Below are 115,343 nucleotides of genomic sequence, written 5' to 3' on the forward strand. Positions count from 1 at the left end.
AATTTATATATGATATTTTTTAAATTAAGGAATGATTATAATTATGAAAAAAATTTTAACATTAATGGGTACTATTGCTTTTGGTAGTGGAATAGTAACGCCAGTTTTAGCTTGTTCTGATCAACAACAAGATAGTATTTTAAAAGCAATTACTAATGGTAATGGTAATTATAATGGTTGAGAATCAACTTTATCAAAAGTTGGTATTAAAAAACCAGTGGGTGTTCCTATTGATGGTCAAAGACCTGAAAAAGAACAAGTTATTGAAAATAAAGCATTAGAAAGCAGTCTTGCACAATCACTTGCCAAATTAATTTTAGATAAAGCAAATATTAAAGAACCAACTTGATTTGATAGTCAATTAGAAGTAGGTACTAAATGTTATTATTTTACGATTGATAATGGTAAAATAGATGAATCAACAAAAGCAAGAACTTGAAATGTTGATACTTCAACCGGTAGAATTAGTATTAATATTACTTATCAAGTTGGAGTAGTAAATAATGATAAAAGTTTTAAAGTTGAACAATACATAAAAAAAACTTTTAATATAAAATGTTCTTATACACAAAGCGATTACATAGTTTATAGTTGTGTTAGTGATGTTACTAAATTATCAGAACAAATAGTACCAATTAGTGTTGATGATGAAACTAAACCTGATATTGATAAAACATATGCTGATTTTTCTCAAAAAACTAAAACTTTAGTTCAAGAAGGAATAAGTTTAGCATTAAATAATAATCCTTATGTTAATTCTGTTAATATTAATATCAAAGGAATTGATGGTCAAAAAGTTACAAGCTCTGGTCCTAATAAATTAGAACTTAAAGTTAATTTTGTGATTAGTTTTCAAGATTCATTAATTGACATGTCTTTACCTTCGCCTTATGATGATAGTAATTATGTTCCAACAATACTTCAATTTAATAGTTAAAAAGGAGTTTAATATGTCCAATAATTCAGAAGCAAAAAATAAAGATAAAGAGCCACCGTTAATTGTTGATGCCTTTACTTTTAAAAATATTGGTGTTAAACAAGAGATCCATTCTTCATGAAAAAATTTTAATTGAAAAATAACTTCCAAAAATTTATTATTAATTTTTATTGGTGCTTTTTTAACAACTGTTTCCTTTTTTTATTTTATTAATCGTGCTGGTTTATATACTAATGGTTTATCAGCTTTTGCACAATTAATAGCTAAATTTATTGCCTTATCTTATAATGGCAGTATTACTGAACAAGAAACAACGCAAGCATTTTGATTTTATCCAGTATATTTTCTTATTAATGGTCCTATCATTATTTGAGGATTATTCAAGGTTGGATTTCGTTTTACTCTTTATACTATCATTTATTTGTTATTTCAAAATGGAATTAACTTTTTGTTAACAGCAATTGATGCTCTTAAAAATTTTCAAGTTTTAGGTAATGAGCCATTAAAAGGTACTACAGATTATTGGCACTTAGTTTTACCACGTACTTTTATTTTTGCTGCTTTAGGTGGATTAATTTATGGTGCTGGTATTGGTATTTTATTTAAAACTGGTGGATCTAGTGGTGGTATGGATTTTATTAGTACTTATATTTCTATGAAACGTAAATATTCAATTGCTACTATTATTAGAAATACTAATATTATTATTGTTGTTATTGTTTTAATTCTTGATGGAACTTTTTTACAGAAAACTAGTCTTGTTGATAATTTTTTAGTTAGGCCTTATTTTATGTCAACGCTTGTTTATATTTATGTAGCAGCTTTTGTTATGAATAGAGTTTATCCAAAATATATGTTGATGAGTGTATTTATTATTTCTAATGAATTAGAGCAAATCCGTAATGATATTTATCGAAATAATTATTTACGTGGTGGTAATGTTTGAAATGTGAAAGGTTTGTATTCAGGTAATGAATATAAAATGATGATGACAACAATGTCATTATTAGAATATAATTTTTTTAAAACAAAAATAGTTCGAATCGATCCTAAAGTTTTTATGGTAGCAGTTCCTGCAAAATATATGCATGGTGGTAATGCAGGTAAACCTCCACAAAATGCACCTGTTAATATTACTGAAATTAATGATTTTTTAGAAAAAAACTAATAATATATATGTTATAATGTAATTAGTTTTATAATAGTAGGTTTTTAGACTTCTAAATAGATTATTACATCTATAGTTAGTCTTTTTCTATTTTTTTATAAAACAAAATTAATTATAAGCTATATTAAGAATTAAAAAAGAATGGAATAATTATGAAACATAATTTATCGCCAAAGGTTGTAAATGAGATTGTTAATAATATTCATACTGACTATAATAATAGTAGTAATCATTGATGAATTAAATTAATAAATAATCGTTTATGAATTATTACTACCATTATTGCTCTAATTGCTATTGGTGCTAGTATTGGTATTAACAAATCATCATTTATTAAAAAACCATTTACCATTATTAGTATTATTGGATTCATTGTTGGATGCTTTTTATTAGTGCAGAGTTTTGTATTAAAAACTAAAATTCATGAAAAATTAATAGAAGAATTACCAATTATTAACTATTATCAATGAGTTATTAAAGATAATAATTCACAAATGAATTTAACAACTATTAGTGATTATTGAACAATTGAACCACAAGGTAATTTACCTTTAGATGAACAACCTAATTATTATAATTATTGCGAACAAATAATGATAGGAAGTATTAATGGTCAAAATTTTAACTATGGAAGTATCATTAACCAAAAAGTTATGTATGAGACAAGTTCTGGATATAATAGTGCTGCTCAAGTTATTGAAACAGAAAAAATTACTTGTTATTATGCACGTTTTGTTTATTATACAACTATTATTAGGAATAATAATTTTACAATGACATTAACACCACGTAATATATTTTCAAAAAAATTTCGTAGTAAAAAGAAAGTTCAATTAGAATCACATTTATTTGAAGATTTATTTGAAGTAAAATGTGATAATCAAATTAAATTAAGATTAATTTTAGAACCAAAAGTAATGAATTTACTTAATGAATTTGCTTATAGTTTAGGAAATAAGGATTTACCAGTTATTCACATAGAAAATGAACAATTAACATTAAGTTGAAAATATGAATTAGGAAAAAATCCTTATAATGATGGAAAAGGCAAATTGATGGTTTTACCCACCACTACTAATCTTGAAAAGTTTATTAATAAATTATTAGCAATGATTAGTAAAGATATTTTAAATTTAACGCAAGCACAAATGTGAGTTAATAACTTACAATTATTATAATAATAATTTATATAAATTACTTTACAATAATTTAAAAATAAGGTAGATAAAATTATGAATAACTATCAATTATTAAAATCAAGCTGAAAATGATTTAACAATAAATATTTGATGCAAACAATTTTATGAATGTTATTAACAATTTGTTTGATTATTTGTGCAATTTTATGAGAAGTTAAAAGTAGTATTTTTAATAAAATTTTAACATTTGATTTTTTTAATAATGCTAGTATTACTGATGAAACTATTATTACTTTAAAAACTTATTTATATATTGCTATTTTTAGTAGTTGTATTGCAAGTAATACTTTAATATTTATTCAAATCAGATGTTGAATGAAAAAATATATTGAAAATAAATATAAGGTAATTTCAAATTTTGAAAATAATTTTTTTATTTTTAAAGCTTTATTAGTATTAAATGTTGCTAGAAACATTACTTATATTTTTTGTTTTACTAATGTTTTTACCACATTATTTGTTTTAACTTATTGATTTTGTTATTTTATTATTTATATTATTTTAGAAAAAATATTAGAAGAAAAAAATCAGATTCTTGGTAATCCTTGATGAAAAGATATAGAAAAACGATCATTATTTATTATTTTAGGTTTTGAAGTTTTATATTTAATTGTAAAAAATTCAATTTTAAATTTTACTAAGGGTACTATTAACATTGATCAAGTTTTAAAGTACTTTATTCCCGCTAGTTCTTTAGCATTAATATTAGCAGTCTTCATTCAAAGTTTAGTTAAAAATGATGTTAAAACTATTTTAAATAATATTAAAAATGTTAAAACCAAAGTTGATGATTTTAAAATATTTTATAATTGAGATTATAAAAATATCATTAGTGATTTTCTATTTGTTAAAGAAGCACCATTAATTATTCGAAATGAATTAAAACAAAAAGTATTAACTAATGAAGAAAAAAATAAAATATTTGAACTTTTACATGAAATTTATCAATTTCTAATATTTGTTGAAAAACAAAATATTAAAGTTAGTGAGTTGAAATATATTTATTATCATTTATTTTATGAAATAACAAACCGTGATGAAATTTCACAAATTAAAAATAGAATTATTAATACAAAAAAGAAAAATTTGAAGATAATACTAAAAAAGTAGTGATTATCTAAGGAAGTTTATTATGAAAAAAATATTAAAAATTATAAGTGTTTTTGCATTTACTAGTATTACTAGTATTAATATTAGTGCATGTGATGTTTTTCACAATTCATCAGTTGATTATCAGCAATTATTAGAAGATGCTGCAAATTTAATTGCTAATAATACTTATCCCAATTTTAATAATTTTTTAAAACCCGAAAATAAAAATCATGTTTTTGATTTTAAAAAATTAATTGAAGACAATATTAGTAACTTGTTTAATACTGCTCCAGAAGATTTTAGTAATATTACTTATGAAATTACTAATGGTCAAGATGAAATAAAAAAAATTAGTACTACTAATATTAAAATTCATTTAGCTGTTTATAATAATTCTACGGTAAAAGATTGTAGTTTTGATGCTAATTTTAGTCCATTACAAGATTATATAAATGAAAAATTAGAACCATTAGTTAATGGAACACAATATTTATCAATTAACAAAAAAGACAGTGGTGGATTTTATAATGACTTAGTTACTGCTGGTGCTACTTTTAAAAGGGAAGAAAAAAATCAAAAAGAACAATATTTAAGAAATAATTCAGATAAAGCTAAAAATTTTTGAAAATTATTTCAAGAGTGAATTCCTTCTGAAGAAGTGAAAAACCCTTTACTTGGTAATATTTTAGTTCCATTATTAAATTTTATTCCAAAAAACCCTTTACTTGGTTAACTTTTGATAATTTTAAACCATATTTGTTAAATGCTGGCGGCTATAATAATGTTATTGCTATTACTGGCAATAAAAAATTTGGTGATAAATATTATGATTATATAAAAATTCGATTAGAGGGTAAAAATTCAAAGGATATTGCTTTTGGTAATAAATATGAAGGTTTAACTTTTATTTTTACTACTAATAGTTAATTAATAAATTTTTAGTTCCTTTTTGAAAAGATAAAAATTAATAATAAAAATTACTTTTATAACTAATTTTGTATTAAAAAAATTAAAAAAATATAGACAAGTTATAAAACACATGCTATTATTTTTTCATACCTTTTTAGGTTAAATAATATATGCGACTAAAAGAAGTAGTTTCACGTAATAATTATATACTGGATGCTACTTTTTATTTTAAAAAAGTAGCAACTTAAGAAAATTATTATTATATATGAAAGAAGTGTTTAAAATGTCTCCTTTAATTTACAGGTAATCAAAATCTTAATATTCGTAGAATGTCTGACGATAGTGCAATAAGTTTATTGGCTTCAAGTGGTGATTTTTCTAGCATATCTAATAGTAGTACAATATCTATTTTTGAAGAAACTGCTATTAGAGAAAACAAATATTTATCAAAAATAACTAAACTTTTAGGTAAAAATATTGCTTTTATTGTTGCTCTTTCTGGTAATATCACTGCTCAAATGATAATTAGTACTACTGTTGCTAAAACACCATGAAATTGACAAACTATTAAGGATAGTTTGATATTTAGTGGTATACTTATTGGTTTTGATACAGCTATTGAACCTTTTATTTTTGGTTCAATCGAAAATATTGAAAATTGAGTTATAGATAAATGAAAAAACAATGAAAATAATATTAATGTAGGAAAAGAAATAATAAAAGTTATTCCTTTCTTATTATTTTTAAGTTATTCTGGTGTAATTTTGGATAGAGCTTCTAATAATATTTTAGATAATTGAATTTCAATGGAAATTCTTGGACAGACAACTATTGAATTTACTAGTTATGTGTTAAATATGACTTTTCATGGTGCAATCATTTCTAGGATAGAAAAAGTAATAAAATTAGGTTGAGAAAAAGTTAAAAGATTATTTAATAACAATATTAATGATATAGAAAATCAACTTCTTAATAGTGAACAAAATAGTGATGAAAATAGTAATTTTTTTTATAAAAATATTTTACCATTATTTTTTATAACACCAATATCAGTGGCTATAACATGAGGTACTGAGAATTATATATCTAATCAAGAATTTACTTGAAAAAAACTGTCAACAGATGCTCCAAAAGTTATGGGTGGTATAACTCTTTCTCTAGTTTCATCTTTACTTAATTGTATGGTTAATAAAGAAGGAATACCATTTCTTCCAAAACTGAGTACTGTTATAGATACTATTAAAAGATGAACTGGTTATCAACAAAATAATGGTAATATTGAACAATCAGTAACATCATGTCAATCTTCTATTACTGATTCTTGTTTAGTAGATGTTTTTAGTGAATTAGAAAGTATTGAAGAATTTTCTAGTATTATTGGACAATTATGTAATGAAGAAGAATGAAATTTTAAAAATGATGAAAAAAAAGAAATCTTTTTTGATGCTGTTGAAGAGCAGAAAAAAGTAGATAGTAATTTTGGATCTACTACTAAACCAAGAAATAACTATGGAACATTCAATAACTATTGTGAGCCTACAAATTCTTTGGATAATGGAATTAGTAGTTCAATTCTTAAAACAGAGTTTGATGAACAATCACTTCTTTCAAAGCCACGCTCATTTACTATATAAAAACAGTATATAATAAATGTATAATAATATTTCTATATTATATAATTATATGATTATATGATTTTGAAATTTAATAAATCAGAAAAAAGTATTTTAGTAAATTAAAGTACTTTTTTTATTGTATATTTATTTTTTCAATTATAAATTTAAATTGGGATTTAATCATAATACCATATAATTCAATATTATTTTATACTTTTTTAAATTTACAATTGTTTATATTAAATAAAGTTAGAAAAATTATATTTTTGATGAATCTTAATATTGGTACAAGGAAACCACTAATATAAATTAGAACTATTCTGATATTTTTATTTTTAAATTTAATTAAAAATCAGATTATAAAAAATGTTATTTTTAACATATATAGAAGGAGAAAAAAATTAATGGATACTAGTGATGAAGAAAATATTTCTGTAGAAGATTTACAAAAGCAACTAGAAAAGATTACTCAAGAAAAAGAGGAAGTTCAATCTAAATTAGATGAAACTAGTAAGGCTAAAGAAGAAGTAGAATCTAAGTTAGAAGAAGCTAATAAAGAAATTGAAAAATTAAAAGAAGAAATTGATAATGCTAATGATAATGAAAAAATAAAAGAATTAGAAATTAAATTAGAAGAAGCTAATAAAGAAATTGAAAAATTAAAAGAAGAAATTAAAAACTGTAGTGATAATGAAAAAATAAAAGAATTAGAAATTAAATTAGAAGAAGCAAATAAAGAAATTGAAAAATTAAAAGAAGAAATTGATAATGCTAATGATAATGAAAAAATAAAAGAATTAGAAATTAAATTAGAAGAAGCTAATAAAGAAGTATCTAAATTAAAAGAAGAAATTAAAAACTGTAGTGATAATGAAAAATTACAAGAACTAAAAAATAAGTTAGAAGAAGCAAATAAAGAAATTGAAAAATTAAAAAAACAATTAAATGAAAAAGATAATAATGAAATAAAGCCTAATCATAAAATTGAATTATTAAAAGAGAAATTAGAAAGACTTGAAAAGAAATTAAAAGAAAAGGAAAAAGAAATTCAAAATATTAAAAATGATCCAGAGTCATTAGAGGACTTAGAAGCTAATATAGAAGAAAAAGAAGCTATTGAAAAACAAATCAATAGTGTTAAAAAACAATTGGAAATTTTAATAAAAGAAGAAGAAAAAAATAAGATTCATTTAATTAATTGTCAAATTTTACAAGAACAATTAAAAGAAATAAATGAAAAACTTGATAATTGTCAATCTAATGAAAAAAATGATAATAGTCAATGTTGTGAAACAATTAATAAAAAAATGGATCAACTTCTAAACTATAATAATGATAAATCTATGAAAGAAATTGAAAAATTAAAAGAAGAAATTGATAATGCTAATGATAATGAAAAAATAAAAGAATTAGAAATTAAATTAGAAGCAAAAATAAATAATAATAATACTAATAGTCAAGAAATTAAAGATAAGTTAAGTGAATTAGAAAATAATAAAAATAATTTAATTAAAGAAAAAGAACAATTTGTAAAAGATGCTGATTATGATAAAGCAGCTAAAATTGATAAAGAAATTAAAGATTTAGAACAAAAACAAAAAGATTTAGAAAAAGAACTTTTAGAAAATAATAAAAAAGAACTTGAAAAAAAGAACTTCAATAAAAAATAATTAAAATTCAATCAGAACTTGAACAAATAAAAAAAGAAAAAATAGATTTAGAAGAAAAGATAAATAATAATAATAACAATAATATTTGTTCTAAAGAAGAAGTTATTGGTGAATTTACTATTACAAAGGTAACCACAATTGAAGAATTTAATAGTACTAATAGTATTAGAGAAATGATTGCTAATAAAATAAAAAATCTTTATCCTAGCGCTGTTATTAATGAAGATTACAAAATTGAATTTGAAAATTTAAATACTAATGATATTGTACAAGGAAAAGAATTAAAAATAAAAATTAAACCAACAAAAAATAGTAAAGTAAAAGAAGAATTGAGGCTTTTTAATAATCTGTGTATCTTTGTTTTGCAAAGTACTAGTTCAGATTAATTCTATCTTCAAATTTTATCATAAAATGGAGGCTTTTATGTAATCTGTGTATCTTTGTTTTACAAAGTACTAGTTTAGATTAATTCTATCTTCAAATTTTATCATAAAATGAGCAATTGCTGTATTTCAATTTTGAATGGGCATTGTTCATTTTTTTGTTATATTTTCAATTGCTAAATAAAATATTTTAAAAACTGCCATATCATTAGGAAAAACTTTTTTATTTCTGATAATTTTTCGTAATTGACTATTTACAGATTCAATAGCATTTGTTGTATAAATCACTCTTTTAATTTCTGCAGGATAACTAATAAAAACCATTAAATTATCTCAATTTTTATATCAAGATTTAGCAATTTGAGGATAGTGTTTATTTCACTTATTTTCAAAGGATTCTAAAGCCTGCATTGCTTGTTCTTCACTACATGCAGTATAAATTGGTTTTAAATCTGCAACTAGAGATTTTCTATGCTTATATGAGACATATTTCAAACTATTTCTAATTTGATGAACTATGCATAATTGATGTTCTGTTTTAAGATAAACTGATTGTATTGCTTCTGACATGCCTGTTAAATTATCACTGCAGGCAATAAGAATATCATTTAAGCCACGATTTTTCATTTCTGTTAAATTTGCTAATCAAAATTTAGCACCTTCATTTTCACTAATTCATAAACCTAAAACATCTTTTTTACCTTCTAAATCAACTCCTAAAGCTATATAAACTGATTTGTTAATAATGCGTTTATCTTGTCGTACTTTAACTACTATACAATCAAAATAAACAATAGGATAAATGCCTTCTAATGGTCTATTTTGTCATGCTTTGACATCATCAATCACATCATCAGTAATTTGACTAATAATACTTTCACTAATATCAGCACCCTGATATAACTCTTGTAACTGCATTCTAATATCTGATAATGTCATACCTTTTGCATATAAGGAAAGAACTTGTTGATCAAAACCATCAAATCTTCTCTGTCTTTTTGGCACTATTACAGGAGTAAAATTACTATTACGATCTCGTGGTACATCAATCTCAATTTTACCTTGTTGAGTTATTAATTTTTTTGAACTTATACCATTACGAGCATTGTCACTATTACTATGTTGATTTTTTTCATATCCTAAATAATTTTGCATCTCAGAATTCAACATTTTTTCAACTAAACGTTTTGTTAATTCTTTATATAAACCCCCTTCTTTAAAAACTGTTGTTAAATCTTCAGTATTTTCTAATAATAAATCTACTGCTTTTGATATTGGATCATTATTATTAAAGTTATCTTTTTTAGCCATCTGTAACTCACTCTTTCTAGTCATTTAATTATATTTACTAGAATTAATTAAACATAGTTATTTTTGTAAGTTACACAGATTACTAAACATTACCCTCAATTTTTATATCAAGATTTAGCAATTTGAGGATAGTGTTTATTTCACTTATTTTCAAAGGATTCTAAAGCCTGCATTGCTTGTTCTTCACTACATGCAGTATAAATTGGTTTTAAATCTGCAACTAGAGATTTTCTATGCTTATATGAGACATATTTCAAACTATTTCTAATTTGATGAACTATGCATAATTGATGTTCTGTTTTAAGATAAACTGATTGTATTGCTTCTTCTGACATGCCTGTTAAATTATCACTGCAGGCAATAAGAATATCATTTAAGCCACGATTTTTCATTTCTGTTAAATTTGCTAATCAAAATTTAGCACCTTCATTTTCACTAATTCATAAACCTAAAACATCTTTTTTACCTTCTAAATCAACTCCTAAAGCTATATAAACTGATTTGTTAATAATGCGTTTATCTTGTCGTACTTTAACTACTATACAATCAAAATAAACAATAGGATAAATGCCTTCTAATGGTCTATTTTGTCATGCTTTGACATCATCAATCACATCATCAGTAATTTGACTAATAATACTTTCACTAATATCAGCACCCTGATATAACTCTTGTAACTGCATTCTAATATCTGATAATGTCATACCTTTTGCATATAAGGAAAGAACTTGTTGATCAAAACCATCAAATCTTCTCTGTCTTTTTGGCACTATTACAGGAGTAAAATTACTATTACGATCTCGTGGTACATCAATCTCAATTTTACCTTGTTGAGTTATTAATTTTTTTGAACTTATACCATTACGAGCATTGTCACTATTACTATGTTGATTTTTTTCATATCCTAAATAATTTTGCATCTCAGAATTCAACATTTTTTCAACTAAACGTTTTGTTAATTCTTTATATAAACCCCCTTCTTTAAAAACTGTTGTTAAATCTTCAGTATTTTCTAATAATAAATCTACTGCTTTTGATATTGGATCATTATTATTAAAGTTATCTTTTTTAGCCATCTGTAACTCACTCTTTCTAGTCATTTAATTATATTTACTAGAATTAATTAAACATAGTTATTTTTGTAAGTTACACAGATTACTAAACATTACCTATTTTTTATATTAAATTATGCTGATTCATAATTTCTTTAATTTTTTTGCGTGATAAATAAATTTCTTTATTTTCTAGACTGACTTTTAATCTTCTTGTTCCATAAACTTCTTTATTTTGTTTAAAAGCACTAATAACAGCTTCATCATACATATTATTTTTGATTTTATCTTCTTTTTTCTTTAAATTAAAATAATATGTTGATTTAGAAAGTTTTAAAAAACGACAAATTGGACGAATTTTATATTTAGATTTATTATTTGTAATAATCTCTACTTTCTGCCTATTATTAGTGCTGCTTGCTTTAAAATATCATTCTCCATTCTTAATTGTTTTAATTCTTTATTTGCTTGAATTAATTGTTTTTCTAAATCCGAAAGATTATCTTTAGTTTTAAAACTGCCTGAATTTGTAAATTGCTTAATTCATTTATAAGTAGCTGCTCTTGTAACGTTGTATTCTTTAGCAAGGCAAGATACTGATTTGCCATTTTGATATAAAGATACTATTTGTTTTTTAAATTCATCATTATATGAGTTAATATTGGCCATAATTATATTTCCTTTCTTTTAACTAATTTGTTCACTTGTCTACGTAATTAGTGTCCAATAAAGTGTAACCCATCCAAACAGTATAGAAAGAAAAATGAAACTAAAAAGAATTTATAATATTTACTAGAATTAATTAAACATAGTTATTTTTGTAAGTTACACAGATTACTAAACATTACCGATAATTGAAACTCATTATTTAATGTACTTAATGATCATTTAAAACCATTATTAATAGTTGTCATAGCATAAAGTCTAGCAATAGTAGATAAGATATTAAATTTATCAATTAATTTTCAACCATAATTTGGTCAAGTAAAACTATCAAGAGTATACATTGCAGCAGCAGTAACAACTACATGATTACTAAATGTTGATCAAAGATGAATTAATGATGTAATAAAGTATGAATTATTAACAGGTGAATTAGCAACACTTCTAGTTTGACAACAAGAACTAATAACCTTACGCGATCATTTAAAAATTTCACCAGTAAGAAGACTAAAAATAATATCAGCACTTGCCATCATAAGATTATGTTGTGTTTTTTCATTAGTAACGTCAAGAATATTAGTTATTCAATCATTAGATGGATGAGGTTTATTATCTGTAATATTAACTGAAAATACTCTTTGTGTAGTTCATGCAAACACAACAATAGGAATAATTCCTAATGCAGCGATAATAAAATATCAATTAATAGGTGTGTTTTTTTATTTCTGTAAAAGTACTTAAATCTAATGATTTTAAATCACTAAGGTATGCATTTTCATTTTCATATATTTTAAATTTTTGTTCAAATTGATTATTTTCATCTAAATTTGATAATTCTAAAATCAGTCTACCGTTTTTCAAACGAATAGTTTTCTGTCATTTTAAAACATTAGAAATATCAATAACATTTTCATGAATCATTATACCAGAATATACTACACCAGGTTCAAATCTCGTACGATATTTTCAACGTTCATTAATATCCAATCTTTTTTGTGTTATTCCACCATAACGACTATTAGTATCATCTATTCACTCTTCTTCATCGCTTGTTGAAAATTGATCTTGACTTTCTGTTCTTGTGTAATTAATATTGTCTTTATTTCTAACTTCTAAATTTTCTTGATGATATCCATTAACATATTCTTGACTTGTTGAAGGTTGATCTTGACTTTCTGTTCTTGTGTAATTAATATTGTCTTTATTTCTAACTTCTAAATTTTCTTGATGATATCCATTAACATGTTCTTGACTTATTGAAGGTTGATCTTGATTTTTGATTGCATTGTAATTATTGTTATTTTTATTTAATAAAGGTGTTTGTTCTGAATTCTTTTTTGTTTTCATTTTTCCCCCTTTTAATTATAAAAGTCCTGCTTTACTTTTAATAAGTAAAATAGGACTACTTAAATATACATTTCAATTGAATGACATTCTCTTTTAATACTTATAAATAAAAATTATAATTAATAAACTAGATTGTTACTAAATTATTTTTATTTTTTTACAATAAAAGAGTGTAAATAAAAATTAGAAATTTTAAAAAATTTTAATAGTAGCTAATACTAACTATGATATATTTTTTTTATGATTTAACTTTACCATATTTAATTAAAAAAAATAGAAAAATAATAATATCAGTATGGTTATTAAAATGGTTCAATATATATTTTATTAAAGAAGATTTTGTTGTGAATTTGAACAACTGTTTAAAAAGGGATTATTTAATTCTTCATCATTTGCTGATTGTTTATCAATTTTTTTTTCATCAGTTACTTTTTGATCTTGTAATAATGGCATAGTTTCCGTTGAAATTAATGGTGAATGTGGTGTTTCATTATTTTTTATCTCTAACAACAAATTTTTAATTTCAATATTTTTAGCATTTATTATTTCTTTAATTTCTTTATTTTTATTAATACATCCAAAACTAAAAACTTTAATAACAAAATTTAAAATTGGATTTATCTTTTTTTTCTCTAACTTGACAATATCACTTTTTAATTTTGTTATTTTTTCTTGTTTTAATGATAATTTATCTTCTAAATGTCTTTCTTCTTGTTTTATTTTATATTCTTCTTCAGTTATGAATATAATAAATGAAGATCCTAAACATGAGTTTATTTCATTTATTTTTTCTAATATTTGTTTTTGTTTATTAGGTGGATGAGTATCAAATTCCGCTTTTGATAAGCAAATTTGTTTTATATCACGTGCAAATAAGATTCTAGAATAAACATGAGCCTCTATATAATTTCCTTCACTTTTACCATAATTACGATGAGGAACAAATTTTTTTCCATTAGCTTTATTAATTAAACTTTTTAAACAATTATATCCAAATAAATCATTTTGACAATATCTTATCAATCTTGGGAAGTGTAAAAAAGTAGATATTTTATCTTTTAATTTCCCACCACTGAACGTAGGTGGTGAATACGTATCATAAGGACTATATGTACAATTATGTTTTACATAATCTTTTAGTATAATAAAAGATTTTCCATACATAGGAGCTCCACCCATAGGATTTTCCAAAAAATCTAATGCTGCATAGCAAGGTCTACTTGTTCACTGAAAATTAGCACTTCTTTTTGTTTGATCGCCAGTAAGGGTTGAAAAACGTCCAAATTTTTCATACTTACTATTATCAAATAATTGATTTAGATAAAATGCAACTTCCTCTATACTTGCTCGACCTACATTATAGTTAGAAATTTCATTTGGTTTTTCCTTATAAGCAAAACAGTTTAAAACCTCTGGTCATTTATTATTAATATCGTATATTTTTGAAAAATCAAAATTAATTGTTAACCTTGATGATTGTAATATTTTAGTAATCTTTTCTAATAAATCTTTTGCATTTTCTTGACTCATCTTGCATTTTTTAGATAATATTTTTAAAGCAGATTCATAATCTTCTTGTTGAGAGGATTCGCATAGTTCATAAATTTGATGTAAAATTTCACTTCTAAACAATTGACCATAAATCTCTTTTTTTAATCTTTCTTCATCTTTTGAATTATTTGATGAAGTTGAAGGCAAACCACCATTAATATGTGATAAATCAGATTGTTTGTTATATGCCATAATATTTATCTCCTCTATACTTAAGATGGACATTTGAAATCTATTTTATTGGTTTAAGCAATAGAGTATTTCTAATACACCTATTGTATTTTTTATGTTTTTTATTTATTAAATACAATAAAAACTCATTTATTTTTAAATTAAAATAATGAGTTAAAAAACCAATATTTAGTTTACACTTAGTTATTTTATTAAATTTTAGAAAAAATACAAGTTATTAATTAAAAAATGTATTTTTTTCTAAGAACCTGTTTAGAATCTTTTTAATAAAACTGAAATAAATGAAAGAACAACCATTTGTAAACTAGTATTTAGTTTTCTTTCACAATTTTTTCATAATCTTCTGTATTTTTCTAATCAAGCAAAGCTTCGTTCTACAATTCATCTTTTTGGTAATACTACAAAAGTATGTAATTCATTGCGTTTTATCACTTCAACATTTGCATTTATGATTGTTTTGATTTCAGAAGCAAATTTTTCACCAGTATAACCAGCATCTACTATTATTTTTTGAACTGCAGAAAGATTTTCTTTTTCATTTTCAATCATTATTATAGCGCTATTACGATCTGTTTTTTCTGCCGTGGTTATGTAAATTGCATGTGGTAAACCTTGAGAATCAACAACAATATGACGTTTTATGCCTGAAATCTTTTTACCAGCATCATAACCTTTATTTTCAGTAGTATCTGTATTTTTAACACTTTGCGAATCAATTATACAAAAACTAGTTTGTTCTTTGCGATTATTGTTGATACGAACTTTTTTAACTAATTTTTTTTAAAATTAATTGCAATACACTAGGTTCTTTACCATTATTTTTACTTCAAATTTGAAAATAATAATATACAGTTTGTCATTTTGGAAAATTTTTTGGTAACATTCTTCATTGACAACCACTTTTTAATACATATAAAATTGCACAAAATATTTCATATAAATCTAAACTTCTTGGTTTTGTTTTCTTTTTACTATTTTCTAAAATTGATTTTATGTTTTCAAATTGTTCTTTGGTGACATGACTTGGATAATTTTTATGCATATATACCTCTTATTTTAAAATATATAATCATTTTACATTATTTTCGAAAAGATTCTAAACAGGTTCTAAAATTATTATCACTACTATTTTTTATATTTCATCAATAAGAAATTATAAAAGATTATGCAATTACTGTAATAATGTTATATATGATTGTAAAACATTATTGATGTTGAACATATATTATTGTATATCATATAATATTTATATAAATTAATACATATAAGCATTAAGTTTAATATATAATTTTATTAATTTCTTTTTCTGTAATAAACTTATCAATCTTCCCTTGCGCTAAGATTGGGCTACCGCCACCCTTACCATTATATGTTTTTAATATTTTTTGTAAAATATTATTACTTTGATACTGTTTATTATTATGCAATTCTTTACTTGAAGCAACTAATACTAAATATTCTTGATTATTAATTTTATTAATAAAAATAATAATAATATTTTGATATTGATTACGATAATGTTCAATTATTTCTCTTAATGTTTTAATATCTAAATTTTCAAAATTTGCAATTAATAGTTTATAAATATTTTCATTTTTTGGAACTAAAGTTAAATATTTTTTCACTATCTTCTGACGATTTAATTCTTCAAAATTAATTTGTCATTTTTTAAATAAACCATGTAATTCTAGTAATAACATTTTTCCTTTTCTTCAATCAGCAGCTACCACTTTTAAATTATTAATAGCATCATATATTTTTTCAATTTCTTCTTCTTGCATACAATTATCTTTATTTTTTTGATATTGAATAAATAAACTATTGCTTTGTTCTTTAATCATCATTATTTGTTGTGTTAAGTATTCATTAATAGTTTTTAATGATGTTAAAGCATGAATTCGATAAGAACCAGATCCTTTTGACTCAACATTAGTTATTAATAATTGTTCTACTTCTTGTGAATTATAACAATGAGTACCCCCACAAAGTTCAATTGAAAAATCACCAAACTTAATTACTCGAACTTTTTCTTCATATTTTTCACCAAAAAAAGCTAAAGCTCCAATTTTGATTGCTTCTTCATATGTACAATAAATAATTTCACAAGGATATTTACCTTTAATTCATTTACTTACTTGTTGTTCTATACTTATAATTTGTTCTAAAGTTAACATTTCATAATGACTAAAATCTAATCGTAAATATTGATAATTATTAAAACTTCCAGATTGCATAACATGTAAACCTAATAATTTTCTTAAAGCAGCATGTAATAAATGAGTTCCTGAATGATTTTTTCTTGTATAAAAACGATGTGAACTATTAATTTGTGCTTCAACAATTTCTGTTTGTGTTAATTCACCTTTTACTTCCACTTGATGAATATGCTGTTTTTGTGGTCCTTGTTGTACATCAATAACAGAGGCCGTTCCATTTTCTCCTTTGATAATACCATCATCAGATGCTTGCCCCCCCTTTTCTGCATAAAAAGGTGTTTCATTTAAAATTAAATAACCTTTTTCATTTTTTAAAAATTTTACCTCATGCTCTGATTTAAACATAAAAACAATATTTGTATTTATTTGTTCTTTATCATAACCAACAAAAAAGGTTGAAGGAACTTTTAAATTAGTTAGTAATGAAGATTGAATTGTTAATGCTTGATGATTAATTCTTACCTTTCTTGTATTATCTTTACTGTTATCCAATAACTTTTGAAAACCTTTTAAATCAACAGTCGCATTTTCTTCATTTGCAATCTCTAATGTTAATTCAATAGGATAACCATAGGTATCAAATAATTTAAAAGCCGCAGTTGCATCTACTTTTTTATTATCTTTAATAACTTGTAATAATAATTGTTTTCCTGTTATCAATGTTGTTCAAAATTTTAATTCTTCGATTTTAATAATATTAGTTACTAAATCGACTTTTTTATGTAATTCTTGATAATGTTGACCCATAACTTTGATAATAATTGAAACTAACTTAAACAAAAATGGTTCATTAATATTAAGTTTTTGTCCATATACAACAGCTCTTCTAATCAATCTTCGTAATACATAACCACGATCTTTATTACTAGGAAAAACACCATCACTAATTGCAAAAACTAAGCAACGAATATGATCAGCAATAATTTTAAATGCAGTATTAATAGTTTTTTGTTTAATCTCTTGTGTAAAATAATTATTAATATCATAACGAAAATTTGTCAATTTTTCACATTCATGAATAATATTTTGAAATAAATCAGTATCAAAGTTAGTTGGCACATCTTGTAAAATTGCTACTAGTCTTTCTAATCCTGCACCAGTATCAATATTTTTTCTTGGTAAATCAGTATAATTATTTTTGCCATCATTATTAAATTGTGAAAAAACAATATTTCAAATTTCAATATAACGATCATTTTCAATATCATCTTTTAATAATTTAATACCAATATTTTTAGGATCATATTTAATACCACGATCATAATAAATTTCAGTATTAGGACCACAAGGACCTTGACCCATATCTCAAAAGTTAGTAGATCTTGTACCTTTAATAATACGTTCTTTTGGTAATTTAATAATATTTAATCATAAATTATATGTTTCTTCATCTTCATTAAAAACTGTTACATATAATAAATTAGCATCTAAATTTAATCACTTTTTACTAGTTAAAAATTCTCATCCTCAAACAATAGCTTCTTTTTTAAAATAATCACCAATTGAAAAATTACCTAACATTTCAAAAAAAGTTTGATGTCTTGCTGTAATACCAATATTTTCAATATCATTAGTTCTAATTGCTTTTTGTGAATTTGCTAATCTTTTAGCAATTGGGGTTTGTCGTCCATCAAAATATGGTTTTAATGTAGCAACTCCAGAATTAATCCACAATAGTGAAGGATCATCATTTGGAACAAGTGATGCACTTTCTAAAATGTGATGATCATAACTTTTAAAAAAATTTAATCAAGTTGTTCTAACTTTATCTGTTGTTCATTTTATTGACATAATAATTTCTCCTCAAAATAATAAAAATTCCTATCAAAATAGGAACGTTTTTTAACGCGGTACCATCCTAATTCACTTACAAAGTAAATGCACTTAATTAATGATTAAAATTGTTAAATTAGGAGCTTCTAATTAATAATGGTTAAGTGCTTACACTATTCACTCTCGCTGAAAACTAATTATTATTAATTATACTTATCTAATTTAGATTAATATAAATATTAATTTCAATTTTAATATTAACCATAAATATTAGTTATTACAAGCAAAAAGATAAAATTATGAAATATTTTTATAAATTAAAAAGAAAAAAATATTAATTATTAACTTTATAGAATAAAAATTACAAGAAAGATTTTTTCTATTTAATCAAAAATATAATTTAACTGGTATTTTTTTTATTGTATATTCATTTTTTCAGATATAAACTTTAGTTAAGATTTGCTTAGAGTAATTTTTAAAAAATAAAAATTTATTATTAAATTATATAAAATTAATTCATTTAATTCAATATTATTTACTATTTAATATAGTAACTAATTTAATATATTAATGCATTTTTTATATTTTTAAATCTATAATTTTGAACAAAAAAATATTTTAAGTAAATCTTAAATATAAAAAATAAAAATGATAATTAATTGAAATTTTACAATTAAATCTAGCATTAAAAATTTTATTAATTTATTAAAATTAATCTTTGTAAGAACAATAACTATTAAATTACTATTCATTTTTTTAAAATGAAATTTTAAACAACTGAATTTATTTATTATTTCAAAAAACAAAAAAATAATTTAATTTCTACTCTAAATTTGTGTTTTATTAACATATTACTATAAAAGGAGTCCAAAAATAAATCAAATTAATAAATAAAAAGGAGACAAATTTTATGTCAAGTAAACTAAATAATAATGAAATAAATAATACAATAAATGAATTTGAAGAAACTGAAGAGGAAGAAAAAGAAAATGTTGACACAGAATTAGAAAAAATTAAACAAGAAAAAGAAGAAATTCAATCTAAATTAAATGAAACACAAATTAAATTAGAAGAAGCTAACAAAGAAATCGAACAACTATTAGAAGAAATTGAAAACAGTAAAGATAGTGAACAACTACAAGAACTAAAAAATAAACTAGAAAATACAGAACTAGAAAAAAAGCAATTGAAAATAAATTAAATGAAATAGAATCTAAGTTAGAAGAAGCCAATAAAGAAATCGAACAACTAAAAGAAAATAAAACCGAAGATGAATTAAAAAATATTGAAAAAATAGAACAATTAGAAAAAAACTAGCAGAGACAGAACTTGAAAAAAAAGAAATAGAAAATAAATTAGAAGAAACCAATAAAGAAAAAGAAGAAATTCAATCTAAATTAAATGAAACACAAATTAAATTAGAAGAAGCTAACAAAGAAATTGAACAACTAAAAGAAGAAAACAAAAACACTAACGATAATGAAAAAATACAAGAACTAAAAAATAAACTAGAAAAAAGGTAATGTTTAGTAATCTGTGTAACTTACAAAAATAACTATGTTTAATTAATTCTAGTAAATATAATTAAATGACTAGAAAGAGTGAGTTACAGATGGCTAAAAAAGATAACTTTAATAATAATGATCCAATATCAAAAGCAGTAGATTTATTATTAGAACCGAGGCTTTTTAATAATCTGTGTATCTTTGTTTTGCAAAGTACTAGTTCAGATTAATTCTGTCTTCAAATTTTATCATAAAATGAGCAATTGCTGTATTTCAATTTTGAATGGGCATTGTTCATTTTTTTGTTATATTTTCAATTGCTAAATAAAATATTTTGAAAACTGCCATATCATTTGGAAAAACTTTTTTATTTCTGATGACTTTTCGTAATTGACTATTAACAGATTCAATAGAATTTGTAGTATAAATCACTCTTTTGATTTCTGGAGGATAACTAATAAAAATCATTAAATTATCTCAATTTTTATATCAAGATTTAGCAATTTGAGGATAGTGTTTATTTCATTTACTTTCAAATGATTCTAAAGCTTGCATTGCTTGTTCTTCACTACATGCATTATAAATTGGCTTTAAATCTGTAACTAGTGATTTTCGATGTTTGTATGAAACATATTTTAAACTATTTCTGATTTGATGAACTATACATAATTGATGTTCAGTTTTAGGATAAACTGATTGTATTGCTTCTGACATGCCTGTTAAGTTGTCACTACAAGCAATAAGAATATCATTTAAGCCACGATTTTTCATTTCTGTGAAATTTGCTAATCAAAATTTAGCGCCTTCATTTTCACTAATTCATAAACCTAAAACATCTTTTTTACCTTCTAAATCAACACCTAAAGCTATATAAACTGATTTGTTAATAATGCGTTTATCTTGTCGTACTTTAACTACTATACAATCAAAATAAACAATGGGATAAATGCCTTCTAATGGTCTATTTTGTCATGCTTTGACATCATCAATCACATCATCAGTAATTTGACTAATAACACTTTCACTAATATCAGCACCATGATATAACTCTTGTAACTGCATTCTAATATCTGATAATGTTATACCTTTTGCATATAAGGAAAGAACTTGTTGATCAAAACCATCAAATCTTCTCTGTCTTTTTGGCACTATTACAGGAGTAAAATTACTATTACGATCTCGTGGTACATCAATCTCAATTTTACCTTGTTGAGTTATTAATTTTTTTGAACTTATACCATTACGAGCATTGTCACTATTACTATGTTGATTTTTTTCATATCCTAAATAATTTTGCATCTCAGAATTCAACATTTTTTCAACTAAACGTTTTGTTAATTCTTTATATAAACCCCCTTCTTTAAAAACTGTTGTTAAATCTTCAGTATTTTCTAATAATAAATCTACTGCTTTTGATATTGGATCATTATTATTAAAGTTATCTTTTTTAGCCATCTGTAACTCACTCTTTCTAGTCATTTAATTATATTTACTAGAATTAATTAAACATAGTTATTTTTGTAAGTTACACAGATTACTAAACATTACCAAGAAAAGGTCACCCCAAGATAAAAAAAATAATATTTCATCTTAAATAAGATAACTCTTTTCTTAATATTTTACATTTGTGATGTTCTTGGTTTATTTAAGTTTATTAATGGTAGGTTTGCTGATTCATTGTTTACTTGTTGTTTATTAAAATCTTTTCCAGATGATTTTGAAAATAATGTTGGATTTGTTTTTGGTTTTTTACTACATGATTCTGATATTTTTTTTCATTTTTGACTAATTTCTATTTCAATTTTCTTATTTTTATTAATTTTTCCAAAAGTTACTAATTTAATTAAGAAATTTAAAATTTTATTTATTTTTTGTTGTTCTAAAACTTTAATTTCTTCTATTTCAGATTTTTTGATTACTTGCATTAAATTTGATTGTGTTTTTGCTGATTTTTCAAGTTCTTCTTGTTCTTCTAAATATAAACCAATTGCTTTATTATTTCTTTCCTGTCTTTTTAATGATAAAGCCTCTAATGCAATCGCTCTATCAATATCTTCTCTTTCTTTCTCAGATACTTCTTCTGATTGTAAGGATAATGGTACTGATTTTTCAAGTTCTTCTTGTTCTTCTAAATATAAACCAATTGCTTTATTATTTCTTTCCTGTCTTTTTAATGATAAAGCCTCTAATGTAATCGCTCTATCAATATCTTCTCTTTCTTTCTCAGATACTTCTTCTGATTGTAATGTTTTATAAGGTTCATCAACAACTACAAAACCAAATTCATCATCTTCATTAGTTGCTTGTAAATCTAAACTACTTTCATAAAGAGATGGTGAAATGGTTGGTTCGGAAATTATTACCTTTTCTTGATGACTATTATTTGTACCTTGAATTTGAGGTTGAATAATCTTACTTCCTTTGGGTGGATGGGTTACACTTTATTGGACACTAATTACGTAGACAAGTGAACAAATTAGTTAAAAGAAAGGAAATATAATTATGGCCAATATTAACTCATATAATGATGAATTTAAAAAACAAATAGTATCTTTATATCAAAATGGCAAATCAGTATCTTGCCTTGCTAAAGAATACAACGTTACAAGAGCAGCTACTTATAAATGAATTAAGCAATTTACAAATTCAGGCAGTTTTAAAACTAAAGATAATCTTTCGGATTTAGAAAAACAATTAATTCAAGCAAATAAAGAATTAAAACAATTAAGAATGGAGAATGATATTTTAAAGCAAGCAGCACTAATAATAGGCAGAAAGTAGAGATTATTACAAATAATAAATCTAAATATAAAATTCGTCCAATTTGTCGTTTTTTAAAACTTTCTAAATCAACATATTATTTTAATTTAAAGAAAAAAGAAGATAAAATCAAAAATAATATGTATGATGAAGCTGTTATTAGTGCTTTTAAACAAAATAAAGAAGTTTATGGAACAAGAAGATTAAAAGTCAGTCTAGAAAATAAAGAAATTTATTTATCACGCAAAAAAATTAAAGAAATTATGAATCAGCATAATTTAATATCAAAATACACTAAATTATCATTTAAAAATCATCATAACAAAGTCAATGATAGCCAAATAAGCAATCTTGTGAATAGAAACTTTAATAATAGGCTTAAAAATGAAGTTATTGTTAGTGATTTAACTTATGTTCAAGTTAATGGTAAGTGAAACTATATTTGCTTATTAATCGACCTATTTAACCGCGAAATTATTGGACATAGTGTGTAGGTAGTAGGTACTAAAAAAGATGCATCATTAGTATATCAAGCATTTATGCAATCAAATCGCTGTTTAAAAGATATTCAAATATTTCATAGTGATCGCGGTAATGAATTCAATAATAAAACTATTGATAAACTTTTATTAGCATTCAATATTACCCGTTCTTTAAGCAAAAAAGGTTGTCCTTATGATAATGCTGTTGCTGAAGCAACTTTCAAAACTTTCAAAACTGAATTTATTAATGATAAAAATTTTACATCATTAATCCAATTAAAATTAGAATTATTTGATTATATCAATTGATACAACAACATACGAATCCACAGCACTTTAAACTACCTAACTCCAGTTAAATATCATGAAAAAATGTCTACCAAAAAATAGTCCTAAAAAGGGTTGCCATTCCAACATATAAAATTGCACAAAATATTTCATATAAATCTAAACTTCTTGGTTTTGTTTTCTTTTTACTATTTTCTAAAATTGATTTTATGTTTTCAAATTGTTCTTTGGTGACATGACTTGGATAATTTTTATGCATATATACCTCTTATTTTAAAATATATAATCATTTTACATTATTTTCGAAAAGATTCTAAACAGGTTCTAACACTTTTCTTTTTTTCATATCTCAATCTCCTTTTTCTTTTTTTATTAATGCTTAAAATTATAGCATCATTAATAAAAAATGCTTTTTTGATGAAAACAAAAAGGTAGTTATGCCACTCATTCATCAATTAATAATTTTTATGCATATATACCTCTTATTTTAAAATATATAATCATTTTACATTATTTTCGAAAAGATTCTAAACAGGTTCTAACACTTTTCTTTTTTTCATATCTCAATCTCCTTTTTCTTTTTTTATTAATGCTTAAAATTATAGCATCATTAATAAAAAATGCTTTTTTGATGAAAACAAAAAGGTAGTTATGCCACTCATCAATTAATAATTTTTATAAAATTTGATAATAATAACTATTATAATATTTTTTTCTTATTATTTATGTTGAAAATAAACTCTAAAAATATTATTAATTATTTATTAAAAATTGATTTAATACTATTTTCAACCAAAATTATAAAAAAAATATTGGACAATATATTATCCAATATTTTAAGTTATTAATAATTATTTTATGACTTATTTACTATTAAATATTCATAAAATAGAGCCAAACGCCATGATAATATGTGGTAAAGCATTAATATAAGTTCATGTTGACTTATAATCTACATCTTTGCCAACAAATAAACCAATAACTATTATAACTGAAAGAAATGATATAAATAGTGCTCATAGTCTTGATCATAATCCGGGTTTAACTGAAAATGGTATTAGAATATAAATAATACCTATTATAACTAATGTAGCTCCATTTTCATTTCAGCCATAGAAACTATAAGTTATAACTCCCGCTGCATACAATAAACTAAAAACAATAATTCATACAGCACCAATTAGCATTAATATTTTAGGTAAAGTTAATAACTTAAGACTTTTCATTTTTTTCCTCCTTAAATATTTGTTTTACATTAATTGTGATTTTAGTATTTTTTTAAGATTATTAATATCATCAATTGTAACATTTTCTTTTGTCCTATTAATTAAAAACCCTTTTTCACGAATATATTTTGGAATAATATGAACATGATAATGAAATACTTCTTGAAATGCTTCGCTACCATTATTAGTTAAAATATTAAATCCTTTAATTTCGGGAATAGTTTTTATTAGCAAATTAGCAATTTTATGAGTTGTGATACTAACATCGCTCACTATTTTAGGTGTAGTATCAATAAAAGTTTCAAAATGTTGCTTTGGAATTACTAGAATGTGTCCTTTAGTTACGGGATTGATATCCATGAATGCTACTGTATTTGTATCTTCAAAAATTAAGTTATTTGTATCTTTAATAATTGTACAAAAAATGCATGCTTTATTTGTCATATATTTCACCTCAACTTACTTTATAAGTATAACTTAAAATATTAAGTATTATTATGGATAAAACTCTTTTACCTTATTTCAAAACTCTTCTTCATATATATTATTTTTTGGAATATATGTTGGAAATAAATTTTGGGCAGCGATTTTAAAGTTTTCAGCTGCTGGTGAATCTTTAGTTGCAGAATCACTAGCAGATATAGAATATAACATTTGTCAAAATATATTTCACTTTGTTTCTTGGGTAATAGTGCTTTCCTTACCATCAGCTCTTATATACTTAGAGAAATCTGTCTTAAGACTAGCATTACCACTAATGTTTCATGAATGAATTAAATTACTAATTTCTGGAACTCAGCCTTCGTTTTTATTACTTAAAAAACTAAAATCTAAATTTTGTAGAAGGTTTAGGAAATAAATAGGAGCAGAGTAAGTAAATGTAGCAATATTATTATTCGTAGTGTAATGTAATCCACCATTAGATACTCAACCTGCAGCCAATTGATTATTAGTTGCAGTACTTAAGAAACCATTAGCACCAAAATTAGGATCAATTTCACTAATAGTTGAGGCATTACCGCTTGTTAATTGAGTAAAAAAATCAGAATTTAAAGTTTTTCCTTTTCCTGAATCATCATCTTTAACAATTGACTCTCACTTTGGAGGTTCAGAAGGACTACTATTTCATTTTTTATCAATGCTTTGCGCATTTGCTAAATCAGTAGTAAAGTTTCAATTTACATTATAGTTACTCTTTTGTCAACCAGTAGTATCTTGTAATTGACTTATGTAAAGGTTATTTGTTTGGGTTGAAATTATAGGTTTACCTGCTTCATTATCTTTAATATCAACAATATTGTCTAAAATATAAGACATTGTAAATAAAGTTTGATTTAATGCTGGTAAAATTTCATATTGATAATATTGTTGATAACGAAAACGTAATCATCATTGGAAACGTTTTAAATATTTTGAATAAGTTGGAATATCAGTACCAGAAAGACTTTTTTGTGTTTTATTAATACCAGCACTACTATTTCATTTTTTAGCATCATTTGGTAATAATTTACCAATTTCATTACTATAATTGTCATCTGGATGTTTAGCAATGGCAGCTAATTGTTCATCAAAAGCAGCATCTTTATCACCATAATCTTTATATAAACTATCAGGAGTAAATATTTGATCAGGATCATTAACTTTACCAGTATCTTTATTTTTTTCTTTATAAAAATCTACATTTTGATAATTAAATTTACTTGTACCATCCTGATGTCAACTTTGATTTTGAAATAATAACTCATTATTATCTGCTGCTGATACTTTATCTAGTGAATTAGCTGTATTAATACCACTTAAGTACTTTTGAGTTAATAAACTTAATCCTAAATCATCTTTAAGTTTTATAAAAGCTTTATTGGCTTCTCCCATTATTGCAGTAGTACCATCTGCATTTTTTGTGTCTTCACTATAATGAAGTTTCTTATGAAAAAATTCATAAAATTTTTGCTGAGCAATTGTTCCTTCAACATCTTTTAAAATAAAATCAAGACCTTGTGAATAAGTATTCTTAAACTGAGCAGAAATCGTTTCATTAAAATTTACTCCTAAAAAATTAAATAATACACGATTTTTATAATCATCAGGAATTTTACCACTAGGTAAATTACTCATATCACGTTCATTATCACAAGCAACTAATAATAATACAGGACCAGATAAAAGAGTAACTGAAGTTAATAATGGTAAAATCTTTTTTATCTTTTTCATTTTTAATACCTCCCGTCTAAGAACTAATGATACTTGGATCATATCATCATAATGTTCGTTTCCCAACAACATCTAGATAATTAGCAATATTAGTATCCATACGAGCAACTGGTGCATCTTGTGTAAAGCCATCTCATGTATTATTAGTTTTTATAATATTATCCTTAAATGCTGCATTAATATTAATACCTTGTCTATTGTTTCAACGATTTTCTTTAGTTTTATCAAATCAACTTTTCATTTTTTCAACAAAGCTATTAATTTTCGTATCAGTTGGATCAAGAGGACTTGAACCAAATATATCCTGTAAATTTCAATGAATTAAACTCGAGTTATTATTAAAGTATAAATTATAATCTCATCAAGTTGCATCACCAAGGCTACCAGTACCTCCAGTAAAGGCTGTTAATGCATCATTTAAATTAAAAGTAAGAGTTGTATTTGGAGTATATTTTTGTAGTAAAAAACCAGTTTGTAAATAATCAAGATAAGGAGAATCAGATAATCCACCTGGACGCTCAGATAACGGTGCTAAGTCTTTTCACTGATAAGTATCTTTTCTATGATTTTTAAATGTTTTAATTATATTATAAGTTGATTCATCGCTTTTAGGTTTGTCTTGCTGTTGATATGTGATACCTGGCGTTTGAATAAAATGAATACCACCAGTATCAATAAAAATGCCAACTCCAGGTCCATTATTAACTGCAGCATCAGGAAGTTGTGGTCCTTTTATATCTTTCATATAAACTAAATCATTATATTGGCTAGTACCATCTTTACCTTTATCTTTAATACTATCACGGTCTATATAAGGAATTAAGTCATCTAAACCCTTTTCCTTGTCAGTTGGTGAAGTAAATTGTGTTAATTTATATGGTTGAATACCATCAACATTTTTACCAACACCTTCAGCACTAGTTACATAACGATATAAGTAATAATAAAAAGGACTATTCTCTTGTGAAGATTTAGTAATATCCATTAATCCTAAATCACCAGTTTTACTAACATCAGTAGTAGCGGCCCCTTTTTCTTCAGTGAATGTTTGATCAAAACCATTAGTTCTAATATTCTTTAAAATTTCATTAATTTTAGTTTTATTTTGAGAAAACTGAGAAGCACTAATCTTTTCTTGTAAAGGTTTAGCAGTAGAATCAAAAGGAATAACAATTTGACGAGTTCAAATTAATTCTTGATTTCTTAACATTACTTTAGCTATTTTAGATTGATTATTACTTAATAAGCCATCAATAGTATTGTATGAATCTGTTTCATAATTACTATCATTCTTATCATCACTAGTTTTTACAACAGGGAAACTAATATTAACACCAGTTCATGTTTTAGCAGCTTTAACAGCATCATCTAATTGTTTAAAATCAGTAAGATCAGGATTTAAACTATTGGCATTAGCAACAACTCAAATTTTGCTAGAATATTTACCAGCATCAGTAATACTTGTTTTACCATTAATGTATTGTTGTACACTATCATAAGTACCATTTGGATTGTTTTCACTCTTTACTTGTTCTCATAAATCCTTTAATCAAATATTAATTTCATTTTGATTGTAGTATTTATAATCCTTATAATTACTAGTAACATAACTACGTTGAATAATACCTAAAGCACTCTTTTTTAAAATATTATCAATGTAAGTATTAACATCATCATCGCCCAATACTTTCTTTCATTGTTTTTCTCATGAACGACCATATTTTGCTTGTAATGATTTTATTTTATTTTCCATCTCAGATTGAGCTGCTGTCAAAGCAGCAAGATAATCATCTTTATATTCTGGAGTATTTTTTAAAATTGAAAGATTAATATATTGATTAATATCAGTATATAATGTTTTACCTCATCCACTATTGGGATTATTTAATAAGTAATTAAAAAAGGTGTCAGTCGTAGTACTTGTATCTATAAAAGCACTATTTCAGTCGAAAACATTAGTTGTGCCTCTTTCATTTGAATTATTACAAGCTATAATAGACATAGTTGATGTTGATGATAACGTGAAAGCTGCAACTAAGGCAAGAATATTGCGCACTTTATTCACTCCTTTTAATTAAATCTATAGCAAAAAAAGATTTTTTAATTTATTTTACTAAGATATCTTAACATAAAATTTATATTTAAGGGATAGTTTTTTCTAATTAATTTTAAAATGAAATAACTAATTACCAATTATTTATTTTAAAAAATTTAAAATATTAATTGGAATGGCAACCCTTTTTAGGACTATTTTTTGGTAGACATTTTTTCATGATATTTAACTGGAGTTAGGTAGTTTAAAGTGCTGTGGATTCGTATGTTGTTGTATCAATTGATATAATCAAATAATTCTAATTTTAATTGGATTAATGATGTAAAATTTTTATCATTAATAAATTCAGTTTTGAAAGTTTTGAAAGTTGCTTCAGCAACAGCATTATCATAAGGACAACCTTTTTTGCTTAAAGAACGGGTAATATTGAATGCTAATAAAAGTTTATCAATAGTTTTATTATTGAATTCATTACCGCGATCACTATGAAATATTTGAATATCTTTTAAACAGCGATTTGATTGCATAAATGCTTGATATACTAATGATGCATCTTTTTTAGTACCTACACTATGTCCAATAATTTCGCGGTTAAATAGGTCGATTAATAAGCAAATATAGTTTCACTTACTATTAACTTGAACATAAGTTAAATCACTAACAATAACTTCATTTTTAAGCCTATTATTAAAGTTTCTATTCACAAGATTGCTTATTTGGCTATCATTGACTTTGTTATGATGATTTTTAAATGATAATTTAGTGTATTTTGATATTAAATTATGCTGATTCATAATTTCTTTAATTTTTTTGCGTGATAAATAAATTTCTTTATTTTCTAGACTGACTTTTAATCTTCTTGTTCCATAAACTTCTTTATTTTGTTTAAAAGCACTAATAACAGCTTCATCATACATATTATTTTTGATTTTATCTTCTTTTTTCTTTAAATTAAAATAATATGTTGATTTAGAAAGTTTTAAAAAACGACAAATTGGACGAATTTTATATTTAGATTTATTATTTGTAATAATCTCTACTTTCTGCCTATTATTAGTGCTGCTTGCTTTAAAATATCATTCTCCATTCTTAATTGTTTTAATTCTTTATTTGCTTGAATTAATTGTTTTTCTAAATCCGAAAGATTATCTTTAGTTTTAAAACTGCCTGAATTTGTAAATTGCTTAATTCATTTATAAGTAGCTGCTCTTGTAACGTTGTATTCTTTAGCAAGGCAAGATACTGATTTGCCATTTTGATATAAAGATACTATTTGTTTTTTAAATTCATCATTATATGAGTTAATATTGGCCATAATTATATTTCCTTTCTTTTAACTAATTTGTTCACTTGTCTACGTAATTAGTGTCCAATAAAGTGTAACCCATCCAAATTTTTTTAAATATTATTACTTTATAGTGCACAAATAATATTTTATTCATTTTTTAATTTTAAGAAAATTAGCACAAAATTAAGTGTATAATCATTAGTATAAGTATATTATATTTGGTGTAATGATATAGGAGTAAATATGAATAAAAAAATAAACATTAATGATAATACCTTTAAAACTGATTTTCCCTTTTTTAAAAATAATCCTGATTTAGTTTATTTAGATACAGCGGCTTCTTCACTAAAACCACAAATAGTTATTGATGCTGTTAGGGATTATTATGAAAAATATTGTATTAATCCACATAGTCAAGATTATCAACTTGCTGTTAAGGGAAATGATATATTTGAAGATACTAGAAAAACAATTAGTAAATTTATTAATAGTAACGAAAACGAAATAGTTTTTTGTCCTTCAGCAACTTTTGCTTATAATCAAATTGCTTTTGGCTTAGAAAAATATTTACAAGAAAATGATGAAATTTTATTAACCACTTTAGAACATAGCTCATTACTCTTACCATTTTATCGTTTGATACAAACTAAAAAAATTAAAATAAAATTTATTGAAACAAATAAACAAGGAGTCATTACTGTTGAAAATTTAAAAAAAGTTTTAACACCTAAAACTAGAATAGTTGCTTTTGCAAATATTAATAATTCTTTAGCAATAGAAAATGATACTGAAACATTAACTAATTTTATTAAAGAATATGGTAAAAAAAATGTTAAAAGTGATAATTGAATTTTTAAAAATATTTTAGTAATAATAGATGGTGCACAATCAATAGGACATATAAAAACCGATGTTAAAAATTGAAATATTGATTTTTTTGGATTTTCTGGTCATAAAGTTTTTGGTCCAACTGGAATCGGTGTCTTTTGAGGAAAAAACGAATGATTAAATATGCTAGATCCACTAATATTGGGTGGAGGCATGAATGGTGATATTTATGAAAATGGTAAATTTAACTTATTAGATAGTCCTTATCGTTTTGAGGGTGGAACACAAAATATTGCGGGTGTATTTGGGCTAGGTGCAGCTATTAAGTATTTATTAAACATTGGTATTGAAAATATTAGAAATCATGAAATTTTACTAAAAAAATACGCAATTGAACAATTAACAGCGCAGTTAGGAAATAACATTGAAATTTATAATATTGATGGCAATAGTAGTAACATAATATTTAATATTAAAAAAGTATTTGCACAAGATGTTGCTAATTTTTTAGGAACACAAAATATATGCGTACGCAGTGGAACTTATTGTGCTAAATTATTACCTAATATAATTAACGCTGAAGTAACAATTCGTCTTAGTTTTTACATATACAATTGCAAAAAAGATATTGACTTATTAGTAATAGCTTTAAAAAAAGGGATTAATGAAGGAGGAGATTTTTTAAATGAATTCTTTTAATAACAATCAAGACTATTATCGCAAACTAATTGTTGAACACTATAGTAATCCAAAAAATAAAGGTTTTAAAAATTTACCAAATAGTTTGACATATCATCAAAACAATGAATCATGTGTTGATAATTTTCATGTTGAAATTTCTATTAAAAATAAAGTTATTAATAGCGCACGCTTTACTGGAATTGGGTGTGCTATTTCAACTGCAGCAACCGATCTTTTTTGTATTTTAATTGAAGGTAAAACAATATCACAAATAAAAGAAATTATTATTAATTATCAAGCAATGTTATCAGAAAAGCAATTTAATGATAAAATAATTGAAAATATGATTGCTTTTAAAAATGTACCAAGACAACGTAATCGAATTAAATGTGCCCTTATTGGTATTAATGGTATTAATAAAATAATTGAGAAAGAATGTGAAAAAAATGGAAATGGAAATTAAGGATAAAATTAGTTTAAGAACCATTTATTTAAAAAAATTAAAAAATGTTTCTAAAAATAATTATCAAAAGTGAAATAAAATTATTTTCAATAAATTTAATGAATCACATTATTTTAAACAAAATAATGTATTTGCTCTTTATAATTCCTTACCATATGAAGTAGAAACTAAAGAAATTATTGAATTATTATGAAAAAATCTAAAACAAGTTTGTTTACCAAGAATGAATGGTGAGCATTTGGAATTTTACTTTATTAATAGTTGAAACGATATCGTATTTGATAATGATTTTAAAATTGGACAACCAAGTTTAAATTGCCAAAAAGTTATAGGAAGTCAAATTGATTGTATGTTAGTACCATTGATTGCCTTTGATAAAGATTATTATCGTATTGGTTATGGTAAAAGTTTTTACGATCGTTATTTATCTAAAAATAAATTTAACTTTAGTAAAATAGGACTTGGTTTTGCTATTCAAAAAATTCCTTATATAATTAGTCACGATAATTGAGATATACCATTAGACTATATTTTTACTAATTAATATTTTAATCTAAAAATTAAATACACTAATCAATAAATAAAAGATAGTTTAATTAATCAAATTATCTTTTTTTATTTTTATTGTATTGGATGGGTTACACTTTTTTCTTAAAATCTATTTTTTCAACTTTATTGCCAAAAACTTTATCTACCCAAGTCAAAACATCTTTATCTCTTTGAATTAAATAACCTATTTCACTAGTCCGTAAATAATACTTATGCGATAAAGCACTTAAATATACATAACGTTCATAATCTTCATATTCTTTAAAATAATCATTTACAACAGTACTTTCAATAATACCACCAATCATAACAGTATTACCGTTACTATCTCTTTGAGTTTTAAAATAAAATACATTTGTTGCTTTAAAACTTGCTTTAATTATATCTTGGATTGTAATTTTTTTAATACCACGAACTACAATAGGATTTTTACAATTACGACTAAAAGCATAATCCTTTACACCTACATCTGTTTGATTTATAGATTTAACATCATCTATTGCTTTTGTAACATACTTTCCTAAATATTTAATAACAAATTCATTTGTACCTTTTTTAACTACTTTTAAATCATTAAAACCGTGAGTTCATCATTCTGCTAGCATACTTTTATGTATCTTTCTATTAAAAATTATATGAAAATGAATAGCACCACGAGATTGATATTCATAAACATAAAAATACTTTAATTCTCCTAAATGTTCAAAACGTTTAGGGTCATTTCACCATTTCTTTAATTTAAGAAAAAATAAACGAATATCTTTTGCTTTTTTAATATCTTGTATATTATCTTTATAAGTTAAAGTAATAAATGGAATGGCAACCCTTTTTAGGACTATTTTTTGGTAGACATTTTTTCATGATATTTAACTGGAGTTAGGTAGTTTAAAGTGCTGTGGATTCGTATGTTGTTGTATCAATTGATATAATCAAATAATTCTAATTTTAATTGGATTAATGATGTAAAATTTTTATCATTAATAAATTCAGTTTTGAAAGTTTTGAAAGTTGCTTCAGCAACAGCATTATCATAAGGACAACCTTTTTTGCTTAAAGAACGGGTAATATTGAATGCTAATAAAAGTTTATCAATAGTTTTATTATTGAATTCATTACCGCGATCACTATGAAATATTTGAATATCTTTTAAACAGCGATTTGATTGCATAAATGCTTGATATACTAATGATGCATCTTTTTTAGTACACCTACACTATGTCCAATAATTTCGCGGTTAAATAGGTCGATTAATAAGCAAATATAGTTTCACTTACCATTAACTTGAACATAAGTTAAATCACTAACAATAACTTCATTTTTAAGCCTATTATTAAAGTTTCTATTCACAAGATTGCTTATTTGGCTATCATTGACTTTGTTATGATGATTTTTAAATGATAATTTAGTGTATTTTGATATTAAATTATGCTGATTCATAATTTCTTTAATTTTTTTGCGTGATAAATAAATTTCTTTATTTTCTAGACTGACTTTTAATCTTCTTGTTCCATAAACTTCTTTATTTTGTTTAAAAGCACTAATAACAGCTTCATCATACATATTATTTTTGATTTTATCTTCTTTTTTCTTTAAATTAAAATAATATGTTGATTTAGAAAGTTTTAAAAAACGACAAATTGGACGAATTTTATATTTAGATTTATTATTTGTAATAATCTCTACTTTCTGCCTATTATTAGTGCTGCTTGCTTTAAAATATCATTCTCCATTCTTAATTGTTTTAATTCTTTATTTGTTTGAATTAATTGTTTTTCTAAATCCGAAAGATTATCTTTAGTTTTAAAACTGCCTGAATTTGTAAATTGCTTAATTCATTTATAAGTAGCTGCTCTTGTAACGTTGTATTCTTTAGCAAGGCAAGATACTGATTTGCCATTTTGATATAAAGATACTATTTGTTTTTTAAATTCATCATTATATGAGTTAATATTGGCCATAATTATATTTCCTTTCTTTTAACTAATTTGTTCACTTGTCTACGTAATTAGTGTCCAATAAAGTGTAACCCATCCAAACATCAATTATGTATAGTTCATCAAATCAGAAATAGTTTAAAATATGTTTCATACAAACATCGAAAATCACTAGTTACAGATTTAAAGCCAATTTATAATGCATGTAGTGAAGAACAAGCAATGCAAGCTTTAGAATCATTTGAAAGTAAATGAAATAAACACTATCCTCAAATTGCTAAATCTTGATATAAAAATTGAGATAATTTAATGATTTTTATTAGTTATCCTCCAGAAATCAAAAGAGTGATTTATACTACAAATTCTATTGAATCTGTTAATAGTCAATTACGAAAAGTCATCAGAAATAAAAAAGTTTTTCCAAATGATATGGCAGTTTTCAAAATATTTTACTTAGCAATTGAAAATATAACAAAAAAATGAACAATGCCCATTCAAAATTGAAATACAGCAATTGCTCATTTTATGATAAAATTTGAAGACAGAATTAATCTGAACTAGTACTTTGCAAAACAAAGATACACAGATTATTAAAAAGCCTCTAAAAATTATGTAATGCTTTTTGAATTAAATTAGTTTTAGTAGGAACAGTATTATTTCTTAATTTTTGTTTATTACCAACATAACATTTACCTTTTTTATTTCCAATATTATTTAAAAAAGAAATAGGTAAAACAACATTTTTAACATAACAAGCATAAAAAATCTTTTTAACATAAAAATCTTGTTGAAAATCCATATATAAAACTCGACTATTCTAGGTTTTAAAAAAACCAATTTTATACATTTTAATAACAAACAAATCTTAACATAAAAAATTATAAAAATAAATATAAAACAAAAACGATACTTAATCATGGAAATAGTTCAAGAGTGATTATATCATATTGGCGTTCCTGAAGAAGAAATCTTTCAACTTGCTAAAAACTCATGTAATGTGGTACCAGTTTATATGCCATTTATTACTTCATACTTTATGCCAAGAGAAATTGGTGATCGTCCTTTAGTAGTTCCGGAAGGTTCAAAAAAATTTAGCGTTTATTGGTAATTTTAGTGAAACTGAAGATGATACAGTTTTTACAACCGAATATTCAGTGAGAACTGCTATGGAAGCTGTCTATAAATTATTAAAGGTTGATAGAGGAATACCAGAAGTTTTTGCTTCAGCATATGATATTAGAGTACTATTGAATTCAACTCATATTTTATGAGATAAGAAAAAAATTAATGATATACAAGTTCCTCTCATCTTAAAAATTTTCCGTAGAGGTGCATTAAAAAAAATCAAGGGAACTTTTCTAGAAGAATTACTTGAAAAATCAGGATTATTATAATAAATCCTAATATTTTTAATAATATTTATAAAATAAAATATCTATATTAACTTACCATTTTAAGTATAAAATAAAGAAAAATATTAAAAAAAATTAGTAATATTGTTACAAGTAACATTCATTTCTTTAAAAATAAAGAAATTGCTAACAAATTTAATATTTTAATAATCTTTAAATTTAAAATCAATTAATAATTTCTCATTCTAATGTTTAAAAATTCATAAAATTAATATTATTAATTTTAACTTCAAGATTAAATATAATGTTATAATATTTTTATGTATTATTAAATTATACAAAAGAAAGAGGAATTAACTTATTATGAGTACAATTATTAAAAATGAAGAAAATGAATCAAATGTTCAACAATTTCAAGTTGGTGACATTATTACCGTAACTCCAACTGGAATAAAGGAATTTGGAGTTTTTTGTAAGTGTCCAAATGGATTTTCTGGTTTAATTCACATTAGTCGTATTACTCCTAAATTTGTTAAAAATGTTAGTGATTATTTTACAATTGGTACATCAGTTAAAGCAGAAATAACAGGTATTGATCATACTAAACAACAATTAAGTTTAAGTACAAAAGAACAAGGATTAGTTGCAAAGAATAATTCTTCAATTGAAGAAAATGGTAAAGGATTTGCACCAATAAGAGAAACTGTTGATAATTGATTTAAAAAATAAGAAAATAATTAAAATACTATTTTTCTTCCAAATAATAAAAAATATTGCTATTTAATGGCAATATTTTTTATTTTTTTCTTGCAATCTAAAATTTTTACAACTATATTTTTATTATAAATATTAAATAGTATTATTACGAATTAATATTTTAATTTTAAATACTATAAGGAGGTTATAGAATAGTGATAAAAACTAATTTAAAGTTTACTAATTTAGATATGAAAGAATTATCAACTTTATATCAAGAAAAAGTAACGGTGATTAACGCTGAACTGGAAAGTAATGCTAAAAATGAAGATGGTTGATTAGGATGAATTGATTTTCCATTTGCATACCAAAAAGACATTACTTTTCAAGAGTCTTGAAAACGAATGAAAACTCTAGCATTGAAACTACAAAAAGAAATACAAGTTTTAGTAGTAATTGGTATTGGTGGATCATACTTAGGTGCTAGAGCAGGAATTGATATGGTGCAAGGTTTATTTAATAATACCGCTCCTGTTAAAGTAATTTATATGGGTAATACCATGAGTTCAACTTATGTTCACCAAGTTTTATCATATTTAAAAGATAAAGAATTTGCCATTAATGTTATTTCTAAATCAGGAACTACTACTGAACCAGCAATAGCCTTTCGTTTGTTAAAAGAACTATTAATTAAACAAAAGAAAAATAAGAATATTGTTAATAACAGAATTATCGCTACTACTGATAAAACAAGAGGAGTACTCCATGATTTGGCAAAAGAAGAAGGATATGAAAGATTTGTTATTCCCAATAATATCGGTGGTAGATACTCTGTTTTAACTCCTGTTGGTATTTTTCCGATGATGGTAGCAGGAATTAACTGTGAAGAAATTATTGCTGGTGCGCAATTAGCAACAAAAGAATGTAAAAGTGATAAAATTGATGTTAATGATGCCTATTTATATGCAGTTTCTCGCTATCATTTACATAAAACTAATAATAAAGCAGTTGAAATTTTAGTAAGCTATGAATTACAAATGCAAATGTTATGTGAATGATGAAAACAATTATTTGGTGAGTCAGAAGGTAAGGATGGCAAAGGATTATTACCAGCTAGTGTTGTTTTTTCAACTGATTTACATTCAATGGGCCAATTTATTCAAGAAGGTTCAAAAATGTTTTTTGAAACAGTAATAAAAATCAAAAAACCTAATGAAGATATCAAAATTCCACTTGATAAAGAAAACAATGATCAATTAAACTATTTAACAAAACATTCTTTACATGAAATTAATAATATTGCCTTACAAGGAACTATTGAAGCTCATAGTGATGAAATAGTAGGAAAAACACCAAATATTTTATTAGAATGGGATACAATGGATGGCAAAATGTTTGGTTATGCTAGTTATTTCTTTATGAAGGCTTGTGCTGTTAGTGCAAAATTATTAGGTGTTGACCCATTTAACCAACCTGGTGTTGAAGTATACAAAAAGAAAATGTTTACATTATTAGGTAAAAAATAATTTCCTAATAATAAATTTAATAAAACATTAAAATATAGTTATATAAAAACCATTCTGAAAAGAATGGTTTTTATATAATTTACTTAGTTGTTCTTCACTTATTAATTTACAATATTATATTATGACATTTTTTTTGTAAATAATAATCTAAATAAATGTAATTATAAGTTAAGTTGTATTTTAAATGATGGTAAATGATATATACCAGTGCTAGTTGATGGTGCATTTATAAAATCAAATTAATTTATTTCATTTACCATTTTTTGTTCTTGTTCTTTAATTAAAAAACTTTCTACTATATGCTTAGTTATTTGCTCTTGAATAGAATATTGTGCTTTTTCTTCAGAAAAACCTTGATTAATACATTCAATAAAAATGAAAGATAATTTTTCATTTATTTCATTATTCTTAATAATCTCTTGATAAACATCATTAAATTCATTATTTAATAATTTTATATTTAATATTGATAAATCTTCATAAGTCATATTTCTAAAATTTAAATTAAATTCAAATTTTTCAAAAATATTTATTATTAATTGTTGATTTTCAAGTTCTTGATACTCGCTTTCTGATTGGATTACTTTACTAGCCATCTTTTAATCTTCCTTTTCTTTAAAACTTTAATTTAATAAAACCTAATATAGAATAATTTCTATATTAGGTATAAACATTTATTAAATTATTTTATCATTTTATCATAATTTCTATTCTAAATATAAAAATTATTAATTTATTATTTATATAAATTTATTTTATTTAAAATTCTACTTTAATTAAATAACATCCTTAACAATAGTAATGCCATTTTTAAGCATTGAATATCATGCATATTGATTTAAAATATGAGCTGGATGCTCTGGTTCATCATAAGTATTTGTCATTGTCATTGGAACAATAACATTTACTTCTTTATTGTGCTGATTAAATCAAGTTTTACAACTAATAGCAAATTGATAAATACAAATATCAGTACAACAACCAACAATAATAATGTTATCCCATTGTAAATTTGGCTTAAAATCAAAAGCAAAAAAACCATTAGTACTATTTTTTTTAATAATCTTAATATTGTCAAATTTTAATTCTTCTACTAACTCTGATTCAATAGTATTTTCCAAACAATGACTAGGAAAAGTATGAAATTCGGGACTATGTTCATTATGAGCATCATTAAAAGCAATAACTTTAGTTTCATTAGTATTTACTTTTGCTAATAAATTTTTAATTGGTTTAATAATTGAATTAATATTGGGTGAAAATAAATTTCCTTTTTTAGCAAAGCCATTAACCATATCAACAATAAATATAATATTATGACCTTTTAAAGTTTTAAAATTTAAATTAACTGTTTTATCCAAAGTTTTATTTATAATTTCAATAAATGAATCATTATTTTTCATTATTCACCTCTATTTTTTAAAAATTAATCGTTTAATAATAAATCAAATTATACTACAGCCAGAACAAATTGGCATTAAGAAAATAGTAAAAATAATTCCTACTTTTAAAAAGAAAATATCTACTGTTATTCCCTGACTACTTTGATAGATTAAACTATCAATTACACCATTTATATAAATAAAATTAAATCCATTAAAAATGTTTTCTATTTTAATACTTAATAACATAATTAACCCTAATAACAAAAATATAAAACCAGAAAAAAATAAAATAGTAATTATTTTTTCATCAAGAGGTAATTTTTTTCATCAATTTTTAGTTATCATTATTATCACCTATTTTTTTTAATTATATCATTGTTATATTACTGCTATAAAATAAATAAAAAAATTCTTACTTTAATGTGAAAAATAAGAATTTTTTAAAATTAATAAATCGCTATTTTTATTTTTTTACTACTTTTAAATAACAACTGTATCCAAAAATAATAAGACTTGTAAAAAATAAGATTGGAGTAGCAATAACCGCTAAGATTACTCCTATTTGTAACTGTGCTGCTGTACCTGTTAAAGTTGCAGTTCCACCTAATGCAGCAACTGCAATTTTTAATTTATCAAAAAAATCAGTTAATGACATAGTAACACCAAAATTAGTTATACTACCCTTAATAAAATCTCCAATAGTTCAAGGATGAGAATTTCTTAAAATTCAAAACCCATCATGACTTTCAGCCGCTTTAGCTCCTAGAGGTTTAACTGTTCAAGATACTGTTCCAATTAAAATTAATCCTAAAATCATTACTATTAACATAGTTATAAATACGTAAATGCTAATTTTATCTAACTTTGATAATTTTTTTCAAATTTTTTGCATAAATTTTCCCTTTCTTTTAATATAAATATGGCTCAAAAAAATTTTAGCAAACTTTAAAAAAAATATTATATTTAAAATATATAAAACTGAAAATAGGTATAAAATAGTAATATTTAACATAAAATTATTTTTTTTGGTTTTTTCTTTTAACTTTTCTTTTAAAAAATAATTAAAAATAAAATAATTTTACATTATCTTTAAAAAATAATTGTAAATGTGAAAAATATCTATTATAATGATTAAGGTTTTTTAAGAATAAATAATTCTAATAAAACAATAAATAAGGAGTATTAGCTCAGCTGGGAGAGCAATTGCCTTACAAGCAATAGGTCGGCGGTTCAAGTCCGTCATACTCCACCATTTACCTGCTGATGTGGCTCAATCCGGCAGAGCAACGGTTTTGTAAACCGTAGGTTGCAGGTTCGATTCCTGTCATCAGCACCATTATTATTTATGGAGGGGTAGCAAAGTGGCCAACTGCACCTGGCTGTAAACCAGATCTCTTCGAGTTCGGGGGTTCGACTCCCTCCCCCTCCACCATATTACTTATTGGGGTGTAGCCAAGCGGTAAGGCAACGGCCTTTGACGCCGTCATGCGTTGGTTCAAATCCAACCACCTCAGCCATATATTTTATTAATTTGTCCTCGTAGCTCAGCGGTAGAGCACTCGGCTTTTAACCGAGGTGTCGCAAGTTCGATCCTTGCCGGGGACACCATCATTTGATGCCCAGGTGGTGAAATGGCAGACACGTCGGGCTTAAGATCCGATGACTTTTACAGGTTGTGCGAGTTCGAGTCTCGCTCTGGGCACCATTTATATATTTATTAATGACGAGGAAGTATTCCTCATTTTTTATAAGCAAGTAAACTATATTTTGCCCAGATGGCGAAATGGCAGACGCAGTAGACTCAAAATCTACCGAGAAATCATGCGGGTTCGAGTCCCGCTCTGGGCACCACTAATATTAAATTATTAGTATAAAAAGGTATTCTTTTAAAAGAATACCTTTTTATTTTTATAATATTTAATATTATTAAACTGATAATCGACGTTCTGAAGATTGTTGTTTAACAGGCAAACGTTCTTCAGAATTTAATGCTGCTGTATTAAGTGGTTTAGGATCAGCTATTTCAACAACATGAGAAGTTGACATGACTGATTGTGTTTCCTCTCCATTATTAATTTTTTCTGGATTAAAAGGTTTATTTAATAATGGATTATTATCATCACTATCTTCAGAACTTGATGATGATGGTGAAGATGTACTGCTAGAAATATTTTCATAATTATCTTCCTCATCAAAATCATTAACATCCGCACATCAATTTTCATATAATTCCATTCCAGTATTTACTAATAAACCAGTACCAACTATTGCAAGACCAGCTATTGTGTCTCAAAAAGCCGTTGATCTTTTCTAAGAACCTGTTTAGAATCTTTTTAATAAAACTGAAATAAATGAAAGAACAACCATTTGTAAACTAGTATTTAGTTTTCTTTCACAATTTTTTCATAATCTTCTGTATTTTTCTAATCAAGCAAAGCTTCGTTCTACAATTCATCTTTTTGGTAATACTACAAAAGTATGTAATTCATTGCGTTTTATCACTTCAACATTTGCATTTATGATTGTTTTGATTTCAGAAGCAAATTTTTCACCAGTATAACCAGCATCTACTATTATTTTTTGAACTGCAGAAAGATTTTCTTTTTCATTTTCAATCATTATTATAGCGCTATTACGATCTGTTTTTTCTGCCGTGGTTATGTAAATTGCATGTGGTAAACCTTGAGAATCAACAACAATATGACGTTTTATACCTGAAATCTTTTTACCAGCATCATAACCTTTATTTTCAGTAGTATCTGTATTTTTAACACTTTGCGAATCAATTATACAAAAACTAGTTTGTTCTTTGCGATTATTGTTGATACGAACTTTTTTAACTAATTTTTTTTAAAATTAATTGCAATACACTAGGTTCTTTACCATTATTTTTACTTCAAATTTGAAAATAATAATATACAGTTTGTCATTTTGGAAAATTTTTTGGTAACATTCTTCATTGACAACCACTTTTTAATACATATAAAATTGCACAAAATATTTCATATAAATCTAAACTTCTTGGTTTTGTTTTCTTTTTACTATTTTCTAAAATTGATTTTATGTTTTCAAATTGTTCTTTGGTGACATGACTTGGATAATTTTTATGCATATATACCTCTTATTTTAAAATATATAATCATTTTACATTATTTTCAAAAAGATTCTAAACAGGTTCTTATAAAATGGTTGGTCATCATCATTATTATTTGGATTACTTAATTCATGATATGCAAAAAGACTAACACCAGTAATTGCACTAGCAATAGTTATTGGTGCTAATAAACTTGCAGCTGTATTACCTATTTTTTGTCATATATTACGTTGTTGATTTATTGCATTTTCTTCATTATTAGGTGCACAACATTCTGATATTTTTTTACTAATTGTCACTATATGATTTAAACTTGAAGCTGCTGCTGCTGTAATAAAAGCATATGTAACAAACAGGTAATGTATCTGGATTGGGTGTTGGTCAGTTAAGTCAAGCTACTGCTAGTGGTAATAATGGTGCTGTTGCAAAACTCACTCCTGTTAATAAATTATTAATCCTTACATTATTAATATTTCAATATCTTAATATTAAATTAGTTAACGAAATTTTTGAATTAATTCCTCCTTCCAACATAAAAAATAATGCTGGTGCTAGTGATAATACTCCATCTTGATATAATAAATAGTTACCCCCAGTTACCATTCAATTACCAAGAGTAAGTAACACATCTCTTATAGTAGGTACTACCCTATTTCTATTATTAGTTGATATTAAATCATTTGGTAATAATTGTTCTGTAGAAGAATAACTTCTTGCTGGTGATGAATCCATATTTTTCATCCTTTCTAAAAAATAATTTAAAGTAATAAAATTAATATAAAAACACCCATATTAAGAATTACAATTCTTAAATATGAGCTAAACTCTAGTCTTTATTTATTACTTCTTGTATTATAACCCTATATTAAATAAAATAAAATTTTGATTTTCTATATATTTTCCAATACACATTATTAATAAATAACATCGCAAAATTTTATTTACTGAAATTAGTTTTAATAAAATATTTTTTTTATATATAATTAACTGTTATAAAGGAGGTCATTTATTAATATGAAAAAACAACGCTTAAATATCTCAAAATTAGGATTTTTACTTTCAGTAATGGGTTCGGCAGTAGGATTAGGTGGTATTTGAGGATTTCCAACTCAAATGTATAACCATCATGGTGCTTTTCTAATCCCTTTTTTAATATGTATGGTAATTTGTGCAATACCAGTTTTATTTATTGAAATGACAATTGGTAATAAATATCGCAAAAATCATATTGAATTTTTTAGTGAGGTTGGAGGTAAAAAGGGTGCTTTTTTCTCTTGATTGCATTCAACAACCGTTATTTTACTAAGTACTTATTATAGTGTTTTAGTAGGATGAACTTTAATTAATATTATTATTAGTTTTACTTCTAATTTAAATAAAGGTTCTTATTTTTATCATAATATTTTACAACAAACAAATGATCAAGATATTAGCAATTTAAATAGCCTAGGTAACTTAAATTGAATGATTTTACTTGCAACAATTGGTGTATGAATTATTTTGGGTATCATTCTACTAGGTGGTGTTGAAAAAGGAATTGAAAAAGCCAATAAAATTATGATTCCATTTTTATTTTTAATGATTATTATTTTAGCAATTTATACTAGTACATTATCAGGTGCTAAACTTGGATTAAATGTAATGTTTGATTTAGATGCTAAAGAATTATTAAATCCTGGATTATGAAAAGATGCTTTTGGTCAATCATTCTTTATGTTATCAACATGTACAGGAACCATTTATATTTATGCAGCTCATGCTCCTGAAAAACAAGATAGTACTAATCAAGCTTTTGTAGTAGCCTTTGGTACTAGCGTTATTGGTATATTAACAACAATTATTGTTTTTAATTCAATAGGTGCAATTGCTCAAAATCAAGGTAAAACTGATATTAAAGATGTATTTCAAACAGGACCTGCTTTGATTTTCCAAGTAATACCACAATTATTTGCTATTATTAATAATCAAGTTCCTATTTTAGGAAATATTTTAGCAATATTATTTTTTGTTACACTTTTCTTTGCGGGTATGTCCTCACTAATTGGTCAAGTTGAATCAATGGTAAATGGTCTAGAATATGAAATTCATTTAAAGCGCAAACAAGCATTAGCAATATCATTATTAGGAGCAATGGCAGTATCAGTATTATTTACCTTTAGTAATTCACCAGCGCTGTTTAATGGGCTAGCAATCTGAGTAGCACAAATTTGACTACTAATAATTGGGTTTATTTTATTAATTGGTATTAGTCCATATGGCTGAAAACTATATGATACATTAAAATTATATAATAATGAAAATTCATGAATGAAATGAACAAAAGGATATAAAATAATAATTTTAATTATCGCACCAATTTTAATTTTAATTAATATTGCTACTGGTATCTATGATTTTATTATTAATATTATCAATGCTAATTTTGTCTATGGTACAGTTGGTCTAACACTTGGTGTTGGGTTAGTTTTACTTTTAACTTTTATCTTAACTTATCATAAAAATATTCATAATGGTTTTAATAAATTATTTAAAATAAAAACAAAAACTGAAAGAGGTTAAAAAACATGGATGTTGGAGCAATTATTTTAATGGTAATTTCTTTAGTAAGTATTACTGGTCTTTTTATTTTCTTTGTCATAATGGATTTTAAGAGTCATAAAAAACAAAAAAGAAAAGAAAAAAACAAAGAATAATATTTTTTAAAATATTTTAGTATACTTATGATAAAGTATTATAATTAGGTTTTTTTGTAATCTGGCATTAAAATGCCAGATTACAAAACTTATTATTAAATGGTGAGTGAAATGGAAAAAAATAAATTAAAACAAATTTTATTAATTAGCAAAATAACTTTAACAATTGCTTCTTTATTTTTATTTTTAGTTTGACTAATGTTTATGACTAATAATTTTTTTCCTAAATCTCAAAACTCATTTGATGCCAAAATTATGAATACTTCAATTCAAATTATGATTTGACCAATTACTAGTATAATTCTATTTATTTTTATTATGCCAATATGAGTTACTAATAAAAAACAAATTTTATTAGTATTTTTAACACTGTCACTAATTATCACAATATTGTGCACAACTTTTCTTTTTAGTTTAAACATTAATAAATTCTGAATTATATGATTAATTGCTCATTTTTTTGCTATAGCTTCAATTATTTTTGTCATTGTTTCTTTTTTCTTTAAAGAAAAACTTCTTTTATTTAAAAAGAAAAAAAATAAACATATTGAAAAAAAGATTAAAAAATAATTTTTTTAACTTGTTTATCAAAAGTAGTTGACTTTAATTTTAGTAATATGATATAAATACATGGTGGTTAACATAACTGCGGGTGTCGTATAATGGTATTATTACAGCCTTCCAAGCTGAAGACGTGGGTTCGATTCCCATCACCCGCTCCATTATAAAATAAAAAAAGGCGTATTAATTACGGCTTTTATTTTTTTATAATGGTTTAGAACCTGTTTAGAATCTTTTTAATAAAACTGAAATAAATGAAAGAACAACCATTTGTAAACTAGTATTTAGTTTTCTTTCACAATTTTTTCATAATCTTCTGTATTTTTCTAATCAAGCAAAGCTTCGTTCTACAATTCATCTTTTTGGTAATACTACAAAAGTATGTAATTCATTGCGTTTTATCACTTCAACATTTGCATTTATGATTGTTTTGATTTCAGAAGCAAATTTTTCACCAGTATAACCAGCATCTACTATTATTTTTTGAACTGCAGAAAGATTTTCTTTTTCATTTTCAATCATTATTATAGCGCTATTACGATCTGTTTTTTCTGCCGTGGTTATGTAAATTGCATGTGGTAAACCTTGAGAATCAACAACAATATGACGTTTTATGCCTGAAATCTTTTTACCAGCATCATAACCTTTATTTTCAGTAGTATCTGTATTTTTAACACTTTGCGAATCAATTATACAAAAACTAGTTTGTTCTTTGCGATTATTGTTGATACGAACTTTTTTAACTAATTTTTTTTAAAATTAATTGCAATACACTAGGTTCTTTACCATTATTTTTACTTCAAATTTGAAAATAATAATATACAGTTTGTCATTTTGGAAAATTTTTTGGTAACATTCTTCATTGACAACCACTTTTTAATACATATAAAATTGCACAAAATATTTCATATAAATCTAAACTTCTTGGTTTTGTTTTCTTTTTACTATTTTCTAAAATTGATTTTATGTTTTCAAATTGTTCTTTGGTGACATGACTTGGATAATTTTTATGCATATATACCTCTTATTTTAAAATATATAATCATTTTACATTATTTTCGAAAAGATTCTAAACAGGTTCTTATATTTTAGGACCTTTTTTAGTTTGTAGTACTACTGCTGTTTTTTCATCACTACAATTACTGCAAGCACATTTATTAACTATTTCTGCTCATGAATTTACTGGATACATAACTAAAGACATTCCATTAGTTCTTTCTGGTAATGATTCTAAATATTTTATTTTATTATTTGTGCATTCTTCTAAATTAATTTTCATTAGTTATCCCCTACTTCTTTTAAAATTCGACTATTAAAAGCATCTGCTAAGAACTTATAAACTTTTACTTCAGAAATATTTTTTAAATCATAACAATTAATGATATCAGTTAATTTTAAAATCACATCATGATATTTTATAAAGTAAGTTTTATTTTCAACATTTGCTCACTTTTCTAAATTCATTGCATAATAAATTATTCCATCTCTATAAAATTGTGATTTCATATTTCTCACTCCTTTAAACGATATAATAAAACAAAAAACCTAATTTAAATACAAAAATTTAAACGAGGTCTATAAAAAAACCAAAATATTTTGTTCCAAAGTTCCTTTAAAACTTTAATACAATTGTAACTCATTTACAAGAAATTCCAAGTAAAATCAATAAAAAAAATTAATAACTTAAAATTAATATAAAGAGATAAATAAAGATTACATTTGTAATCTTTATTTATAATTGTCCTGAAATTGTTTTTAAAACAAAATTTTTTATATTCACTGATTGGAACTTCAGTTTTATTTATTAAATCACTCACTTGTTTTTGTCATTTTTTTAACTAAGCTTTTCATCTCTACATAGTCAGGTGTAACAATAGAAACAAAAATAATCATTTGTTTCATAATTTGTAACTTCAACCTCACAATGTTTCTTATTGACTAATCTGGGGTCTCAAGCATAAGCAAGAACTGTTCTATTGCTTACTGCTACTTTAATTAATTTGTTTTAGTTTTATCTTTAGGAATTTCTTTTAATCTTTTTTCCTTTTCTTTAAAACTTTAATTTAAGAACCTGTTTAAAATCTTTTAGAGAAATAGGGTAAAATGATTATATATTTTAAAATAAGAGGTATATATGCGTAAAAATTATCCTAGTAATGTTAGCAAAGAGCAATTTGAAAATATAAAATCAATTTTAGAAAATACTAAAAAGAGAACTAAACCAAGAAGCTTAGATTTATATGAAGTATTTTGTGCAGTTTTATATGTATTAAAAAGTGGTTGTCAATGAAGAATGTTACCAAAAGATTTTCCAAAATGACAAATTGTATATTATTATTTTCAAGTTTGAAGTAAAAATAATGGTAAAGAACCTAGTGTATTACAATTAGTTTTAAAAAAAATTAGTCATGGCATTTCGTATCAACAATAATCGCAAAGAACAAACTAGTTTTTGTATAATTGATTCGCAAAGTGTTAAAAATACAGATACTACTGAAAATAAAGGTTATGATGCTGGTAAAAAGATTTCAGGAATAAAGCGTCATATTGCTGTTGATTCTCAAGGTTTACCACATGCAATTTACATAACCACAGCAGAAAAAACAGATCGTAACAGTGCTATAATAATGATTGAAAATGAAAAAGAGAATCTTTCTGCAGTTCAAAAAATACTAGTAGATGCTGGTTATACTGGTGAAAAATTTGCTTCTAAAATTAAAACAATTATAAATGCAAATGTTGAAGTTATAAAACGTAATGAATTACATTCTTTTGTAGTATTACCAAAAAGATGAGTTGTAGAACGAAGTTTTTCATGATTAGAAAAATGCAGAAGATTATGAAAAAATTGTGAAAAAAAATTAAATACTAGCTTACAAATGGTTGTTCTTGCCTTTATTTCAATTTTATTGAAAAGATTTTAAACAGGTTCTAATAAAAATCCTAACATAGAGATATATCTATATTAGGACTGAACAGTTATTGAACAGTTATTAAATTATGAATATATAATAACATAAAAAATAATACTTTTGATGAAAATTATAATTAACACTTATATAAGTATTAATATTTAATTTCATATACATGTATTTTTTTATAAACAATTAAATTATAAAACTTCTAAGGAGGTAACTATTTCTAATTAAACAATAGTTATCTAATACAAAAATAAATGAAAAATATCTATATTTAATATAGATATTATGATATAATTTTCCTAAAATTAATATAAGTTTTTACCTATTTACTTTTATTTTAAAGTAAATAGGTTTTTAATTTGAAAAAGGAGATATTTAGAAGTGCTATATAGTAAAAAATCAGAAAATCTTATAACAGAAAAAGAAAAAACAACAACAAATTCAAGAAAAATTAAACCACAATTACCAATAACAACATCTCTTGCTGAAATATTACTAAATAATAATGAAAAACTTGTTGGTACTATTACTAGTGATCAGTATCTTAATAAAGATAACAAACAAGTACCATTATATAAACTAATTAAAACTTCAGAACCAAATAAAAAAATAAACATTAAAGCAATAAATTCTATTAAAAATGACAAACAACCAATAACAATTCTAAATAAAACCAATTCACAATCAATATAAAAATAAAATAAAATTATTAAAGATTGAAATTGAAATTTTTAATAATTTTATTTTTTATTATTTAATTCAAAGTTTATGTTTAGATTAACTACTAAAATTTATTTTCTTCTTATTTTATAGTATGATTTACCTATAAACTTAATTTTTTATTATAAAGGAGAAATAATAATGAATGTACTAAAAACATATGAGATTTGAAAAAAGCAAAACTTACCACAACACTTAAAAAAACAATTAACTACAATGTCTAAAAGTGAAATTGAAGATGCTTTTACTACAACTTTAGAATTTGGTACAGCTGGCATGCGTGGTATTACTGGAGTTGGTACCGGCAGAATTAATGAAATTATTATTATGAAGGCAACTGTCGCATTTATTCAATATTTAAAATCTGCCTTTTCTGAAAAAGACTTACTTCGTGGTGTTATTATTGCTCATGATAATCGTCACTTTTCAGCAGAATTTACAATGTTAACAGCAAAAACTTTAGCTAAACATAAAATTCCTGTTTTTTTATTTAAAAATAATGATTTAAGACCAACACCAGTACTTTCATATAGTATTAGAAAAGTTAATGCTCTTGCTGGAATTGTTATTACAGCCAGTCATAATCCTCCTGAATATAATGGTTATAAAATTTATGATCAATATGGCTGTCAATTTCTTCTTAATGTTACCAATATAATTAGCAATAAAATGGAACAATTGCCTGATGATTTTCAATTAACATTCGATTATGATACTAACCTAATTAAAGAAGTGCCTTCAACAGTAGAAGATAATTATCGTGACGATATTAAAAATTTACAGTTTTATCCACAAGTTAAAAATCGTAACTTTAAAATTGTATTTTCTAATCTACACGGTACTAGTCGTGAATGAGTTAAACCAATTTTAGAACAATGCGGTTATGAAATTATTTTAGTAACAGAGCAAGCTAACTATGATCCTGATTTTAAAGGTGTAGTGTCGCCCAATCCCGAAGTAAAACCAACATTTGATTTAGCAATTAAACATGCTAAAAAACATGATGCACCATTAATTATTTTAAATGATCCTGATGCTGATCGCATTGGTATTGCTGTAAAACATAATAATGATTATGTATTATTAACAGGTAATGAAACAGCACCAATTTTATTAGAATATTTATTAAGCCATTATCAACTTAATAAAACAATGCCAAAAAATCCTGTTATGTACAATACATTTGTTACTTCAAATTTATCTGATATGATTGCTAAATCATATGGATGTCAAGTTATTAAAACGTTAACTGGTTTTAAATGAATTGGTGCAGAAATGCTAAAAGAAAAAGAACGTAACATTAACTTTGTTTTTGGTTTTGAAGAAGCATATGGTTATGTTATTAAAGATATTACTCGTGACAAAGATGGTATTCAATCAGCAATAGTAGCAGCAGAAGCGGCTTGATATTATCAAAAGTCACAAAAAACATTAGTTGATGTTTTAGAAAATATTTATCAAAAATTTGGATATTATTACTGTTATACTGTTAATCTTATTTTAAAAGGCAAAACAGGACAAAATACTATTAATAATATGTTAGAAACATTAAGAACTAGTAAAATACCAACACTTAATAATATTAAAACAATTAAAGTTGAAGATTATCAAACTGGTTTACATGGAATGCCATCGCAAAATTTACTAAAATTTTACTTCAGTGATGGTTCATGATTTGCTGTTAGACCTAGTGGAACTGAGCCAAAAATTAAATTCTATTTTGTTTGTGTTGATAAAACCATTAATGATGCACAATTAAAAATGAGAAAAATGTATGAAGAATTAGCTATCAAATATCTAAATATCAAAGATATAAAATGATAGAAAGGAACTAAAAAATGACTGTAATTAAAGATATTAAACCTAATAATGTTTTAAGTTTAGTAGTAATTATTAATCGAGTAATTCAAGGTGTTGCTTCTAACAATACTAATTATTTAAACTTACAATTACAAGATAAAACTGGGACAATTTCAGCAAGAATTTGAGACGTAAGCAAAGAAACTATTGAACAATTAACAATAGGACAAGTAATTAAAATTGAAGCAAATAGCATTAATTATAATAATGAAATACAACTAAAAATTAATAATTGAACTATTATTACTAATCCTAGTGAATATTATGATTTATTACTTACACAAGCACCAATTAATATTATTGAAACATGAACTGAAATTAGTCAAACAATAAAGGAATTTAAAAATCCAATTTTAAAAAAAGTATTAATCCAATGTTTTAATAAAAAAAATATTGATGATTATAAAAAGTGACCAGCAGCAGTTAAAATGCATCATGCTGTTCAAAGCGGTTTATTATGACACTCAGTAACAATGTTAAGAATGGCAAAACAAGTAGTAGCACTTTATAATGATCGTAATATTAATAGTGAACTATTATATGCAGGAATCATTATGCATGATTATGGAAAAATGGTTGAATTAAATAATAATCCTATTAGTTCATATACACTATCAGGTAAAATGATTGGTCATATTTCATTAGGTGCAATGCAAGTTACACTTGCTTGTAAGGAATTAAATATTAACTTAGACGAAGAAATCGTAGTTTTATTACAGCATCTAATATTAGCTAGTCATGGTAAATATGAATATGGTTCACCTGTCTTACCAAAAACAATAGAAGCTGAAATTTTACATCATTTAGATAACTTAGATGCAAAGATCTATGCAATTGATGAAGCATTGGTTAATATTAATGTTGGTGAATCAACTGCTCGTATTGCAAGTATTGAAAATAGAATGTTCTATAAACATCAAAATTTAAAAGAAAAAAATAAAAAAGTTTAAATAATAAAAACTCTCTTTTAATTAAAAGAGAGTTTATTTTTTATCATAAATTTTAATAAATTAATTTATATTTATTTTTATAGGATAAAAATAACCAGTTTCTGTATTACCATAAAAAAAATGGTAATGTTTAGTAATCTGTGTAACTTACAAAAATAACTATGTTTAATTAATTCTAGTAAATATAATTAAATGACTAGAAAGAGTGAGTTACAGATGGCTAAAAAAGATAACTTTAATAATAATGATCCAATATCAAAAGCAGTAGATTTATTATTAGAAAATACTGAAGATTTAACAACAGTTTTTAAAGAAGGGGGTTTATATAAAGAATTAACAAAACGTTTAGTTGAAAAAATGTTGAATTCTGAGATGCAAAATTATTTAGGATATGAAAAAAATCAACATAGTAATAGTGACAATGCTCGTAATGGTATAAGTTCAAAAAAATTAATAACTCAACAAGGTAAAATTGAGATTGATGTACCACGAGATCGTAATAGTAATTTTACTCCTGTAATAGTGCCAAAAAGACAGAGAAGATTTGATGGTTTTGATCAACAAGTTCTTTCCTTATATGCAAAAGGTATGACATTATCAGATATTAGAATGCAGTTACAAGAGTTATATCATGGTGCTGATATTAGTGAAAGTGTTATTAGTCACAAATTACTGATGATGTGATTGATGTGATGTCAAAGCATGACAAAATAGACCATTAGAAGGCATTTATCCCATTGTTTATTTTGATTGTATAGTAGTTAAAGTACGACAAGATAAACGCATTATTAACAAATCAGTTTATATAGCTTTAGGTGTTGATTTAGAAGGTAAAAAAGATGTTTTAGGTTTATGAATTAGTGAAAATGAAGGCGCTAAATTTTGATTAGCAAATTTCACAGAAATGAAAAATCGTGGCTTAAATGATATTCTTATTGCTTGTAGTGACAACTTAACAGGCATGTCAGAAGCAATACAATCAGTTTATCCTAAAACTGAACATCAATTATGTATAGTTCATCAAATCAGAAATAGTTTAAAATATGTTTCATACAAACATCGAAAATCACTAGTTACAGATTTAAAGCCAATTTATAATGCATGTAGTGAAGAACAAGCAATGCAAGCTTTAGAATCATTTGAAAGTAAATGAAATAAACACTATCCTCAAATTGCTAAATCTTGATATAAAAATTGAGATAATTTAATGATTTTTATTAGTTATCCTCCAGAAATCAAAAGAGTGATTTATACTACAAATTCTATTGAATCTGTTAATAGTCAATTACGAAAAGTCATCAGAAATAAAAAAGTTTTTCCAAATGATATGGCAGTTTTCAAAATATTTTACTTAGCAATTGAAAATATAACAAAAAAATGAACAATGCCCATTCAAAATTGAAATACAGCAATTGCTCATTTTATGATAAAATTTGAAGACAGAATTAATCTGAACTAGTACTTTGCAAAACAAAGATACACAGATTATTAAAAAGCCTCGATTCTTTATCTTAAAATCAATCATTAGGTACTGGCTTTTCATTTTTATCATAAAATGTAAGTGATTTTATTGGTGCATTAGGATTTACTCCAATGTTACAATTAACAAAAGCATATTTAAGATTAAATTATGGTCAAATTGCAGCAGATACTGTAGCAAGTGGTCAATTATATAAACAATCAGTATTTGGTATGTTTTTATATAAACATATGTTTTTAAATAAAGATATGGTTAAAGATACTAAAACTGGTTTACATTTAGAAAAAACATTTGATTTAAAAAAAGTATTAGGAGTTTTTGTACATAGAAATGCATTTGCACAACCTAATAGTTTTCAAAAAATTGTTAATTTAATTGATAATAATACATTAAATCAAAAAACATTAGGTAAAGCACTTTATGGTATAACAACAGCAATTCGTGGTTGATTATCATTTATTATTATGGAAAAAATGCCAACAGCTGATGAAATTAAAGAAGCACAAAAACGTTGTTGAACTAATTGAATTAAATTAACTCCAGCAGAAAGAGAAAAATCACCAGTAACATTTAAAATTGCTGATTTTGATGATTTTAGAATTAGTTTAAATGATTTAATTTATTTTAAAAATTTAGGAAAAATTAAAATGGCTGGTGATACACCAACTAATGATGAATTAGAAACTGCAATAATAAATGCTGGTAATAATGGTTATGAAAAAGGTAAAGCAACATTTAGTAATATTACATCAAAAAGTGCTACTATGACTGGTAATGATAAAGATTATATTGAAGAAATAGAATTAAAATTTTCTAAAAAATAATTATGGAATATATTTATAAATATTTTGATGAAAAAGCACATATTACTATTTATTCACCAAAGCCAGAAGATTTAACTACAAGTAATGATATTAGAGCAATTTTATTAGATGAATATCCTAAATTAAGAAATGATTATTTTATAGTAAGTGATGTACATGATAGTTATGCAATATGTGTTGGAGATAATATACATTGTGAAGGTAAAGTAATAATTAAAATAGAAAAACAAACTAATGTAGAAGGAGTAAATGAAAATGCCAAATGACACCATTATACAATCAAATAATTATACTTTATTAAAGATAATTCGTTCTTCAATAAGTCCTTTAATGGCAATGATTGGTACAAGTGCTTATTATGGTCAAGTAATAGGTAATCCAGTACTAGGTTCAATTAATAGTTTATTATTTGGTAAAAAATTAGGTTTAGATATTTGAAATTTAAATCAAAGACCAAATACTAAAACTAAATTAATTAATAGTTCTAAAAAAATATTATTAGGATTAGGAACAATTGGATTATCAAATTATGCTAAATTTACTACTAATTCAATTAATCCAAATCCTAATCCATTTCCAGATGATTTATTATTAATGAAAAATAATAATAATTTAATGGATTGAGATACATTTATTAGTTTAAATTCATATGGTATATCAAATCTTATTAGTGGATTAACTGAGTTAATACCTAATAAATTTGAAACAATAAGAAAGATTTGTAATATGGCAACTGGTGGATGTTTGATTAGTAGTGGTGTTGCTTTGGGTATAAATAATGATTTTAATAATGCTTATGCAATACCTACCATAATTGCTGGTGCAAGTGAAATTATCCATAATTTACTACCTATGGAAACTACAAATCATATTGAAGAAATGCAAGAAACACTATTTAATAATGAAACTGCAAATCTTATTAATGATAGTGTAAGTGAATATGGTACTAATAGTGAATCAAATTTAAGATGAGATTATAGTCATATGAGTTTATAATGTTACCTTTAATTATTGAATGAATATATTATGCATTAGCAAGTAATGATATTAAATTAGCATTAATAAATGCTTTAAAAAATTATTATAAAAATCAATCATTAAAAGCAGTATTTGATAGTGAAAATATTAGTGAAAAAGAAATACATCAACCATATAGTGTTTTTAATCCAAATATACTTAAAAAATTAACAAGTATATTAAAACCAAGTGAATTATCTATATTACAAAATGAAATTAATAAATTTAAAAATCCAATAAATAGTTTTAAAAATTCTATTATGCCAACAGAAATTAGAACAGTTAAAAATTATGTAAATAAATTTGATAATTTATTTAAAGAAAATGAAGAAGAAATACCAGAAAATGCATGAGAAGTATTATCAAGTTCATGATTTAAAAAAGGAAGATTTATTGTTAATAATAAAAATTTAAAAATTGGAACTTTAACAACATTATTTCAAAGTGATAATGATAAAAGACAAATATGATATGGTCCATATACTTATCCAACATTTCCACAAGAAATATGAATATTAATGACACAAGCTAAAGGTAAAAATGGTTCTGGTTCTGGAACAATATTTTGAAAATTTTGAAATAGAAAATGATTACCAAGTCAACTAAGAAAATATGTTAAAAGTGAATTAGCAAAAAAAGGTAAATATTATGGTTCACAAGATACTAGTGTAATTTATCCTAATAATATTAATGTACAAAAAACTATGCATTTTATTAATAGATTAGAAAAAGGTTTTTTTAAATTAAAAGAATATAAAACTTTATCTAAAAATGAAATTGGAAGTACACAATGAAGATATGAAAGAAAACAATTATTAAAAAATTCTTTACATACAAATAAATATATAAAAATTAAAAGAAATTCTAATTTTTATAAAACATGAAAGTAGGTGGTAATTATTATTGAATTAGATAAACCAATTAAACCAATTGGTATATGAAATACTATTAATCCATTAAGTAAAGATAATAAAGAATATAAAAAATTAAATAAGATTTGATTTAATAAAAATAGTACTCATATAGATAAAATAAAAATTTTAATATCAAATATTTTAAAAATAACTAGTCATATTATTGGTATGTTAATAACATTATTTTTTACAATAACACCTTGATTAATACCTAAAATACCAATAGAAATGGGAATAGGTAATTATACTAATCAATATAATTTTACTTGACCTGACCATTTAATATTAACTTTATTTCCTATGTTTGGTCATATTGGATTAAATTTAGTAACTAAATTAGGTAATTATGGAAAATTAATTAAATATGCATTGATAACAATACCAATTATTATTACAAGTCCTTATTTAATATATCAATATAAAGAAATTAGAAAACATAAAAAAGAATGTCATTTATGTAAACAACATTCAAATAAAATACAATTGGAGGAATAAAAAATGAATTTATCTACAACAGTAATATCAGCAGTATTAAGTGGAGCAGTTGCTAGTGGAATAATTGTTACTATTGTTTTATTATTTTTATCAAAATTTATTAAAAAATCAAAACAATCAAATTTAGCAAAAGAATTAAAAAATAATAAAGAATTAGAATTTATTAAAGCAAATATTAAACAAATAAATTCTCAATTACAATTAGAAACTACATCAACTGCTAAATTACTTGATAGTTTTAATGTAGAACAAGAACAAATAGATAATTTTGTAATAGCACAAAAATCTAAAAAGAAAGAATTATCTGAAAAAGATAAGAAAAAAGTAACTAAATTTAAAATTTAAAGGGTTTAAATACCCTTTATTTTACATTAAGGAGTAAATTATTATGGCTATTAAAGACCCATTAATGTTTATTACAATTGAAGAATTTAAAAATTGAAAAGGTTTTAATAAATCATTATTTGATGAAGTTACAACACCAGATAGTGAAATTAGATATGCAATAGAAATTGCAAGTAGTAATATTGATTATTTAAGTGGTTTTACTATTTCAAAAAAATGACCAGAAATAAATCCAACAAAATTTACAGATAATATTCAAACTGCAACTACTCATTATGTTAATTTTTTATTAAGTAAAGGTGTTGAATATGCACGTGGTCAAGCAAGTATTGGTCAAGGTGGTATTACTTATTCACAAAATAATCCAGAAGACCCTTATTATATTGTTCCACAAGTATTTAATTATTTAAAAGAAATAAATGAATATCCAACTATGAAAGGTTTTAATCTTGATGTTTCACCTAAACAAAATTGATTTAAAAAATTTATGGGTACTGGTGGTGAACAAAATCCATGAGAAATTTATTTACAATCTAATAATATTAAAAGTAGTGATAATAGAACTAAAATTACTATTAGTCATCCAAAAAATATTATGGGTTCAGTAGTTGATATTGATACAAATGGTATAAAATCATTTGATAATTTAACAACAATTGAATTATTTACTAAATATTTTAGTAATGATACTATGAAATTAGTTGATGGTAAAGAAGGTCAAGAAAAGAAAGTTATTAGTGCTACTGGTGGTATTGGTGAATCATTATGAGAAGTTGATAAAGATAATCCTAATTTTATTAAACCAAAAGATGATAAAGGTATTGATGTTAATGGTAAAAGAATTATTGATGTTGGAACACCTACTTTTTTAAGTGATGCTACAACTAAAGAATATGTTGATGAAAAAATTGACAAAAAACAAGATAAAATAGATAATTTACAAGATAAAATTTTTAATAATAAAGATGATAAAGATAATACTACAAGATTAGTAAATAAAATTATTAAAACACATAGTGACGGTCAAACTTTAATTTATAGAAATAATCCAGTTGTAACTGATGATTTAGATATTCCAAATAAGAAATATATAGATGATAAAATACCTAATTTAGATAATTATTATACAAAAAAAGAAATAGATGAATTAAAAAGTGATATTGATACTATAATAAGTTTTAAACAAGAGCAAACAGATAATAAATTAGAAACTACTAATAAAACTGTTGTTGGTGGTATAAATGAATTAAAAGAAAAAATACCTAATTTAACTGATTATTATAATAAAACTGAGATAGATAAAAAATTAGAAGATTTTAAAATTATTAAATGAAAAGTAATAGGTAATAGAGTTAATGATAAGAAATGACATATACCAACTGCACCTTTTAATCAATATATTTATAGAGTATTTGTTACATGAGAAGTTACAGAAGAAAATCCTTTAAAAAAAGGTTATCAACAAGTTATATTTTTTAAATCACCTAAATTAATAGGTACTGGTATTTGAAGAATTGCTTCGGGAAAAATTGGTAATAGTGATAGTACATTAAATATTAATTTTGATAATACAGATTGAAGTTTAACTTTAAATGGTGGTAATGGTGGAGCAATTATTAGTTTAGAAGTATTAGAACAAGCAGATGATAATGTTTTTCAAATTAATAGTAAAACATTAAATATTATTTCACCTGAAAAAATTGATATAGAAAAACCTATTAAAATTAATTCATATAGTTTAGAAACTAATGAAATTAGAGAAAATGAATGAGATATTGAATTAAAAAATAATCCAACACCAAATATTCCACAATGAAAAGAAGTAGGAACAAAGAAAAATAACAAAACAATTGAATATAATTTTATTAAAAATAAAAGATATCGTATTTACTATAATTATTCTCCTACTGATGATGAAATAGAAGAATCTTGAATAATTAAAGAATTTATATATATTAATAAAACACAATATTTAAATAGTTTAATAACACAAGATAGTAATTATGTTTGATTAAAACTAAATCAAAATAGTATATTTCTAATTACAGCACCTTATCCTTTCAGTTTAGGGAAACTTTTAAAATTAGAAGAATTACAGGAATAATATTATGAATAAAGAATTTACTTATTTACATGAAATTAGTTATTGATTATTAAATAAAAGTGATTTTACTCATAGTGAATATAATTTAAGTGGAAGTCGTTATTCAAGTAAAACATATAGTATTGCAGAAGAATTAGCAATATTAATTGCTATTTCAATTAAAGTTAATAAATCAATTGCTATATATTGTTTTAGAAAATTAAATAAAGATATTAATGATTTAGTTAAAGAAATTTATAATACTTTAATAACAATTGGTTTTAATGATTATAAAGATTTTACTTTAAAATATCCAAATAAACAAGCAGATTTTAGATTTAAAGGTTCAAAATCATTTATTAGAGTTATGGGTGTATATAGTAATTCAAATGATAGAATACCTTTAAAAGGTCTTTCTCGTAGTGAAATAAAAGGATTTGATTTAGCAATTGAATGATGTGAAGAAGCAAATGAATTTACTCAAGCAGAATTTCAAGCAATTACATTTGCATTAGGTAATGCTAAAAAAAGAATAAAAATAAAAAGTTGTAATCCAGATAATATTTATCAATATTTTATTGAATATATGAATAATATAGTACCTTTTAATTTAGAAATTATGAAATCTAAAAATGAACAAATTAAATCAGTATTTGATAATAATATATTTAAATTATTTCATTATTCAAATTGAAAAGTAAATGCTCATAATTTGACATTAGATATGATTAATGATTTAGAAGAATTAAAAGTATTAGACCCTATTAAAGAAAGCACAAAGTTGATATTATGGTGTACCTAGTGTTTTACAAGGTGCTATATTTGCAAGATATCTTGATAAAGTAAATACTGAATTAGATTTTCAAGTTTCTAAAATAACTGGTGGTTTAGATATAGGTATGGCAACAAGTAGTAGTGGTCATCCAACTGCTGCTTCATTATGATTTATTGGTGAAAATCATAATGGAAGAAGAGCGCATAAAGTAAGTGAATTTTATCATAGTAATGCTAATATTAATGGTCAACCAGCAATGCATTTTAAAAATACTTATGAATTAGCAAATAGTATTATTGATTATTATTTAATTGAAGCACAAAAATATTTTGCTATGTTTAAAGGTTTTACTTGTTATGTTGATTATGGTAATGGTGGTCAAGCATTTATTGATATTTTAAATGTAGAAAAAAATAAAAGAAATATGAATTGATTAAATTTTGAACCAGTAGATAAATCAGTAATGTATTTAAAAGATAGAATTGATTTTACTACTACTGGATTAATTAAAAATATATTAAGTTATGATTGAAATAATTGCCCAGAAACTAAAAGACAATATAGTTTAATTCAATGATTATCTAAATCTAAAATAGAAAATTCAAATAATGAACCTAAAATGTTAGATTTATATGATGATACTTGAGATAGTGATTGTTATGCATTAATGAATGATATGAAATGATTAATTGAACAAATAAATAATGAATTATTAATTAATAAAACTAAATTTGAATTTGGTAAACAATATAGTTTTATTAATAATAAGGAGTGATAATATGAATTATAGTCCAACAGAATATTTTAGTATACATGAAGATACTTGAGAATTAGATATACCTAGAATTATTGCAAATAAAAGTACAATGTTATGATTAGGTAAAGGTTTATTATTTAAAAGTGAAAATAAAGAATTATTAAATTTTTTAAATAAATTAAAAGATAAAGATAAATGAAATGAAAAATTATATCAATTTGGTATTCAAAATTCATTATTAGGTAAATGTTTTTTAATATGAATGTTAACTAAAAATGGTGAATTAAGTTTAACTTTACCAAGTCCAAGTTTTATGTCACGTGTTGCTAAATTTAATGAACAAGAACAATCAGCAGAATTATTTTTTATGAATGAACAAAGTGATAATGGTAGTTTAACATGAGTAACAATAGAAAATTCAAAAGTAAAAGTTGAAATATTTAATGGTAATAGAGAAATTTTATTAGGTAGTACAAAATCAAAAATTAAACCAGAAAGTCAATTAAAAGAAAAATATGAATTAAAAAATCCATTTGGTTATTTACCAATTGTTGAAATTACAAATTTACCACAAATTCATTTTTATGGTAATAGTACACAAATGAATGCATATCCAGATTGTGCACCAGTATGAAATTTAATATGAGATTTACAACATATTATTAAACAAAAAAGAAAAGAAAGAATATTAAATTTAACTAGATTTTATGGAATTATTGATAATGAAAAATTGGTAATGTTTAGTAATCTGTGTAACTTACAAAAATAACTATGTTTAATTAATTCTAGTAAATATAATTAAATGACTAGAAAGAGTGAGTTACAGATGGCTAAAAAAGATAACTTTAATAATAATGATCCAATATCAAAAGCAGTAGATTTATTATTAGAAAATACTGAAGATTTAACAACAGTTTTTAAAGAAGGGGGTTTATATAAAGAATTAACAAAACGTTTAGTTGAAAAAATGTTGAATTCTGAGATGCAAAATTATTTAGGATATGAAAAAAATCAACATAGTAATAGTGACAATGCTCGTAATGGTATAAGTTCAAAAAAATTAATAACTCAACAAGGTAAAATTGAGATTGATGTACCACGAGATCGTAATAGTAATTTTACTCCTGTAATAGTGCCAAAAAGACAGAGAAGATTTGATGGTTTTGATCAACAAGTTCTTTCCTTATATGCAAAAGGTATGACATTATCAGATATTAGAATGCAGTTACAAGAGTTATATCAGGGTGCTGATATTAGTGAAAGTATTATTAGTCAAATTACTGATGATGTGATTGATGATGTCAAAGCATGACAAAATAGACCATTAGAAGGCATTTATCCTATTGTTTATTTTGATTGTATAGTAGTTAAAGTACGACAAGATAAACGCATTATTAACAAATCAGTTTATATAGCTTTAGGAGTTGATTTAGAAGGTAAAAAAGATGTTTTAGGTTTATGAATTAGTGAAAATGAAGGTGCTAAATTTTGATTAGCAAATTTAACAGAAATGAAAAATCGTGGCTTAAATGATATTCTTATTGCCTGCAGTGATAATTTAACAGGCATGTCAGAAGCAATACAATCAGTTTATCTTAAAACAGAACATCAATTATGCATAGTTCATCAAATTAGAAATAGTTTGAAATATGTCTCATATAAGCATAGAAAATCTCTAGTTGCAGATTTAAAACCAATTTATACTGCATGTAGTGAAGAACAAGCAATGCAGGCTTTAGAATCCTTTAAAAATAAGTGAAATAAACACTATCCTCAAATTGCTAAATCTTGATATAAAAATTGAGATAATTTAATGGTTTTTATTAGTTATCCTGCAGAAATTAAAAGAGTGATTTATACAACAAATGCTATTGAATCTGTAAATAGTCAATTACGAAAAATTATCAGAAATAAAAAAGTTTTTCCTAATGATATGGCAGTTTTTAAAATATTTTATTTAGCAATTGAAAATATAACAAAAAAATGAACAATGCCCATTCAAAATTGAAATACAGCAATTGCTCATTTTATGATAAAATTTGAAGATAGAATTAATCTAAACTAGTACTTTGTAAAACAAAGATACACAGATTACATAAAAGCCTCCTTTTCTTTTTTAATTTGTTCAAAGATTCAATTTAGTTAAAATAAAATTATATTTTTTGTCATTATTATTTATACTTTTTTAATTATTTTTAAAAAATTACCTATTTTATTAAGAATATTGTTAATATTATATTAAATAATAACTATTAAAAATTTAAGGAGAAATTATGGAAAATAAAATTAATTTAGATAAATTAACTATTAATTCAATTCGTATGTTAGGAGTACAAGCAGTTAATGCTGCTAAAAGTGGCCATCCTGGTATTGTTTTAGGTGCTTCACCAATGACTTTTTCTTTATTCAAAAATCATTTATCTTTTAATCCAAAAAATCCAAAATGATTTAATCGTGATCGATTTGTTTTATCAGCAGGTCATGGTAGTGCTTTATTATATTCAATATTACATCATGCTGGTTATAAATATACAATCAATGATATAAAACAATTCCGTCAATTAAATAGTAATACACCTGGTCATCCCGAATATCATTTAGACTATGGAGTAGAGACGGCTACTGGACCATTAGGTCAGGGTATCGCTAATGCTGTTGGAATGGCGCTTACTGAGAGTTTTCTTAGTGCTAAATATAATCAAAAAGATCTTAATATTATTGATCATTATACATATGCAATTTGTGGTGATGGTGATTTACAAGAAGGTATTGCACAAGAAGCACTTAGTTTTGCTGGACATTTTAAATTAAATAAACTAATTATTTTATATGATTCAAATGATGTTCAATTAGATTCATCTGTTAAATTAGTATATTCAGAAAATTTAAAAATGCGTCTTCAAGCATTAGAGTGAAATTATTTAAAAGTTGAAGATGGTGAAGATGATAAACTTATTTCTGAAGCTATTAAAAAGGCAAAAGTTAGTGATAAACCAACTTTAATTGAAATTAAAACTATAATTGGTTATGGGGCTAGTAAACAAGGAACACCGAGTGTTCATGGCTCTCCTTTAATGGAAGATATTAAAACAGTTGCTAAAAATTTAAACTGAGAATATCCTGAATTTACTGTTCCAAAAGAAGTAAGTACTTACTTCACACAAACAGCACTTAATCATGGTTCTAAAATAGAATTAGTTTGAAATCAAAAAGTTGAAAAATATGCAAAATTATATCCAAATTTGTATAAAGAAATTAAATCAGCATTGAAAAATGAAATTTTTAATGAAGATTATCAATTAAATAAAATTGATTGAACTTCAATTATTGGAGTAAATCCACAAGCAACAAGAGTAGACTCTGGTAATATTTTAAAACTTTTATCAGCTCATTGTCCAACATTAATTGGTGGTAGTGCTGATTTAGCTGGCTCAACTAAAGCATTAGTAACAGACAAAGACTTTCTACCTCTTGACCATTCAGGAAGACATATTCATTATGGAGTAAGAGAATTTGCAATGGGTGCTATTGTTAACGGTATGACGTCACATCAAGGCACAATTCCTTTTGGTTCTACTTTTCTTGTGTTTAGTGATTATCTAAAGCCTGCATTACGATTAGCAGCTTTAATGTCAATTCCATCTTTGTTTATTTTTAGTCATGATAGTATCGCAGTTGGCGAAGATGGTCCTACCCATGAACCAGTTGAACAACTAACAATGTTAAGAACTATTCCTAATTTTAATGTAATTCGCCCTGCTGATACAAAAGAAACAATTGGTGCATATTTAATGGCATTATCTAGTAAAACTAACCCTAGTGCTATTATTATTACTAGACAAAATTTACCACAACTTGCAAATAGTAATATTGAGGCAGTTCAAAAAGGTGCTTATATTATTAGTAAAGAGAATAGTAGTAAAGCTTTAGATTTAATTATTATTGCTACCGGTAGTGAAGTTTCATTAGCTATTGCTAGTCAAGAACAACTATGAAACGATCAAAAACTTAATGTTCGTGTAGTTTCAATGCCTTCTACTTTTATTTTTGATAAACAAGATAAAACATATCAAAATAGAATTTTACCTAATGATATTATAAAAGTTGCTATTGAAATGGGTTCTAAAGATAGTTGATATAAATATGTTGCAGGTAATGGCTTTGTTATTGGCGTAAGTACTTTTGGTATTTCTGCTCCTGATAAGGTAGTACTAGAAAAATATGGCTTTACATCAAATCAAGTGTGTGATAAAATTAATAAGTTTTTAAACAGTAAGTAAGGAGAAATTAATAATGATGGTTTGGTGAGCAGTATTAATCATTGGCATTGCTAGTGCGTTAATTGGTGGATTAGTTGGTTTTATTGTTACTAAGAAGATTTTCGAAAAACAATTACAGAAAAATCCTCCTATTAATGAAAATATGATTCGTGCAATGTATTTACAAATGGGGCGTAAACCTACTGAATCTCAAATTAAATCAGTAATGCAAGCAATGAAACGTCAACAAAGTACTACTAAAAAACGATAATTTTTATTAAATATAAATTGTAAAATAGTTACCATAAGGTAACTATTTTTATTCATTATATTTTGATAAATTTAATGTTTTATATATCCACTTGTTGATGGCTTATTTTGTGGATAATTTTCTTCTTTTAATTCTTGTTTAATTTTTTTCTGTCATTTTTTTTCTTTTTCTTGATTAATATTTAATTTATTAATGTTACATTTAAATATTTTCTTTATTTTTTGTTCAATTTTTAAAATCCTTTTCTTATCAATTTTTAATCCAATTAATATTAAATTTTCTTTTATATTTTTTACTGAATTATTTGTATTTAAATGTATTAATATATTATCTTTAATATCATGAAATAATGAGTTATTTGAAAATTCTGGTCTGTATTTAATAATTTCTACTTTTGCCTTATTTGTAATATATTCTTCATATTCTTGATAAAATATGTTTTCTAATATATTTTTTATGTTTTTATCATAAAATAAACTATTATTAATAATGATTGTCAAAGCCGTATCACCATTTTGATTTATGAAATGAATATTTGCATTATTTATTAGTAAAGTATTAACTATTTGTGCTAGTCCATTTTTAGCAGCTAAATGCAAGGCTGTATCACCATTTTGGTTTGCATGGTTGATATTAGCGCCATTTTCTATTAAAACATTAATTATACTTAAATAACCTTTTTTAGTAGATATTATTAGTGCTGTATCACCATTTTGGTTTGCATGGTTGATATTAGCGCCATTTTCTATTAAAATTTTAATGGAATCTATAAGTTGATAATAGTGACTTGCTATTATTAAAGGACTATCACCATTTTCGTTTGTATAATTTATATTAGTATTTTTTTCTATTAAATTATTGATCTTTTTTTTATTTCAGAACTAATTTTTTCTTCTTTAATTATATAATCCCAATAATTAAAATATGTAATATTTTGATATGAAGTGACAGAATTTAAAATAACTGATATTATTTTTTCACCATTAATATCTTTATCATTCATTATTTTGTTCCTCCTTTTTGAAATCAAAAACCCATTTATTTTAGTAAAAAATAAATGGGTTAGAAACATATAATAATTAATAACTATATTATAACACTTTTAGTATTAATTTTATTATTGTTTAAATCATTTGTAAATCTATTTCTATGTTTAATATTATTTAGATGTATATAAAAAAATCAGTATTAATAAGTAAATACTGATTTAATATTAGTTATCTTTTAGTGATAGTGCTGTTAATAATTTATTGTATGTAGCAACATCTTGTTTTTTAAAGTATTTTAAGAAACGTTTTCTGCTTGCTACCATTTTTAACAAACTTCGTTTTGCAGTAATATCTTTTTTTTGTACTTGTAGATGGGCTGTTAATTCTAAAATTCTTTTTGTTAAGTTAATAATTTGAACTGCAGAAGAACCAGTATCCTTGGCATTTAAGCGAAATTTTTTAATCAATTCATCTTGTTTAATTTGTTCCATATTTGACAACTCTCCTTTAAATATAATTCGGCTTAAGCAAAGCTAATATCGGAGAGAATATTAACAATGTTAAGTCAACACGGTTATAATAGTACATTAATTTTAAACATAAAACAAGTATTTTTTTAAAAAATATTTTTATTGAGTTTGTATAAAGAGATGATTTTTTATTTTTTTTCTTCATTTGCTTTTTTATTTTTTTTATCAAAAATAGTCACTTTACGTTCAGTATGATTAAGAATTCTTTTACAATTATCTCAATGACGAATAATAATTAATATTCAAATTAGAGCCATAGTTATATTAACAATATAGTATTGAGTGTCTTGTTGGGAAAGAAAAGAATGCAGTGGTATATTCGGTATTCATGATAAGATAAAAGCAAGTATCATCATTAACATTGAAGATAAAGATGACATTCTACTTAAATATAAAATAAATCATCAACTAGCAATTGTGATAACGCAATAAATAGGATTAATCATTAATAGTACTCCTAATGAAGATGCAGCTCCTTTACCACCACGAAAACCATAAAATAGTGGTCAACAGTGACCAATAATTGCAGCAAGACCAGTTGGATAAATATATGCTTGTTTAAACATTGTTTCATAATTAGGATTAGTAATATCAATAAAGGTTAAACCGTATGCAATTAAAATAGGAATAGCGGGCTTAAAACCATCAATAATTAAAATAATAGCTCCCCATTTACCACCCATAACTCGTGTTGAATTAGTAGCACCAGCATTTTTAGAGTAATAATCTCTAACATCGGTTTTAAATTTTAATTTACTAATAATAATTGAAGGTGAGATTGAGCCAATTAAATAACCAATGATAATAAAAATAAAAGTTCCTAATAGATTAATATGTGCCATTTTTTTCTCCATTCTTGTGCAAGTATTATGTTAATAAAAATTTTATTTTTTGGAAGTTAAATTGTTCTTTTTATCTTTATTATTATAATATAAATTATAAATTATTAATGTTAATAATATGATATTAATAACTGTACCAAAGGCATTTGCTGCTAGTAAGGGAATGTTTTTAATTAAACTAGCATAAATTATGAATGAAGTTAAGCCTATTTGATATATGCTATAAGAAATTAACGATAAACCTTTTGTGTTTTTAGTTTTAATTAGTTTAATAGTTTGTGGTAAAAAGGCAACTGAAATAAAAAAGGCACCTATATATCCAATAATATCAATTGCAATATTAGACATTTTTTTCCTCCTTATTTTTTTGTTTAATTAAATTGTTAACAATAATCCCAATTATTATGAAATTTAGTGTAGCAGTAATAGTTTGACAAGTAATCATGGGAATATCATTACGAAGTATGCCAAATATTAAAAAAGTAAGACCCCCCAGTTGATAGATACTATATGAAAAAATAGAAAGACCTGAAGTATTTCTTGTTTTAATTAGTTTAATAGTTTGTGGTAAGAATGCCAAAGGAATACAAATGGCTGCAAGATACCCCAATATTTCTATAAAAATGTTCATTTTTTCTCCTTTTAATTAATTTAATTTATCATAATAATTATAATAAAATATTGTGAAAATAGTTATTTTATTTTAAATAATAAAAAATGTGTTTTGCTAAACACATCATTAATTTATTTTTCTTCTTCTTTAATGAAACATTTTTTACATAAAGATTTTCCTTCTTTTATATCAAGAATGTCAAAAGGTTCAAACATCATTCCGCAATCAAAACATTTTACAGTTTTTGTTAAAGATTCATCATCAGTTTTTTTGTTTTTTTTATTGAATCATTTCATTATATCCTTCCTTTCTAAATATATTAAATAAGTGTGTTAATGACACACTTATTTAATATATTTATTTAGCACAATCTTTACACAAACATTTACCATCTGCTGCTTTAGTACATTCAGATGAATTTTTCATTTTCCCACAACCATCACATTTTTTTTGATCTTTTGCTTCTCCAGTTTTATCCTTTTTTTTAAATGGTCACATGTATATAACTTCCTTTCCTCATATCATAATTACTCTACTCAATTATAACAAATTTTATTATTTTCTATGGTATTAACTATTTTTAAAACTTTTTTTGTTAAATTTTGATTAATTATTTTTTTCTATTTTAAGAATATTATTTTTGATTTCTTCAATTTCTTCAATATCAGTTATTCTATTAAATAAGTGAAAAAGCATATAGTTTAATTCTTTTGGTTTATGAAAGTGTTTTTTAAAAAATATTATTGTTTCATCAATAGTTGCCATTAGCGTTACTGCTTGTTTGGTGTTAATGCTATTATTTTGTAATGGTATACGAACAAGTGTTGGCAATTGACTAACAAACATGTAGTCTTCTAAAGATTTTTCTTTTTGTGTATAATAGAAAATTTGAAAAGCACTAATTTTAGCAGCAATTGTTTTAATAGCATTTTTTACTGCTGTAACTTGTGAATTAAGCATATTTTTGATTAATAAGGTAATGAAGATGGTAATTGTTCCAATTGGTAAAATAATTGATAAAATTAAGTCTAAGTTAACATTAAACTTTTGAGCAAATATTGATTTTAATAAAGTATAACCATTTTGAAATAAAATAACAGATAAAAATAAAGCAAAGTTTGGTGTTTTTCATCATTTATGCATAATTAATATTTCTGTTTTAATTTTTAAAATATATCAAAAGAAATAAGAAGTTAATACCAAGATAATACCATAAATTAATACAATGATAGTTGTTAGAAAATTGAAAAAACTAAAAACAATAGCTAAATTAACTGTAAAACCTAGATACATTTTAATATCATAAATTGGATAATCATTTGCAAATTGAGTTGTTAAACCATATTTTCTTTGAAATGCTCGACGACGATAAAGTTTAATAATGATAATAATAAACCAATAGCTACTAGTAGAATGCGAAAAGTTGAAGATATTGTAAAAATTGAAAGAGTGTGTATATTACAAGAATATCGTAAATTAGGTATTGGTAAAAAATTAATGGAATTTATGGAAAAAGTTGCAATTAAAAATCAATTTAAAGTTATATCTCTTCATGCCCAAATTCAAGCACTAAATTTTTATAAAAATTTGGGTTATAAAGTTTGTTCTGAAATATTTTTGGACGCTGGAATTAAACATTGTAAAATGGAGAAAAATATATAATGAAGGTAAATTTTAAAGAATAATATTTTAAATACATTGTTTTTTTTAAAAACAATGAAAGCAAAAGAATATGTTTGAGTGAGTTAGAGAAATATTTGGAATAAATATAAATATTAATAACAAAGAAGCAAAAATGATAGATGCTATTAAAAATAAAAAGTTAGATTTAGTTAATAAAATATTAAAATATGATATTAATATTGATTATATTGATAGAACTGGTTATACGCCTTTAATGTGAGCAGCTGAAAAAGGTTATCTAGAAATAGTTAATGTTTTATTAGCACATAATGCTAATATTAATTACATATCTGTAAATGGTAATACTGCTTTAATCTTAGCTGCTAAAAAAAATTATACAAAAATAGTTAATCTGTTATTAGAACATAATGCTAATTTTAGTTGTGAGGAACAATTTGGTAATACTGCTTTAATTTTAAGTGCTGAAAATGGAAATTTGGAAATAGTTAAAAATTTATTAACACATAATGTTAATGTTAATCATGAAAATCGATATGGCGAAACTGCTTTGTTAGTGGCTGCTAAAAATGGATATACAGAAATAGTTAATGATTTACTAACAAATGGCGCTAATATTAATCATGTCTCTATAAATGGTAATACTGCTTTAATATTAGCAATTAAATCTAATTATTTAGATATAGCTAATGCCTTATTAACAAATTATCCTAATGTTAATAGAAAAAATATGTTTGGTTATACGCCTTTAATGTGAGCTGCGAGGAATGGTCATTTAGAAATAGTCAGAACTTTATTAGAATTGGGAGCTAATGTTAATTGTATAAATGAAAATGGTGATACGCCTTTAATGTGAGCTGCGAGGAATGGTCATTTAGAAGTAGTTAATTTGTTATTAAATAAAGGTGCAAATGTTTACTCTATAACAAAAATTTGTGGTTATACTGCTTTAATTGCTGCTGCTGGTAAAGGTCATTTAGAAATAGTTAAAACCTTAATCAAAAATGGAAATAATGTTAATCATGTAACTATCAATGGTTTGAGTGCCTTAATGTGAGCAGCTGAAAAAGGTCATTTAGAAGTAGTCAAAACTTTAATCAAAAATGGCGCTAATGTTAATCATGAAAATATAATTGAAGAAACCGCTTTAATTGTTGCTGCTAAAAATGGACATTTGGATATAGTTAAAACTTTATTAATAAATAGTGCAAATGTTAATTGTATAAATGAAAAAGGTTGCAATGCTTTAATGTGAGCTGCTAAAAATGGACATTTGGATATAGTTAAAACTTTATTAGCACATAATGCTAATATTGATGTTGTAGACGTAAATGGCAATACTGCTTTATTATTTGCAACCAAATATAATCATTGACAGATAAAAAAGATAATCATGCAAGTAAATAGTTTAAAAAGAGAAAACTTATTAAATGTTAAAAAAATGATAAATAAAATGAATATTATTTTTATTAAAAATAAAGAAAGAATTTATTCAAAAAAATAGAAAGAAAATGTATTAAAATATTGCAAAATTATGAAGATTATATTAATAAAAAAACCAAAAATATTGATGGACAACTAAATCTTTTTTTTAAAAAAGAATTTATTAATAGTCTAAAATTTGAAGAGGAAAATTATTCATTATTGCATATAGCAGTATTAAATGATTGACAAAAATTAGTAACTTATTTAGTAACAAAATGATCAGTTGATATTGATTATAAAGATAGTTCGGGGAATTCAGCATGAAATCATGCTTGTATGTTACTAAAAAAAGAAAATGCTTTAGCAATTAAATCAAAAGTTCAAATAAATGAAGAAGATAGAATATTTTTAGAAAAAAATATTGATTTATTATCAAGAAAAAAATCTTGTTTTATTAAACCTTTAGATAAAAATGCTAATAAAAATAGATTTAACATTATAAATTATTATTATGATGTTGATGAAGTTGCTATTGATGCTTTTGATTATTTTAAAAATAACATAAATTTAATTGAAGATGATAATAATTTTTTAACAATTAATAATAAACAAACTTTACAAATATAAAGGTAATTTTCATTTAATTATACAGATTAAATTTATACAATTAATTAAGTAAACACTCAAATCATAATAAAATAATAATTAATGTAATATAACAAAAATTGTATACAATAGGTATAGTAAAAAAGATTTAAAGATTAAGGAAAAAAATATGAATATTATAAAATCGGTATTAAGATTAATGTCAGCAGTTACTTTAACTACAGTTAGCACAAGCTCAGTTATTGCATGTGATAATCAAGATTTCGAAGAAAATTTATTAAATGCAAAAGTTTCACAAGGTTTAAAATTGACTAATGCTACTGGTGAAGGATTATTAATGCCTACTATTAATATTGATGAAAATGATAAATCACAAGTAACCTGAAAAATCAATCCAACTAATATTAAGGTAATAAATTTGATTAAAAATGATAAAAAAGCTAAAGATGAAGAAAGTTTTCAATTTTTAAAAAATGCCTTAAATATTAAAATTGATAGTGGCACAAAATTAGAAGATGCTATTTTTAATGAAACAGAATTAAATAATGTAACTACTATTATTTCAAATATTAATGTTGATTTAAATCCAGTAACAGACAAAAATGATTTTTACATTGTAAAAGGTTCATATAATATAATGTTTACAAATGGTGTTACAAAAACTGATAAATATAAAGTAGTTATAAAAACAAGTCCAAACGGAGTAGTTGGTCATGATATTTTTCCAATTAAAAAAACAGATTTTAATAGTAATTTTCAAAGTGAATTTAAAGTAGGTCAATCAGTAAGTAAATTTCAAATTAAGAGTGATTTGACTTCAATGTTAGATAATTCTAAAGATAATGTTAAAACAATCTTTGGAATCCAAAAATTATTAAATAAAGGATCACTAAAATTATTAGAACCTGTTTAGAATCTTTTCGAAAATAATGTAAAATGATTATATATTTTAAAATAAGAGGTATATATGCATAAAAATTATCCAAGTCATGTCACCAAAGAACAATTTGAAAACATAAAATCAATTTTAGAAAATAGTAAAAAGAAAACAAAACCAAGAAGTTTAGATTTATATGAAATATTTTGTGCAATTTTATATGTATTAAAAAGTGGTTGTCAATGAAGAATGTTACCAAAAAATTTTCCAAAATGACAAACTGTATATTATTATTTTCAAATTTGAAGTAAAAATAATGGTAAAGAACCTAGTGTATTGCAATTAATTTTAAAAAAAATTAGTTAAAAAAGTTCGTATCAACAATAATCGCAAAGAACAAACTAGTTTTTGTATAATTGATTCGCAAAGTGTTAAAAATACAGATACTACTGAAAATAAAGGTTATGATGCTGGTAAAAAGATTTCAGGCATAAAACGTCATATTGTTGTTGATTCTCAAGGTTTACCACATGCAATTTACATAACCACGGCAGAAAAAACAGATCGTAATAGCGCTATAATAATGATTGAAAATGAAAAAGAAAATCTTTCTGCAGTTCAAAAAATAATAGTAGATGCTGGTTATACTGGTGAAAAATTTGCTTCTGAAATCAAAACAATCATAAATGCAAATGTTGAAGTGATAAAACGCAATGAATTACATACTTTTGTAGTATTACCAAAAAGATGAATTGTAGAACGAAGCTTTGCTTGATTAGAAAAATACAGAAGATTATGAAAAAATTGTGAAAGAAAACTAAATACTAGTTTACAAATGGTTGTTCTTTCATTTATTTCAGTTTTATTAAAAAGATTCTAAACAGGTTCTTAGTAACAAAAAATGATAAATCAACAGATAATTTTATGGCCAATGATAAAATTACAGTTAGATTTAAAATCGGTGAAGTTATGATTCTTGTAGGAGAAGAATTAATGAGGCTTTTTAATAATCTGTGTATCTTTGTTTTGCAAAGTACTAGTTCAGATTAATTCTATCTTCAAATTTTATCATAAAATGGAGGCTTTTATGTAATCTGTGTATCTTTGTTTTACAAAGTACTAGTTTAGATTAATTCTATCTTCAAATTTTATCATAAAATGAGCAATTGCTGTATTTCAATTTTGAATGGGCATTGTTCATTTTTTTGTTATATTTTCAATTGCTAAATAAAATATTTTAAAAACTGCCATATCATTAGGAAAAACTTTTTTATTTCTGATAATTTTTCGTAATTGACTATTTACAGATTCAATAGCATTTGTTGTATAAATCACTCTTTTAATTTCTGCAGGATAACTAAGAACCTGTTTAGAATCTTTTTAATAAAACTGAAATAAATGAAAGAACAACCATTTGTAAACTAGTATTTAGTTTTCTTTCACAATTTTTTCATAATCTTCTGTATTTTTCTAATCAAGCAAAGCTTCGTTCTACAATTCATCTTTTTGGTAATACTACAAAAGTATGTAATTCATTGCGTTTTATCACTTCAACATTTGCATTTATGATTGTTTTGATTTCAGAAGCAAATTTTTCACCAGTATAACCAGCATCTACTATTATTTTTTGAACTGCAGAAAGATTTTCTTTTTCATTTTCAATCATTATTATAGCGCTATTACGATCTGTTTTTTCTGCCGTGGTTATGTAAATTGCATGTGGTAAACCTTGAGAATCAACAACAATATGACGTTTTATGCCTGAAATCTTTTTACCAGCATCATAACCTTTATTTTCAGTAGTATCTGTATTTTTAACACTTTGCGAATCAATTATACAAAAACTAGTTTGTTCTTTGCGATTATTGTTGATACGAACTTTTTTAACTAATTTTTTTTAAAATTAATTGCAATACACTAGGTTCTTTACCATTATTTTTACTTCAAATTTGAAAATAATAATATACAGTTTGTCATTTTGGAAAATTTTTTGGTAACATTCTTCATTGACAACCACTTTTTAATACATATAAAATTGCACAAAATATTTCATATAAATCTAAACTTCTTGGTTTTGTTTTCTTTTTACTATTTTCTAAAATTGATTTTATGTTTTCAAATTGTTCTTTGGTGACATGACTTGGATAATTTTTATGCATATATACCTCTTATTTTAAAATATATAATCATTTTACATTATTTTCGAAAAGATTCTAAACAGGTTCTAATAAAAACCATTAAATTATCTCAATTTTTATATCAAGATTTAGCAATTTGAGGATAGTGTTTATTTCACTTATTTTCAAAGGATTCTAAAGCCTGCATTGCTTGTTCTTCACTACATGCAGTATAAATTGGTTTTAAATCTGCAACTAGAGATTTTCTATGCTTATATGAGACATATTTCAAACTATTTCTAATTTGATGAACTATGCATAATTGATGTTCTGTTTTAAGATAAACTGATTGTATTGCTTCTGACATGCCTGTTAAATTATCACTGCAGGCAATAAGAATATCATTTAAGCCACGATTTTTCATTTCTGTTAAATTTGCTAATCAAAATTTAGCACCTTCATTTTCACTAATTCATAAACCTAAAACATCTTTTTTACCTTCTAAATCAACTCCTAAAGCTATATAAACTGATTTGTTAATAATGCGTTTATCTTGTCGTACTTTAACTACTATACAATCAAAATAAACAATAGGATAAATACCTTCTAATGGTCTATTTTGTCATGCTTTGACATCATCAATCACATCATCAGTAATTTGTGACTAATAACACTTTCACTAATATCAGCACCCTGATATAACTCTTGTAACTGCATTCTAATATCTGATAATGTCATACCTTTTGCATATAAGGAAAGAACTTGTTGATCAAAACCATCAAATCTTCTCTGTCTTTTTGGCACTATTACAGGAGTAAAATTACTATTACGATCTCGTGGTACATCAATCTCAATTTTACCTTGTTGAGTTATTAATTTTTTTGAACTTATACCATTACGAGCATTGTCACTATTACTATGTTGATTTTTTTCATATCCTAAATAATTTTGCATCTCAGAATTCAACATTTTTTCAACTAAACGTTTTGTTAATTCTTTATATAAACCCCCTTCTTTAAAAACTGTTGTTAAATCTTCAGTATTTTCTAATAATAAATCTACTGCTTTTGATATTGGATCATTATTATTAAAGTTATCTTTTTTAGCCATCTGTAACTCACTCTTTCTAGTCATTTAATTATATTTACTAGAATTAATTAAACATAGTTATTTTTGTAAGTTACACAGATTACTAAACATTACCGAATTAATAGTTAACCCTTAATAATAACATCATATTCAATGCTAATTATGTTTAATAAAATATATCAAAAAAAATAAAAAATAGTTTTAAAAACTATTTTTTATTTAATATAACAGGAATAATTAAAGGGTTTCTTCTTTTCTTTTTAAATATATAAGGTGCTAATGTTGATTTGATAGCATTTTTTATTGTAGCAAAAGTAGGTCTTTCGCTTTTTAATACTTCATTAATAGCTTTTGTTAGTAATAATATTGCTTCAGATACTAAAGGTGCTGCATCACGAACATAGAAAGAACCGCGAGAAATAAACGTTGGTGGTGCTAATAATTTATTATTTTGTGAATCAATAGAAACAACAATTGCAATTAAACCATCTTTAGAAAGAATTTGTCTATCACGGATTACTGCAGCAGTTGTTACTCCTGACATATCTTTACCACCATCAACATAAATAGGATCAGCAGCAATGCGTTTATCGCTTAAAGAACATTTACCATTATCCATAATAATTGGATCACCGTTAGCACAAATAAATATATTTTCTTCAGGGATTCCAATTGATACAGCTGTTTCTTTATGAACTTTTAACATTCGATAATCACCATGCATTGGCATAAAGTATGATGGTTTAATTAAATTTAACATTAATTTTTGTTCTTCTTGTGAAGCATGACCAGAAGTATGCAATCAATTTAATGGTGAATTTTCTTCAACAATCGCACTAAGTCGTGTTAGTTTATTAACTACTCTTTCAACGTCAGCACGGTTACCGGGAATTGCTGATGAAGAGAATATTATTGTATCACCGGGTATAATTTTTATTTGACGATGTTCGCGATTAGCAATTCTTGATAATGCTGCCATTGGTTCACCTTGGGAACCCGTACAAATAATAACAATTTGATTATTATCATATTTTTTAGCTTCTTCTGCTTTAATAAATGAACTATCACGAACTTTTAAATGTCCCATTTGACGAATAACATTAACTATTCTTTCTAAACTTCTTCCAACAACAATAACTTTTCTATTATGTTTTGTTGCAACTTCAATAATTTGTTGTAAACGGTGTACATTAGAAGCAAAAGTAGAAATTAAAATTCTGCCCTTCGCTTTAGCAAATATTTCACTAATTCTTTTAACAACAAGCATTTCTGTCATTGTATAACCGGGTACTTCAGCATTCGTTGAATCTGCTAAAAATAATGTTACTCCTTTTTGACCCATTTGTGCCATTTTATCAATATCTGCTTTATGACCTAAAGGTGTTCAATCGAATTTATAATCACCTGTTGTTACAACAGTTCCATTTGAATTTTCTACGCAAATTCCATATGCATCAGGAATTGAATGATTAACAGCAAAAAAACTAATAATAAATCTGTTAGTTTTAATTTTACTATTACCATCAACAATATTTATTTTTATTTTTGATTTTATTCCTTTGTCCTTAATTTTATGACGAATTAAAGCTGCTGCTAAGTTAGGAGCATAAATAGCTGGAATATCACTAATTTCTTTTAATAAGTATGGTATACCACCAATATGATCTTCATGACCATGAGTAATAAATATTCCTTTAATTTTATGTTTATTTTCTTTTAGGTAACTATAATCAGGAATTACTGCTTCAATTCCTGGCATAGAAGCATCAGCAAATTTTACTCCAGCATCAATAATAATAATTTCATTATCTTGTTCAATTATATAAGTATTTTTTCCAACTTCTTCTAGCCCACCAAGCGCAAAGATTTTCGTGACGAACTTTTTAACTGGCATAGTATTTTTTGTGGGTGTATCACTCATATTTTTTCTCCTTCATTCATTTTAAAATTATAAGGAAATAACATAAAAAAATGTAATGAATTTAATCATGTTTTTACTTATTACTTATTTGGTATATTATATTTAACTATAATAAAACAATTTAAAAACTTAAGTTTATCATTCTACTTTATATCATAATCCATTTATCATCATTAAGTCAAGGATTATCTTTATTAATGTGATGATAAAAGAGTTTTCCTTCTAAATGGTCTTGCTCATGTTGAAAAACAATTGCTTCATAACCTCTAACAGTTAAAGTTACTTTTTTCTTTTTTAAATAGTCATAACCTGTAACGTTGATTTTATAACTACGTGGAACTAAACCTTCATGAGGGTGATTAGTTACACTTAAACAACCTTCACCTTTTTTTAAATAAGCTATTTGTTCGCTTTTACCAATGATTTTTGGATTTATTAATGCATGTTCATAGTAAATAATCTTTTCATTTTTATCAGGAATTGGTAATAAAATATAATACATTTTTATATTTTCTCCAATTTGTGGTGCAGCAATACCAATAGCTTCGGTTAAAATGTTGTTAGCATTAAATTCTTTATCTTGTGATGCTTTTACTCAATCAATCATACGTTTCATAATATTTTCATCTTTAGGTGTTAAGGGTAAAATAACATCAGCACAAGGTTTTAATAAACTAGGTTTTGTATCTTCAGTAATTCAAGATGCTGATGGTACTTCGTTTTGTAATTTTTTTAACATTGCAGATCCTTTCATCAGTTTGTAATAAATAATAAATTAAACTAATTTGCTTTTATCAAATTTAATGATAAAGTTATTATAAACTAAATTTTGGAGAAAACATGAAAATTATTGCTGGAAAATTAAAAGGAAAAAAAATAATTACTTTAGATGGTTTATCAACACGGCCAACATTAAATCGAATTAAAGAAAATATTTTTAATATTATGTTAAATTATTGTAGTTTTGAAGATAAAATTGTTGTTGATTTATTTGCTGGAAGTGGTAATTTAATTCTTGAAAGTTTATCACGAGGGGCAAAATTTGCTTTTGCAAATGATATTAATAAAGCTGCTTGTAATATTATTAATCAAAATTGTTTTGCTTGTAATTTACAAGAACAAGTTAAATTAAGTAATTTGGATTATCAAATTTTTAGTAAAACACTAGTACAACAGTGTGATATTGTTTTTATTGATCCACCGTTTGCAAATATTACTTGTCAACAGTGAATTATTGATTTCTTTTATAAAAATAATTTACTTGCTAATAATGCTTTAATTGTTTTAGAAACAAATGTACCACTTGAAAATTTACAATTTAATTTCCATTTTAAAGTAGTATCTAATAAAAAATACGGTAAAATATATATTAAAATAATTCAATTTTATGAAAAGTAGAAAGTAGAATGTAAATGGCACAAAAAAAAGGAAAATTAATTATTCTTTCTGGACCAAGTGGTGTTGGTAAGGGTGCAATTATTGCTAAATTATTTGCTGATAAATCATTAAATTTAGCATATTCAGTTTCGATGACAACAAGAAAACCACGTAATAAAGAACAAGATGGCATTAATTATTTTTTTGTTGATGTATCAACTTTTTTAAATCATGTTAAAGGTAATGATTTTTTAGAATATACAAATTTTATTGGTAATTACTATGGTACTAGTAAGAGTTATGTTTTAAATTTGCAAAATCAAGGTTATAACGTTATTTTGGAAATTGAGGTTGATGGTGCTAGTCAAGTTTTAAAAAATTATGAACATCGCAATGATATTATGAGTATTTTTATTTTGCCTCCTTCTTATCAAGAATTAGAACAAAGAATTCGTATGCGTGCTAGTGAGTCAGAAGCAATTATTGAGAAAAGGTTAAATAAAGCAAAAGAAGAATTTAAAGTTCAACATGAATATGATTATATTGTTATTAACGATGACTTAGATATTGCTGTTAAAGAAATAACAGATATTATTAAAAATAATATTAATTAGTTTTTGATTTGATAGTTTAGAATTAAATATTAAAAACATTTAACGATGTTAATTTGTATAAAAATATAATAGTATAGAAAACTATAATACAATAATTTTATAAACTTAATATCAAGTTTATTTTAAATCCTATTTCTTTAATTTTAAAGTAATAGATTTTTTTATTTAATTAGAAAAGGTGAATAAAATATGGACGCTAAATCAATTGCAATCTTGCTAAAAACACTAGTCGGGTTAGGAAAAGTAATATCTGGAGGAAAAGAATCAATCAAAACCAGTAAGAGAAAAAATAAAGCAAAAGATAAGATAGAAACAAAAGTATTAACAGCATTAAAAGTATTACAAACATTACAAACATTAAAAGAAAAAGTATGAGAAGATGAAACATTAAAAGAATTAGTAGAATCTTTAAAAAAATTAGAAGAACAATTATCAAATGCATCAGAAAAATTAGAAAAATTAAAAACAGAACCAGCAACAGTAACAATCACAGATATATCAGTAGCATCAGTATGATTACAGGAAAAACTATCAAATTCACTAAAATTAATTGAAAAATTACAAACTAAATTATCTTCAAGAGAAAATAGTAAAGATAGTGATAATGATTTTTTAATAAAAGCAGAAGTAAATAAGAATTTATCAACATTATCCGTAGTAAATAAAAATTATGTTCATAACACTGTACCAAATTTATAGTTAATAAAGATAATTAACAAATAATAATTTTATAAACTTATATAAGATAAAATCTAAAATTATCAAAAATATTAGTACTCCTTTTAAAAATAAATTTAAAAGGAGTATTTTGTAAATTATGATAAGTTGTTATACTAATAATATCAAAAATAATTTTTTTACTTTATAATTAAAGTAGTGGAATCAAAAAATAAAGGAATGGTGGTATTTAATATGAGTGTATTACCGTTAAATATTATTTCGACTGTAATTTCAGCAGATATTGGAACAGTTATTGCTGAAATAGCGGTTTTATTTGGAATAACCATTTCTTTATTAATGACAATTCTTATTTTAATAGTTATGAATACCTTTATTCGTGGTAAAAAAGTTTGATGAGCAACAAGAAATAAATCTCATATGAAACTACTAGCAACTTCAGAAAAAAGAATGTTAGCAAGTGTTTTAGCAGAAGCAGTGATTAAATTAGCAGAAGAAAAAATTGGAGCACTAATTACTATTGAAAGGAATGTTTCATTAAATGAATATACTGATTTGGGAGTAAAAATTGATGGTGAAGTAACTTCACAACTATTACAATCTATTTTTATTAAAGGTTCACCATTGCATGATGGTGCAGTTATTATTCGTTTAGGTCGTATTGAATGTGCCTCTACTTATTTTCCACTAACTAATAAAAAAATATCTAGTCAATTTGGTTCACGTCATCGTGCTGCTATTGGAATATCAGAGCAAACCGATGCAGTATCAGTTATTGTTAGTGAAACTAATGGTTCTGTTTCAATAGCTCGTAGTGGTAAGTTTTTACAAGTTGAAAACTTAAATAATCTTGTTCGTACACTATATGATGAATTAGCTTCAACTAAAGAAATGGTTCAACAAGTATAATAATGAAAAGTTTGTTATTAGTAGATATTGGTAATACATTAATTAAGATTGCTATGATTAATGATAGTGAAATTATTGAACAATGAGCAGTAATAGAAACCAAAAGTAAAACTGCAATTGTTCAATTGAAAAAAGCATTTAAATTAAATAAAAAATTACATTTTGAAGAAGCTGTTATTAGTTGTGTTGTTCCAAATTTTTTAATAATAATAGAAAAATTAATTGTTTTTACATATAATTTAAAACCGTTAATTGTTGATTTTAATTTACTAAGTTCTTTACCTTTAAAACTTAATTTAGAAAATCGTCAATTAGGTAGTGATTTGATAGCATTATCATATGCTGCTTATACTAAGTATCACAATGCGATAGTTGTTAGTTTGGGAACTGCTACTACCTATAGTGTTGTTGTTAATGATGTTTTGGTTGGTGTTATTATTGGACCTGGATTTAGTACAAGTAAAGATGCATTGATTGATAATGCTGCTTTACTTGTTGATTTTGAAATGCAACATTATCAATCAATGTTAGGTAAAAATACTAATCATGCTTTATCAATTGGTTATGGTTATGGTTTTAGTGCAATGATTAATAGTATAGTTGCTAGAATTCAAAATGAAACAAATATTAGTTTACCTGTAATTTTAACAGGAGGTAGTGTACCAATTTTAAAATCTTATTTTGATTTTTCTTATATTTATGAACCACAAATGTTATTTTTAGGTTTAGTTGATATTATTAAATATTTTAGAAGTAATAATAAAATAAAAGATTAATATCTTTTAATATATTTAAAATATAAGGAAAGGAGAATAAAACTATGTTGATGTTAATAAAAATTTATAAATTAACTAGTGCACAAATTATTATAATAACTATTATTAGTTTATTAATTTTTACTATTATCGTTTTAACAAGTTTATTAGTAATTTTTAGTTCATATAAAAATAAACAATTTATGGTTTATAAAAATTTGCAATATATTCAAAATATTAATATTAAAGAAAGATTAAATCGTATTAATCAAATGGTACAAGCAAATGAACAATATAGTTCTATTTTAGGGATTTGAATTAGTCGTTATAATCTTTTTTTAAAAAAAGATTTAAATAAGGTTTTTAAAAAATATATTCAAATTTTAAAATTACAAAATAATAAAGAATTATGAAAAAGATATAAATTAATGTATAGAATGCATAATAAAAGTAATAATTTAAAAAATCAATTGCAGTTATTAACAATTGAAATAGATTATTTTATTAGTATTGATCAATTATTACGAGAATATCAATTATTTTTTAAACAAAATTTTAATTATTTACAAGATCAAATGATCAAGATTAATTTACAAAATGATCTTAATCGAGAACAATTAGATGAAGTTATTAAAATAATTAATGATATGTTTAAAGAATTAGAAACAAATATTAATGCTATTAATGTTAGTCAAATTATTACTATTTTAAGTGAGATTGCGATTGCTGTTGTAACATTGGCAGAAATTTTAGATAATTTACCAACACTTCGTTATATTATAACATATGAAATTAAACAAAAAATGGCGGCCTTAAAAAATAAATATCAAATGATAAAAATAAATAATACTTTACTTTTACAATACGAACAATTAGTAGCAAACGTTGATGAAAAGTTAAGTTTTATTAATAAACAAATTAATAATTTACAATACAAAAAAGCTAAGGTTAACACTCAAGAAATATTAAAATTAATTGCCACTTTTAGTAATAAAATTGATAAAGAACAAATATTTTATAATATTTTTAAACAAAATTATGAAAAATTTTTAGTTATGAGTTTTAATTTTAATGAAATATTTGAAACTATTAAAAATGAAATTGCTCTTTCAAATAAAATTAATTCTAAAATGATAGAAAATAGCAAAATAACTAACTTAGAAACTATTATTAATAAACAACTTGCTACTGTTAATGATTTTGATAATTTATTAATCATAGAACATCAAAAATCAATAAAAAATACTAGTTATGAAACATTAGTGATGTTATTAGCGGCGTTATTTGAAAATAGTATTGTTGTTTTTAATAGTTTAAAAGAGTATAATAAATTGTTGAATGAACAAAATAAAGCAAAAATTAAATTTAAAACTTATGTTGATAAAATCAATTCAATGATGTTACAAATTGATAATATTTTAAATAATATTAATTTTTATTATTTAAATGAAATTTATAAAGAAAAGTTTAGTGATTTACAATATTTAATAAATGATACTATTTTAAATTTTAAAAATGGAAATTATGATAATTCTTCTTTTAGTAAATTTAATGATTTACAAAATAAAATTTTTCATCTTTATACTGAATTAAAAATGGAAATTACTATTCATAAATTATCACATTTAACTCTTGTTTATGCTAATCGTCATCGTTCAATTAATCAGCAACTTAATAGTAAATTTAATGAAATTGAAAATAATATCACTAATAATCATAATCAAAAAGCATTAACATTATTATTGGAATTAATGGAATAAATTTTAAAAAAGAGGAAATTTAAATGGTACCAATTATTATTATTCGTTATGGTGAATTAACAACTAAAAGTAAAAATCGGATTGATTTTATTAAACAATTAAAAATAAATATTAAGTATGCTCTTAGTGATTATAAACAAATAAATATTATTCATTTTCATGATCGGATGGAACTAACTAATTTATCTCTTGACGTAATGAATGATGTTATTAATATTTTGGTGAAAATATTTGGTATTAGTTCATTATCACCTGCTTTTAGAATTGCTAAAAATATGGAAATATTATCAGAAAAAGTAATATCATTAATTTTAAGTCAAGATCTAACAAATTTTAAAACATTTAAACTTTTTGTTAGTCGTAGTGATAAGAGTTTTTCATTAAATTCAGAACAAATAGTTAAAATTATAGCTTCTATAATTTTAAAAAAAACAGATTTAAAAGTTAATGTTACTAATCCTGATTTAAAAATAAATATCAAAGTTAATAAGGATGATATTTATTTATTTGCAAATAAAATTATTGGTGCTGGTGGATTTCCAGTAGGTAGTTCAGGGAAAGTGTTATTATTATTGAGCGGTGGTATTGATTCCCCTGTAGCAGCATATAAATTAATGAAACGAGGATTACAAGTTCAATATTTACATTTTGCTACTCCACCTTTTACTTTACCAACAGCATTAAAAAAAGTAGAAACTTTAGTTCAAATTTTAGCACCTTATAATGCTGGTAGTAAAAATTTATATATTTGCAATTTTACTAACTTGCAAAATGAATTAAGTCATATTAAGAAAGAAAGTTATCGTATTACTTTAATGCGTAGAATGTTTATTAGAATTGCTAGTTTATTTGCAGAAAAATATAAAATTCAAGCATTAGCAACGGGTGAAGCGATTGGTCAGGTTGCTTCACAAACATTAGCAAGTATTAATGCTATTAATATTGTTAGCAATTTACCAATTTTGCGTAGTTTAATTGCCGAAGATAAAGTTGATATTATTAATCTTGCTAAAAAAATTGGTACTTATGAAACATCAATTTTACCATTCGCTGATTGTTGTTCATTATTTGTTCCCAAAAACCCTGTTACACAACCAAAGATTAAAGAATGTGAACTTTTAGAAAATGATTTAAAGCAAATAATTGATTGAGAACAAATTTTAATAAATAGTTTTAAAGATATTGAAAAAATATAAATAAATTTATTAAAATTTAATAGTTTTAATAAATTACAGTTTATTTACTTTAAATATAAAAAAAGAGTGAAGTTTCACTCTTTTTGTTATTTTTTAATAGTAAACTATAAAATATTACAATAAGTATTTTGATTACTTGTTGAAGTTTGATTTTGTAAATCAATTGCATTTATTTCATTTACTAATAATTTTGTTTTTTCAATTCTTTTATTGATTTCATTTATTTTTTTCTTATCAATTTCTAATTGAGCAAGTTTTAAATTTATTTGTAATTTTTGATATGGATTTGGTTCTCTAAAGTCAATATTGGTTGTTATTTTTTGTACTTCATTTGCTAATTCTTGAAGAGATTTAACTTCAAAATTATTTTTATTGGTTGTAACATTAAGAATAGTAGGTAATCCAAATTTATATCGTTGCTTTATTTCTTGTTCATAAATTTCATAGGCTAATCTTTCAACTATTTTTGGGTGTTTGTTTTTAGCAACTATTGTTAAAGCTGTATCACCATTTTCAATGGTATCTAGTAAAAGATTAGCATAGTTATAATAACCATTTGTTTTTAAATATTTGGCTATAATTATTTGTCCATTAATATTATTTAATATTCAAGGATCAGGTCTATTTTTAACTACATGATAAATATTAACACCATTATCTATTAAGATGTTAACTACATCTAAATGACCATTTTGCGCTGCTCATATTAAAGCGGTTATATCATCGCATATATAATTAACATTGCCACCATTTTTAATTATTTTTTTAATTACTTGTAGATCACCGATTTTAGCAGCTTTTATTAAATTAATATTTTGAATATCCATTTTTTTCTCCTTATTTGATTAAAAATAACAAACTCACTTACTTTAAAATGAAGTAATAAGTTGAAAACTTGTATTAAGTTTATGCAGATTTTAACATATTATTGGTTTTAATATGTAAAAAAATATATTATAATTTTTCCCAAATTATTAATTATTAATTATTGAAAAAAATAATGTTTATTTTTTCTTTTTTAATATAAATTTTAGAAATAAAATTTATTTTTTTATTTTATTTCTAAAAAAGTTTATTTTAAGTGTTTTAAATAGTTTTGTATTAAAAACAATAACTTAAGAATAACCTAGCAAGATAAAATGATGTTAAAATTAACTTGTAATATAAGTCATTCAAGAATTGTAGGGGATAGTATGAAATATATAGTTAATTTAAATGTTCGTTCTAATTATTCATTTCTTTCATCAACTATTAAAATAAGTGATTATATTGAATTTGCTAAAAAAAATAATTTAAAAGTTCTATCTTTAGTAGATAAAAATATAATGTATGGTGCTTATGAATTTTGTAATTTATGTATAGAGAATGATATTAAACCATTAATTGGTTTAAATTGTGTTTGAGAAAGTGCTACTGATAAAGTTGAATTAACTATTATGGCAACTTCATATGCTGGTTATCAAAGATTAATAGAGCTTTCTACTATTATTAGTACTAATAATAATATTGTTACTACTAATGATGTAAAAAAATATCTTAATCAAACACGTGAAGTTTTAGTTATTATTCATGCTAATAATAAAAATATTAGATATATTAAAAATAATTATGATATTTTAAATTCAACAGGTCATGAATTAGTTTATTTTGGTTTAGTACCTAGTGATATGGATAATATTACTTTATTAAAATCGATTACATCTAATATTATTCCAATTGATTTGGTTTTATATTTAGATGAAAAACAACATCGTACTTATCAAATTTTACAAGCTATTAAAGAACAAAAAACATTAAAATCAGAAGATTTATCAAAAAGTAATGAGTTTTTATATAAAACTAAACAAGATTTAATGCAACATTATCCAAATGAAATTATTGAAAATATTGAAAAGGTTATTTGATTATGTAATTTAAAATTTCCTAAAAATAAGCCAAATAGTGCAGAATTAAGTTTACCAAAATTTACTTGCCCTAATAATCTTACTAGTAATTTATATTTGCAAGAATTATGTAAGCAGGGATTAGAAGCGCATTTTCAAAGTCGTGAAATTCCTGAAACATACGTTAAAAGAGTTTTATATGAATTACAAGTAATTAATGAAATGGGTTTTGCTGATTATTTTTTAATTGTTAATGATTATATTAAATTTGCAAAAAGCAAGAATATAATGGTTGGACCAGGTAGAGGAAGTGTTGCTGGTAGTTTAGTGGCATATGTTTTAGGAATTACTGGTGTTGATCCTATTGCTTATAATTTAATTTTTGAAAGATTTTTAAATCCAGAACGAATATCATTACCAGACATTGATATCGATTTTGAAGATACAAGAAGAGATGAAGTTATTAATTATATTCATCAAAAATATGGCAAAGAACATGTTGCATATATTGTTACTTTTCAAACAATTGCTAGTAAAATGGCAATTCGTGATTTGGGAAGAGTTTTTCAAGTTAATATTGAAGATATTAATGAAATGACAAAATTAATACCAATTCAATATAATTTTGAAATAGATATGGCTATTAAACAATCACCAAAATTAGCATGATATGCAAATAAGTATCCTTTATTGTTTATTTTAACCAAAGAAATTCTTGGTTTTCCACGACAAACTAGTACTCATGCAGCAGGAATCGTTATTACAAGAGCACCGTTAGTTACTGCTATTCCATTACAATTAGGATTTCAAGGTATTTATCAAACGCAATTTCCAATGCAAACCCTAGAAACTCTTGGTTTGATAAAAATGGATATTTTAGGATTACGTAATTTAACTATTTTGCAAAATATTTTACAACAAGTAAGCAAACATTATTTTTTAAATTTAAAATTATCTCAAATTCCTTTAAATGATGAAAAAAGTTTTAACATTATTAAAAATGGTGATACAACCGGTATTTTTCAATTGGAATCTTCAGGAATGCGTCAAATTTTAATTAAAATGAAAGTTGATAACTTAGAAGATATTATTGCTAGTTCTTCTTTATTTCGTCCTGGACCACAAGAGTACATTCAAGATTATATTAATCGTAAATTAGGAAAACAAAAAGTTACGTATATTCATGAAGATTTAAAACCTTATTTAGCATCAACTTATGGCATTATTATTTATCAAGAACAAATATTATTAATTTTACAGAAAGTTGCTGGTTATTCATTAGGAAAAGCTGATTTAATTCGTCGTGCAATTAGTAAAAAAGATACTACAGTTATGAAAGAACAAGCAAACTCATTTATTAAAAGTGCTGTTAATAGAGGTTATTCACCAAGAGTTGTTAAGAAAATATGAGAAGATATTGAAAAATTTGCTGGTTATGGATTTAATCGATCTCATGCTGTCGCTTATTCATTAATTAGTTATTATTTAGTTTATTTAAAAGCAAATTATCCATTGGCATTTATGGTGTCGTTATTAAGTAGCGTTATTGGTAATGATCAAAAAATGTTACAATATTTGAATGAATGTCAAAAATATCAAATTAAAGTTTTACCACCATCAATTCAATTTTCTGACATTGATTTTTTAATTGATGGTGCTAAAAAAGCTATTCGTTATAGTTTACAAGCAATTAAGCAAATGAGTCAAGGTAGTTGTAGTAATCTTATTAAAGAACGTACAAGTAATGGATTTTTTCAAGATTTTTTTAACTTTTGTGCTCGAGCAATATTTATTGGTTTGAATCGTAAAAACATTGAACATTTAATTGCTGCTGGTGCTTTAGATGATATTCAATCAAATCGAACAATGTTATTATTAAACTTGGATGCTGCATTAGAATATGCCAATATGGTGCAGGTAAAAAATGAAACTAGTGGCGAATTATCATTAAATTTTAATTTAATTGCTAAACCAATTATGTTACAAAGAGAAGATGATTGAAATAATAATAGTATTAATGAACATCGTGCATTAGGACTTTATTTAAAATATAATCCTAAATTACTATGAAAAGAGCAATTAGATCCTCATAATAAAGCTATTGATTTAGCATATATTAATAATTATGTTGATCAACATGTTAGAGTATATGGAGTTATCAATAATATTAGAGTAATTAAAACTAAAACTAAAAAATTAATGGCTTTTTTTGAAATGCAAAATGATAGTAATGTTATTGAAGTAACGGTTTTTGAAAAGTTATATCAAATATACCAAGAATATTTACAAGTTAATAAAGTAATTTTAATGGAAGGAAAGGTAGAAATTTATAATGATAATATTCAGTTAATTTTATCAAGAGTAATTAAAAATTTATAGTAAGCATATAATTTTATCTATGCTTACTATATTAAATAATAAATATAATCAATAGTTTTTAAATTTCTTACTTTAATTTCTAATAATAAATAAAAAATTAATGAACATAGTAATTATTAATAATTTCACAATTTTCAATAGCATCTCAAAAGTTATTATCTACTTTTTTTATTTTTAAATAAATATTTAAAAAGATTAGTAATATAGTTATAAATAATAAAATTGGACTTAAAATTATAGCAAAAACAATTCCAATTTTTAGTTGTACTAATGATTTAACATTATAGTTTTCAACAATATTTTGGAAGAGGTAATGTTTACAAAAATATAATTTATTATTAGTTAACATATAAATTAAACCATGTTCTTTTATTAAATTAAAACCATTTTCTTTTGTTATTATTTCTTGTTTTCGATAATGATTATAGAAAGAAGGAATATATTTTATATCATTTTTTATGTTAAAAAAATCTATTAGGGTTAAAGATGTAAATATAACCAAAATAGTTAAAATCAATAGTGATAGTGTTATTAAATTTATTTTTTTAAGTTTCTGAATTTTCATTTCTAAAAATCTCCTTATATTTTATTTATAGGTTAATTTTATTTTGTTAGGAAAGTATTATAATATATTTTTTATTAAATAAAATTAAATTATGAAATATTTATATATAATATTTTAATAATGATTTGCTATTATTTTTTTGTTTTTTTTGTTATATTATAAGTAGTAATATTTATTACCAATTTACGATGAATTGCAAAGCAACGAAGATTAAAACCCCAATATATTTATTCAAAATTTCAGTTTATTATTTTATTTTTAAAGTAACTGTTTTTCTTTTAAAGGAGCACACATCACCATGGCAATTAAAGATGTACAAAGAGATGGTAATTGTTTATTATGAGCAGTAATCGTTTCATATTTAGAACAAGTTAAAACTAATAAAAACCAATTTAAGACAAGATATAAATCACTTTTTGGTATAGAAGTCGGTTGAGAACGAATTTTTAATTTTGCTGATTTTAATTTTGCTGATAAAGAAAATGAAAAATTAGTTAAAGTCTTTCGTAATCGTATTTGTGATTATATTGAAACAAATTTAGATACAAAACGTCCAAATAATAAAGCTAATTTTAGATCAATGTTATTAGATAGTGAAATTAATAAAAAAAATAAAGAATTATATCCTAACAATAGTGAAGATACACAAATAAGAAAAAGTTTAGAACAAATGAGAAAAAATGGTGAAATAACAGGTTCTGTTGAAATTGAAGCAATTTGTAATATTTTAAATTGTGATATTATTAGAATTAATGAAGATTTTGATATTGCAAGTAGGGAAAGATTTGAACCAGATAATGTAATTGCTAATAATGATAATAATGAAGTGAAGTTATACTATCAAGCTCGACATTATCAATATTTTTCAAATGTTACTAATCAAACACCAGCAAAAAGGAATGAGGAAGAAACTACAAAAGTAGTAACACCTTCATTTGAAGTTAATTCAAGTAATAATAGTTTTCAAGAAAGTATTTCATTTCCAAGAGAGGAAAGTGCTGATTTTTTAATTAATGCTAGATTGAAACTTAAAAATCAGTTGTCTGATAAAGAAATTAATGAAGAAACACAAAATGCTATAATTGATATTTTTATTGAAGATATAATTAAAGTACCAGCACATCAAAAAAATGAAATATTAGAAAAATCTATTTTTGAATTAAATAATCAAGAACAATTATTTACAAATCCTAATCTTGTTTTTGAATCATTTATTAAACCAATAATTAATGGTTCAAAAACAGAAGATCAACAATTATTAAAAGAAAGTACTAATATAAATACTAATTAATTAGTATTATCACTTTTGTATTTATTGATTTGTTATATTAATAAAAAATAACCAAATATTTGGTTATTTTTAGTATATTTTTAAATTTATTTTACTTGGTATTTAATAGTTGCTGTAATTGAATATGAACTATCACGTATCAGTGAACTATCTTCTGTTTTATACATATTCATGGTTATACTATTAAAACTTATTGTTTTATTTTCATTATTAATTATAATTCTATCTTTTTTATAATATATGTTAATACGTTGCTCTACTAAACCTAGTCTATAGTGTGATATTCTAATTTCTCTCATATAATTTTCTAATTTATAAAAAGTTGAACTTTTATTTGAATCTGTCGGTTCTTGAACTGTAACTCAAGGATCTATTTTAAATTTTGCTTCCATAGTTTTTTCAAGAAATGCAAAATATTCCTTGTATGCTTCAACATATTCCTTACCATATCTTTCTTTATCATTAGCAACTTTAATTTTTTTAATAATTTTTTCTAATCTTTCTTCTTCAGTATCAACTTTTGTAATTATAATATTTACTTTTCCTGTATATTTACTGTCGGCTTTAGCATGTAATTCTGCTGAACCAGCAGTTGCTTCAGATGCTGCTTTGAAGTTTTTAATTTCAACATCATTGGCAGTTACATCTTTGTTTTGTTTAATGATTTCATTAAGAACTGCTTTTTCAGTATTAAATTTGTTACCGTTAACTTCTTTGTTAGTAATTTTACTATCTAAAATCTAAAGCGATTTTGTCTTTTGCAGTAATTGTAATGTTTACTTTTCCTGTATATTTACTGTCAGCTTTAGCATGTAGTTCTGCTGAACCAGCAGTTCCTTCAGATGCTGTTTTGAAGTTTTTAATTTCAACGTCATTGGCAGTTACATCTTTATTTTGTTTAATGATTTCATCAAGAACTGCTTTTTCAGTATTAAATTTGTTACCGTCAACTTCTTTGTTAGTAATTTTACTGTCTAAAGCGATTTTGTCTTTTGCAGTAATTGTAATATTTACTTGTCCTGTATATTTACTGTCAGCTTTAGCATGTAGTTCTGCTGAACCATTTTTAATTTCTGATGCAGTAATAAAGTTTTTAATTTCAACATGTTCAGATGTTATTTCTTCATTTAAACGAATAATTTTATTAAGAACTGTTTCTTCGGTATTAAATTTGTTACCGTCAACTTCTAACTTAGTAATGATAAAACTTAATTCTTTTTTTGCTTCTGATTTTGTGCTTTTTGTAGCGACAACAGCTATTGTTGTTGCTGCTGCAACGACAACTAATATACCAGTTGCAATTAATATTTTTTTATAATTTAGTTTTCTTTTCATATTTAACCACTCCAACGTGTTATTTTATCATTTTTGCTAACTTAATGTCAAATCACAACAATTGATTGAAGAAATATTGATGACTATTATTGATTATTTGTATTTGTATTTTTATTAAAATTTGACTTATAGAAAATAAATAAATATAATTATTTTTATAAAATTTATAGAATTTTTTGACTGATACTTTAATTTTTAAAGTAAACAAGGTTTAACTCAAATAATGTGAAATATAAAAATATAATGGATAATAAAAAATAAAAAACTACTAATTATTTTTCTTTTATAGTAAGTTCTAGTAAGCATGTGATATCGTTTATCGATTTTAGTTACTAGAATTATTGATATGTAGTTAAAAGAAGAAATAATAAAAATAACTATTTTAAAAAAAGAATGAAGAGGACAATATAATGAAAAAAATATATGATAATTATCAAGATACTAACTTTAATTATAAAAATATAATATCAACAAAAAATGTAAAACAAACACAGGATGACAATGGTAATTTGTATTATACAACTTTTGATAGTTCTGATCTTCATATACCTGGACAAAAAATTTGAAAATATAATATAAGTACCAGAGATAATGAAATTTATTGAGAAAATAAAGAATTCAAAGTAGGTTCTTTTCACATGATAATTGATATTAAAGGTAATATTTATTTAACTTCTGCTGGTGGAGTAATAATTCTTAATAATAAAAATAAATTTAAAACTATGCCATTAGTTTCGGGTATGGTAACTGATATTACTTATTTAAAAAATAATATTTATGTAACAACTTTTGATGGTTTTTATAAATATAATATTAATACTGAAATTGCTGAAAAAATAAATTTACCAAACAATCTAATGGTTAATTCTATATTTATTGATAAAAACGAAAACATTTATCTTGCTATTTATAAATCTATAAATAAACCTATAAGTTATAGTGTGTTAATTATAAAAAAAGGTCAATCTGAAGCCAAACCAATAATTGGAGATGATTTTTTTAACATTAACGATACAGTATTAATAACAGAAATAAATAGTAAAATATATTTTTATAGTTTAAATTTAGCAAGTAAAAAAGCAAAATTATATTATAGTGATTTAGATAGTAATAAAGTAAATTATGTATTAGATTTATCAATTAATGTTCAAACATTATTTAATTTAAATAATGAACTTGGTTTAGTAACACATGAAAATGGAAATACAGTAATTGAAGTTTTAAATATTGATAGTATAGAAAAAAAATATGAAATAAAAAATAGTGTTTATGAGTAAATAATGCAAATACAGAAATTTAATATTTTATCTCTTTTAAATGAAAATAAAATTGATTATTTAAGTTGATAATCTTCTTGTTAACTTAAAAAACAATAAAAAACAATTTAAAAATGCATCTTTAAGATGCATTTTATTGTTATTTTAAAAATTAAAGCTTAAAGCAATTATTTAATAATTGCTTTAATTTTAGTAGCAATAATATCAATAGCTACAGTATTATGAAAATCAAAAGGAATAATAATATCAGCATAACGTTTAGTTGGTTCAACAAAAGCATCATGCATAGGTTTAACAGTTAATGCATATTGTTGTAAAACACTGTCAAGAGTACGATTTCTAAAACTAACATCTCGTTTAATTCTTCTTAGTAGTCTAGTATCACTATCAGTATCAACAAAAATTTTGATAGTAGATAATTCACGAATAATAGGATTTTCTAAAGCAAAAATACCATCCAGAATGATAACATCACCCGGACCAATAATCTCAGTGTTTTTACTGCGACTATTGATTTTAAAATCATAAATAGGCTCTTCAATAGCATTGCCAAGTAATAATTGTTCTAAATCATGAATTAATAATTTCATATCAATAGCATTAGGATGATCAAAATTAGTTTTTTTTCTTTCTTCAACTTTTAAGTTACTAAGGTCATGATAATAATTATCCATTTGTACAAAAATGACATTTTTTTTATTACAAGCTTCAGCAATTTTTTCTGCTACTGTTGTTTTTCCTGAAGCACTGCCGCCAGCGATAGCGATTAAATTAATTTTTTTATATTTCACATTTATCTCCTAAAATTTAAGATTGAGTTATTTTATCAAAGTATGATTGTAAAATAATAGCAGCAGCCAATTGATCTTTAACTTGTTTTCTTTTATTTGAAGAAACATTAGATTTAATTAATATTTGCTGCGAAGAATAGGTAGTTCTTCTTTCATCTTGTAAAACAATATTTAGTTTATCATTATTTTGTGTTAATTTAAATTTATCAATAAAATTTAAAACAATTTTTGCGCTGGGGCCGACTGTGCTATCCATGTTTAAAGGGTAACCAAAAACAAGAATATCAGCATCATATTCTTTAATAGCATTTTGGAGTTGGATAATAGTATTATTAAAATCATGCTCTGGGAAACGAATAGTTTTTCAAGAAAAAGCAATTTTTCCTTCACCACGAGCAAGCCCTAATGTTTTACTACCTAAATCAATGCCTAAATATTTCATAAATTTATTATACTTAATATTTTTTTTAATTTTAATAATATATTAATTTTATAAAAAAATATTTTTTATATTGTAACTATAATAAAAATGTATTATGTCTATAAATTTTTATCTTTTTTATATTGTTTTTTTTGGATGGGTTACACTTTATTGGACACTAATTACGTAGACAAGTGAACAAATTAGTTAAAAGAAAGGAAATATAATTATGGCCAATATTAACTCATATAATGATGAATTTAAAAAACAAATAGTATCTTTATATCAAAATGGCAAATCAGTATCTTGCCTTGCTAAAGAATACAACGTTACAAGAGCAGCTACTTATAAATGAATTAAGCAATTTACAAATTCAGGCAGTTTTAAAACTAAAGATAATCTTTCGGATTTAGAAAAACAATTAATTCAAGCAAATAAAGAATTAAAACAATTAAGAATGGAGAATGATATTTTAAAGCAAGCAGCACTAATAATAGGCAGAAAGTAGAGATTATTACAAATAATAAATCTAAATATAAAATTCGTCCAATTTGTCGTTTTTTAAAACTTTCTAAATCAACATATTATTTTAATTTAAAAAAAAAAGAAGATAAAATCAAAAATAATATGTATGATGAAGCTGTTATTAGTGCTTTTAAACAAAATAAAGAAGTTTATGGAACAAGAAGATTAAAAGTCAGTCTAGAAAATAAAGAAATTTATTTATCACGCAAAAAAATTAAAGAAATTATGAATCAGCATAATTTAATATCAAAATACACTAAATTATCATTTAAAAATCATCATAACAAAGTCAATGATAGCCAAATAAGCAATCTTGTGAATAGAAACTTTAATAATAGGCTTAAAAATGAAGTTATTGTTAGTGATTTAACTTATGTTCAAGTTATAATGGTAAGTGAAACTATATTTGCTTATTAATCGACCTATTTAACCGCGAAATTATTGGACATAGTGTAGGTACTAAAAAAGATGCATCATTAGTATATCAAGCATTTATGCAATCAAATCGCTGTTTAAAAGATATTCAAATATTTCATAGTGATCGCGGTAATGAATTCAATAATAAATAAAACTATTGATAAACTTTTATTAGCATTCAATATTACCCGTTCTTTAAGCAAAAAAGGTTGTCCTTATGATAATGCTGTTGCTGAAGCAACTTTCAAAACTTTCAAAACTGAATTTATTAATGATAAAAATTTTACATCATTAATCCAATTAAAATTAGAATTATTTGATTATATCAATTGATACAACAACATACGAATCCACAGCACTTTAAACTACCTAACTCCAGTTAAATATCATGAAAAAATGTCTACCAAAAAATAGTCCTAAAAAGGGTTGCCATTCCAATAATTCTTTTTCATAAATGGGGCTGTTTTTTACATCACTCGTTAAATTCAGTTTTTGTTCTAAAAAACTACGCGAATTCAATAAATCAATACTATTAATATTCATTTTATATCCTTAAATTAAATATAAGTATAAAAAACGCTTAATAGTCGTTTTTTCTAATTTTTCATATTCTTTGATATGATAATATTTTTTTCATCAATTTTTATTTGATTTAACTAAGAACGTTCTAACAATATAACTATATTCATTTTTTGGTAATAATACTAAAACTGTATCAACAATTTGCACATGTTTCTCATAATTTTTTAAATCTTTATTTATCGCTATCTTATTAGCATAGTGAACACTATCCTCTTTCAAAACATAATTTTCTTTAAAATTATTATTTGCTAATGTTAATTTTGCTTGTTCATATTTAACAAAAATAGCAGCAATTAGTTGCTTATCAGCACTTATTTGTTCTTTCATTATTATCACCTCAATAATAATTTAAGAACAAATAATTATCTTTCCTCTATTTTATTTCTATTTAACTTACTAATTTTAATATGATCTTGCAAAATAAGTTCAGACACTATTAGGAGTTTGACACTTAAAACAATTACTTGGTTTTTTATACGGTTCTAAAGGAATACAACGTGATGTTGTACCAGTTAAACTTTTAATTTCTTCTTCACACTTTATTTGATCACAAAAAGGTACAATAAAGAAACCTTTATGAATTTTAACTAATTTATGATATTCATTGAAATCTGTTAACTCTTTTAAATTTGTATTTAATTTTTTTTGTGAATTATTAAATAAATCTTTATTTAATTTATTTAATTGATTAATAATAGTTGTTACTAATAGTTTTTCATTATTAATTTCAACATCAATAGTATCTAAATTATGACGTAAAATTAATTTAATTACTTGGTTTTCAATTTCTTGCTCACCAATTGCAATAGTAATTGGAATACCTTTAATTTGACTTTCACTTTTCTTATAAGAAAAACTTTTATTATCTTCATTTATTAATACTCGGAAATGAGAACTTAAAATTTTAAATATTCTTTCAACAATTATTTTAACTTTATCACTTTTAGGTGATAAATTTAAAAGCATAATCTGATGCGGTGCAATTGTAGATGGCAATACTAAACCCAGATCATCGCTATGCGCCATAATTAAAGCACCAATTAATCTTGTCGATACACCTCATGATGTTTGATATCCTAATTCTTGTTTATTATCTTTATTACTAAATTTAATATTAAATACCTTTGTGAACTCTTGACCAAAATAATGACTAGTACCGGCTTGTAATGCTTGTCCATCTTGCATCATAGTTTCAATTGTATATGTCATTTTTGCCCCAGCAAAACGTTCGTGAATTGTTTTTGCACCAACAATAACTTTAATTGCTAATTGTTTTTCAACAAAATCAGCATACAACTTAATCATTTTTAATGTAAAGTTTTTTGCTTCTTCATCGTTATTATGCATTGTATGCCCTTCTTGTCATAAAAATTCACTAGTTCTTAAAAATGGTTTTGTATTTTTTTCTCATCTAACAACATTACATCATTGATTATATAATAATGGTAATTGTTTATATGAACTAATTATTTTTGAAAAATGACGACAAAATAAAACTTCTGAAGTAGGACGAATAATTAGTTCCTCTGATAATTGATTATTTCCAACTTTAGTTACAGTTGCACATTCTGGTGCAAAACCCTCAATATGATCTTTTTCAACTTGAAATGCTTTTTGACTAATTAAAAGTGGTAGCATTACATTTTCAATATTTAAAATTTTAAATCTTTGATTTAATAAATGTTGAATATTTTCTCAAATTGCATATCCGCGAGGACGAAAAATAATGGTACCGGCTGCTGAACCATTTTCTGCGCCATAATCACAAAGTTCTGCTTGCTTAATAACATCAGTATATCATTTGGCAAAATCAATCTCTCTTGCTGTAATATTTTTATTCTTTGCATTATTCATAATGATCTATTCACCTTTCGTTGATTGACTTTTATGTCACTTCCAATAATTTGGGTAATTTAAAGCATCTAGCACTTTATTTGCTTGTTCTGATTCTAATACTTTTCCTAGTAAATAGTCAACCTTTAATCCTTTTAAAACAATAATTTCAGGAACGTTAATAATACCACGAGCTAAAATATTTTTAATACCTAAAATTCTTAAATAATGCAAACAAATAATAACATCAATATATTTACTAAAACTAAAAGTAACTTGTTCTAATAAATTAGAAGTTAAAACTACATAATCAGGTTTAAAATGATTAATTAATTTAAAATTATCAATATGACGTAAATCATGAGTAAAAGAAATTTTTATTTTATTACTACGAATAGTTTTAATAATTGAATCATACTTATTCCAACTATTAATTTCACCAATATCTTGAAAATCAAAAATTAAATCACAATTTTCAAAAAGATTTTTTCTCTTATTAACAAGAGCAATTAACTTTGTTAAAATAGTTTTATCTTGTAACTCAATTAAACTAACAGGAAGAATAAGGTTTTTTTCTTGTTTTAATTTCGCAAATTTTTCAAATGTTTGAATAAATAAAGGCTCATTTACTTTTCACCACAATCCTGAATCTTGAATATTACGCATCAAAACAATAAACGAAACATAATAAGAATTTTTAACAAAATTTCATCAAGCATAGTAACAATTTGGCTCATTTGAATTATCACTTTTATATACTGGTCTAATACTAACACTTAATAATTTTTCCATTTGTTCTGATTGTAGAAGTGAATAATGATTATAATCGGGATAATTTAAAATATCATTTGTCTTCAATTTGATTTCAATTAAGTCTCTACTTTGTACTACTTCTAATTGATTCTTATCAATAATTTTATTATATAATATATAGACATTTGAAGCATCAGTTTTTACTGAAGCATAAACACATAATATTTGACTTTGAATCTGCAAATAACTACTTTTTTCTACTAAATTACGTTTAATATAACTATTTATTTTTTTTTGGAATCGATATAAATTTATTTTCTTATTTCTAGAATAAATTAAAAACTGACCATCATAATATTTACAAATAATAGTATTATCTAATCCTAAAGTTATTTTACTATAATATGAAATTAATAATTCCATTCGTTCAATATTATTAACAGTTAAAATATTTTCTAATGCTAAATAATTTTTTATTTTTATTAAAATCATATATTCAAATTGACTATTTATTTTTTTATTATATTTTTTTTGACTAAAATTATCTAAAATAGTTTGTACAAAAACTGACTTTACCACTGTTAACTCATTTTGTTGTAAAATAATTGCTTGTGAAATAGCAAAACGATTATAACGAATATTACTTTGCATTTGACCATACAAAACTTTATTATTATCAAAATAATCAATTGATAAATCATAAACAATAACTTTACTTCCTAATTGAAAGGAAACAGAAAAATGACACGGCTCAAATGGAACTTTATTCACTAATAAATCTTGAATAAAAATTTCAATTTTTACTTTAGTTTTACGATTCATCATTGATTTAAATACAAACAATGAAATTCGTTTTTTACGATTTAAAACTTCTAAGCGTTCAGAAAAAGTAATGATTTCATTTTTTAAATCAATTTTCAATGGAACTAAACTTAACAAATCACCATGGATAACATTATAATATTGATTATTACGATGATTTAAACGTATAAATAAAATAATTATTATTGTCATAAAAGGAATTAAAGCAATAATTACAATTGCAGATCAATGCATAATTTTACCTCCATTTAATCAGAGCCTAAAGTAATATTACCATTATTTCCTTGGAAAAGTTTTAACTTTAGTCTTTGATTATCAATATATAATTTAGCTAAACGAAACATTTTGCGATCTTTAACCAAAATTCAATCAATAGCTTCAACAGGAATTGTTTCGTATATTTGAACACGATTAGTATCAACATTTAAACCTCAATCTTTAGTAGTGCTTTGAAATAGTTTATGAATATCAACAGAAATAATAGCTATTTTATTAACATCAACATTTTGCTCTGCACATCACTTTCAAAAAAAATGACGTGTTGAATTACCTAACTCTAATTCTAAATAAGTAGCATGTTCTAAATAAGTTCAAACAATATATTCTTGCTTTGGCAATAATTTAATTTGTGAAGAAGGTTTAATTCCTTGTTCTAATATTAAAGTAATATTACTAACATCAGTATAAAAAAATAAGTTAAAAATATTTTTATTTTCTAAATGTTTAATAATTTGAATAGTTGATCTTCTTCTAAAATTTAAAAAAATATTATTACGTTTTTTATTATTCGTTGAAGTAGAAGATTTATTAGATTTTTTTTGTTTTTTAAACCTATTAAAAAAAGGAGTTTTTTTTTCATTGTCTTCTGATAATTTAGAAATATCCAAATTAGGTTGATTTTCATCACTAAAATATTCTTTAATTTTTTTAATTCGTCGACTTCAACCCATAAATTATGACCACCTTATTATTAATATTTACCTAATTATACTAAATTTTTTTAAAATAATGGTGCTAAAATTCTAAGCAATAATAAAAATACACCCCGATAGGCAAAACTACGATGTAGTAGTGGATTACTAATAATTAAACTAGAATGAATAAAATCTTTTTCAAATGAAGCAGATAAATCACTATTTGTTTTACTATCATAAACAATTACTAAAGTTTGATGATCTGAATAAAGACTACGATAATCAAGATTAGTTGAACCAATAATAGTAATATCATCATCAAAAATACCAGACTTAGAATGGTTAAAAACATTATTATATTCATAAATTTTAACACCTGACTCAATCAATGAATCATAATAAGTTCTTGACATGTCTAATGATAAAAATTTATCAGTAATTCCGGGTAATGATAATCTAACATCAACACCAGAATAAGCACTATTACGCAATGCAGTAATTAAATCGCTAGTTGGAATTAAATAAGGAGTACTAATTCAAACTCGCTTTTTAGCATTACTAATAAATTTAATAAATAAATCTTTTTGAATTGTTTCTTTTGTAATAGGTCCATCATCAATTACTTGGACAATAATATTATTTTTAATTTTTATTTCAGATTTTTCAGCACTAATATCAAGAATATTACCAGTAATAAAATGCCAATCTTGTCTAAATATTAAATCAATTGATTTAACAGCTTCCCCAACAATTCTAATTTGGGTATCTCTTCAAAAGCCATACTTTGCAGAAAGATAAATATAGTTATCTGCTAAGTTAACTCCACCAGCATAGCCAATATTCCCATCAATAATAATATCTTTACGATGATTACGAAAATTATAATTTCCTGTCATAAATGGTAATCTAACTGGTGAAAATTTATGAATAATAATTCCCATTTTTTTCATTTTTCATATTTTATATTTTGATAAACTAAAATATGAACCAACAGCATCATAAATCATATAAACTTTAACTCCCGCTTCAATCCTTGCTTTTAAAACATTAATAATTACTTCTAATAGCTCCCCTTCACCAAGAATAAAATAATTAATAAAAATATAACTTTTTGCTTGTTTTAAATCTTCAATTAATTTAACAAATTTATTAGGACCATTATTTAAAATTTGAACATCAGTATTATTATAAAATGGTCGATGAGAAATTCTTGTTGTATAGTTAAATAAAGATAAAGTATCTTCACTCAAAGTTATTTTTTTTGATTCTAAAATTGAATTAGCAAAAGTTCAATCTTCTTGGGTATAAAAATAACTATTTGTTTTTAAATAAGCTTTTTGTTTTCGTCGATAACGATAAGGACGACCAAAAGTTCAATATAAAAAAATACCGATGATTGGCAAACATAAGGTAACCATAATTCATGATAGTTTTGCATCTTGCATACGATTGGTAATGAAAATAATAATACCAGTTAAAATAGTTAAAGTAATAATTATCATCAAAATAATTCATGAATATTTAATATAATTAAATATAACAAAAACTATTGTTGCAATCAAAGCAATATATAAGATTAATGATAAAAGTAAGTTTACTCGTTTACGCATGATTTCTCCTTAATATAAAGAGTTCTTTATTAAATTATATCTAATTATTAATAAATTTATTATTTAAAAGTAAAAAAAAGCAATTAATGCTTTTTAAATAATGGCGGAATGGGAGAGATTCGAACTCTCGCGACAGTTTCCCGTCCTAACTGATTAGCAATCAGTCCTCTTCAGCCTCTTGAGTACCACTCCAAAGTTATAATAATTATTTTTTTTACAATTATTATTATAACTTTAATTTTAAAATTTACTATGTATTTTTTAATTTTTTTTTAAAAATCCTATATTCCAAAATAAAATTTCACTATTTTTTAAATTAAATAAATAATATATTACTAAATTTGTTACAAATTTATTTTTTACTTGAAACTACTATTCAATAATCTAATTAATTTATACAACACAAACATTACATTGATAATTTTCACTATCCTCTAAAACCTCTTGACGAATACGAACATAATAAATTGATGAACAACCTTTTTTAAAGGCTCTAATATAAGCTTTATTTAAATCACGAGTTGTCGCTTTATCAGTAATAAATAAAGTTAAAGAAATTGCTTGATCAACGTGCTGTTGTGCAGCTGCTACAATATCAATAATTGGATTAGGACCTAATTCATATCCACCTTCAGTGTAATATGATAAATTATTATCATCAATCTTATAAGCAGGAACATAAACACGACCTAATTTCCCTTCTTTTCGTACCTCAACAGGAGCGACTACCGGTTGTAGACTTGGTGTACACGAAGATAAATAACTAATTGAACCAGTGGGTGCTACTGCCATTAAATGTGAATTAGCCAATCCCGTTTCTTTAATTTTTATTACTAATTCTTTTCATTGCTTCTGAGTTGGAATCATAATGTTATATTTTGTAAATAATTCTTGTATTTTTTTTGTTTCAGGAGTTCATTTATCTGACTGACATTTTATGTATTTATCAAAATATGAACCATCAGCAAATTTTGAATTTTTAAATCCACCAAAACTTCCAAATTTTAATGCTAATTTATTTGAAGCACTAAAAGCATGATAAGCCATAACATAAAAGAAAATATTAGTAAAATCAATTGCTTCTTTTGAATCATAAAAAATATGATTTGTTGCTAAAAATCCATGTAAATTCATAGCGCCTAAACCCAAAGCATGATTTTTTTTATTTCCATATGCAACTGACGGAGCACTAGAAAAATCACTACTTCTTGATACGTGGTCTAATGAATGAATTGCTTGAAAAATAACCTCACCAAATTCACTTCCACTTTCCATTACTTTTGCAATATTAATACTTCCTAAATTACAACTAATATCTTCACCAATTTCTTTAAAACTTAAATCACTATTAAATTCACTAGCTGTACTTACTTGAATAATTTCACTGCACAAATTACTCATAACAATTCTACCGGGATGAGCATTATTTTTATTTACTGTATCATCAAATAATAAATAAGGATATCCACTTTCAAAATGTAATTCAGCAATCATTTGAAATAATTTGCGAGCACTAATAAAATTTTTACTAATTTCAGGGTTTTTTAACATATTATAATACTCTTTAGTAATAGAAATATCTGTCATTGCTTTACCATAAACTTTTGCAATATCATAAGGACTAAAAAGTGCCATCTGTTCATTGTTTTTTGCTAATTCAAAAGTAATATCAGGAATAACTACTCCTAAAGACATTGACTTAATACGAATTTTTTCATCTGCATTTTCACGCTTTGAATCTAAAAATAACATAATATCTGGATGATGAACATTTAAATAAACTGCCCCAGCACCTTGTCTTTGACCTAATTGATTAGCATATGAAAATGAATCTTCAAGAATTTTCATAACTGGGATAACGCCTGTTGCTTGATTTTTAATATTTTTAATTGGAGCTCCAAATTCTCTTAAATTTGTTAAACACAAAGCAACTCCACCACCACGTTTTGATAACTGTAATGAAGTAGTAATAGCGCGAGCAATTGATTCCATGTTATCTTCAATTCGTAAAAGATAACATGAAGTGTATTCACCTCTTTGTTTTTTCCCTGCATTTAAAAATGTGGGAGTAGCTGGTTGAAATCTACCAGACATAATTTGTCTTAAAATTTTACTAGCATGTTCAATATTACCATCAGCGAAAAATAAACTATTCATAACAACTCTATCTTCATAATTTTCTAAATATTGTTTACCATTAAAACTTTTTAAAGCATAAGAATTATAAAATTTTAAAATACCCATAAAACTCGTAAACTGATAATTAAAACTGTATGCTTCATTTGTTAATCGTTCAATTTCCGTAATTGAATATTTATTAATTATTGTTTCATCATAATATTGATTTTTTACTAAATATTCTATTCTTTCTTTAACGGTTTTAAAAAGCAATAAATTTGGTTTAATATGATTTTTCATATAAGATTGTGCTGCTTGCAAATCAAATTGTGCATTATTAGTAGTTTTTGCTCTAGCATTTAAAGTAACATATTCATCACTTTCTAAAGTTCCAGATAAAGTATTTATTTCATTGGTATTTTTTTTATCTTTATCTCAAAAATCTACTAATATATTTTTTATTGTTGATACATCATTATTAGTTCCTAATAATTCAAATTGAAATAATAGTGGGACATTTAATTTTTTTGAAAGAATTGGCCCGGCAATTGCAAAAGTTTCACCAAAATTAGTATTCCCCGACGCAATAACACCACGACAAAAATTACGATTTTGCTTATTATTTAAAAATTTAATTACCTGTTTAGGAACCGCCCCTTCTTTAATATCACCACCCCCACTATATGTTGGTGTTATTAACACATAATCTTTATCAACTAAAATTTCCTCTTGTAAATCGTGAGGAATTCTTGAATTTAAAACCTCTAATTTTTGAATAAAACGATGAGTATTATTTGACAAAGAAGAAAAATAAACAACATGAATTTTTCCCTCTGGCTTTAATATTTTTTGGTTTGAAACTTTTACAACATCATTATGCATTTTTTTCTCCTTTAAAATTAAAATTCTCAATCTTCATCTTGCGTTTCTACAGTAATGCCCATTACATAAGATGAACCATTACCTGAAAAGAAATCGTGATTTTCATCAGCTCGAGCTGATAATTGATTAAAAATTTCTGGCTTAATTCTTGTTTGTTCTTCACTAAAAGGTGAATCATATCCTAAATTTTGTAAAAACTTACCAGCATTATATAAACTAAACTTAATAGCATCTTCAGCTAAATTAAATTCTTGATATAATTCTGTTAAATATTGCTTTTCTAAATCAATTAATTTAAACAATAAATCAAATACAAATTTTTTCATTTCTTCTTGTTTTTCTTTTGGTAACTTTTCAACTTTTCTTTGATATTTATAGCCACTATAATAATTATGAATAACTTTATCACGTAAAATTAATCTAATAATATCTGAAGTATTAGGTAATTTACTACGAGCAGATAAATAAAATGGTAAATAAAAACCACCATATAATAAAAAACCTGGCATTAAAGCGGCAGCTACTTTGGATTTTAAAGGATCATCACTTGTATAATAAGGAATTAGTGCACGTGCTCTGGCTTGTAAACTTTCATTATTAATTACTCATTCATGAGCAGATTCAATCTGCTCACTAGAACATAAAGTTGAAAAAATTGTTCCGTATGATCGAGCATGAACTGCTACCATAAAAGCAAAATTTGTGTAAATAACTTGTTCATGATCAGTTAAAGAATTAGGTATTTGTGCGATATCACCAACTGTTGCCTGAATTGTATCTAATAAAGTTAAACCTGTAAATGTTCTTGTTATTAACTCTTGTCATTTTGGATTTAATGTTTTTCAAGAAGTTAAGTCATTAGAAACAGGAATTTTTTCTGGTAACCAAAAATTTTGAGTAATACGGTTTCAAACCTCTAAATCTTTTTCATCATTGATTACATTTCAATTTACAGACCGCATTTTTCCATTAAAATTTTTCATAATATATTCTAATGGTGACTGTGATTGTTGAAAATATTTGTTATCTTTTGCCATTTATTATTACCCCTCTACTTAATTACACAACTAAAAACATCCCCTATATTATATAAAGGATGTTGTCATTATTAAAAATTACTTTATTAAAATTACAAATATTAAAAAATAAAAGCAATTATTAAAAATAATCATTAATTCACACCCAGGAATATAATATTACTTAAAAAATTAGACCGGTCTACTGGCTTAGCTTCATTTTACTTGTTACCCTTCTCAAAGTTTTATCTTCAATGGTTTTGTAACGTTCATCAACATCACAGTTGCTGGGGCAGCAAAGAATTCTCATCTTTTTCCCGAACATCTAAAGTTCCTTGTTATTTAGTTGTATAAATATTCTACTACAAGAAAAACAATTTTGGTAATTTATAAATACATTACTATGTATTTTTTTAACCTCAACTATTTTAAAATTATTCTTAATTTTTTTATTATGAAAATTTTCATTTTAATATACAAAAATAATTTAATATATTTTACTATTGTTTTTTAAAGTAAAAAAACATTAATCTCTATACTTTATTTGTTAATAACTTTTTTTCAACTTTTTGTAATTGTTTAATAAAATCATTAATAGTACCGTTATTTTTAACAATAAAATCAATATCTTTATTTAAAATTAAATATTTTTTTTGTTGATTTAATAATGAAATAACTTGTAAATCATTAACATTATCACGTTCTTTTATTCGTTGGATTTTTTTATCTTCCTCAGCCTCAATTAAAAGAATTTTATCAACTAATAAATTTAAATTTGCATTAAATAATACTGCACAATCAATAACAATTAATTCTTGGTGTATTTTATTACGAATAATATCTTCTTCAACAATTTTTATCATTTTTGGTCAAATAATATTTTCTAATTTACGTAAAATATGAGGGTGTTGAAATGCTTCATACCGTAATTTTATTTTATTAATTGTTTTATCATTATTAATAAAAGTATCACCGAATTCATTAATTAATGCTTTTTTTGTTTCTTTTAGTGTATAAATATGTTTAACAATTTTATCAACAAAAATAACATACGCACCTTTATTTTGAAAAAAATTTGTAGCAGTTGTCTTACCTACTCCCGCTTCACCAATAATACCAATAATCATGAGTTCACCCTTACTTATGTTCAATTTGATAACTTGCAAGAATACCAATCATTGCTGCATTATCAGTACAGTATTCTAATTTTGGAACAATTATTTTTAAATTTGGATATTTAATTTTTAAATCTAATACTGCTAATCTTAATTGCTGATTAGCACTAACTCCTCCTGCTAAAACTAAAGTTTTTGGATTATGTTTTTTTAATGCTAATTCAATTTTATTAATCAATACTTGAATAACTGTTGTTTGAAAAGAAGTTGCAAAATTATTAAATTGTAACTTACCTTTTTCTTTATTTATCAAATTAGCACAGGCTGATTTTAAACCACTAAAACTAAAATCTAAACTATTATCATTTTTAGGTAATGGTAATTTATAAGTTGGCTTTCCCAATTTAGCACTTCGTTCAATTTCAGGACCACCCGGATATTTTAAACCTAACATTCTTGCAACTTTATCATAACATTCACCAACAGCATCATCTAATGTTTGACCAAGTATAGTGAAATTTAAATGTTCATTTGCCAACATCAACTGTGTATGACCACCACTAACTAATAAACCAAGTACTGGAAATTCTCATTCATTATTAATTAAAGAAGCATACAAATGTCCATACAAATGATTACACGGAAGCAATGGCTTTTCTAAATAAGCAGCAATAGTTTCTGCTATAATTTTACCTACGTGTAAACAACTAGCCAGACCAGGAGTATTAGTATAAGCAACAAAATCAATATCCATAATTGAAATGTTAGATTTTTCAATTGCTGTTTGTAAGACAGTAGCAATATTTTCACTATGAGCTCGTGCTGCTAATTCTGGAACAACACCACCATATTGTTGATGAAGCTTAATTTGTGAAGCAATAATATTACTTAAAACCTTTTTATCTTTAATAACAGCAACACTAGTTTCATCACAACTAGTTTCTATCGCTAAGATTATCATCAATATCCTCTTCTTTATAATAAGCAACTGCTGATTCTAAAGCTAAAATCATCATTTTTTTAAAACTAGTTTCGCGTAATGCTGCTGAAATTGATTCACCGGTAATAAAAGAATCAGAAATTGTTAATAAACAAGCCGCATTTTTTTCTAAATGTTTTGCATTAGCAAATAAGGCAAAAGATTCCATTTCTACTGCTAAGCATTTACTAATTAAAGGATTAGTTTTATAATCATTATCATTAATACGATAAAATACATCACTTGAATGAATTAAACCCAATCTTAAATTTATTTTTTCACTTACTATATACGAAGAATTTTCATTTTTTTGCTGATCAAATTCATTATCAATTTTTTGTGCCACTTTATTAATAATTTTGCTAATATTACCAACAGATTCAATTTGATTTTCATCAATATTAGCAGCATATTTAGCGAAAGTAGATTCACTATATACTTTAGTAGTATTAATAATATCATAAACTTTAACATCTTTTTGATATGAACCAGCGCTACCAACACGAATAATACAGTCAACATCATAAAATTTAAATAACTCATATGAATATATACCAATTGAAGGCATACCCATACCACTAGCAGCAATAGTAATATTATATCCTTTATATTTTCCAGTAAACATTAACATATTACGAACATTATTTACTTGTTTTCAATCTTGTAAAAAATTAGAAGCAATAAATTGAGCACGTAATGGATCACCTGGCATAATTACTACTTTTGCAATTTGATCACGAGCAGCTTTGATATGAGCTGTTGGAATTTTTTCTTTATTTTCCATATATTCTCCTTTTTTTAAATAATAATAGTTATTATAATATATTGTTAATTTAGTAACAACATTAATATTTTTAATGACTAGTTTTTTATTTTAAAAATTAAATTTAATTTTATAACTTTTCATACTAATTAAAGAAAATAAAAAATATTCTAAAAAAAGTTTAATCAACACCTTTTTTAGTTTTTTAGTATAATTTATTAAAACTAAATAATGTTTAGTTTATAAAAAACTCATTACTTTATTTTAAAGTAAATGAGTTTTTATTTTAAAAAGGTGGGAAACATAAATGTTTAAAAATTTAACTAAAGGAAATAAAAAAGAAATAGAAGAATGCCAAAGAAAAATGAAAAGTTCTTCTGAAAATCGGAAATATTTACAACAAAAAATATATTTTGAATGAGAAAAATTAGATCAAATAAATTGAAGAACAGAAGCAGAACGAGTAATTGAAACAAATGATACTATAAGACCATTAGAACAAAAATTGCGAAAAGAAGAAAAAATATGAATAAATAATTATAAACAAATAGAAGTAATAAAAAATAGACCATATTGTCAAGAAGAAAGAAAACAACGAGAAGCATTAAAAAGTCAAGAATTTGAAAAATTAAAGCATGTACGTATGAATGAACCATCTGTTTATCATGATGGAACTTTTGGTATACTTTTTGATACAGTTTTAAAAACTGGTGAAAAGTTAAAAAGTTCATGGAATGAAACTAATAAAATCAAAATTAATGAAACACCTAGTTGTTCTCATTGAGAAAGAAGGGCAAATAGCAATCCATATAGTTCTCCATTTAAATAAATTTTTATATTTAAAAATAACTAATTTCATTAATGAAATTAGTTATTTTTTATTTCTATCATAAACTAAACACTTATTGAATTTATTTTTAAACAACTTAAATTATAATTAACTTCTTAAACTTAAGAAGTTATTAGGGAAAACAAAAAAAGGAGATCTTAATGAAAACATTAATCAAAACATTAAGTGTTTTAACACTTGCAACAACCACAGGTAATTTAACTAGTTTATTCAAAAAATAATATTATAACTAATTATATTGAAAATAAAACACAACAAGACACAATTTATATTGATAAAAACGGAAAACAAATAACAACTAATGAAAAAAGATTTATCAAAGATAAATAGTAAAGAAATTAGTCAAATTGGATTTTTTAAAAATATATCAGGAGAAATTCAAGTTGTTAATATGCCAAGAACAATTGAAAAAATACCTAATTAATTACCACCAGAAATAACTTCTTTGAGAAAAATGTTCATAGAAGCCAAATCATTTAACCAAGATCTTTCAAAATGAAATGTAAATAAAGTAACAAGTCATGAAGAATTTGCTATTGGTTCACAAATTGATAATTCTAATAAATTACCAAAATTTAAAAACTAAAATCAAAAATTTTAATAAAAAGGTAATATCTTATTGACATTAAATAAATAAAAATATCTTTAAAACTTTAAAGATATTTTTATTAAACTCATTTATTAAACAATATTATCAATTTACAAAGATAAATCTTTTTTAATAAGAAAATAATTTCCTAATGGAAATAAACCAAGAGGTACTATTAACATTATTGGATATTGTCAAGCAAAATCTAATGCTCTAATAGAAAAAAGCGGTGCTTTTGCTACTTCTGTAACACCGGGAGCGGGTGTTATATTTGGAATATCACCAAACTTAAATGGAGAATTAAATAAAGAAGCAATTGTCATATATTTAAAATATTTAAGGTACTCAAGTCCAGGCATAGAAGAGAATAATGTCATTGTTTGAAACAAAATAAATACTGTTGAAATACATGTTGCTACTGAAAGAGAAATAACTGACTTATTAAAGTAACTAATAAAAGTTCAATTAATTGATGCTCAAAGTAAAGCCAATAATATTAAACCCAAATTATATAAAACAAGATATCCAAATTCTTGAAGTTTAAAATCTTGAAATCTAATTGGAAAAATAATTAATTGAAAAACAAAAACTGAACCATATAATATTAATATTGAAGAAAGCAAAACAAAAAGTTTTGAATTTAAAATAGTTTTTCTAGACATTGGCATTGTTAATCATGAAGCTAAATAACCTTTATCAATTTTTTAGAAACCAAAATATGATTTAAAATTAAACTAAAAGAAAAAAATAATATTAACCCCGGAATACCAAAAAAAACAAAATTAAGATAATTCATGCCACCTAATCCACCTAAACCTGATACTCCATGTTCTTCACCAATTAATGTCATAGTTGGAGCAAGATAATCTTGTGTTAAAATGGGAGCTATTAAAATACATAAAATTATAAAAAAATAATATTAATGGAATTTTAATATTTTTAAATTGTGATTTAACAAATCTAAAATTAATCATTAAAATTTACCTCATCCTTATAAAATTTAATAAAATATTCTTCTAAACTAAATGGTAATTCTTTAAAATTATCAACTTTATAAAGCGATAATTCTTTTAAAAACTTATCAACATTAGTACTTAAAACATTCAGTTTAATAACTTTTGTTATATTATTTTTTTCAATAATATCTCATTTTTTATTTAAGAAATCATTATAATCTTTCACTGTTGAAAATTTAATTTCATAATTTTTCTTAGCAGAATTTTGTATTTCCTTAATTGATATTTCAGAAATTATTTTCCCTTTTTTAATAACAGCAACTTTATCACATATATTTTCAATTTCGCCAAAAATATGGGAACTCATAAATATTGTTGCACCTTCATTTTTAGAATTTCTAATTAAAGTATTAAACCTTTCTTGCATTAAAGGATCTAAACCTGAAGTTGGTTCATCTAAAACCAAAACTTTTGGTTTATGCATAAAAGCTGAAATAATCGCTACTTTTTGTTTCATACCCTTAGACATTTTTTTAATTTTTCTTTTTGCATCAAGTTCAAAATAATTAATTAATTTTTCAACATATGCCCAAGAAATATTTTTTCTAATATTAGCTACTGTCTTTAAATAAGCAATTCCTGACATATAATCAGGCAATGTTACTTCACCAGCTAAATAGCCAAGAGATTCCATAATTTTTGCCGATTCTTTTCAACAATCATAATCTAAAATCTTTGCAAAGCCAGTATCAGATTTAATAAAACCTATCATTTGTCTAATAACAGTAGTTTTTCCAGCACCATTAGGGCCACCAATAAAAGCATAAACTTCACCTTTGTTGATTGAAAGATTAATTCAAAACAACCAATATTTGGAGAATATTCTTTAGTTAAATTTTTTAATTGAATTATATTCATATTTTCCTCCAAACTAAACTAATTCATGAAATTATTATAAACCAAAAAGAAGAAAATATAAATAATGGTATGTTTCTTTTTATAAAAGAATCTTTAATATACTATTTTCAAGTTTTATAAAATATTATCATTTAATTTAATTAAATAATTAAACGTTTCCTAACTCACGAAAACGAAATGAAGTTTTATTTAGTTTCTTTAACTCTCGTTTATTTAAAATATAAATAATTATTCCGGCAATTAAACCAACTAAAACACAAACGATAGCAATAATTAATAAAATTTGAATTCCCTGCAATGAATAATTTCGATGACCATCAACCACATAAGAATTATTTGGCAATTTTCCAATGGCTGAAGCAACATAATTAAATCAAGCATCTGGAGTAAAAGCAATTCAAGAAATTAATGATATTGTACTAGCATAACTATTTTTTTCAATTGGTAATTCTCCAACTTGAACAAATCTTAACGTCAATAATGCTCAACCTACACAACCAATAAACATAAAAAGTAAACACATTATAACTTGAAATAAAATTTGAACTGCTTTTGATGACTGTAAAAATCAAGCATTACCTCAACCAGGGATAACTACATATAAAGAACATGCAATCATTCCAACTAATAATAAAAATATTAAACCCAAAACGTAAGACTTTCACTTATCAGCTCAACGACCAATTGGACTAGCAACTAAAAATCTTAAACCATATGAACGAATTCCACCAAGAATAGTTACTACACCAACAGTAACACCAACTTCTGTTAAAGCATCTTTCATATAATATGCAAAAGTAGACTGGAACATGTACATTCCAAAAACAAAAATACCACAAAGTCAAACTCGCAAAAATTTCATTGGTTGAAATAGTGAAATTATTTTTTCTTTTCAAATAATTTCTGTTTCTTCACGTTTTTTATTAGGAATAAATATTCAAACTAATAATGCCATTATAAGTACCATACCACAAATAAAATAAGTAAAAACTAAAAATGGTATTTTTGTAATAAAATCATTTTGACCATACTGATTTTGTAAATTTTTAGTTAAAATTGTTATTCCTGTTGCAATTCCAGCAATAAAAATTAAACCAAATAATCCCAAAACTGTGCCTTCAAGACCATAAGCAACCCCTTGTTGTTCTTTTGTTACATTCTGTGATACTAATTTTCAAAGTGGTGCTCAAAAAAGTCCGGCAATCGAAATACCCCATATTGTATAAATAATATACAATTGAATCATTCGTATATTTTTATCCATATTAAGTTGAATTATTAATGTTCATCATAAACCACATAATCCAGTTATTATAAGTGATACTATCATTATTTTTTTGCACTAAAACGATCAGTAAGTCAACCGCCTGGAATTCTAGAAATAAGAGCAACAAAACCATAAATAGCAACAACAAAATCAAACTCATCTTGATTTAAATTAATATACTGATTAAAGTTAGGAATAATATATCGTAAATAAAGTACTCCACTAAAA

Annotated in this window: 118 protein-coding genes, 9 tRNA genes, 10 pseudogenes and 1 riboswitch (1 of these 138 only partly in view); of the genes and pseudogenes, 71 read left to right on the forward strand and 66 right to left on the reverse strand. The window is 24.0% G+C overall.

What is annotated here, in order from left to right:
* The first annotated feature begins 43 nt into the window (after positions 1 to 43).
* The 9 genes from ACI2WJ_RS07395 (at position 44) to ACI2WJ_RS07435 (ending at position 8,977) form a co-directional block, all read left to right on the forward strand.
* Positions 44 to 937, forward strand: a complete 894-nt coding sequence (locus tag ACI2WJ_RS07395) for a hypothetical protein (protein ID WP_400255354.1) — start codon at positions 44 to 46, stop codon at positions 935 to 937.
* Positions 938 to 950: 13 nt separating this feature from the next.
* The gene (locus tag ACI2WJ_RS07400) at positions 951 to 2,105 is read left to right on the forward strand and encodes a YitT family protein (RefSeq protein ID WP_338956719.1); all 1,155 of its coding nucleotides are present in this window, start codon (positions 951 to 953) and stop codon (positions 2,103 to 2,105) included.
* 152 nt (positions 2,106 to 2,257) lie between these two features.
* A complete protein-coding gene (locus ACI2WJ_RS07405) occupies positions 2,258 to 3,283 on the forward strand; it encodes a DUF3137 domain-containing protein (RefSeq protein WP_400255355.1) in 1,026 nt (341 codons plus the stop codon).
* A 54-nt stretch (positions 3,284 to 3,337) separates the two neighbouring features.
* Positions 3,338 to 4,414 carry a hypothetical protein gene (locus ACI2WJ_RS07410; protein WP_400255356.1) on the forward strand — a complete coding sequence of 359 codons (1,077 nt, stop codon included), beginning with the start codon at positions 3,338 to 3,340 and terminating at the stop codon, positions 4,412 to 4,414.
* 22 nt (positions 4,415 to 4,436) lie between these two features.
* A complete protein-coding gene (locus ACI2WJ_RS07415) occupies positions 4,437 to 5,129 on the forward strand; it encodes a hypothetical protein (protein WP_400255357.1) in 693 nt (230 codons plus the stop codon).
* Positions 5,130 to 5,152: 23 nt separating this feature from the next.
* Positions 5,153 to 5,323 (forward strand): hypothetical protein, encoded by a 171-nt coding sequence (locus tag ACI2WJ_RS07420; RefSeq protein ID WP_400255358.1) that lies wholly within the window; start codon positions 5,153 to 5,155, stop codon positions 5,321 to 5,323.
* A 311-nt stretch (positions 5,324 to 5,634) separates the two neighbouring features.
* Positions 5,635 to 6,939, forward strand: a complete 1,305-nt coding sequence (locus ACI2WJ_RS07425; RefSeq protein ID WP_400255359.1) for a hypothetical protein — start codon at positions 5,635 to 5,637, stop codon at positions 6,937 to 6,939.
* Between the two features lie 386 nt (positions 6,940 to 7,325).
* A complete protein-coding gene (locus ACI2WJ_RS07430) occupies positions 7,326 to 8,591 on the forward strand; it encodes a hypothetical protein (protein ID WP_400255360.1) in 1,266 nt (421 codons plus the stop codon).
* Between the two features lie 173 nt (positions 8,592 to 8,764).
* Positions 8,765 to 8,977, forward strand: coding sequence for a hypothetical protein (locus tag ACI2WJ_RS07435; protein ID WP_400255361.1), 213 nt, complete (start codon positions 8,765 to 8,767; stop codon positions 8,975 to 8,977).
* Positions 8,978 to 9,046: 69 nt separating this feature from the next.
* Here ACI2WJ_RS07435 and ACI2WJ_RS07440 read toward each other — a convergent pair whose 3' ends face one another.
* From ACI2WJ_RS07440 to alaS, 9 genes and pseudogenes are all read right to left on the reverse strand, one after another.
* Positions 9,047 to 10,285, reverse strand: coding sequence for an IS256 family transposase (locus ACI2WJ_RS07440; RefSeq protein ID WP_400255219.1), 1,239 nt, complete (start codon positions 10,283 to 10,285; stop codon positions 9,047 to 9,049).
* A 95-nt stretch (positions 10,286 to 10,380) separates the two neighbouring features.
* Positions 10,381 to 11,361: pseudogene (locus ACI2WJ_RS07445) on the reverse strand (IS256 family transposase); the annotation flags it as partial.
* Positions 11,362 to 11,461: 100 nt separating this feature from the next.
* Complete coding sequence (locus ACI2WJ_RS07450; RefSeq protein WP_400255363.1) at positions 11,462 to 11,608, reverse strand: IS3 family transposase; 147 nt, start codon at positions 11,606 to 11,608, stop codon at positions 11,462 to 11,464.
* Positions 11,609 to 11,727: 119 nt separating this feature from the next.
* Positions 11,728 to 12,006 carry a transposase gene (locus ACI2WJ_RS07455; RefSeq protein ID WP_400254803.1) on the reverse strand — a complete coding sequence of 93 codons (279 nt, stop codon included), beginning with the start codon at positions 12,004 to 12,006 and terminating at the stop codon, positions 11,728 to 11,730.
* Positions 12,007 to 12,149: 143 nt separating this feature from the next.
* Positions 12,150 to 12,659, reverse strand: coding sequence for a hypothetical protein (locus ACI2WJ_RS07460; protein WP_400255364.1), 510 nt, complete (start codon positions 12,657 to 12,659; stop codon positions 12,150 to 12,152).
* Between the two features lie 43 nt (positions 12,660 to 12,702).
* On the reverse strand, positions 12,703 to 13,347 hold the full coding sequence (locus ACI2WJ_RS07465; RefSeq protein WP_400255365.1) for a hypothetical protein: 645 nt from the start codon (positions 13,345 to 13,347) through the stop codon (positions 12,703 to 12,705).
* A 327-nt stretch (positions 13,348 to 13,674) separates the two neighbouring features.
* Positions 13,675 to 15,090, reverse strand: coding sequence for a DUF3626 domain-containing protein (locus ACI2WJ_RS07470; protein ID WP_400255366.1), 1,416 nt, complete (start codon positions 15,088 to 15,090; stop codon positions 13,675 to 13,677).
* Between the two features lie 252 nt (positions 15,091 to 15,342).
* Positions 15,343 to 16,132, reverse strand: a protein-coding gene (locus tag ACI2WJ_RS07475) for an IS5 family transposase (protein ID WP_400254448.1) whose coding sequence is annotated in 2 segments (ribosomal slippage) — positions 15,343 to 15,870 and positions 15,872 to 16,132 — 789 coding nt in all. Because the reading frame shifts where the segments join, the coding sequence is not laid out codon by codon here.
* A 235-nt stretch (positions 16,133 to 16,367) separates the two neighbouring features.
* The gene (gene alaS / locus ACI2WJ_RS07480; protein ID WP_400255367.1) at positions 16,368 to 19,097 is read right to left on the reverse strand and encodes an alanine--tRNA ligase; all 2,730 of its coding nucleotides are present in this window, start codon (positions 19,095 to 19,097) and stop codon (positions 16,368 to 16,370) included.
* An 892-nt stretch (positions 19,098 to 19,989) separates the two neighbouring features.
* Between alaS and ACI2WJ_RS07485 the strand changes: the two genes are divergently transcribed.
* Positions 19,990 to 20,280, forward strand: coding sequence for a hypothetical protein (locus tag ACI2WJ_RS07485; protein ID WP_400255368.1), 291 nt, complete (start codon positions 19,990 to 19,992; stop codon positions 20,278 to 20,280).
* Positions 20,281 to 20,667: 387 nt separating this feature from the next.
* Complete coding sequence (locus ACI2WJ_RS07490) at positions 20,668 to 20,814, forward strand: hypothetical protein (protein ID WP_400255369.1); 147 nt, start codon at positions 20,668 to 20,670, stop codon at positions 20,812 to 20,814.
* On the opposite strand, the gene ACI2WJ_RS07495 is transcribed toward ACI2WJ_RS07490, so the two are convergent.
* Both ACI2WJ_RS07495 and ACI2WJ_RS07500 read right to left on the reverse strand, forming a co-directional pair.
* The gene (locus ACI2WJ_RS07495; protein WP_400255438.1) at positions 20,801 to 22,039 is read right to left on the reverse strand and encodes an IS256 family transposase; all 1,239 of its coding nucleotides are present in this window, start codon (positions 22,037 to 22,039) and stop codon (positions 20,801 to 20,803) included. The genes ACI2WJ_RS07490 and ACI2WJ_RS07495 overlap by 14 nt on opposite strands.
* Positions 22,040 to 22,203: 164 nt before the next feature.
* Positions 22,204 to 22,509, reverse strand: coding sequence for a hypothetical protein (locus ACI2WJ_RS07500; RefSeq protein ID WP_400255370.1), 306 nt, complete (start codon positions 22,507 to 22,509; stop codon positions 22,204 to 22,206).
* Here ACI2WJ_RS07500 and ACI2WJ_RS07505 point away from each other — a divergent pair.
* Positions 22,496 to 22,840, forward strand: a complete 345-nt coding sequence (locus ACI2WJ_RS07505; RefSeq protein ID WP_400255371.1) for a hypothetical protein — start codon at positions 22,496 to 22,498, stop codon at positions 22,838 to 22,840. The two genes, ACI2WJ_RS07500 and ACI2WJ_RS07505, sit on opposite strands and share 14 nt — an antisense overlap.
* Before the next feature lie 246 nt (positions 22,841 to 23,086).
* Positions 23,087 to 24,216, forward strand: a pseudogene (locus ACI2WJ_RS07510) (IS3 family transposase).
* A 22-nt stretch (positions 24,217 to 24,238) separates the two neighbouring features.
* Here the strand turns inward: ACI2WJ_RS07510 and ACI2WJ_RS07515 are convergent.
* The 6 genes and pseudogenes from ACI2WJ_RS07515 to ACI2WJ_RS07540 all read right to left on the reverse strand — a co-directional run.
* A pseudogene (locus ACI2WJ_RS07515) lies at positions 24,239 to 24,373 on the reverse strand (IS5/IS1182 family transposase); the annotation flags it as partial.
* Positions 24,374 to 24,977: 604 nt separating this feature from the next.
* Positions 24,978 to 25,340, reverse strand: a complete 363-nt coding sequence (locus ACI2WJ_RS07520) for a hypothetical protein (protein ID WP_252318892.1) — start codon at positions 25,338 to 25,340, stop codon at positions 24,978 to 24,980.
* A gap of 24 nt (positions 25,341 to 25,364) precedes the next feature.
* On the reverse strand, positions 25,365 to 25,784 hold the full coding sequence (locus ACI2WJ_RS07525; protein ID WP_400255372.1) for an HIT family protein: 420 nt from the start codon (positions 25,782 to 25,784) through the stop codon (positions 25,365 to 25,367).
* A gap of 51 nt (positions 25,785 to 25,835) precedes the next feature.
* On the reverse strand, positions 25,836 to 27,617 hold the full coding sequence (locus ACI2WJ_RS07530) for a hypothetical protein (protein ID WP_400255373.1): 1,782 nt from the start codon (positions 27,615 to 27,617) through the stop codon (positions 25,836 to 25,838).
* Positions 27,568 to 29,616: a hypothetical protein gene (locus ACI2WJ_RS07535; RefSeq protein WP_400255374.1), complete on the reverse strand. Its 2,049-nt coding sequence runs from the start codon at positions 29,614 to 29,616 to the stop codon at positions 27,568 to 27,570. Before ACI2WJ_RS07535 ends, ACI2WJ_RS07530 begins: the two co-directional genes overlap by 50 nt.
* 182 nt (positions 29,617 to 29,798) lie before the next feature.
* Positions 29,799 to 30,919 (reverse strand): IS3 family transposase gene (locus ACI2WJ_RS07540; RefSeq protein ID WP_400255375.1). Its coding sequence is split into 2 segments (ribosomal slippage): positions 29,799 to 30,676 and positions 30,676 to 30,919, totalling 1,122 coding nucleotides; the frame shifts between segments, so codons are not numbered across the junction.
* Positions 30,920 to 31,135: 216 nt separating this feature from the next.
* Here ACI2WJ_RS07540 and ACI2WJ_RS07545 point away from each other — a divergent pair.
* Genes ACI2WJ_RS07545 through ACI2WJ_RS07555 form a run of 3 tightly spaced genes read left to right on the forward strand, consistent with a single transcriptional unit; the run spans position 31,136 to position 33,408 of the window.
* Positions 31,136 to 32,419, forward strand: coding sequence for an aminotransferase class V-fold PLP-dependent enzyme (locus ACI2WJ_RS07545; protein ID WP_252318907.1), 1,284 nt, complete (start codon positions 31,136 to 31,138; stop codon positions 32,417 to 32,419).
* Entirely contained in the window at positions 32,406 to 32,864 is a 459-nt protein-coding gene (sufU, locus tag ACI2WJ_RS07550) for a Fe-S cluster assembly sulfur transfer protein SufU (RefSeq protein ID WP_174481014.1), read from the forward strand. Before ACI2WJ_RS07545 ends, sufU begins: the two co-directional genes overlap by 14 nt.
* Entirely contained in the window at positions 32,848 to 33,408 is a 561-nt protein-coding gene (locus ACI2WJ_RS07555; RefSeq protein ID WP_400255376.1) for a 5-formyltetrahydrofolate cyclo-ligase, read from the forward strand. Before sufU ends, ACI2WJ_RS07555 begins: the two co-directional genes overlap by 17 nt.
* A 94-nt stretch (positions 33,409 to 33,502) precedes the next feature.
* Here the strand turns inward: ACI2WJ_RS07555 and ACI2WJ_RS07560 are convergent, their stop codons facing one another.
* Positions 33,503 to 34,279, reverse strand: coding sequence for a rolling circle replication-associated protein (locus ACI2WJ_RS07560; protein ID WP_450097639.1), 777 nt, complete (start codon positions 34,277 to 34,279; stop codon positions 33,503 to 33,505).
* Positions 34,249 to 35,371 (reverse strand): annotated as a pseudogene (locus ACI2WJ_RS07565) (IS3 family transposase). The gene ACI2WJ_RS07560 and the pseudogene ACI2WJ_RS07565 overlap by 31 nt, the downstream one beginning before the upstream one ends.
* Before the next feature lie 72 nt (positions 35,372 to 35,443).
* Between ACI2WJ_RS07565 and ACI2WJ_RS07570 the strand changes: the two are divergent.
* Positions 35,444 to 35,908, forward strand: a pseudogene (locus tag ACI2WJ_RS07570) (transposase); the annotation flags it as partial.
* A gap of 40 nt (positions 35,909 to 35,948) precedes the next feature.
* Here ACI2WJ_RS07570 and ACI2WJ_RS07575 read toward each other — a convergent pair.
* The gene (locus ACI2WJ_RS07575; protein WP_400255378.1) at positions 35,949 to 36,146 is read right to left on the reverse strand and encodes a hypothetical protein; all 198 of its coding nucleotides are present in this window, start codon (positions 36,144 to 36,146) and stop codon (positions 35,949 to 35,951) included.
* A 120-nt stretch (positions 36,147 to 36,266) separates the two neighbouring features.
* Here ACI2WJ_RS07575 and ACI2WJ_RS07580 point away from each other — a divergent pair.
* The 3 genes and pseudogenes from ACI2WJ_RS07580 to ACI2WJ_RS07590 all read left to right on the forward strand — a co-directional run.
* Positions 36,267 to 36,741, forward strand: a pseudogene (locus ACI2WJ_RS07580) (oleate hydratase); the annotation flags it as partial.
* 321 nt (positions 36,742 to 37,062) lie between these two features.
* Complete coding sequence (locus tag ACI2WJ_RS07585) at positions 37,063 to 37,428, forward strand: S1 RNA-binding domain-containing protein (RefSeq protein WP_400255379.1); 366 nt, start codon at positions 37,063 to 37,065, stop codon at positions 37,426 to 37,428.
* 182 nt (positions 37,429 to 37,610) lie between these two features.
* Positions 37,611 to 38,921, forward strand: a complete 1,311-nt coding sequence (locus ACI2WJ_RS07590) for a glucose-6-phosphate isomerase (protein ID WP_400255380.1) — start codon at positions 37,611 to 37,613, stop codon at positions 38,919 to 38,921.
* Positions 38,922 to 39,160: 239 nt separating this feature from the next.
* Here ACI2WJ_RS07590 and ACI2WJ_RS07595 read toward each other — a convergent pair whose 3' ends face one another.
* The 4 genes from ACI2WJ_RS07595 to ACI2WJ_RS07610 all read right to left on the reverse strand — a co-directional run bounded on the left by ACI2WJ_RS07595 (position 39,161) and on the right by ACI2WJ_RS07610 (position 41,198).
* Positions 39,161 to 39,517, reverse strand: a complete 357-nt coding sequence (locus tag ACI2WJ_RS07595; protein ID WP_400255381.1) for a hypothetical protein — start codon at positions 39,515 to 39,517, stop codon at positions 39,161 to 39,163.
* Positions 39,518 to 39,697: 180 nt separating this feature from the next.
* Complete coding sequence (locus tag ACI2WJ_RS07600) at positions 39,698 to 40,324, reverse strand: isochorismatase family cysteine hydrolase (protein WP_400255382.1); 627 nt, start codon at positions 40,322 to 40,324, stop codon at positions 39,698 to 39,700.
* Positions 40,325 to 40,333: 9 nt separating this feature from the next.
* Complete coding sequence (locus ACI2WJ_RS07605) at positions 40,334 to 40,651, reverse strand: hypothetical protein (RefSeq protein WP_338957746.1); 318 nt, start codon at positions 40,649 to 40,651, stop codon at positions 40,334 to 40,336.
* 118 nt (positions 40,652 to 40,769) lie between these two features.
* On the reverse strand, positions 40,770 to 41,198 hold the full coding sequence (locus ACI2WJ_RS07610) for a hypothetical protein (RefSeq protein WP_338957748.1): 429 nt from the start codon (positions 41,196 to 41,198) through the stop codon (positions 40,770 to 40,772).
* Positions 41,199 to 41,482: 284 nt separating this feature from the next.
* Between ACI2WJ_RS07610 and ACI2WJ_RS07615 the strand changes: the two genes are divergently transcribed.
* The 7 genes from ACI2WJ_RS07615 (at position 41,483) to ACI2WJ_RS07645 (ending at position 42,157) form a co-directional block, all read left to right on the forward strand.
* Positions 41,483 to 41,558 (forward strand) — tRNA-Val (locus ACI2WJ_RS07615).
* A 7-nt stretch (positions 41,559 to 41,565) separates the two neighbouring features.
* Positions 41,566 to 41,642, forward strand: a tRNA-Thr gene (locus tag ACI2WJ_RS07620).
* Positions 41,643 to 41,653: 11 nt separating this feature from the next.
* A tRNA-Tyr gene (locus ACI2WJ_RS07625) sits at positions 41,654 to 41,738 on the forward strand.
* A gap of 10 nt (positions 41,739 to 41,748) precedes the next feature.
* Positions 41,749 to 41,823: transfer RNA gene (locus ACI2WJ_RS07630), tRNA-Gln, on the forward strand.
* A 16-nt stretch (positions 41,824 to 41,839) separates the two neighbouring features.
* Positions 41,840 to 41,914 (forward strand) — tRNA-Lys (locus ACI2WJ_RS07635).
* Between the two features lie 9 nt (positions 41,915 to 41,923).
* Positions 41,924 to 42,011: transfer RNA gene (locus ACI2WJ_RS07640), tRNA-Leu, on the forward strand.
* A 64-nt stretch (positions 42,012 to 42,075) separates the two neighbouring features.
* A tRNA-Leu gene (locus ACI2WJ_RS07645) sits at positions 42,076 to 42,157 on the forward strand.
* 75 nt (positions 42,158 to 42,232) lie between these two features.
* On the opposite strand, the gene ACI2WJ_RS07650 is transcribed toward ACI2WJ_RS07645, so the two are convergent.
* From ACI2WJ_RS07650 to ACI2WJ_RS07660, 3 genes are all read right to left on the reverse strand, one after another.
* The gene (locus tag ACI2WJ_RS07650; protein ID WP_400255383.1) at positions 42,233 to 42,541 is read right to left on the reverse strand and encodes a hypothetical protein; all 309 of its coding nucleotides are present in this window, start codon (positions 42,539 to 42,541) and stop codon (positions 42,233 to 42,235) included.
* A gap of 87 nt (positions 42,542 to 42,628) precedes the next feature.
* A protein-coding gene (locus ACI2WJ_RS07655) for an IS5 family transposase (RefSeq protein ID WP_400254448.1) occupies positions 42,629 to 43,418 on the reverse strand; the annotation gives its coding sequence in 2 pieces (ribosomal slippage) (positions 42,629 to 43,156 and positions 43,158 to 43,418; 789 coding nt in all).
* A gap of 32 nt (positions 43,419 to 43,450) precedes the next feature.
* A complete protein-coding gene (locus tag ACI2WJ_RS07660; protein ID WP_400255384.1) occupies positions 43,451 to 43,699 on the reverse strand; it encodes a hypothetical protein in 249 nt (82 codons plus the stop codon).
* A 71-nt stretch (positions 43,700 to 43,770) separates the two neighbouring features.
* Here ACI2WJ_RS07660 and ACI2WJ_RS07665 point away from each other — a divergent pair, with 71 nt between their 5' ends.
* The 5 genes from ACI2WJ_RS07665 (at position 43,771) to ACI2WJ_RS07685 (ending at position 46,815) form a co-directional block, all read left to right on the forward strand.
* Positions 43,771 to 43,986 carry a hypothetical protein gene (locus ACI2WJ_RS07665; protein ID WP_400255385.1) on the forward strand — a complete coding sequence of 72 codons (216 nt, stop codon included), beginning with the start codon at positions 43,771 to 43,773 and terminating at the stop codon, positions 43,984 to 43,986.
* Positions 43,987 to 44,414: 428 nt separating this feature from the next.
* The gene (locus tag ACI2WJ_RS07670) at positions 44,415 to 45,959 is read left to right on the forward strand and encodes a sodium-dependent transporter (RefSeq protein ID WP_400255386.1); all 1,545 of its coding nucleotides are present in this window, start codon (positions 44,415 to 44,417) and stop codon (positions 45,957 to 45,959) included.
* 5 nt (positions 45,960 to 45,964) lie between these two features.
* Positions 45,965 to 46,093, forward strand: a complete 129-nt coding sequence (locus tag ACI2WJ_RS07675) for a hypothetical protein (protein WP_400255387.1) — start codon at positions 45,965 to 45,967, stop codon at positions 46,091 to 46,093.
* Between the two features lie 111 nt (positions 46,094 to 46,204).
* Positions 46,205 to 46,663: a hypothetical protein gene (locus ACI2WJ_RS07680; RefSeq protein WP_400255388.1), complete on the forward strand. Its 459-nt coding sequence runs from the start codon at positions 46,205 to 46,207 to the stop codon at positions 46,661 to 46,663.
* Between the two features lie 78 nt (positions 46,664 to 46,741).
* Positions 46,742 to 46,815: transfer RNA gene (locus ACI2WJ_RS07685), tRNA-Gly, on the forward strand.
* A 64-nt stretch (positions 46,816 to 46,879) separates the two neighbouring features.
* Here the strand turns inward: ACI2WJ_RS07685 and ACI2WJ_RS07690 are convergent.
* The 3 genes from ACI2WJ_RS07690 to ACI2WJ_RS07700 all read right to left on the reverse strand — a co-directional run bounded on the left by ACI2WJ_RS07690 (position 46,880) and on the right by ACI2WJ_RS07700 (position 48,160).
* A protein-coding gene (locus ACI2WJ_RS07690; protein ID WP_400254448.1) for an IS5 family transposase occupies positions 46,880 to 47,669 on the reverse strand; the annotation gives its coding sequence in 2 pieces (ribosomal slippage) (positions 46,880 to 47,407 and positions 47,409 to 47,669; 789 coding nt in all).
* Positions 47,670 to 47,735: 66 nt separating this feature from the next.
* Positions 47,736 to 47,933 carry a hypothetical protein gene (locus tag ACI2WJ_RS07695; RefSeq protein ID WP_400255389.1) on the reverse strand — a complete coding sequence of 66 codons (198 nt, stop codon included), beginning with the start codon at positions 47,931 to 47,933 and terminating at the stop codon, positions 47,736 to 47,738.
* Positions 47,933 to 48,160, reverse strand: coding sequence for a hypothetical protein (locus ACI2WJ_RS07700; RefSeq protein ID WP_174481002.1), 228 nt, complete (start codon positions 48,158 to 48,160; stop codon positions 47,933 to 47,935). The genes ACI2WJ_RS07695 and ACI2WJ_RS07700 overlap by 1 nt, the downstream gene beginning before the upstream one ends.
* Positions 48,161 to 48,788: 628 nt before the next feature.
* On the opposite strand from ACI2WJ_RS07700, the gene ACI2WJ_RS07705 reads away from it, so the two are divergent.
* From ACI2WJ_RS07705 to ACI2WJ_RS07790, 18 genes and pseudogenes are all read left to right on the forward strand, one after another.
* Positions 48,789 to 49,578 (forward strand): IS5 family transposase gene (locus ACI2WJ_RS07705; RefSeq protein WP_400255390.1). Its coding sequence is split into 2 segments (ribosomal slippage): positions 48,789 to 49,049 and positions 49,051 to 49,578, totalling 789 coding nucleotides; the frame shifts between segments, so codons are not numbered across the junction.
* Positions 49,579 to 49,956: 378 nt separating this feature from the next.
* Entirely contained in the window at positions 49,957 to 50,268 is a 312-nt protein-coding gene (locus tag ACI2WJ_RS07710; protein WP_338957756.1) for a hypothetical protein, read from the forward strand.
* Positions 50,269 to 50,436: 168 nt separating this feature from the next.
* On the forward strand, positions 50,437 to 52,119 hold the full coding sequence (locus tag ACI2WJ_RS07715) for a phospho-sugar mutase (protein ID WP_400255391.1): 1,683 nt from the start codon (positions 50,437 to 50,439) through the stop codon (positions 52,117 to 52,119).
* Between the two features lie 14 nt (positions 52,120 to 52,133).
* Positions 52,134 to 53,105, forward strand: coding sequence for a 3'-5' exoribonuclease YhaM family protein (locus ACI2WJ_RS07720; protein ID WP_400255392.1), 972 nt, complete (start codon positions 52,134 to 52,136; stop codon positions 53,103 to 53,105).
* A 216-nt stretch (positions 53,106 to 53,321) separates the two neighbouring features.
* Positions 53,322 to 54,564 (forward strand): annotated as a pseudogene (locus ACI2WJ_RS07725) (IS256 family transposase).
* 134 nt (positions 54,565 to 54,698) lie between these two features.
* Complete coding sequence (locus ACI2WJ_RS07730; protein WP_400255393.1) at positions 54,699 to 55,409, forward strand: hypothetical protein; 711 nt, start codon at positions 54,699 to 54,701, stop codon at positions 55,407 to 55,409.
* Positions 55,410 to 55,411: 2 nt separating this feature from the next.
* Positions 55,412 to 55,696: a hypothetical protein gene (locus tag ACI2WJ_RS07735; protein ID WP_400254594.1), complete on the forward strand. Its 285-nt coding sequence runs from the start codon at positions 55,412 to 55,414 to the stop codon at positions 55,694 to 55,696.
* Positions 55,665 to 56,405, forward strand: a complete 741-nt coding sequence (locus ACI2WJ_RS07740; protein WP_400255394.1) for a hypothetical protein — start codon at positions 55,665 to 55,667, stop codon at positions 56,403 to 56,405. Before ACI2WJ_RS07735 ends, ACI2WJ_RS07740 begins: the two co-directional genes overlap by 32 nt.
* Positions 56,405 to 57,316, forward strand: a complete 912-nt coding sequence (locus ACI2WJ_RS07745) for a hypothetical protein (protein WP_400255395.1) — start codon at positions 56,405 to 56,407, stop codon at positions 57,314 to 57,316. Before ACI2WJ_RS07740 ends, ACI2WJ_RS07745 begins: the two co-directional genes overlap by 1 nt.
* Complete coding sequence (locus ACI2WJ_RS07750) at positions 57,317 to 57,835, forward strand: hypothetical protein (protein WP_400254481.1); 519 nt, start codon at positions 57,317 to 57,319, stop codon at positions 57,833 to 57,835.
* 3 nt (positions 57,836 to 57,838) lie between these two features.
* On the forward strand, positions 57,839 to 58,180 hold the full coding sequence (locus tag ACI2WJ_RS07755) for a hypothetical protein (protein ID WP_400255396.1): 342 nt from the start codon (positions 57,839 to 57,841) through the stop codon (positions 58,178 to 58,180).
* A 43-nt stretch (positions 58,181 to 58,223) separates the two neighbouring features.
* The gene (locus ACI2WJ_RS07760; RefSeq protein WP_400255397.1) at positions 58,224 to 60,284 is read left to right on the forward strand and encodes a hypothetical protein; all 2,061 of its coding nucleotides are present in this window, start codon (positions 58,224 to 58,226) and stop codon (positions 60,282 to 60,284) included.
* Between the two features lie 4 nt (positions 60,285 to 60,288).
* Positions 60,289 to 61,065, forward strand: coding sequence for a hypothetical protein (locus ACI2WJ_RS07765; RefSeq protein ID WP_400255398.1), 777 nt, complete (start codon positions 60,289 to 60,291; stop codon positions 61,063 to 61,065).
* 97 nt (positions 61,066 to 61,162) lie between these two features.
* Complete coding sequence (locus ACI2WJ_RS07770; RefSeq protein WP_400255309.1) at positions 61,163 to 61,816, forward strand: hypothetical protein; 654 nt, start codon at positions 61,163 to 61,165, stop codon at positions 61,814 to 61,816.
* Between the two features lies 1 nt (position 61,817).
* A complete protein-coding gene (locus ACI2WJ_RS07775) occupies positions 61,818 to 62,564 on the forward strand; it encodes a phage portal protein (protein WP_400255399.1) in 747 nt (248 codons plus the stop codon).
* A gap of 57 nt (positions 62,565 to 62,621) precedes the next feature.
* Positions 62,622 to 63,860, forward strand: coding sequence for an IS256 family transposase (locus ACI2WJ_RS07780; RefSeq protein WP_400255439.1), 1,239 nt, complete (start codon positions 62,622 to 62,624; stop codon positions 63,858 to 63,860).
* A 208-nt stretch (positions 63,861 to 64,068) separates the two neighbouring features.
* Positions 64,069 to 66,075 carry a transketolase gene (gene tkt / locus ACI2WJ_RS07785; protein ID WP_338957682.1) on the forward strand — a complete coding sequence of 669 codons (2,007 nt, stop codon included), beginning with the start codon at positions 64,069 to 64,071 and terminating at the stop codon, positions 66,073 to 66,075.
* Between the two features lie 13 nt (positions 66,076 to 66,088).
* The gene (locus tag ACI2WJ_RS07790) at positions 66,089 to 66,325 is read left to right on the forward strand and encodes a YneF family protein (RefSeq protein ID WP_252319938.1); all 237 of its coding nucleotides are present in this window, start codon (positions 66,089 to 66,091) and stop codon (positions 66,323 to 66,325) included.
* Between the two features lie 71 nt (positions 66,326 to 66,396).
* Here ACI2WJ_RS07790 and ACI2WJ_RS07795 read toward each other — a convergent pair whose 3' ends face one another.
* From ACI2WJ_RS07795 to ACI2WJ_RS07835, 9 genes are all read right to left on the reverse strand, one after another.
* Positions 66,397 to 67,188 (reverse strand): ankyrin repeat domain-containing protein, encoded by a 792-nt coding sequence (locus ACI2WJ_RS07795; protein WP_400255440.1) that lies wholly within the window; start codon positions 67,186 to 67,188, stop codon positions 66,397 to 66,399.
* Positions 67,176 to 67,328, reverse strand: a complete 153-nt coding sequence (locus ACI2WJ_RS07800) for a hypothetical protein (protein WP_339039900.1) — start codon at positions 67,326 to 67,328, stop codon at positions 67,176 to 67,178. The genes ACI2WJ_RS07795 and ACI2WJ_RS07800 overlap by 13 nt, the downstream gene beginning before the upstream one ends.
* Positions 67,329 to 67,538: 210 nt before the next feature.
* On the reverse strand, positions 67,539 to 67,805 hold the full coding sequence (gene rpsO / locus ACI2WJ_RS07805) for a 30S ribosomal protein S15 (protein ID WP_252319942.1): 267 nt from the start codon (positions 67,803 to 67,805) through the stop codon (positions 67,539 to 67,541).
* 167 nt (positions 67,806 to 67,972) lie between these two features.
* Entirely contained in the window at positions 67,973 to 68,686 is a 714-nt protein-coding gene (gene plsY, locus ACI2WJ_RS07810; RefSeq protein ID WP_252319945.1) for a glycerol-3-phosphate 1-O-acyltransferase PlsY, read from the reverse strand.
* 42 nt (positions 68,687 to 68,728) lie between these two features.
* The gene (locus ACI2WJ_RS07815) at positions 68,729 to 69,034 is read right to left on the reverse strand and encodes a SemiSWEET family sugar transporter (RefSeq protein WP_281748102.1); all 306 of its coding nucleotides are present in this window, start codon (positions 69,032 to 69,034) and stop codon (positions 68,729 to 68,731) included.
* Positions 69,027 to 69,317 carry a SemiSWEET family sugar transporter gene (locus ACI2WJ_RS07820; RefSeq protein WP_174481052.1) on the reverse strand — a complete coding sequence of 97 codons (291 nt, stop codon included), beginning with the start codon at positions 69,315 to 69,317 and terminating at the stop codon, positions 69,027 to 69,029. Before ACI2WJ_RS07820 ends, ACI2WJ_RS07815 begins: the two co-directional genes overlap by 8 nt.
* 113 nt (positions 69,318 to 69,430) lie before the next feature.
* Positions 69,431 to 69,595: a hypothetical protein gene (locus ACI2WJ_RS07825; RefSeq protein WP_338957675.1), complete on the reverse strand. Its 165-nt coding sequence runs from the start codon at positions 69,593 to 69,595 to the stop codon at positions 69,431 to 69,433.
* 61 nt (positions 69,596 to 69,656) lie between these two features.
* Complete coding sequence (locus ACI2WJ_RS07830) at positions 69,657 to 69,797, reverse strand: hypothetical protein (RefSeq protein WP_338980494.1); 141 nt, start codon at positions 69,795 to 69,797, stop codon at positions 69,657 to 69,659.
* 108 nt (positions 69,798 to 69,905) lie between these two features.
* Positions 69,906 to 70,442 carry a hypothetical protein gene (locus ACI2WJ_RS07835; protein ID WP_400255400.1) on the reverse strand — a complete coding sequence of 179 codons (537 nt, stop codon included), beginning with the start codon at positions 70,440 to 70,442 and terminating at the stop codon, positions 69,906 to 69,908.
* 207 nt (positions 70,443 to 70,649) lie between these two features.
* Here ACI2WJ_RS07835 and ACI2WJ_RS07840 point away from each other — a divergent pair, with 207 nt between their 5' ends.
* The 6 genes from ACI2WJ_RS07840 (at position 70,650) to ACI2WJ_RS07865 (ending at position 74,898) form a co-directional block, all read left to right on the forward strand.
* A complete protein-coding gene (locus ACI2WJ_RS07840) occupies positions 70,650 to 70,961 on the forward strand; it encodes a GNAT family N-acetyltransferase (protein WP_400255401.1) in 312 nt (103 codons plus the stop codon).
* Positions 70,962 to 71,031: 70 nt separating this feature from the next.
* The gene (locus ACI2WJ_RS07845) at positions 71,032 to 72,444 is read left to right on the forward strand and encodes an ankyrin repeat domain-containing protein (RefSeq protein WP_400255402.1); all 1,413 of its coding nucleotides are present in this window, start codon (positions 71,032 to 71,034) and stop codon (positions 72,442 to 72,444) included.
* Between the two features lie 20 nt (positions 72,445 to 72,464).
* Positions 72,465 to 72,992, forward strand: coding sequence for a hypothetical protein (locus ACI2WJ_RS07850; protein WP_400255403.1), 528 nt, complete (start codon positions 72,465 to 72,467; stop codon positions 72,990 to 72,992).
* 148 nt (positions 72,993 to 73,140) lie between these two features.
* A complete protein-coding gene (locus tag ACI2WJ_RS07855; protein ID WP_400255404.1) occupies positions 73,141 to 73,884 on the forward strand; it encodes a hypothetical protein in 744 nt (247 codons plus the stop codon).
* A gap of 54 nt (positions 73,885 to 73,938) precedes the next feature.
* Positions 73,939 to 74,728 (forward strand): IS5 family transposase gene (locus tag ACI2WJ_RS07860; RefSeq protein WP_400254448.1). Its coding sequence is split into 2 segments (ribosomal slippage): positions 73,939 to 74,199 and positions 74,201 to 74,728, totalling 789 coding nucleotides; the frame shifts between segments, so codons are not numbered across the junction.
* Positions 74,729 to 74,772: 44 nt separating this feature from the next.
* Positions 74,773 to 74,898: a hypothetical protein gene (locus ACI2WJ_RS07865; RefSeq protein WP_400255405.1), complete on the forward strand. Its 126-nt coding sequence runs from the start codon at positions 74,773 to 74,775 to the stop codon at positions 74,896 to 74,898.
* A gap of 69 nt (positions 74,899 to 74,967) precedes the next feature.
* On the opposite strand, the pseudogene ACI2WJ_RS07870 reads toward ACI2WJ_RS07865, so the two are convergent.
* The 5 genes and pseudogenes from ACI2WJ_RS07870 to def all read right to left on the reverse strand — a co-directional run.
* A pseudogene (locus tag ACI2WJ_RS07870) lies at positions 74,968 to 75,204 on the reverse strand (transposase); the annotation flags it as partial.
* A 13-nt stretch (positions 75,205 to 75,217) separates the two neighbouring features.
* Positions 75,218 to 76,007 (reverse strand): IS5 family transposase gene (locus ACI2WJ_RS07875; RefSeq protein WP_400254448.1). Its coding sequence is split into 2 segments (ribosomal slippage): positions 75,218 to 75,745 and positions 75,747 to 76,007, totalling 789 coding nucleotides; the frame shifts between segments, so codons are not numbered across the junction.
* A 67-nt stretch (positions 76,008 to 76,074) separates the two neighbouring features.
* A pseudogene (locus tag ACI2WJ_RS08140) lies at positions 76,075 to 77,075 on the reverse strand (IS256 family transposase); the annotation flags it as partial.
* Between the two features lie 187 nt (positions 77,076 to 77,262).
* Positions 77,263 to 78,975 carry a ribonuclease J gene (locus ACI2WJ_RS07890; protein WP_400255408.1) on the reverse strand — a complete coding sequence of 571 codons (1,713 nt, stop codon included), beginning with the start codon at positions 78,973 to 78,975 and terminating at the stop codon, positions 77,263 to 77,265.
* Between the two features lie 148 nt (positions 78,976 to 79,123).
* Complete coding sequence (gene def / locus ACI2WJ_RS07895) at positions 79,124 to 79,714, reverse strand: peptide deformylase (RefSeq protein ID WP_338980486.1); 591 nt, start codon at positions 79,712 to 79,714, stop codon at positions 79,124 to 79,126.
* Between the two features lie 101 nt (positions 79,715 to 79,815).
* On the opposite strand from def, the gene ACI2WJ_RS07900 reads away from it, so the two are divergent.
* The 7 genes from ACI2WJ_RS07900 to thiI all read left to right on the forward strand — a co-directional run bounded on the left by ACI2WJ_RS07900 (position 79,816) and on the right by thiI (position 86,264).
* Positions 79,816 to 80,373 (forward strand): RsmD family RNA methyltransferase, encoded by a 558-nt coding sequence (locus ACI2WJ_RS07900; RefSeq protein WP_400255409.1) that lies wholly within the window; start codon positions 79,816 to 79,818, stop codon positions 80,371 to 80,373.
* Between the two features lie 14 nt (positions 80,374 to 80,387).
* Positions 80,388 to 80,966 carry a guanylate kinase gene (gene gmk, locus ACI2WJ_RS07905; protein ID WP_400255410.1) on the forward strand — a complete coding sequence of 193 codons (579 nt, stop codon included), beginning with the start codon at positions 80,388 to 80,390 and terminating at the stop codon, positions 80,964 to 80,966.
* Positions 80,967 to 81,155: 189 nt separating this feature from the next.
* A complete protein-coding gene (locus ACI2WJ_RS07910) occupies positions 81,156 to 81,665 on the forward strand; it encodes a hypothetical protein (RefSeq protein ID WP_400255411.1) in 510 nt (169 codons plus the stop codon).
* Between the two features lie 213 nt (positions 81,666 to 81,878).
* The gene (locus ACI2WJ_RS07915) at positions 81,879 to 82,553 is read left to right on the forward strand and encodes a diadenylate cyclase (protein WP_400255412.1); all 675 of its coding nucleotides are present in this window, start codon (positions 81,879 to 81,881) and stop codon (positions 82,551 to 82,553) included.
* A gap of 2 nt (positions 82,554 to 82,555) precedes the next feature.
* Positions 82,556 to 83,329 (forward strand): type III pantothenate kinase, encoded by a 774-nt coding sequence (locus ACI2WJ_RS07920; protein WP_400255413.1) that lies wholly within the window; start codon positions 82,556 to 82,558, stop codon positions 83,327 to 83,329.
* Between the two features lie 44 nt (positions 83,330 to 83,373).
* A complete protein-coding gene (locus tag ACI2WJ_RS07925; RefSeq protein WP_400255414.1) occupies positions 83,374 to 85,068 on the forward strand; it encodes a hypothetical protein in 1,695 nt (564 codons plus the stop codon).
* A gap of 23 nt (positions 85,069 to 85,091) precedes the next feature.
* Complete coding sequence (gene thiI, locus ACI2WJ_RS07930; RefSeq protein WP_395473482.1) at positions 85,092 to 86,264, forward strand: tRNA uracil 4-sulfurtransferase ThiI; 1,173 nt, start codon at positions 85,092 to 85,094, stop codon at positions 86,262 to 86,264.
* A gap of 104 nt (positions 86,265 to 86,368) precedes the next feature.
* Here the strand turns inward: thiI and ACI2WJ_RS07935 are convergent, their stop codons facing one another.
* A complete protein-coding gene (locus ACI2WJ_RS07935) occupies positions 86,369 to 87,091 on the reverse strand; it encodes an ankyrin repeat domain-containing protein (RefSeq protein WP_400255415.1) in 723 nt (240 codons plus the stop codon).
* A gap of 366 nt (positions 87,092 to 87,457) precedes the next feature.
* Here ACI2WJ_RS07935 and ACI2WJ_RS07940 point away from each other — a divergent pair, with 366 nt between their 5' ends.
* Positions 87,458 to 90,526 (forward strand): DNA polymerase III subunit alpha, encoded by a 3,069-nt coding sequence (locus tag ACI2WJ_RS07940; RefSeq protein ID WP_400255416.1) that lies wholly within the window; start codon positions 87,458 to 87,460, stop codon positions 90,524 to 90,526.
* A gap of 97 nt (positions 90,527 to 90,623) precedes the next feature.
* On the opposite strand, the gene ACI2WJ_RS07945 is transcribed toward ACI2WJ_RS07940, so the two are convergent.
* Entirely contained in the window at positions 90,624 to 91,091 is a 468-nt protein-coding gene (locus tag ACI2WJ_RS07945; protein WP_400255417.1) for a hypothetical protein, read from the reverse strand.
* Between the two features lie 298 nt (positions 91,092 to 91,389).
* Between ACI2WJ_RS07945 and ACI2WJ_RS07950 the strand changes: the two genes are divergently transcribed.
* Positions 91,390 to 92,382, forward strand: a complete 993-nt coding sequence (locus ACI2WJ_RS07950) for an OTU domain-containing protein (RefSeq protein WP_400255418.1) — start codon at positions 91,390 to 91,392, stop codon at positions 92,380 to 92,382.
* A gap of 86 nt (positions 92,383 to 92,468) precedes the next feature.
* Here the strand turns inward: ACI2WJ_RS07950 and ACI2WJ_RS07955 are convergent, their stop codons facing one another.
* Positions 92,469 to 92,774: a hypothetical protein gene (locus ACI2WJ_RS07955; protein ID WP_400255419.1), complete on the reverse strand. Its 306-nt coding sequence runs from the start codon at positions 92,772 to 92,774 to the stop codon at positions 92,469 to 92,471.
* A gap of 28 nt (positions 92,775 to 92,802) precedes the next feature.
* Here ACI2WJ_RS07955 and ACI2WJ_RS07960 point away from each other — a divergent pair, with 28 nt between their 5' ends.
* A complete protein-coding gene (locus tag ACI2WJ_RS07960; protein ID WP_400255420.1) occupies positions 92,803 to 93,126 on the forward strand; it encodes a hypothetical protein in 324 nt (107 codons plus the stop codon).
* On the opposite strand, the gene ACI2WJ_RS07965 is transcribed toward ACI2WJ_RS07960, so the two are convergent.
* Positions 93,112 to 93,717 (reverse strand): hypothetical protein, encoded by a 606-nt coding sequence (locus ACI2WJ_RS07965; RefSeq protein WP_400255421.1) that lies wholly within the window; start codon positions 93,715 to 93,717, stop codon positions 93,112 to 93,114. The two genes, ACI2WJ_RS07960 and ACI2WJ_RS07965, sit on opposite strands and share 15 nt — an antisense overlap.
* A 410-nt stretch (positions 93,718 to 94,127) precedes the next feature.
* Here ACI2WJ_RS07965 and ACI2WJ_RS07970 point away from each other — a divergent pair, with 410 nt between their 5' ends.
* Positions 94,128 to 94,994: a hypothetical protein gene (locus tag ACI2WJ_RS07970; protein ID WP_400255422.1), complete on the forward strand. Its 867-nt coding sequence runs from the start codon at positions 94,128 to 94,130 to the stop codon at positions 94,992 to 94,994.
* Between the two features lie 167 nt (positions 94,995 to 95,161).
* Here ACI2WJ_RS07970 and udk read toward each other — a convergent pair whose 3' ends face one another.
* Together udk and ruvX are read right to left on the reverse strand one after the other, a co-directional pair.
* A complete protein-coding gene (gene udk / locus ACI2WJ_RS07975; protein ID WP_174481256.1) occupies positions 95,162 to 95,785 on the reverse strand; it encodes a uridine kinase in 624 nt (207 codons plus the stop codon).
* 16 nt (positions 95,786 to 95,801) lie between these two features.
* Positions 95,802 to 96,227 carry a Holliday junction resolvase RuvX gene (ruvX, locus tag ACI2WJ_RS07980; RefSeq protein WP_400255423.1) on the reverse strand — a complete coding sequence of 142 codons (426 nt, stop codon included), beginning with the start codon at positions 96,225 to 96,227 and terminating at the stop codon, positions 95,802 to 95,804.
* A 208-nt stretch (positions 96,228 to 96,435) separates the two neighbouring features.
* Here ruvX and ACI2WJ_RS07985 point away from each other — a divergent pair.
* A pseudogene (locus ACI2WJ_RS07985) lies at positions 96,436 to 97,562 on the forward strand (IS3 family transposase).
* A gap of 138 nt (positions 97,563 to 97,700) precedes the next feature.
* On the opposite strand, the gene ACI2WJ_RS07990 reads toward ACI2WJ_RS07985, so the two are convergent.
* The 11 genes from ACI2WJ_RS07990 to ACI2WJ_RS08040 form a co-directional block, all read right to left on the reverse strand.
* On the reverse strand, positions 97,701 to 98,057 hold the full coding sequence (locus ACI2WJ_RS07990) for an MG284/MPN403 family protein (protein ID WP_400255424.1): 357 nt from the start codon (positions 98,055 to 98,057) through the stop codon (positions 97,701 to 97,703).
* 75 nt (positions 98,058 to 98,132) lie between these two features.
* Positions 98,133 to 99,584: a proline--tRNA ligase gene (gene proS / locus ACI2WJ_RS07995; RefSeq protein WP_400255425.1), complete on the reverse strand. Its 1,452-nt coding sequence runs from the start codon at positions 99,582 to 99,584 to the stop codon at positions 98,133 to 98,135.
* 6 nt (positions 99,585 to 99,590) lie between these two features.
* Positions 99,591 to 101,372 (reverse strand): hypothetical protein, encoded by a 1,782-nt coding sequence (locus ACI2WJ_RS08000; protein WP_400255426.1) that lies wholly within the window; start codon positions 101,370 to 101,372, stop codon positions 99,591 to 99,593.
* Positions 101,373 to 101,386: 14 nt separating this feature from the next.
* On the reverse strand, positions 101,387 to 102,088 hold the full coding sequence (locus tag ACI2WJ_RS08005; protein WP_252319916.1) for an acetyltransferase: 702 nt from the start codon (positions 102,086 to 102,088) through the stop codon (positions 101,387 to 101,389).
* A gap of 50 nt (positions 102,089 to 102,138) precedes the next feature.
* The gene (gene cls / locus ACI2WJ_RS08010) at positions 102,139 to 103,662 is read right to left on the reverse strand and encodes a cardiolipin synthase (protein WP_338958044.1); all 1,524 of its coding nucleotides are present in this window, start codon (positions 103,660 to 103,662) and stop codon (positions 102,139 to 102,141) included.
* A 101-nt stretch (positions 103,663 to 103,763) separates the two neighbouring features.
* Positions 103,764 to 103,854: transfer RNA gene (locus tag ACI2WJ_RS08015), tRNA-Ser, on the reverse strand.
* Between the two features lie 201 nt (positions 103,855 to 104,055).
* On the reverse strand, positions 104,056 to 106,662 hold the full coding sequence (gene nrdE / locus ACI2WJ_RS08020) for a class 1b ribonucleoside-diphosphate reductase subunit alpha (RefSeq protein ID WP_400255427.1): 2,607 nt from the start codon (positions 106,660 to 106,662) through the stop codon (positions 104,056 to 104,058).
* A 17-nt stretch (positions 106,663 to 106,679) separates the two neighbouring features.
* Positions 106,680 to 107,699: a class 1b ribonucleoside-diphosphate reductase subunit beta gene (gene nrdF / locus ACI2WJ_RS08025; protein ID WP_252319910.1), complete on the reverse strand. Its 1,020-nt coding sequence runs from the start codon at positions 107,697 to 107,699 to the stop codon at positions 106,680 to 106,682.
* 157 nt (positions 107,700 to 107,856) lie between these two features.
* A riboswitch (cobalamin riboswitch) is annotated at positions 107,857 to 108,022 on the reverse strand.
* Between the two features lie 189 nt (positions 108,023 to 108,211).
* Positions 108,212 to 108,805, reverse strand: coding sequence for a dephospho-CoA kinase (gene coaE / locus ACI2WJ_RS08030; RefSeq protein ID WP_338958054.1), 594 nt, complete (start codon positions 108,803 to 108,805; stop codon positions 108,212 to 108,214).
* Positions 108,806 to 108,815: 10 nt separating this feature from the next.
* Positions 108,816 to 109,754 carry a tRNA (adenosine(37)-N6)-threonylcarbamoyltransferase complex transferase subunit TsaD gene (gene tsaD / locus ACI2WJ_RS08035; RefSeq protein ID WP_338958057.1) on the reverse strand — a complete coding sequence of 313 codons (939 nt, stop codon included), beginning with the start codon at positions 109,752 to 109,754 and terminating at the stop codon, positions 108,816 to 108,818.
* Positions 109,729 to 110,556: a purine-nucleoside phosphorylase gene (locus ACI2WJ_RS08040; RefSeq protein ID WP_400255428.1), complete on the reverse strand. Its 828-nt coding sequence runs from the start codon at positions 110,554 to 110,556 to the stop codon at positions 109,729 to 109,731. The genes tsaD and ACI2WJ_RS08040 overlap by 26 nt, the downstream gene beginning before the upstream one ends.
* A 286-nt stretch (positions 110,557 to 110,842) precedes the next feature.
* Between ACI2WJ_RS08040 and ACI2WJ_RS08045 the strand changes: the two genes are divergently transcribed.
* From ACI2WJ_RS08045 to ACI2WJ_RS08055, 3 genes are all read left to right on the forward strand, one after another.
* Positions 110,843 to 111,364, forward strand: coding sequence for a hypothetical protein (locus ACI2WJ_RS08045; RefSeq protein WP_338958062.1), 522 nt, complete (start codon positions 110,843 to 110,845; stop codon positions 111,362 to 111,364).
* Between the two features lie 322 nt (positions 111,365 to 111,686).
* Complete coding sequence (locus ACI2WJ_RS08050) at positions 111,687 to 111,809, forward strand: hypothetical protein (RefSeq protein ID WP_338958064.1); 123 nt, start codon at positions 111,687 to 111,689, stop codon at positions 111,807 to 111,809.
* Between the two features lie 30 nt (positions 111,810 to 111,839).
* Positions 111,840 to 111,971 carry a BspA family leucine-rich repeat surface protein gene (locus ACI2WJ_RS08055; protein ID WP_338958066.1) on the forward strand — a complete coding sequence of 44 codons (132 nt, stop codon included), beginning with the start codon at positions 111,840 to 111,842 and terminating at the stop codon, positions 111,969 to 111,971.
* Positions 111,972 to 112,084: 113 nt separating this feature from the next.
* Here ACI2WJ_RS08055 and ACI2WJ_RS08060 read toward each other — a convergent pair whose 3' ends face one another.
* The 5 genes from ACI2WJ_RS08060 to ACI2WJ_RS08080 form a co-directional block, all read right to left on the reverse strand.
* Positions 112,085 to 112,636, reverse strand: a complete 552-nt coding sequence (locus ACI2WJ_RS08060) for a hypothetical protein (protein ID WP_400255429.1) — start codon at positions 112,634 to 112,636, stop codon at positions 112,085 to 112,087.
* A gap of 20 nt (positions 112,637 to 112,656) precedes the next feature.
* Complete coding sequence (locus ACI2WJ_RS08065; RefSeq protein WP_400255430.1) at positions 112,657 to 112,824, reverse strand: hypothetical protein; 168 nt, start codon at positions 112,822 to 112,824, stop codon at positions 112,657 to 112,659.
* Positions 112,825 to 112,940: 116 nt separating this feature from the next.
* Positions 112,941 to 113,795: an ABC transporter ATP-binding protein gene (locus tag ACI2WJ_RS08070; protein ID WP_400255431.1), complete on the reverse strand. Its 855-nt coding sequence runs from the start codon at positions 113,793 to 113,795 to the stop codon at positions 112,941 to 112,943.
* A gap of 201 nt (positions 113,796 to 113,996) precedes the next feature.
* Positions 113,997 to 115,178 carry a hypothetical protein gene (locus ACI2WJ_RS08075; RefSeq protein ID WP_400255432.1) on the reverse strand — a complete coding sequence of 394 codons (1,182 nt, stop codon included), beginning with the start codon at positions 115,176 to 115,178 and terminating at the stop codon, positions 113,997 to 113,999.
* Positions 115,178 to 115,343, reverse strand: partial view of a hypothetical protein gene (locus ACI2WJ_RS08080; RefSeq protein ID WP_400255433.1) — the 3' portion only. 56 nt of this gene lie beyond the right edge of the window; the window shows 166 of its 222 coding nt (coding positions 57–222); its start codon lies beyond the right edge, outside the window — the gene reads right to left on this strand; its stop codon occupies positions 115,178 to 115,180. The genes ACI2WJ_RS08075 and ACI2WJ_RS08080 overlap by 1 nt, the downstream gene beginning before the upstream one ends.

The organism is Spiroplasma endosymbiont of Cleonymus obscurus (assembly GCF_964273375.1).
Classification (GTDB): Bacteria; Bacillota_I; Bacilli_A; order Mycoplasmatales; family VBWQ01; genus Spiroplasma_E.